Below are 115,343 nucleotides of genomic sequence, written 5' to 3'. Positions count from 1 at the left end.
GCGACCGGTCTGTCGACGGAGAAGGTGAGCACGGCGTGGGCGGCGCCGAGGACCTCCAGGCTCTCGGGCAGGTAGTCGCTGTCGAACACGAGCGACCCGCCGTCCTCCTCGCGCTGGTCGTAGGGCATGTCGGGCGGCGCGTTGTACGAGCACCACTTGCCCGCGAACTGCCCGACGGACAGCGGTGACTGCACGGTCAGCTCAGGACTCTCCTCGCCCTCCTCCGGCCACGTGATCCGGTTCCGGCCGAGCGGGTAGACCGTCTGCCGGATGCGCGGGCTCGGCCAGGTCGCCTCACCGACCCAGCGCCCGGGGCGGTCCTCGTAGAAGGTCGCGGGATGCACGCTGTCCTGCATCCAGATGGTCAGCGCCGGTCCGTCCATCACGCCGTTGTCGCGCTCGTCCTTCAACCAGTGGTCCCACCACCGCACGACCTCCTGGAGGAACCCGATGGCGGGGCCCGGCTCTCCGAGATGGGGGTACTTGTGACTCCACGGGCCGATGAGGCCGCGCGCCGGAACCTGCAGCCCTCGCAGCAGCCGGAAGACCGCGTTGGAGTAGCCGTCCGCCCAGCCACTGGCGGCGAACACCGGGCACTGGATGGCGGCGTAGTCCTCGATGACCGACCCGTGCCGCCAGTACTCGTCGCGCCGCTGGTGCCGGAGCCACTCCTCGAGCCAGAGCCCGCTGTGCTCGAGCCGGTCGACCCACATCTCGCGCCACCGGTCCCCGACGACGACCGGGTCCGGCGGGCAGGAGTTGTAGGCGAACATCGTCGATGCCCAGGAGAGGTTGTCGCTGAGCAGGCACCCGCCCATGTAGTGGACGTCGTCGGCGTAGCGGTCGTCGGTCGAGCACACCGTGACGATCGCGCCCAGGCTCGGTGGCCGACGGGCCGCCACCTGCAGGGCGTTGAACCCTCCCCAGGAGATACCCATCATCCCGGTGCGGCCGCTGCACCAGGGCTGCGCGGCCATCCAGGCGAGGACCTCCTCGGCGTCCAGCAGCTCTCGCTCGAGGTACTCGTCGGTGAGGACACCCTCCGAGTCGCCGCTGCCCCGCAGGTCCACCCGCAGGCACGCGTAGCCGTGGCCGGCGAGGTAGGGGTGGTGGATGGAGTCCCGCTGGGCGGTGAGGTCGCGCCTGCGGTAGGGGATCATCTCGAGCACCGCGGGGACGGGGCGATCACTCACCGGCCGCCACAGCCGCGCTGCCAGCCGGGTCCCGTCGGAGACGGGGATCCACACGCGGTCGTCCCGCGTGACCTCGTGGGGCAGCGTGGTGCGGGTGCGCATCAGACCGCCCCGTCGTCGACCACGAACTCGAGCCCCTCGACGTACCTGGCGTACTGCTCGCGCAGCTCGTCCTCGTCGCGGCCTCCGGTGTAGATCTGCGCCAGTACGTGGCTGTAGCTGTCCTCGAACCGCTGCTCCGACAGCCGCGCGCCCGGGCTCACGACGACCCGGGCTGTCGTGCCGGGCATCTCACGCTCCAGCGCGGCGACGTCCTCCTGGCTGGGCACCCGGCGCACGACGCCGTCGGTGAAGCGCCGCACGAACCACTTGGCCGCGATGGCGCACCGTCCCTGCCGGTGCGGCATCCGGGGGTCTCGGTCGAGGGCGAGGTCGACCATGCACAGGTGGTTCGCCGCGCCGTCGACGAGCTGGAAGAGCAGGGCGTGCGACTGGGAGTGCCGCGCGTTGATCTCGAGCAGCGCGACGCGACCGGTCTGCGGGTCCCAGAAGTACTCGATGTTGAAGGTGCTGTTCGTCAGCCCCATGTGCGAGATCACCCGGACGGAGAGGTCCGCGACGTGGTCCTGCACGTCCTGCGGCAGGCCCGAGGGGTACTGGTAACGCAGGAAGCTCTGCGTGCCCGGCACGTGCATCGAGTCCACCACCCCGTAGACCTCCACCCGTCCGTGGCGACTGAACCCCTCGACGGTGAGCTGGCGGCCGGTGACCGCCTCCTCGGCGATGAACGCCCGGCCACCGGCGGCGGCGACCTCCGCGGGCAGGTCGACCATCGCCAGGATCTCCTCGAAAGGGCCGCCGATCCGGTCGACGGTGGGCAGGGCCGCGGCGAGGGCACCGGCGAGCGCGACGTCGTCCGTGACGTAGTGGGCACCCTCCGAGGAGGCCGACTTCACCGGTTTGACCCACACCGGGTAGCCGAGGTGCGCCGGGAGAGTGGCGCCCTCGGTGGCGGGGATGAGGCCGAAGGCGGGCACCTCGTCGATGGCCTTCTGCTGCTCCAGCCTGCTCCAGTACTTGTGCTCGCAGCGCACGACCGCCTCGAGGTCCGCCGACGGCAGCCCGTACCGCGCGCACAGGATGGCGACCATCATGGGGACCGGGAAGTCCCAGTAGCCGACGATCGCGTCGACGCTTCCCGGGAAGTCGTCCAGCCGGCGCTGAGCCGCGCCCAGCAGGTCAGGCACCGAGATGGTGCCGCCCTGGAGCTCGTCCTGGGTGAGGAGCTGGTGGAACACACAGTCCTCGGCGCTCGGCAGTGAGCGCAGGCTGAGGTGGTTCAGCTCGTCGAGCCCCATCACGAAGACGTTCTTCATCGCCGCTCCGTCCCGTAGGGCGATGATCCCACCCCGGGGCGCCGGCGGCCCGTCGGACCTCGGCGAACCCCGCCGGCCGCCGAGGTTCGTCCGTGACGCGGGCGACCGTCGGTCGCTCTCAGCGGACGAGGTTGAGCGCTCCGAGGACGGTGAGCACGATGACGAGCCGCTCGAACACGTCCTGCCGGATCCGGCCGGCCAGCCACCGGCCTCCCAACGCACCGAGGAGCACCATGGGGACGAGGACGAGGTCGAGCAGCAGGGACGGACCGGTGACAAGGCCCAGCCCGACCGAGAACGGCACCTTGGTGAGGTTGACGATGGCGAAGAACCACGCGGACGTCCCGAGGAAGCGTTTGACGGGGAAGCGGGAGGCGATGAAGTACATCGACATCACCGGCCCGCCCGCGTTCGCGACCATCGTGGTGAACCCGCCGAGCGTCCCGTAGCCCCGGGTCAGCCAGCGACGCCCGCTGTCGGACTGCGCGACGTCCACCGTGGGGTCACGCCGCTGCGCGCGGGCCGCGGCCCATCGGCGCAGCAGGGTCACCCCGATGACGAGGAGGAGGATGACGCCGATGACCCGGCGCACCCAGGTGTCGTCCGCGAGCGCGAGGAAGAGCACGCCGAGGAGCAGCCCGCCCACCACGGTCGGGACCAGGCGGCGCAGGGTGGGCCAGTCCGCGTGACGCCGGTAGGCGAGCAGGGCGAACAGGTCACCGACGATGAGCAGGACGAGCAGCGCCCCGGTCGACTGCTTCGCCGGCAGGATCGCGGCGAAGATCGCGATCGACACCGTGTTCGAGCCGGGCAGTGCCGCCTTGGAGAGCCCGACGAAGCCCGCGGCCACCGCCAGCAGCGCCCACTCGACGCCGGTGAGCTCGACCACGGGGTCTACGCGAAACCGATCCGGTTCGCCTCGCGGTACTCGGCGAGGATGGTGTCGATGACGCGTGCGGTGCGGATCGCGCTCTCCCCGGTGCTCGGGCACGTCCCGCGTCCGGCGAGCTCGTCGACGACCGTCTGGATGAGCGGCTGCTGCACCGTGGCCGGGTAGGGCGCCGCGATGCTCCGTTCGCCGTCCGCCGTGACGAGCGAGACGGGCTCCTCACCGAAGGTGGAGAACCGCAGCGACCCGAGGGACCCGAGGATGCGGACCTCGTCGCGCTCCTCCCGGGTGCCGTAGCTCCACAGGCCGCTTCCGAGCGCGCCCGACTCCAGCTCGAAGGACGCGCTGACGACGTCCTCCGCCAGCGTCGCGCGGCCGAACCGGGTCGCGTACCCGGTGACGCGGGCGACCGGCCCGAGCAGGTGGTCGAGGAGGTCCAGGGTGTGGGAGGCGAGGTCGACGAAGTGCCCGCCCCCACTGACCTCGGGCCGGACCCGCCAGGGCGCGTCCGCGCCGTCGTCGATGAGGGCCGGCTTGGAGGCGTGGACGGCGACGGCGTGGACGGTGCCGATCGCGCCGTCGTCCAGGAGCTGCTTGACGGTGACGAACCGGGGCATGGCGCGTCGGTAGTAGGCGACGAAGAGCGGGAGCCCGGCCATGGTCGCGGCGGTGAGCATCTCCTCGCACTCGGCCGTGGTGCGGGCCATCGGCTTCTCGACGTACACGGGCTTGCCGGCCTCGAGGACCCGGACGGCGTAGTCGCGGTGGCTGTCCGGCGGGGTGGCCACGTAGACGGCGTCGACCTCGGCGTCGTGGATGAGCGCGTCGGCGTCGTCGTACCAGCGCGGCACCCCGTGGCGGCGCGCGTAGTCGGCGGCCCTTCCACCGTCCCGGCGCATGACGGCCACCAGCGAGGACCCCTCCGCCTGCCGGAAGCCCGGTCCGCTCTTGACCTCGGTGACGTTGCCGACCCCGATGATTCCCCACCGCACTGTTGTCACGGGGGTGAGGCTAGCGGTCAGAGGTCCGCGACAGCCTTGAAGCTCGCGTCCAGGGCGGCGCGCGTGGCAGGCATGTCCCGCATCGCGACGCCGACGAAGACACAGTCGACGACGACGAGCTGGGCGATCCGGCTGGCCATCGCACCGGAGCGGAAGGTCGTCTCCCGGGTCGTCGTGACGAGCGCGACGTCCGCCGTCTGGGCGAGCTTCGAGCCCGGGTGGTTGGTGATGGCGATCGCCGTCGCCCCCTGCTCGACGGCCAGCCGCGTCGGCGCGATGACGTCCGGGGTGCTGCCCGAGTGGGAGACCGCGATGACGACGTCGCCCGGGCCACGCAGCGACACGGCGGTGAGCGCGGCGTGGCGGTCGGCGTGGTGGACGGCGTTGAGCCCGAGGCGGGCGAGCTTCTGGCACAGGTCGACGGCGGTGACCCCGCTGGCACCGACGCCGACGAGATCGATCCGGCGGGCCGTCACGAGCGCCTCGACGGCGGCCTCGAGGGCGGCGATGTCGAGCATCGCCGTCGTGTCCTCGATGGCACGGGCGTCGGCGTAGCCGATCTTGGCGACGACCTGCTCGAGGGTGTCACCCGGGTCGAGGGTCCCGGAGATGGGGCCGCGGGCAGTGCGGCCCTCCTCGATGCCGGCGGCCTTGGCCAGGGCGAGCCGCAGCTGCGGGTAGCCGGAGAAGCCCATGCGCTTGGCAAACCGCACGACGGTCGGGGCGGAGGTCCGGCACCGCTCGGCGAGCGCGGTGATCGACTCACGGGCGACGGAGGTGGGGTCGGCGACCACGGCCTCCCCCACGCGGCGCTCGGCGGGCCGCAGCTCCGGGAGCATCGCGCTGATCCGGCTGACCAGCGCCGCACCGTCGGGGGGAGCGGGCTCGATCATGGCATCCTCCTTGATGAAAGTTACTTCTCCGTGATTCTACAACGGCGTAAGTCCTTGACTTCCGCTCCGTCACGGGGCATCGTCCTCCGCAACAGACTGTCACGGCGTCGCGCCGCGAGCAGGGTTCATCATCGGGAACACGCGAGGAGGCAGCGATGACGCGAGCAGAGAGCGCCCGGTGGGGCGTCGCCGTCGACTCGCCCACCGAGGAGCGCAACCCGCGCACCGTCGACCTCGACGTCGTCGACACCCTCGAGCTGCTCGGGCTCATCAACGCCGAGGACCAGCTCGTACCCGGCGCGGTCGCCGCCACCCTGCCCGCGCTCGCCCGCCTGGTCGACGGCGCGGCGGAGCGGGTCCGTGCCGGCGGCGCCGTCCACTACGTCGGCGCCGGGACGAGCGGGCGCATCGCCGTCGTCGACGCCGCCGAGCTGCTGCCCACCTTCCGGCTCGAGGAGGGCGTGGTCACGGCCCACCTCGCGGGCGGGCCGCCCGCGATCATCCGGGCCGCGGAGAACGTCGAGGACGACACCACCGCCGGGCGGCGCGACCTCGGGGAGGTGGGCGAGCACGACGTCGTCATCGGCCTGGCGGCATCGGGCCGCACCCCGTACGTCGCGGGGGCACTCGCTCACGCGAGCGAGCAGGGCGCCTTCACGGCGCTCATCACCTCCAACCCCCGGTCGCGGCTCCTCGGGAGCGTCGACGTCGAGATCGTCGTCGACACCGGGCCGGAGGCGCTCACCGGATCCACCCGGATGAAGTCGGCGACGGCGCAGAAGCTCGTGCTCCACAGCTTCTCCACGGCCCTCATGGTCCGGCTGGGCCGCACGTGGTCCAACCTCATGGTCTCCATGGTCGCGACCAACCAGAAGCTGCGGGCCCGCACCGTGACGATCCTCCACCAGGCGACCGGCCTCGACCGCGCCACCTGCGAGTCGCTCCTCGAGCAGGCCGACGGCGACCTCAAGGTCGCGCTCGTCATGAGCCTGGCCGACACCGATACCTCCAGCGCCCGGGCCGCCCTCGACTCCGCTGGCGGCGTCGTCCGGGCGGCCGTCCAGCCACTGACCACCAGAACCCCGTCACGAAGGGATCCATGATGCAACGCCGCATTTTCGCCGCGACAGCGGTGTCCAGCCTCCTCCTCCTCGCTGCGTGCGCGCCGTCGTCGGACGCGCCCGACCCCGCCGACGAGGACGCCGGACAGAACCAGACCCAGGACGGGGCCGACGGCGAGGAGTGTGCCGAGGACGTCACGCTGCGCGTGTGGTCCTGGCGCACCGAGGACGCCGACGTCTACAACGACGTCATCTTCCCCGCCTTCGAGGAGCAGAACCCCTGCATCACGGTCGACTTCCAGGCCTTCGTCAACACCGAGTACAACCAGATCCTGCAGACCGGGCTCACCGGTAGCGACGGCCCCGACGTCGCCCAGGTCCGCAGCTACGGGCTGCTCCAGCCGCTCGTCGAGGGCGGCAACCTCGTCGCGCTCGACGACGTCGTGCCGGAGGTGAGCGAGTTCGACGAGACGATCCTCGCGGGCGCCAAGGGCCGCGAGGACGGGCAGACCTACGGCGTGCCGTTCGCCTCCCAGACGCTGCAGATGTACTACAACACCGCGATCTTCGAGGAGCACGGGCTCGAGGAGCCGACGACGTGGGACGAGTTCATCGAGGTCAACCAGACGCTCGCCGACGCCGGTGTCACGCCGATGTCGGTCGGTGGGCTCGACGCGTGGATGATGCCGATCGTCCACGACATCCTCGGCTCCGCCCAGTACGGCGGGGCGCAGTTCGAGGAGGCGATCCTCGCGGGTGACACCGACTTCACCGACCCGGCCTACGTCGACTCGCTGCAGACGGTCGTCGACGTGCAGGAGTACATGCCCGAGAACGTCGTCGGGGTCAGCTACACCGAGTCCCAGGTCCTGTTCACCACCGAGCAGGCGGCGATGTTCCCCGGCGGCTCCTTCGAGCTGGCGTTCTTCCAGGCGGAGAACCCGGAGATGGAGCTCGGTGTCTTCCAGGTGCCGCCGCCGCCCGGGTCCGCCCTCGACCAGTCGGTCACCCCGGCGTACGCCGACGGCAACTGGGGCCTGAGCGCGAACAGCGCCCACCCGGAGGAGGCCGAGACCCTCATCCAGTGGCTCGCCACCGAGGAGTTCGGGCAGCTGGTCGCCAACGAGCTCAAGCAGTTCTCCCCCGTCCCCGGCGTCACCTTCGAGGACCCGCTCATGCAGGAGATGTGGGACCTGTACCAGGAGAGCCCGGCGCCCTACCTGCACCTGGTGAACTTCCGCTACGGCGACCCGAGCGGCACGGACCTCGTCGGCACCGGCGTCCAGCAGCTGTTCCTCGGTGAGAAGTCCCCGGCCGAGGTGGCCGCCGACGTCCAGAGCGGCCTGTCCGAATGGTTCACCCCGGGCCAGTGAGCACCACTCCCGCACACACGGCCTCCGTGGCCGGGCAGCGCCGCCGTCGCACCCTGACGGCGGCGCTGCCGACCCGCGTCGCCCTCCTGTTCATCGCCCCCGCGGCGGTGCTCTTCGCGGTGTTCGTCCTGTACCCGATGGCCACCGCAGTGACCTACTCGATGTACTCGTGGCGCGGGACGAGCCAGGAGGAGTTCGTCGGGCTGGCGAACTTCGTCCAGCTCTTCACCGCGGAGCCCTACCGCACCTCGCTGCCCCGGGCGTTCGGCCACAACCTGCTGATGTTCGGCGGCGCGATGGTCGTGCAGAACTCGGTCGGGCTGCTCTTCGCCGTCATCCTGCACCGCCGGGCGCGCTTCCGGCGCTTCTTCCAGGTGCTGTACACGATGCCGTACCTGGTCAGCCCCCTGGTCGTCGGCTACCTGTGGTCGCTGCTGCTGTCCCCGCTGTTCGGGCCGGTCAACGCCGTCCTCAAGGCGGTGGGGCTCGACTCCCTCGCGCTGCCCTGGCTGGGGACACCCGGCACGGCGCTGTGGGTGGTCGTGCTCGTCACCGCGTGGCAGTGGGTCGGCTTCCCGCTCCTCCTGTACGGGGCGGCCCTCGGTGGGCTGCCGCCGGAGCTGGACGAGGCCGCCGAGCTCGACGGCGCGTCGGGACCGCAGCGCTTCTTCGCCATCACGCTGCCGCTCATGGCACCGATCATCGGGACGGTCAGCGTGCTCACCTTCATCTTCTCGATGGAGGCCTTCCCGATCCCCTACGCGCTGGGCGGCTCGACCGGCAGCCCGGCGGGGGCGACCGACGTCATGTCGCTCGTCTTCTACCGGACGGCCTTCGAGTCCGGCTCCTCGAACGCCATCGGGACGTCGTCGGCAATCGCGATCCTGCTGTTCCTGTTCATCTTCGGGCTCTCGACGGTCTTCACCCGTTGGTTCCGCCGCACCGAGAGGAACATCCTCGGATGAGCGCCACTGCTCCCACGGCCCACCGCCCGGGCGGCGACGACGGCCACCCCGTCGTGCCGCCGGTGGTCGACGACCCGACGGCGCGACCCCGGCGCGGCAGACGTGAGCGAGGCTGGGCCGCGGCCGCGACGACGACGGCGCTGTGGCTCTACGCCGCCGTCGCCGTCGTGCCGCTGCTCATCATGCTGCTCAACTCGCTGCGGACGAACCGGGACCTGGCGACCCAGCCGCTCGGCCTGCCGTTGCAGCCGGACTTCACGAGCTACCAGCGGGCGTGGATCGAGGCGTCGTTCTCGACGTACTTCATGAACTCGATCATCGTCACGGTGTCCTCGGTGGTCATCGCGACCGCGGTCTCGCTGCTGGCCGCCTACGCCCTGGCCCGCGCGAGGGGCCGGCTCATGTCGGTCATCGAGACGATCTTCGTCTCCGGGCTCATGATGCCGGTGTTCCTCATGATCGTGCCGATCTTCTACCTGCTCGACTCGTTCGGCCTCATCAGCACCCGGATCGGGCTCGTCATGGTCTACGCGGCGGTGAGCGTGCCGTTCTCGGTGTTCGTCCTCACGACGTTCTTCCGGCAGCTGCCCGGGGAGCTGGAGGAGGCGGCGCGGCTGGACGGCGCGGGCCCGTTCCGGATGTTCTGGAGCGTCATGGCCCCGCTCGTGCGGCCGGCGATCGCGACCGTCGTCGTCTTCCGGTTCGTGCCGATCTGGAACGACTTCTTCTACCCGCTCATCCTCATCCGCAACCGGGAGAACTACACCCTGCCCGTCGGGCTGACGACGTTCTTCGGGGAGTACCAGACCGACTGGTCCACCCTCTTCGCCGGCCTCGTCATCGCGACGGTCCCGCTCATCCTCCTCTTCCTCGTCGCCACCCGGCAGATCATCGCCGGCCTCACCGCCGGGATGGGAAAGTAGCGGCGTGAGCGCAGTCCTCGCCGTCGACCTCGGCGGCTCCGGCTCCCGGGCGCGCCTCGTCGCGCCCGACGGCGTCCGGGAGGTGACCGGTGAGCGGCTGCGGGTGAGCCCCGCGGGGCTCGTCGCGGCGCCGTTGGTCACCTCCCTCGTCTCGCAGCTGGGGCTGCGAGCCGGCGACGTTGCCGCCGTGTGTGTGGGGTCCAGCGGCATCCTCACCCTGTCCGACGGCCCGCAGGTGGTGCTCGACGCCGTCCGGTCCGCGCTCGGTGAGGTGCGCACCGTCGTCGCCTCCGACGCCGTCACCTCCGCCGTCGGCGCGCTCGGCGGGCGGCCGGGAGCAGTGGTCCTCACCGGGACCGGCTCGACGGCGCTGGGCACGGACCTCACCGGGTGCTGGCGGAAGGTCGACGGGTGGGGCCACGTGCTCGGCGACGCGGGCTCGGGCTCGTGGATCGGGATGCGCGCGTTGCAGGCGGCACTCGAGCAGCACGACGGGCGGCGGGCCGACGCCCCCGCCCTGCTGGCTTCCGCCGTCGAGCGCTTCGGCGTCCCGGAGACGTGGCCGCGCCAGATCTACATGCGGGAGGACAGGGCGGGGGTGCTCGCCTCCGTCGTCACCGACGTCGTCGCCCTCGCGGCGGACGAGGACGACGTTGCGGCCGAGATCCTCGCGGCGGCAGGCCGCGAGCTCGCTCGCAGCCTCGCCGCGGCGCTGCGCCCGCCGGTGCCGCCGTTGGCCTCGTGGACCGGCGGGATCTTCGGCGCGGCCGTGGTGCTGGAGACGATGCGCGAGTCGCTGCGGGAGCTGCGCCGCGACGTCGTCCTCGAGCCTCCTCGCGGAAGCTCGCTGGACGGCGCCGCGCTGCTCGCCCGGCAGGCACTGGCCGGCGACCTCGAGCCCGCGGAGCCGCTGCTCACCGTCCACTGACCCCGGCCGACGCACCAAGGACGACGCCGAGGGCATGGCCTCGTGACGGGACGTCAGGATGATCCACGAGGCGAGTCAACCTGACGTCGCTCCACCGCTCCCGGCCGTGCCTCGGCGGAGGGACGACCTCGTGCCGGGACGTCAGCTTGATCCGCCAGGTGGATCAAGCTGACGTCTGCGAACAACGTCCCCTGCCGCCTCCTCCGGGCCCGCCTTCCGGGAGCCGACAGAGGTCAGTAGGAGGGGCGGTCGCCGTCGCCATCGGAGCTACTGAACCGGGCCGCGAGCGCCTCGGTGCCCCGGGCGAGGAGTGCGACGTCGGCGCCGACGAGGACGAAGGTCGCTCCGGCGTCGAGGTAGGACTGAGCGACGGCGTGGTCGAAGGCGTTGACGCCGACCGGCTTGCCGGCGGCCCGGACGGCCTCGAACGTGCGGTGCACCGCGGCGACGACGTCGGGATGGGTCTGCTCGCCCAGGATGCCCATGGAGGCCGCGAGGTCCGAGGGGCCGACGAGCACCCCGTCCACACCCTCGACCGCGGCGATCTCCGCTGCGGCGTCGACGCCCTCGGCGGTCTCGATCTGGACGATGAGGGACACGTGCTCATTGGCGCTCGTCAGGTAGCCGTCGACCCGGTTCCAGCGGGCGGAGCGCGCGAGGGCGGAGCCGACCCCGCGGATCCCGAGCGGCGGGTAGCTCACGGCCCGCACCACCTCCTGCGCCTGCCCCGCGGAGGAGACCATCGGCACCAGGAGGTTCTGGGCGCCGAGGTCGAGGACCTGCTTGATCGTCACGGGGTCGTGCGACGGCACGCGGACCACCGGGGTGACCGGGTAGGCGGCAACCGCCTGCAGCTGGCTGAGCGTGGAGCCCAGGTCGTTGGGCCCGTGCTCCTGGTCGATGAGCACCCAGTCGATCCCCGAGCCGGCGACGATCTCGGCGACGACGGGGCTGCCGGAGCAGATCCAGATCCCGGCGAGCGGGCGGGTGGACCGGGCGAGCGCGTCGCGCAGGGTCAGACGAAGCGGCACGAGATCGTCCCCATCTCTCGGTAGTCGGCGAGCACGGTGTCGCCCTTCTCCACCCACATGGGGCGGGTGAAGGAGCCGGCGAGCACGATCTCCCCCGCCTCGAGCCGGTCACCGTGCTGGGCCAGCTTGTTCGCCAGCCACGCCACACCGGTGGCCGGGTGGTTGAGCACCGCGGCCGCGACCCCGGACTCCTCGATGACCTCGTTGCGGTAGAGCAGCGCCGAGACCCAGCGGAGGTCCAGCTCGCCGACCTTCACCGGGTTGCCGCCGTAGACGAGACCGCCGAAGGCAGCGTTGTCGCTGATCGTGTCGACGATGGTGCGGCCCTGCAGCTCGATGCGGGAGGAGAGGATCTCCAGCGCGGGGACGACGTACTCGGTGGCGCGCAGGACGTCGAAGACAGTGACGTCGGGACCCGCGAGCGGCTCGGCGAGCCGGAACGCCAGCTCCACCTCGATGCGGACGTTGGAGAAGCGGTCGTGCTCGATCTCCGAGCCGTTCTCGAAGACGGCGTCGGCGAAGATGGCACCGTAGTCGGGCTCGGTGATGCCGGTCGCCTGCTGCATCACCCGCGACGTCAGACCGATCTTGCGCCCCACCAGCCGGCGTCCGGCCGCGACGCCCCTGCGGCGCCACTCGTTCTGCACCGCGTAGGAGTCGTCGACGGTCATGTCGGGGTGCCGCGCCGTGAGCAGCGGGACGGTCGTGCGGTCCCGCTCGGCGGCGGCCAGCTCGTCCGCGATCGCCGTGATGGTCTGGTCGTCGAGCGTCGTCATGCTCCGCGTTCCTCCTCGAATCGTGCGCGCCACCGGGCGTTCATCGGGACAGTCCGACGGCACGCTCGCGACCGATCGTATACGACTCGGACGCCGGCCGTCCCGGTTCGGCCATGGCCACGCGCTATTCAGGCGGCAGGATCACTCCGACCGGTTCACGCTTCTCCGCCTGGAAGCGGTCCTCGGTGCGTCCGTACGCCCAGTACCCGGAGATCGAGACCTGGGAACGCTCGAGCCGGCGACCGACGAAGAGGATGTCACGCAGCGCCTTCATCGACTCCCGCTCACCGTGGGCGAACACCTGCACCCGTCCAGCCCTCCACTCGAGTGCAGCGACGCTGTCCGAGAGGATCGTCGAGGCACCGGCGACGGCCGGCGCGCGGTGCAGCCACCGGACGTCGACTCCCGCCGGTGCGTGCACCGGGATCTCGTCCTCGGGGCCGGTGACCTCGATGAGGGCCACGCCGCGAGCGTCATCCGGAAGGTCGTCGAGGGCAGCGGCGATCGCCGGAAGCGCCGACTCGTCCCCGGCGAACAGATGCCAGTCCGCGTCCCGGTCCGGGCGGTAGGCGCCGCCGGGACCGGAGAGCACCACCCGCTCTCCGGGCTGCGCCCGAGCGGCCCACGGCCCGGCGACGCCCTCACTCCCGTGCACGACAACGTCGATCGAGAGCCACTCCTCCACGGCGTTCACCTCACGCACGGTGTACGTCCGCGTCACAGGGAGGTCCGCCGGGGCAAGTCGTTCCCGCAGCTCCGCGACGTCGTACGGCGGCTCGAGACCGAGCTCGGGTCGCACGAAGTAGAGCTTGACGTACTTGTCGGTGAACTCGTTGGTCGTGAACGCCCGGAAGTTCGAGCCGCCGAGGTACAGCCTCACCATGCTGGGAGTCAGCCATTCCCGGCTGACCACCTCCAGAACCGTCTGCGGCCTCTTGCGGCGGGTGGGACGCTCGGTCACTGCGCTCCTTCGGTGGACTCCTCGGAACGAGCCACTGTACGCGTCGCCCGTGTCGCCCAGGTGGGGCGCCCCGGCATGTGCCGATGGGCCGTCCGGACGCACGGACGTGGCGTCACGGCCGGGTGACCGCCTCGAGAATCTCCAGGACGTGACGGTAGGGGCGACCGGTCGCTGCCGTCATGCCCATCTCGCAGGTGCGGTTGCAGGAGGCGTAGGCGTCGAAGCGCCCGTCGACGCGCTCGGTCGCGGCCACCTCGGCCGCCTCGCGCTCGGTGGCACCGGCGGGGAGCTCGGGGTGGAGCATGCCGCGGTCACCGGCGGTTCCGCAGCACCCCCACTCGACCGGCACGGTGACCTCCCGAGCTGCCGCCGCGGCGACCACCTCGAGGTCCTCGACCGCGCCGAGGTGCACGGCCGAGCACGTCGGGTGGACGACAAGCCGGTCGAGCAGTGCCTCCTCCTGCATGTCCAACCGGTCGAGCAGGCGCTCCCGGGTGAAGGTCACCGCGTCCACGATCCTCACCCGTGCCCAGCGCTTCGCCGCCGTACCGGTCAGCCGGGCGCCGATCGACTCGAGGCCGTGCGTGCAGCTCGTCGCGTCGCACACCAGCGGCAGGCGGCCTCCGTCGGTCAGCTCCCACACCGAGGCCGCGACGCGTGCCGCCATCGCTGCCGCGCCGGCCGTGAGGCCCTTGGACTCCCACACCGTGCCGCAGCACAGGCCGTCGATGCCCGCCGGCACCGCGAGCCGCACCCCGGCCCGCTGGCACAGCGCGACGAAGGCGCCCCCGGCACCGAGCGCGCTCGGCCCGTCCTCCGGTGCGAACAGCGACCCGATGCACGCCGGGAAGAACACCGCCTCGTGATCACCGGGCCCCGCCGCCACGTGCCGAACCGCCGCTGGAAACAACGCCGCTGTCGGCGCCGAGGGTTGGTCCGCGCCTGGCAACAACTCCGCTGTCGGCGCGGGGGTGGGGGGCGCGGGGGTGGGGGTGGGGGGTGCGAGGAGCGCGCTGCGGGGGCGGCCGGGGCCGGGGAGACGCCCGTCGACGTGGGGCAGCCAGTCGCGGCCCCGGCGGCCGACGAGGGCGCGCGCCGCCGTCGTCGCGACGTCGAGCACGGGGCCGGGCACGTGGTCGGCGACGGCCAGACCGGCCCGGAGCGCCGTCGTCGTCGGCCCCCACGCCTCGGCCACCCGCCGCCCGACCGCCTGCACCAGCGGCCCGTTCGCCTCGGCGCGGAAGGTCTTCATCACCGCACCGGTGTCGATGTCCACCGGGCACGCGACCCGGCACAGCGAGTCGGCGGCGCAGGTCTGCACCGCCGCGTAGTCGTAGTCCCGCTCGAGCCCGGCGCGGCGCTCCGGCCCGGAGTCCGCGGCCTCCCGCAGCAAGGCGATGCGCTGCCGGGGAGTCGTCGTCGTGTGCCGCGAGGGGCAGGCCGGCTCGCAGAAGCCGCACTCGACGCACCGGTCGAGCTCGGGGTGGACCTGCGGGTAGCGCTTGAGGTCACGCAGGTGGATCGTCGCGTCGTCGGAGATGACGACGCCGGGCGCGAGGATCCCGTGCGGGTCGCACAGCCGCTTGATCTCGCGCATGACCCCGTACAGCTCCTCGCCGTACTGGCGCTGCACGAATGGAGCCATCATCCGCCCGGTGCCGTGCTCCGCCTTGAGCGAGCCCCCGGCGTCGAGGACGAGCGAGGCGAGCTCCTCGCTGAACGAGGCGTACGCGTCGCGCGCCCGCGGGTCCCCGAAGTCGGGGTTGATCATGAAGTGGAGGTTGGCGTCCTTGGCGTGCCCGAAGGTGACGGCGTCGGCGTAGCCGTACCGGGCAAGCAGCCCCTCGAGCGAGCGCACCGTGTCGGTCAGCGCCGGCCCGGGCACGACGACGTCCTCGAGCATCGCGGTCGTCCCGGGCGGCCGGGCGCCGGCGACCGCCGCGTACAACCCCTTGCGCACCTGCCACATCGCCGCACGCGAGCGCGGGTCGGACGTCAGCGGCGTCCCGGCGGTGGCGGCGAGACCGGCGAGGGTCGGCTCCGCCGCGGCCACCAGGTCCGCCAGCCCGTCCGCCGTCGCGTGCTGCAGCTCGACGAGCAGCGCGGTGTGCCGGTCGACCGCCAGCTCGCGCAGGACCGGGTCGGCGCGGGGGTCGCGCTGCGCCACCCGGAGGGCCGCGGCGTCCATGAGCTCGATCGCCACCGCCGACGACGCGGCGAGCGCCGGCAGCGCGTCCGTCGCCGCACCGATCGAGTCGAGCACGAGCAGGGCGGTGGCCGCGTGCGGCAGCAGCGGCACGGTCCGCAGGGTCACCTCGGCGAGGTAGGCGAGCGTCCCCTCCGACCCGACGACGAGGTGGGCGAGGATCTCGACGGCGGAGTCGTGGTCGAGCAGCGCGTCCAGCCCGTAGCCCATCGTGTTCTTCATCGAGAACTGGTGCTCGACGGCACGGCGGAGGTCGGGCCGCGAGCGGACACGGTCCCGGAGCCGGAGCAGCCCCGTGTACAGCTCCGGCTCCAGGGTGGCGAGCAGCGCGTCCGCGTGCGGTGCGGCCGTGTCGACGACCGTGCCGCTGGGCAGCACGAGCACCATCGAGTCCAGCGTCCGGTAGGCGGTGGCCACCGTCCCCGACGTCATCCCCGAGGAGTTGTTCGCCACCACCCCCCCGATGGTGCAGGCGATCTCGCTCGCCGGGTCGGGACCGAGACGGCGACCGTGCCGCGCGAGCGCCGCGTTGACCCGCCGCAGGACCGCGCCCGGCTGGCAGCGCACGCGGGCGCCGTCGTCGAGCACCTCGACGTCCTGCTGGTGACGGCGGACGTCGACGAGCACACCGTCACCCACCGCCTGCCCGGACAGACTCGTGCCCCCCGCGCGGAAGGTGAGCGGCACGGGGGTCCCGGCGCGTCCGGCCGCCGCCATGACCGCCGCCACCTGCTCCGTGGACGTGGCGGTGACCACCGCCCGCGGACGGAGGAGGTAGTGCGAGGCGTCGTGCGACAGGCGGGCGAGGTCGACCTCCCGGGTGCTGAACGCCTCACCTGCTGCCAGGTGCACTCCCGAGAGGTCGACCATCGCGTCTCCTTCTGCTGCGACCGCGCCCGCCCCGGCGGATCCGGGGCGGGCACCGACGTACCGGCGGGCTCAGCCGCGGTGGCCGGGCGGGGTGCCGCCGTGACCGGGCGGTGTCCACCCGTCGCCGGGTCCGCCACGTCCGTGGCCGTGGCCGGGACGGCGGTCGTCCTCGTAGAGACGGTAGTCCTCGGCGACCTCGTTGAAGGCCGCAAGCTCCTCCGCCCAGCCGGCGATGATCTCGTCCGGGTGGACGCCGGCCTCGAGCTGCAGGCGCACGTCCTTGTCACCGGAGAGGCGGTCGATCCAGCAGGTGTCCGCCTCGGTCTCGCACTGCTGGTTCGGGTAGATGGTGCCCTCGCGCCAGTCGACGCCCTCGGTGTCGTAGAACGCCTGGAGCACGTGGAGCCCCGTCCGGACCGGCACGTAGGCCTCCGGGTCGGTGATGTGCACCTGGACGCCGCCGGAGAGCCGCCCGGCCTGCTTGCTCGTCGTCGGGTTCGCGAACATCGGACGGAAGTGCACACCCTCGAGGCCCCGGGAGTTGAGGTCCTCCGCGAGGTTGTACGCCGCGACCTCGTCGATGTCGCCGTGCCCGATCCACAGGAACGGCATCGTGGTGCCGCGCCCCTCGGAGGCGTCGAGGGACTCGATGAGCCCGGTGCCGACGTACGCCCACGCCGTCTCCAGCGTCGGGATGTTCGGGGAGGGCGGGACCCACTCCAGCCCGTACCCCTCGACGAAGTCGTCCGGGTCGTACCCGTCCATCTCGACGACGTGGAAGTTGTCCACGGGCTCCTCGAGGAACTCGCCGTTGAACAGGGCGGCGAGCTCACCCACCGTCAGGCCGTGCTGCATCGGGATCTCGCGGAGCCCGACGAAGGAGGAGAGCGCCGGGTCGAGCACCGGCCCGTCCATCCGGTCGCCCAGCGGGTTGGGCCGGTCGAGGACGATGAAGTCCTTGCCGTACTCCGCCGCGGCGTCCATCGCGTAGTACATCGTCCAGATGTACGTGTAGAAGCGGGCACCGATGTCCTGGATGTCGAAGACGAGGACGTCGACGTCCTCGAGCATCTCCTCGGTCGGCCGCTGGGTCGCCCCGTACAGCGACCACACCGTGAGGCCGGTCCGCGGGTCGACGTAGTTCGGGACGTTGGCTCCCGCCGGCGCGCCGCCGAGGATGCCGTGCTCGGGCGCGTAGAGCGCGGTGAGCTCGTAGCCGCCCTCGTCCTCGTGCTCCACGAGCAGGTCCATCGTGTGGGTGAGCTCACTGTCCACGCCGGTCGGGTTGGTGATGAGCCCGACCCGCTTGCCATCGAGCAGGTCGAGCTGGTCCTCGAGCAGGACCTCGACACCGAGCTCCACGGTGGGACCGTCCTCCTCGTGCCACGGTGGTCCGTGCCCCGGTCCGCGGTCGGCACCGGCAAGGGTGCCGGCACCGAGGGTGAGGGCCCCGGACAGGGCCAGCGCAACGGCGACGCCGCCGCGTGAGGGCTTTCGAACAGTCATGACCATTCCCCCTTCGTTGGGTCGTGCAACTGGACGTGCGGGTCAGTGGCCGGCGTGCGGCGGTAGGGCAGCCCTCCCGGGCAGTCCGGTGGTGAACGCGGAGCGCCACTCGGTCGTCGCGCCTGTGGCCAGCTCGTAGCCGTCCCGGGCGACGGCGGTGACGGTGACGTCACGGGTGCTCCGGTGGGTGCCCGGCGCGACGACCGTGCCCGCGACGGTGTAGTCGACGCCCTGGACCTCCGGGACGGAGTAGGCGTCCTGGCCGCGCCCGGGGCGGTCGACGAAGGTCACCGGCTCCGGCGTCACCGGGTAGTGCAGCCCGTGCCCGAGCGGGAAGAGCGTGCCGGTGCCCGACGCGGTCGGGATGGCGACGGGGAGCCGGCCCACCGGGTTGACGTCCCCCATGAGGACCCGGGCCGTCGCCTCGAGGGAGACGTCGGCGTAGCCGTACGCCGCGAGCGCCGCGTCGGTCGCTGCCGTGCCGGCGACGTCGTAGGGGTTGCGCACGGCCACCTGGACGACCGGTGTGTCGGTGGCGGCGAGCGCGGAGACGAGGGACCGCTGGGCGGCGCTCGGGGCGAAGGCGGCCGAGTGGGTGAGGACGACGACGACGTCGTGCCCCGCGGAGGCCGCGACGGTCGCGGTGATCTGCGCGGCCGTGGGGTCCGCAGCGGGGTGCACGGTCACGTCCGCGCCGCGCAGGGAAAGCTCGTCGGCCGTCGTGGTGAGCCGCGCCGCACCGCCCCACCCGGTGAGGAAGACGTCGGTGCCGTCGGCGAGCGGGAGCAGGCCGTCCGCGTTGTCGAGCAGCGTGATGCTGTCGTCGGCGATCTCGGCGGCGGTGTCGTAGTGCCCGGGCGTGGCCATGACGTCGGCGACCGCGCCGAGGTCGACCATCGGGTCGGCGAGGACACCGCGCTTGGCCTTCTGCTCGAGGATCCGCCGCACCGAGGCGTCGATGCGCTCCTCGGTGATCTCGCCGTCCGCGACGGCGGCCATCACCCCGTCGTACGCCACGCGCAGGTTCGGCGGCATGAGCATCTGGTCGGCACCGGCGAGGATCGCCTCGACCGGGACCCGCTCGTCACCGAACTCGTCGCGCGCCCCCTGCATCGACAGTGAGTCGGTGACGATGACGCCGTCGAAGCCCAGCTCCTCGCGCAGCACCTCGGTGAGGATCGGGTAGGAGAAGGTCGCGGGCCGCCCGGACGGGTCGAGCGCGGGGACGACGATGTGGGCCGTCATGATCGAGTCGGTGCCGGCCTCGATGGCCGCCCGGAAGGGCGGCAGGTCCTCGGCGCGGAACTCCGCCTCGGTCTTGTCGATGAGGGGCACGCCGTAGTGGGAGTCGACGGCGGTGTCCCCGTGGCCGGGGAAGTGCTTGACGGAGGCCGAGATCCCGCCGTCGTCCTGGAAGCCGTGGACCTGTGCGGTCACGAGCGAGGACACGAGGTCGGTGTCGCCCCCGAAGGCGCGCACACCGATGACGGGGTTCTGGGCGTTGGAGTTGACGTCGGCGATCGGCGAGTAGTCCTGGTTGACGCCGACGGCGGCGAGCTTCTCCGCGGTGACCCGCGCCGCGTCACGGGCGTGCTCGGGGTCCCGCGTGGCCCCCAGGGCCATCGCCCCGGGCAGCTGGGCCGACGGCTGCGGCAGCCGGACGACCACGCCCTCCTCCTGGTCGATCGAGGTGGTCATCGGGATCCCGCCGTCGGCGGTGGCACGGGCCTGGATGTCGTTGGACAGCCGGGCGACCTGGCCGGGTGACTCGAGGTTGTTCGACCAGCCGAAGTAGATGATGCCGCCGGGGTGGAACTCCTCGATCATCTCCCCGATGCTCGGCACGCCGGCAGCGGCCAGGTTGCGGGGATCCTCCTCGTCGATCGTCGAGCCGTACATGTACGGCACGAACATCTGGCCGACCTTCTCCTCCAAGGTCATGCCCTCGACGACCGCGTCGAGGTCCGGCGGGTCCGAGGCGGTGGCGGTCGCGGCCGGGACCACGGCGGCGAGGACGAGGCCGGCTGACACGGCGAGGGCGACGCGACGTCGTCGGGCGCGCATGGCACTTCCTTTCGGCACTGCGATGTGGCCAGCGTCACGCTAGGCGCAGACCCCCGGCTGTGTCAATCGTTGACGCGCTAGACCGGCGCGCGCGAATTACTTTTCCTGCCTGGCATTGCTGCACGGTGCCGATGAGATCCGTGACATGCCATGAAAGAGCGATGTGTTTCCCACAGCCGCGTCGCGGTTCGGTCACCACGAGGTCACGGCTTCCGGGTAGCCTTGGCCCGTACGGACCTCAGGAGGACCCATGTCCCGCCAGGCGCGAGCCTGCGCCGCCGCCGTCGCGCTCGTAGCGCTGGTGGCGGGGTGCGGCGAGCCCGCGAGCGACGACTCGGGCGACGCCGCCTCGGCCGGCTTCTCCACGGTGACCTTCCGCCTGTGGGACGAGGCCGCCGCGAGCGCCTACCGCGAGTCCTTCGACGCCTTCAACGCGATCAACCGGGACGTCCACGTCGACGTCGAGGTCGTGCCGCAGGAGTCCTACGCCGAGGAGGTTGCCGCCGACCTCGCCGACGGCACCATGGCCGACATCTTCTGGACGACGAGCGACGCCGTCGCCGCCCACGCCCACGCGGGCGACCTCGTCGAGCTGGACGAGGCGCTGGGCGAGGACCACGAGCAGTGGGAGCCCGCCGTCACCGACCTCTTCACCCGCGACGACGTCCTGTGGGCGGTGCCCCAGCTGTGGGACTCCACGGTGCTGTTCTACAACACCGAGCTCGTCGACCGCGCCGGCGTCGACCCGACCACGCTGACCTGGGACCCGGCCGTCGTCCAGCCGCCACCCGTCGCCTCCTCGGCGGACGCCGACCCCGCCGGGGACGCCAGGGCAGGCGAGCCCGCCGCCCCGGAGGCCTCCGCGGCCCCGACCCCGGAACCCGCCGCGACACCCGAGCCGGTCGACGACACCCCCACCGACACCCTGCGCCAGGCGGTCCGTGACCTCACCCGCGACGATGACGGGCGCACCGCCTCGGAGGAGGGTTTCGACCCCGGTTCCGTCGCCGAGTACGGCATCAACACCGACCTCACCGCCCCCGCGGTGTGGCTGCCCTTCCTCGCCCAGCTCGGTGCGGTGCCGCACGAGGAGCTCACGCTCACGGGGCCCGAGGGCCGGGCGGCGTTCGGGTACCTCGCCGAGCTGCCCGCCGCCCCTCCCGTCGGCGACCCGACCGTCACCGCCCGCGAGCTGTTCACGGCCGGGCGGATGGCGCTGTTCCAGTCCACCTCCGCGGACATGCGTCACGTCGCCGAGCACGCGGAGGGTGACTGGGGGCTGGCGCCGGTCCCGGCAGGGCCGGACCGGTCCGTCGCGGTCGTCGACGGTGTCGCCGCGGCGGTGAACGCCGCGAGCCCCAACCCGGAGGCGACGATCGAGGTGCTGCACTGGATCGCCTCCGCGGACGGGCAGTCCGCCCTGGCCAGCCACGGCGTCGGTGTCCCCGCCGCGACGGGGGCGCAGGACCTGTTCCTGCGAGCCTGGGCCGACCGGGGGGTGGACGCCTCGGCCGCGCTCGAGGCGCCCGCCGTCGTCACGGCCGCGACGGGTCCTCGCGCTCAGGACGTCCTGCAGTCGGTGCGCCCGGTCCTGGACCAGCTGTACCGCGGTGAGCTGCCCCTCGCGGAGGCGCTCGCCACCGCGCAGGTCGCCGCCGAGACCGAGCTCGGGTCCTGAGCCGTAATTCTCGTGACACCCCCCGACGAGGCTGCCTACGCTCGTCCGTACACGGGAAAGGAGGTGGTCCAAGAGATGATTGACATGTGGACACGTGAGGTGGCTGTCCGCTAGCCGTCCGACGGACGGATCTGTCGGTCCCACCGCCAGGCGGCGGCGAGATCCCGGCAGTCACCGGCACCCGCGGGGGCCGTGGCTCGTCCACCACGGCACCCTGACCTCGGTCAGGAGCCCGCGGGTGCTCCCATGCCTGGCACGCTAGGGGCATGGACCTTCGCATCTTCGTCGAGCCCCAGCAGGGCGCCTCCTACGCCGACCAGCTCGCCCTGGCCCAGCGCGCCGAGCAGCTCGGCTTCTCGGCCTTCTTCCGCTCCGACCACTTCCTGCGGATGGGTGGCGGCGACCCGCTCCCCGGACCGACCGACGCCTGGACGACCCTCGCCGGCCTCGCCCGCGAGACGTCCACGATCCGGCTCGGCACCCTGGTCACCTCCGCCACCTTCCGCCTCCCGGGCGTCCTGGCGGTCCAGGTCGCCCAGGTCGACGACATGTCCGGTGGCCGCGTCGAGCTGGGCCTCGGCGCCGGCTGGTTCGCCGAGGAGCACGCCGCCTACGGGATCCCGTTCCCGGACAAGCGCTTCGGGCTGCTCACCGAGCAGCTGGAGATCATCACGGGCCTGTGGTCCACGCCGGTGGGGCAGACCTTCGACTACGACGGCGTCCAATACCAGCTCAGCGAGTCACCCGCGCTGCCCAAGCCGGTGCAGGAGCGGGTGCCGCTCGTCGTCGGCGGCAACGGCCCGCGCCGGACGCCCCAGCTCGCCGCACGCTTCGCCACCGAGTACAACCAGTCCTTCCCCGAGAAGGGTGCCGTCACCGCCCAGCGGGACCGGGTGCGGGCGGCGTGCGAGGCCGTGGACCGTGACCCCGACGAGCTCGTCTACTCCGCCGCGTTCGTCGCCTGCGTGGGCCGGGACGAGGAGGAGGTGCGCCGGCGCGCCGCCGCGATCGGACGCGAGGCCGGCGAGCTGCGCAGCAACGGGCTGGCCGGCACGCCCGACGAGGTCGTCGAGGGCCTCCAGGCGCTGGCCGCCCAGGGCATCACCCGCGTCTACCTCCAGTGCCTGGACATGGCCGACCTCGAGCACCTCGACCTCATCGCCGGTGAGGTCATGCCCCACGTGGGCGGGCAGCGGTGACGGACGACGGCACCGGCCACCCGCCGCTGCGGGTCGGCCTGCACCTGGGCTACTGGTCCTCCGGCCCGCCCGAGGGGGCGGCCGCGGCCGTCGAGCTCGCCGACACCGCGGGCCTCGACTCCGTGTGGACGGCCGAGGCCTACGGCTCGGACGCCCTCACGCCGCTCGCCTGGTGGGGCGCCCGGACCTCCCGCGTCCGGCTCGGGACCGGAATCGCCCAGCTCTCCGCCCGGACCCCGACGGCGACGGCGATGGCCGCGCTCAGCCTCGACCACCTCTCCGGGGGTCGCTTCGTCCTGGGGCTGGGAGCGTCGGGCCCCCAGGTCGTCGAGGGCTGGTACGGCCAGCCCTACCGCCGTCCGCTCGAACGGACCCGTGAGTACGTCGACGTCGTGCGCCAGGTGCTCCGGCGGGAAGCACCCGTGCGCATGGAGGGCCGGCACTATCGGCTCCCCCTCGACGGTGACGCGGCCACCGGAGAGGGCAAGGCGCTGCGCGCCACCGTGCACCCGCTCCGGGCCGACCTGCCGATCCACCTCGCCGCCCAGGGCCCGAAGAACGTGGCCCTCGCCGCCGAGATCGCCGACGGCTGGCTGCCGGCCTTCTTCACCCCCCGCCTCGACACCTGGGCGCGGGAGCAGCTGGAGGCCGGGTTCGCCCGACGCGCACCCGAGCTGTCCCCCCGCGAGCGCTTCGAGGTCAACGCGTCCCTGCCGGTCGCCGTCGGGAGGGACGTGGAGCAGGCCGCCGACCTGGTCCGGCCCCACGTGGCGCTGTACGTCGGGGGCATGGGCTCGGCGACGTCGAACTTCCACCGGGAGGCGCTCGAACGGCTCGGGTACGACGCCGCCTGCGCGGAGGTCGCCCGCCTCTGGGCGACGGGCGACCGCGCCGCGGCGGCCCGGGCGGTGCCGACGGAGCTCGTCCTCGACGTCGCGCTCGTGGGACGTCCCGACCAGCTCCGCGACCAGCTCGCGGCGTGGCGGGGGTCGGTCGCGACCGGCGTGCTGCTGCAGCTGCCACCGGCCGCCGCGCCCGCCGTCGTCGACGCCCTCACGTGACGGTTCCTGCCGGAAGGCCGCCGGGGGTCTAGCGCCCGGAGCACGGGGACCGCTACGGTCGCGACCACGTCGTCGAGGGGTGAGGGGATGGCCCGGACGCTCCGGACTTGCCAGGGCCGGCAGGGGCGGTACGCACGGTGGTCCCCGGCGGTCCGTGGGCGCAGCTGGCGCACGACGGCCCGCCCGGTGCGATCGCCGAGTCCTTCGGCCGACTGCTCGAGTGGGTCGCGCAGCAGGGTTCCCACGCCGGGGCCGCACAAGCTCGATGTCGGCTACCGGCTCGACGGCCGGCCCGTGACGCACGTGCTCGCCGTGCAGCTCATGTAGCGGATGTTCCTCCGGGCACCGCAGGGCGGCCCGCGTTATACTCAACCTGAGATTAACTGCTACGCTCCCGGCGTCCAGCCCTCCACCACCCAGGGACCCACTCATGGCCGCGCACACCGACGACGCGCTCCCCACCCAGTCGCTCACCCGGGCCGAACGCCTCGACCGGCTGCCCTTCACCCGCGCCCACGGCAAGCTGCTCGGCGGGTCCGGCGTCGGCTGGGCGCTGGACGCGATGGACGTCGGCCTCATCTCCTTCGTCATCGCCGCCCTCGCCCAGGCCTGGGACCTCAGCGCCGCCGAGCAGTCGTGGATCGCCTCGGTCGGCTTCGTCGGCATGGCGATCGGCGCGAGCGTCGGCGGGCTGCTCGCCGACCGCATCGGCAGGCGCCAGGTCTTCGCCCTCACCCTGCTCATCTACGGGCTGGCCACCGGCGCCTCCGCGCTGGCGACCGGGCTCGTCATGCTCATCGTGCTGCGCTTCCTCGTCGGACTCGGCCTCGGGGCCGAGCTCCCGGTGGCCTCCACCCTCGTCAGCGAGTACGCACCCAAGCGGATCCGCGGGCGGGTCGTCGTCATCCTCGAGGCCTTCTGGGCCCTCGGGTGGATCGCGGCGGCCCTCATCGGCTACTTCGTCGTGGACGCCGAGAACGGCTGGCGCTGGGCGTTCGTCATCGGCATGGTCCCCGCCGTCTACGCGATCTACGTGCGGATGCGGCTGCCGGAGTCGGTGCGCTTCCTCGAGCGCACCGGGCGCGCGGACCAGGCCGAGGCCGCGGTCCGTGTGTACGAGGAGTCCGCCGGCCAGCGGCCCGTCCCCTCCCCGGCCATCGCCGAGGAGCCCGCGGCGCCGCCGCACTGGCGTGAGCTGTGGACCGCCCGCTTCCGGCGCCGGACCGCAGCGCTGTGGGTGGTGTGGTTCGGGGTGAACTTCGCCTACTACGGAGCCTTCATCTGGCTGCCGTCCCTCCTGGTCAGCCAGGGCTTCTCGCTCGTCAAGTCCTTCGAGTACACCCTGATCATCACCCTCGCCCAGCTCCCGGGGTACGCCGTCGCGGCGTTCCTCATCGAGAAGTGGGGGCGGCGCGCCACCCTGGCGACCTTCCTCGCGGGCTCGGCGGTCGCGGCGGTGCTCTTCGGCCAGGCCACCACCGTCCCGCAGATCATCGCCGCCGGCATGGCGCTGTCGGCGTTCAACCTCGGTGCCTGGGGCGCGCTCTACGCCGTGAGCCCGGAGATCTACCCCACCGCCCTGCGTGGGACCGGCTCCGGCAGCGCCGCCGCCTTCGGCCGGCTGGCCTCCATCATCGCGCCACTGGCGGTCCCGTTCTTCATCGCGTCGGGAGGGTCGTCGCTCGCCTTCGTCGCCTTCGGGATCGCCTTCGTCGTCGCCATGGTGGGCTCGCTGTTCCTGCCCGAGTTCCGCGGTGCCGCCCTGGAGGAGACGTGACGCTCAGGCGGCGCGCAGCTGCGCCTGCGCCGCTGCGCGGTGCTCGTCCCTGCCGGTGGTGAGCGCGAACAGGCCGTAGCCGACCGGTCCCGCGGCCATCAGGGCCGCACACCGCTCACCCAGGCGCTCCCCCGGCTGGCCACCCGCCTCCGTGTAGGCCCGGGTCGTGGCCGCGAAGGCCTCCGGTGGGGCGAAGGCGTGCTGATACATGAAGTCCCGGGCGGGGTCGTCACCACGTGCGGTCGTCCAGTCGAGGACCCCGGTGACGGCGTCGTCGTCGTCGATGAGCACGTGCGCCGGGTAGAGCTCCCCGTGGGTGAACACGGTCTCCTCGGGCCACAGGCCGTCGTCGTCGAGCCAGGCGGCCAGGCGCCCCTCGAGCCCGGGGTCGACGTCGAACTCGGCGGAGACGAGGGCCACGTCGTTCGCCCAGCTCTCCCGCACCTCGTCGGGGCTGCGGACCTCGATCCCGAGCTCGCGTGCCTCGTCCAGCGGGGCGTCGTGCAGCGCGGCGAGCAGGCGGCCGAGGTCCTCGGCGTAGCGCGGCGAGGCCGGGTCGAGGTGCCACGTCGCCTGCTCCCCCTCGATGGTGAGCCCGGGCCGGCCGGGCAGCACCGGGTAGGCGACGAGGTCGTCGGCCACCACGTGCCAGTCCGGGACGGCGACGAGCAGGTGCCGGGAGGCGAAGGCGAGGATCGCCTGCTCCTGCGCCACACCGTCCACGACGTCGGGCCGGCGCGGCACGCGCAGCACCCACTGCCGCCCGTGCACGTCGACGGCAAAGGCCACCCGGAAGTCCAGTCCCGCGTCGTTGCGGCGGACGGAGTCGGGATGAAGGCGGAGGCCGTGGCTCGCAGCGCGAGCCAGGAGGTCCTCGTCGCCACTCATGCGCCCCACTGTGACACGGATCGGTCCGGGCGCACCCCGGCTTCCGACCCGGCGGTCGGCACCGCACGGAGCCACTGCGCGTGCCGATTCTGCGAGCGGGTGGTGATGTCGGCCACGAGAGCCGGCTCGGGCGTCGAGTGGCTGCCCGACCGGTCGAGGTCGCGGCTTAGCATCGACGAAATGGCCTCCCTTCCCACGTCCGCGCGCACGGTCATGCCGTGGGCCGTCGTCGTCGGCGTCGTCCTCGTCGCGCTCAACCTCCGCGGGCCCATCGTGGCGCCGGCCCCGGTCCTCGTGACGATCCGCGACGACCTCGGACTGTCGACCACCACCGCCGGCTTCCTCACCAGCCTCCCGGTGCTCTGCTTCGCGCTCGCCGGCCCGGCCGCCACGCGGGTGATCCGGCGCGCCGGCCCGGAGGGCGCGGTCGTGCTGTGCCTGCTCGGCGTGCTCCTCGGGACGATCGTGCGCTCCGCCGGGCCGACCGCCCTCGTCCTCCTCGGCACGGTGGTGATCGGCGCCGCGATCATGGTGGGGAACATCGTCATGCCGGTGATCATCCGGCGCGACGTGCCCTGGCGGCGGGCAGGTGTGGTGACCGGGCTCTACACCGCGTCCCTCAACGTGGGCTCGATGATCACGTCGCTGGGCACCGCGCCGCTGGCCGCCGTCGTCGGCTGGCGGTGGGCGCTGGCGACGTGGGGAGTCCTCGCCGCAGCCGGCGCGCTGTACTGGCGCGGGCTGCGACGCCGGCACGCAGCGGCCGCGCCGCCGGCACCGACCGAGCAGGCACCGGCTGAACCGGTGTCGTCCTCGGCGGCCCGGATCGGGTGGTTGCTGCTCATCGCCTTCGCCGGGCAGTCCTTCGCCTACTACGCCGTCTCGGCGTGGCTCCCCACCCTGCTCTCCGACACCCGCGGCCTGGATGCGGCGGCCTCCGGCGTGACGGCGTCGCTGTTCCAGATCTTCGCCGTCGCGGGCGCGTTCGGCGTGCCCGCGCTGGCGGCGCGCGCTCCGGGGTGGGTGCCGGTCGCGGTCGTCGGCGCCTGCTGGGTCGCCCTCCCCATCGGCCTGCTCGTCGCGCCGGAGGCGTACATCACGTGGTCGATCCTCGGCGGCGTGGGCCAGGGCGGCGGGTTCACCGCCATCCTCTCGATCATCGCGCGGGTCACCCGCACCGACCGGGAGGCGGCCACCGTCTCCGCGCGGGTGCAGACCGGCGGCTACGTCGCCGCGACGTTCGGGGCGCCGCTCGCCGGTGCCCTCTACTCCGCGACGGGCGGCTGGTCCGCTCCACTCGTGCTCGTCCTCGCGGCGGCGCTGGCGTTCACGGTGGCCGGAGTGGTGGCGGCGCTGCTCGCCCGCCGCCACCACCCGGTGGCCCACTGACTCAGGCGTCGCGCCGTCGGAGGCACACCGCGCCGGCGACGAGCGCCGCCACCGCGTACGCACCGACCACCGCCACGCCCTGCCAGGCGGTCAGCACCTCGTTGGTCCCCTGTAGGCCCGACGTCCCGACGAAGGCGATGGCCGCCGGCAGCGGCATGAGACTGACGAGGTCCTGCACCCAGTCCACGGTGATGAACTGGAGGATGCCGGGCAGGAGCAGGAGGAGGCCCAGCACGGTGGTGATCGTGCCGGCCGTGTGCCGCAGGACGGCACCGAGTCCGAGCGCGACGAGCGCGACGGCCACGTAGAAGTACGTCATGCCGCCGAAGGCCTGCCACGTGTGGGACTGGTCGAGCGCCGGGACGAGCCCGTGGTCCGTGAGCCAGGGGGCGGCGGCAGCCGTACCCACGAGCACGCTGAGCGCGCTGGCGGCGACCGTGACGACGGTCAGCGCGAGCGCCTTGGCCCACAGCACCGGGAGGCGCGAGGGGACGGCGGCGAAGGTCGAGCGGACCATCCCGGTGCCGAACTCCCCCGTCATGAGCAGCGCGCCGAGCACGGCGATGGTCACCATGCCGAACTGGAAACCGGAGATGACGAGCTCGGCACCGTGCGGCTCGAGGCCGGCGGCGGCGGCCTGCTCGACGACGTCGTCGGCCGTGACCGCGACGGCGAGGGAGATGAGCCCCGTGACGGCGACCGTCATGGCCAGGGTCCACCAGGTCGAGCGGAGCGAGAGGAGCTTGATCCACTCCCCGCGCAGGACCCCACCGAAGCTGAGGTCGCTGATCTCTGCCCGCCCGGGTGAGGTGCCGGCCGCCGGGCTCGCGGCGGCCGGGTGCGTCGTCGTCGTGGTCATCGTGCTGCCTCCAGCGTCTGGGCGCGGTACTCGACCGCTGATCCGGTGAGGGTGAGGTAGGCCTCCTCGAGGCTGGCGCGGTGGAGCCGCAGCTCGTGCAGGACGATGCCGTGGCGGGCGGCCAGGGCACCGACGTCCTCGGTGGAGGCGCCGCGGACGTCGAGCACGTCACCCTGCGGCCTTCCGACGTCCGCCCCGACGACGTCGAGCCGGGCAGCGAGCTCGGCGGCCTGCGGGGAACGCACCTTGACGACGGCCTGGGTGGCGGAGTCGACGACGTCCTGGACCGGTCCCTGCGCGAGGATCCGGCCCCGCCCGATGACGAGGAGCTGGTCGGCGGTCTGCGCCATCTCGCTCATGAGGTGGGAGGACAGGAGCACCGTGCGGCCCTCGGCCGCGAGCTGCCGCACGAGGGTGCGGACCCACGTGACGCCCTCGGGGTCCAGGCCGTTGACGGGCTCGTCGAGGATGAGGGTGTGGGGGTCGCCGAGGAGGGCGGCGGCGATGCCCAGCCGTTGGCCCATGCCCAGCGAGAAGCCGCGGACCCGCTTGTGCGCGACGGAGCTCAGCCCGGTCATGTCGATGACCTCGTCGACGCGCCTGACGGGGATGCGGTGGCTGGCCGCGAGCGCCCGCAGGTGGGAGCGGGCGCTGCGCCCGGGGTGCACCGCCTTGGCGTCGAGCAGCGCCCCGACCTCACGCAGCGGTGAGAGGTGGTGCGTGTAGTGCGCACCGTTGACCGTGACCGAGCCTGCGGAGGCACGGTCGAGGCCGACGATCATGCGCATGGTCGTGGACTTCCCCGCGCCGTTCGGGCCGAGGAAGCCGGTAACCGTGCCTGCCGGAACGGTGAAGGTGACGTCGTCGACGGCGGTCGTGTCGCCGTAGCGCTTGGTGAGGTTTCGTGCCTCGATCATCTGAGCCTCTGTCATCGGACGGTAGCTGTCGAGACTCAGTGAACCGGGGTGGGTCGGCGAGCGGATCCGGGGCGGACCCTGGTCGGTCCCTGATCGTGGTGAGGGCGTCTCAGGGTTCGCCCGCGGGCTCAGGGGCGCGCGACCGCCCGGAGCGGGCCGGCCACCCACCGCTCCACCTCGCTCGCCGACCGCAGCCGGACGACCGTGAGGTGCGGCCGGGTGGCCGCGAGCTGCGGGACCCGCCTCCGGTGCTTGTTCCGGGTGGCGACCGCCCACCGGACGACGTGCTCGCGGTCGGTGAGGACCGTGTGCAGGGGCGGTTCGACGTTGCCGTTCCACAGCACCTCCCGGCGCAGCCGGCGGCGCACCGTGCGCCGCACGAGGCGCGGCAGCACCACCGTGGCGAACGGCAGGTCGAGCCAGACGAGGAGGTCCGCGCGCTCGAGGAGCAGCGGCCGGGCGCTCGCGTGCTGGAGCTCGGTGGTCCATGCCTCGCCCGCTACGAACTCGCGGACGTCGTCGAGGAACGCCTCCCGAGGGGTCCAGTCCGCCCCGTGGAACAGGGCGTCGATCTCCGTGTGCGGAACCCCGAGGATCCGCGCGACCCGCCCGGCGAGGGTCGTCTTACCGGCGCCCGAGACCCCGGCCACGACCACGCGCGCGGGCCGGCCCGGGAGCGGGTCGTCGAAGCGCAGCACGGAGGAATGCTACGCAGCGGATACTGGAGGGCGTGAGCAGCGACGACGTCGTCGTCCGGGCCCGAGCGGCGTACGCCGCCCGGCGGTGGCGCACGGCGTTCGACTCGTTTCGTGCGGCGGAGGACAGGGCTCCGCTGGACCCGGCTGACGTCGGGCGCCTGGCCGTGTGCGCCTACCTGCTCTTCCGGCTCGGGGACTACCTCGCTGCCCGGGAACTCGCCTACCAGCGCCACCTCCAGCACGGTGACGCACCGGCCGCCGTGATCAGTGCCTGCTGGATCGCCGTCCAGCACCTCCACGACGGCGAGGCGGCGCGGGGGAGCGGCTGGCTCCGGCGCGCCGAACGGCTGGCTGCCGAGCACGAGGGCAACGAGCGGGTGCGCGGGTACCTCGAGCTGGCCCGGTCGTTCCCGGCCGCAGGTGCCGGTGACCTCGACGGCGCGACCAGGTCGGCGCTGGACGCCGCCCGGGCCGCACACCGGTGCACCGACGCCGACCTCGCCGCTCTCGCGCTGCACCGGGCGGGGCTCCTCGAGCTGGAGGCGGGGCACGTCGAGCGGGGGCGTGCGCTGCTCGACGAGGCGATGGTCGTCGTCACCGCGGAAGGGGTCTCACCGATGGCCACCGGCATCGTCTACTGCGGCGTCATCTCGGGGTGCTGGAGCATCTACGACATCGACCGTGCCCACGAGTGGACCGACGCCCTCGCCGGGTGGTGCGCGGCGCAGCCGGAGCTGGCCTGCTTCGCCGGTGAGTGCCAGGTCCGGCGGGCCGAGCTGCGTCAGCTGCACGGCGACTGGGCTGCCGCCGACGCGGCGCTCGCCGGCATGGAGGAGGACGTCGACCGGCTCTGGGCGGGGTTCGCGGTCTATGTCCGGGGGGACCTCGAGCGGCTCCGTGGGCGGTGGGCCGAGGCCGAACGATCGTTCGCCGCTGCGGCACGGCTCGGGGTGGAGCCGCAACCCGGCCTCGCGCTGCTCCGCCTCGCACGGGGCAGCACGCAGGCGGCCGCCGCGATGGTACGCCGGTCCCTCGCCGAGGTGAGCGGGGCGGGACGGCGGGTCCCGGTGCTCGCGGGCGCCGTCGAGGTGCTCCTCGCGGTCGAGGACCACGGCGGCGCCTCCGCAGCCGTCGGGGAGCTGGAGGAGCTCGCCGCGCGCCAGGACAGTGAGGTCGTCACGGCCGTCGCCGCACAGGCCCGGGCACGGCTCGCCGTCGGCACGGGGCACCCCGAGCACGCCGGCGAGCCGGCGCGGGCAGCGCTCACCACCTGGCTCCGGGTCGGGGTGCCCTACGAGGAGGGCCGTGCCCGGGTACTCGTGGCCACCGCGTGCCGGGCGCTCGGGGACGACGAGTCGGCCGACCGCGAGCAGCGGACCGCGCAGGAGATCTTCAGCCGGCTCGGCGCGCGGCCCGATCTCGACGCCCTCGACCACCCGGCCCGGCAGATGCTGAGTCCGCGCGAGCTGGAGGTGCTGCGACTCGTCGCGACGGGTGCCACGAACCGGGCCATCGCCGCGGAGCTGACGCTCAGTGAGCGCACGGTCGACCGGCATGTCAGCAACATCCTCGCCAAGCTCGGTGTCACCAGCCGCGCGGCGGCGACCGCGCGTGGTGCGAGCTGGCAGCTGCTCTGAGGAGGTACCCACTCGTCGGACCGGACGCAATGGGTGGTCTCACCGATGCGGCGGGCCGACGTCGCTCCGTAGCGTCGGCCAGGTCAGCTCGAGTCGAAGGAGACCCCACCATGGACCACACGATCATCATCGGAGCGGGGCAGGCGGGCCTCGCCGCCGGCTACCACCTGCGCCGCCGTGGCCTGCCGTTCACCGTCCTGGAGGCCGACCACCGCGTCGGTGGCTCGTGGCACCACCGCTGGGACTCGATGCGGCTGTTCACCCAGGTGGACAAGCTCGGCCTCCCCGGGCTGCCGTTCCCCCAGGACGAGCTCTTCCCCTCCGGTGCCCGGATGGCCGAGTACCTCGGCGCCTACGCCACGCACGTCGGCATGGACGTGCGCACCGGTGTGCGCGTGGACGGGATCTTCCGCGACGGTGACCTCCTCACCGTGACGGCAGGGCCCCAGGCGTTCACGGCCGCCAACGTCATCCTGGCGACCGGTGCCGACCGTGTCCCCCGGGTGCCCGCGTTCGCCGGGGAGCTGTCCCCCGCCGTCGTGCAGCTGCACTCGGTGGACTACCGCAACCCGGCGCAGCTGCAGCCGGGTGCGGTCGCCGTCGTCGGTGCCGGGAACTCCGGCGCCGACGTCGCCCTCGACGTGGCACCGACGCACCCGGTGGTGCTCGCCGGGCGCCACCCGGGCCACGTCCCGCTGCGGATCGAGTCACAGCTGATGCGCCGGGTGGTCTTCCCACTGGTGGCGTACACGTGGACCCACGTCCTCACCCGGGACACCCGGGCCGGCCGCAGGTCGCGGGAGAAGATGCTCTCCGGGCACGGCGACCCGCTCATCCGGGTCAAGCCCCGAGACCTCGACGCCGCCGGAGTCCGTCGAGCCGCGCGCGTCACCGACGTCCGTGACGGCCTGCCGGTGACCGCCGACGGCGAGGTGCTCGACGTCAGGAACGTCGTGTGGGCCACCGGCTTCCGGCCCGGGCACGAGTGGATCGACCTGCCCGGCCTGGACAGCAGCGGCCTCCTGGACAACGAGCGCGGGGCCGTCACCGGGCAGCCCGGCCTGTACGTCCTCGGGCAGCTCTTCCAGTACCGGTTCGCGTCGCACACCGCCTTCGGCGTCGCACACGACGCGGAGCTCGTCACCGCCGACATCGCTCGCCGCGCCGCGCGGCCCGTGGCACCCGCCGGAGGGAGGCGGGTACCACGGACCGCGTAGCGGGTCGTGGGCCTACCCGGCCGGCTGGCCCGCGGTCAGCTGCTGGAAGTACTCCCCCACGCGGCCGTCCGCCCAGCTCCACGCGTCCTCGCCGCGCAGCACGACGTCGCTCCCGCCGTCGCAGTAGATGGTCTGCCCGGCGCAGTGGGTGTTCTCCGGCGAGGTCAGCCAGATGAGCAGGTTGGCGATCGACTCCGGCGGCTGGTGATAGTTCAGCGGCATGGGGACGACGGCGTCGACGAACGCGGTCGACTCGGGCGAGGCGAGCAGCTGCTCGGTCATCGGGGTGACGACGATGCCCGGCGCGACGACATTGAGCGGGATCCCGGCTCCGGCCCACTCCGGCGTCACCGACTGGGCGCGCACCCAGCGGGAGATGGCTCGCTTGGTCGAGGCGTAGATGAGGTTGCCGGTCTGCGGGTCGGCGGCCAGCTGGTCCGCCACCTCGACGGCGGTGGCCTCGGTCGAGGTCAGCAGCGCCTCGACGAGCTGGGGCGAGTTCGGCTGCAGGGAGGACATCGAGCCGACGACGGCGGCGCGCGGTGCCGTGGACTGCGCGAGCGCGGGTCGCAGCTCCGCGAGGAACTCCGTGACCCCGTAGTAGTTGACGGACACGGTGAGCGCGGTCGGCAGCGAGACGCCGGCGGACGCGATGGCGGCGTCGACCCGTCCGCCCGCGGCCTCGAGGGCGGCCGCCGCCCCCTCGCGCCTGCCCGCCGGCGTCGACAGGTCCGCGCTGATGTCCGAGTTCTTGAGGTCCACCCCGACGACCGTGGCGCCGGCCTCGCGCAGCAGGCGCGCGGTGGCGGCGCCGATGCCCGATCCGGCCCCGGTGACGATGTACGTGCGGGCCATGAGGTTCCTCCTTGGTGGGTGAGATCACCACTCTGCCGCGCGGACGGGCGCCCTCCCACGGCCGAAGGTCCCGTCCCCCAGGGCCCAGCAGAACGCCGACGGCCGGACCGTTCTCGCGAACGATCCGGCCGTCACCGGTACGGCTCCGAGCAGTGTCAGCTGGAGGCGGTGAACTCCGCGTTGATCTTGATCTCGTCGAACTCGCAGTCGTCGGTGGTGCAGTACGCCTCACCGATCGCGTCGATGGTCTCCATGTCGCCGTCGTAGATCGCGTCGAGGAAGGCGGGGATGAGTGCCTGGGTGGCGGCCTCGTACTCCTCGGCCGTGATCTGCGTGTACGGCATCTGGGGGTAGACGAAGTTGCCCTGCGGGAGGAAGGAGGCCGTCTTGAGCCGGCCCGTGAACTCGCGCAGGACGTCCCCGATCTGCCCGCCCTCGGTCTCCGGGTCGAAGGACAGCGTGACCGAGACCGAGTTGTCCGACCAGTACCTTTGCGCGAGCGCGGCGAGCTCGGCCTTCTCGCGCAGGGAGACGTCCTTCTCCGAGCGGCGCGCCGCGGACTTGATGGGGAAGAAGATGACCGAGGTGCCCGTGGGGTCCTCGCTGGCCGGCTCGACGCGGTAGCCGGCGGCGCGGAACAGCGTGACCAGCGGGTCCTCGTTGCGGAAGCGGATCGCGCGGTTGAAGTAGGTGCCGCCCGGGGCCCAGTGCACACCGGGCGAGACCCCGGCGACGATGCTCACGGTGCCGCTGGGCTTGACCGTCGTCGTGCGGATCGACTCGCGCACGGCAAGGGTCTCGGAGATCTCGGCGTCCCACGCCCGGATGACCCGGTAGCCGTCGTCCATCCACTCGCGCATGACGTCGATGCCGACGTTGTCGGCGAAGTCGGTGATCCCCGACATCGAGGTCCCCACGCGACGGTTCCGCTGCATGACGGCGTTGGTCCGCTCCCAGTGGGTCGACAGGAGCGTGACGACCTTGCCGTAGAGGAATGCCGTGCGCAGGGTGGCGAGGAAGTCCTCCTTGGAGGAGGCGCGGGAGGGGAAGGTCTCGACGAGGGTGCAGCACTCGAAGGACTCCAGCGGCTGCTCCGCGCACGGGTTGTACCCCATGACGCGGTGGTCCTTGTGGTCCGCCGGGTCGGCCAGCCGGCCGTAGGCACGCGTGGTGTCGAGCCAGATGACCCCGGGCTCGCCGTTGCGGGAGATCGCCTCGGTGACGCCGGAGAGGTCGGTGTCGGTGTCGACGACGACGGAGTTGTTCGACATCCATGCCCAGCCGGGGCTGGCCGGGTCGTAGGAGTTGCGCTCGGGGAAGACGTCGGCGTTCTTCAGGTTGAGGAAGTCCGGGTCGTCGATCTCCCCGAGGAGGATCTCGGCGGAACGCCGCACGTTGCCCGCGACCACGCAGACACCGATGAGGTTTCCGATGTCGGCGATGTCACGGGTGCTCAGCGCCTGACCGCCGCGGCCGTCGAGCACCGTGCGGATCGCCGTGTGGAGGCGGTGCAGCGGCTCGGGGCCGGCCGCGGTGCCACCGAAGGTCCTGATCGGCGCACCCTTGGGGCGCACGAGGGAGTAGTCCATGGCCGGCAGGACGTCACCCTTGAGGTAGGCGTCGATGACCATGGCCGTGGACACCACCCAGCCCTCCCGGGTGTCCGGCACCGTGTAGACGGGCGTGCCCGCCTCGACGACGGGCGGCAGGGCCCGGCCCTCGGCGTCGAGCTCGAGGCCCGTCGCAGAGTCGTGGACCGTCGGCGCGTGGATGGTGAAGCCCTGCTTCGCCCCGCGGGTGTCGAAGCCGACACCGACGCCGAGCATGGACGCCTCCATGAGGAAGGTGAACGGACCGGAGGGGTCCTCGGGCGTCATGTCCTCGGTGGAGACGAATGCGCAGTTCTGCAGGGGCGCGGAGTTGCGCAGCTCGTTGACCAGCGGCGTGCCCATGACCCACAGCCCGCGTCCCGGCGGCGTCCACTTGAGCTCGAAGAGCCGTTCGTAGGCGTCCTGCGCCATCTCCTGGGCCTGGTCCTCGTCCCAGGGCAACCGCTGACCCCTCATGTGGTCGGTGAGGATCGAGAACATGCCCTCGACGACGCGACGGCAGACCTCGTGCCAGCGCTCCTTGGTGCCGTCCTCCCGCTGACGCGAGTACGTCCGCAGGAAGGTGATCTCACCGAGCGAGTTGCCGGCGGCGTCGGAGTAGCCCCACGGCACCTGGCGGTTGGCGTAGGAGTCGACGAAGGAGTCGGGGAGCTGGAAGGAGAACATCGTCAGCTTTCGTGGTTCGGGGTGTGGTGTGTGGACCTGCTCGGCGGCCGGAAGGGCGGCGAGCGCGGCAGAACGACACCTGTGTAGTTCGATACCTCAACACTACACCTGGGGGTGTGTGTTGTGAACGACCCCAAGGTCTAGTGGCTGTGGGGTGGGTCGCAGCGACGCCAGGACCATCGTCCCACCCCCGCACGAGGTACGCGGGTGGGCTCCCGGCGCCTTCCCACTGGGTGTCTACCGGGTCCTGGACTCAGGCGCTGCCGCTGCCCTGCTCGCAGTCTTCGCCCTCGGCATGGTCGTTGCCGGTTTGATGGTTCCGATCCCAGCCTGGGTACCTGGATCGTCGTGATCGGGGTCCATCTCCTGGACCTGTCCGCATGAGCCCGCGTCAGGAGGCGGGAGTCGGCGCCGGGTTCAGAAGTCCCAGTCCTCGTCCTCGGTGTCGACCGCCTTGCCGATGACGTAGCTGGAGCCGGACCCGGAGAAGAAGTCGTGGTTCTCGTCGGCGTTGGGGCTGAGCGAGGACAGGATCGCCGGGTTGACGTTCGTCTCCTCCTTGGGGAACAGCCCCTCGTACCCGAGGTTCATCAGCGCCTTGTTCGCGTTGTACCGCAGGAAGGCGTTGACGTCCTCGGTGAGGCCGAGCGGGCCGTAGAGGTCCTGTGTGTACTGCTCCTCGTTGTCGTAGAGGTCCAGCAGCAGCCCGAAGGTGTAGTCCTTGAGCTCCTGCTGCCGCGCCGGCGAGGCCTTCTCCAGGGCCTTCTGGTACTTGTAGCCGATGTAGTACCCGTGCACCGCCTCGTCGCGGATGATCAGCCGGATGAGGTCCGCCGTGTTGGTGAGCTTGGCCCGCGATGACCAGTACATCGGGGCGTAGAAGCCGGAGTAGAAGAGGAACGACTCGAGCATGGTCGAGGCGACCTTGCGCTTCTCGGGGTCGTCACCGCGGTAGTACTCCATGACGATCGCGGCCTTGCGCTGCAGGTGCTCGTTCTCCTCCGACCAGCGGAACGCCTCGTCGATCTCCCGGGTGGAGATGAGCGTGGAGAAGATCGAGGAGTAGCTCTTCGCGTGCACCGACTCCATGAAGGCGATGTTCGTGTACACCGCCTCCTCGTGGGGCGTGACGGCGTCCGGGATGAGGCTGACCGCGCCGACCGTGCCCTGGATGGTGTCGAGCAGGGTGAGCCCGGTGAAGACCCGGGTGGTCATCGTCTGCTCGTCCGCGCTCAGGGTGTTCCACGACTGGATGTCGTTGGACAGCGGGACCTTCTCAGGCAGCCAGAAGTTGCCGGTCAGGCGGTCCCAGACCTCGACGTCCTTGTCGTCCTGCACCCGGTTCCAGTTGATGGCCTGGACCCGGTCGACGAGCTTGAGCTTCTCCACGGTCTTCGTCTCTCTCTGTGTCTCGGGGGCGGTCAGCGCTGTGGGGTCACAGCGTGCAGCTGACGCAGCCCTCCACCTCGGTACCCTCGAGCGCCATCTGCCGCAGGCGGATGTAGTAGAGCGTCTTGATGCCCTTGCGCCACGCGTAGATCTGCGCCCTGTTGAGATCGCGGGTGGTGACGGTGTCCTTGAAGAAGAGCGTCAGCGACAGGCCCTGGTCCACGTGCTGCGTGGCCGCGGCGTAGGTGTCGATGATCTTCTCGGGCCCGATCTCGTAGGCGTCCTGGTAGTACTCGAGGTTGTCGTTCGTCATGTAGGGCGCCGGGTAGTAGACCCGCCCGAGCTTGCCCTCCTTGCGGATCTCGATCTTCGACACGATCGGGTGGATCGAGGAGGTCGAGTTGTTGATGTAGGAGATCGAGCCGGTCGGCGGGACGGCCTGGAGGTTCTGGTTGTACAGGCCGTGCTCCTGCACCGAGGCGGCGAGCGCGCGCCAGTCGTCCTGGGTGGGGATGTGCACGCCGGCCGTCTCGAACAGCTCACGCACCCGCTCGGTCCGCGGCACCCACTCCTGCTCGGTGTACTTGGTGAAGAACTCACCGCTGGCGTACGTCGAGCGTTCGAAGCCCGCGAAGGACCGTCCGCGCTCGATCGCGAGCTTGTTCGACTCGGTGATCGCGTGGAACGCCACCGTGTAGAAGTAGATGTTGGTGAAGTCCACGCCCTCCTCGGAGCCGTAGTGGACCCGCTCCCGCGCGAGGTAGCCGTGGAGGTTCATCTGGCCCAGGCCGATCGCGTGGGACTCGTTGTTGCCCTTCTCGATCGAGGGCACCGAGGCGATGTGCGTCTGGTCGGAGACCGCCGTCAGCGCGCGGACCGCGGTCCCGACCGTCCTGCCGAAGTCCGGGGAGTCCATCGCCTTGGCGATGTTCAGCGAGCCGAGGTTGCAGGAGATGTCCTTGCCGACCTCCGCGTAGGAGAGGTCGTCGTTGTAGGTCGAGGGCGTGGAGACCTGGAGGATCTCCGAGCACAGGTTCGACATGCTGATGCGGCCGTCGATCGGGTTCGCCGCGTTGACCGTGTCCTCGAACATGACGTACGGGTAGCCGGACTCGAACTGGATCTCGGCGATCGTCTGGAAGAAGTCCCGGGCCCTGATGGTGGTCTTCTTGATGCGGTCGTCCGCGACCATCTCGTCGTACTTCTCGGTCACGCTGATCTCCGAGAAGGGCACCCCGTACACGCGCTCGACGTCGTAGGGGGAGAACAGGTGCATGTCCGCGTTCGCCTTGGCGAGCCCGAAGGTGACGTCGGGGACGACGACGCCCAGCGAGAGCGTCTTGATGCGGATCTTCTCGTCCGCGTTCTCCCGCTTGGTGTCGAGGAACTTCATGATGTCGGGGTGGTGGGCGTGCAGGTACACCGCACCGGCGCCCTGGCGCGCCCCGAGCTGGTTGGCGTAGGAGAAGGAGTCCTCGAGGAGCTTCATCACGGGGATGACGCCGGAGGACTGGTTCTGGATGCGCTTGATCGGGGCACCCGACTCGCGCAGGTTGGTGAGCGACAGCGCCACACCGCCGCCGCGCTTGGACAGCTGGAGCGCGGAGTTGATGCCGCGGGCGATCGACTCCATGTTGTCCTCGGTGCGCAGGAGGAAGCAGGAGACCAGCTCACCGCGCGAGGCCTTGCCGGCGTTGAGGAAGGTCGGGGTCGCCGGCTGGAAGCGGCCGGTGATGACCTCCTCGACCGTGTTCAGCGCGACCTGCTCGTCGCCGGCCGCGAGGGCGAGGGCGACCATGACGACGCGGTCCTCGAAGCGCTCGAGGTACTTGGTGCCGTCGAAGCTCTTGAGCGTGTAGGACGTGTAGTACTTGAAGGCGCCGAGGAAGGACTCGAAGCGGAAGTCGAGGGAGTCGGCCAGCTGCCAGATGCGCTCGAGGAACTCCGGGGAGTACTGCTCGAGCACCTCCTGCTCGTAGTAGCCCTCGTCGACGAGGTAGCGCAGCCGCTCGGCGACGCCGGGGAAGGTGAGGGTCCGCGGGACGACGTGCTGCCGGAAGTAGGCGTCCACCGCCTGCCTGTCGGCGTCGAACTGGATGTTCCCGTCCGCGTCGTAGAGGTTGAGCATCGCGTTGAGGGCGTGGTAGTCGAGCTCGGGAGCCGCGCCCTGCTGCGTCATACCGTTGTCAGTGACCGTTGTTGCTGCCAAAACTGTCCCAATCCCTCACGGACGCGCGTGACGTCCTCGGCTGTTCCGAGTAGTTCGAATCTGTACAGGTACGGCACCTGGAGCTTGGCGGCGATGATGTCGCCGGCGATGCAGAAGGCCGAGCCGAAGTTCGTGTTCCCCGCCGCGATGACCGCGCGGCACAGCGACCGGTTGTGGGGGTCGTTGAGGAACCTGATGACCTGCTTGGGGACCGCGCCACGCCCGTTGCCTCCGCCGTAGGTCGGCACGACGAGGACGTACTCCTCGTCCACCGTGAGGGGCGGGTCGCTCGCGTACAGCGGGATCCGCTGGGCCTCGAGGCCCAGCCGCTCCACGAACCGGCGGGTGTTCTGGGAGACCGAGGAGAAGTACACCAGGTGCGCCATGCCACCCCCTCGTCGGATGCGTGCCGGACGTGGTCTCGGTCGGGTCGCCGGATGAGGGCGACCCGACCGAAGTCTCAGACGGCGACGGAGGCGGCCACGGCCGCCAGCGCCTTGATCTTGTCGGGGCGGAACCCCGACCAGTGGTCACCGTCGGCGAACACGACGGGAGCCTGCTGGTAGCCGAGCGCCTTGACCGTCTCGAGCGCCTCGGCGTCGGTGGAGACGTCGACGACGTCGTACTCCAGGCCGAACTTGTCCAGCGTGCGGTAGGTCGCGTCACACTGGACGCAGGACGGCTTGCTGAAGACGGTGATGCTCATCGGAGCGGCTCTCCCCTCGCTGCGCTTCCCCGCCTCCGGGGCGGCTGAACGACAGTGGTGTTATTTGGTCATCGGCTGGAGCACAGACACTACACATAGTGGTGGCGCTTCGGAACGACCCCCAGGTGTTGTGTCGGCGAGTCGCGCGACCGGCGTGTCATCCACAGTCCGTATCGCAAGCTGTGCATGGCACTCCTCCTGCTGGGGACATCCTGTGGAGCCGCGGCCCGGCGCGGCAGCGGGACTCCGTGACCAGGGTGTCACCGACCACTGACATCGCCGACGGAGCCACCTCGGACGGCGCTGTGGACGGACGGCCCCGGCGTGTCGTCCACACGCGGTGGACAGGTCGCGCGAACTGCCCCGCGCCCCGGCGAAGGTCCCCGGCGTGTCGCCGGCACGGGCGTGTCGTCGGGACGGTGCAGGTGGCGAAGTACACACCGACCCCCCGGCGACAGCACGCCGACACATCGCCCATGATGGAACCGTGAGGAAGATGAACGTCGAGAGCTTCAACCTCGACCACCGTGCGGTCAAGGCGCCGTACGTGCGGGTCGCGGACAGCAAGACGCTGCCCGGGGGCGACGTGCTCACCAAGTTCGACATCCGGTTCTGCCAGCCCAACGTCGACCACCTGCAGATGCCGGTGGTCCACTCCCTCGAGCACCTCATGGCCGAGCACATGCGCAGCCACACCGACGCCGTCATCGACATCTCACCGATGGGCTGCCAGACCGGCTTCTACGCCCTCCTCCTCGGCACCGACCAGGCCGGCTTCCTTCCCCTCCTCGAGGCGACGCTGCGCGACGTCCTCGCTGCGCAGCAGGTGCCCGCCGCCAACGAGGTCCAGTGCGGCTGGGGCGCGAGCCACGACCTCTCGGGCGCGCAGGAGGCCGCGCGGACCTTCCTCGACCGGCGCGCGGAGTGGGAGCAGGTCCTGGCATGAGCGAGATCTTCGGCGTCCCCGTCGCCCCGGGTTCCCCCCTGGCCGCGCCCCTCACCACCGTGGACGCCGTCGTCGTCGCCGCCATGGACGAGGAGATCGCCCCCTTCGAGCAGCGCGCCGACCAGCTGGCCCACCAGCGGCACGTCGGCATGGCCCGGTCGGTCATCGCGACCATCGGCGGGCGCAAGCTGCTCCTCGTCCGCTCGGGCATCGGCGCCGTCAACGCCGCCGCGGCGACCGTCCTCGCCGTGCACGCCGTCCGCACGCCGATCGTCCTGTCCGCGGGATCGGCCGGTGGTCTGGCCAATGGCGTGCGGGTGGGTGACGTCGTCGTCGGGGACGAGTACGCCTTCGGGAACGCGGACGCCTCCGCCTTCGGCTACGCACCGGGCCAGATCCCCGGCATGCCTCCGACCTACCCCGGCGCCCCCGCGCTCATCGAGCGCGCGCAGAACCGCCCGGGCGTCCTCACCGGCGCGATGATCTCCGGTGACACCTTCGTCGACTCCCGCACCGTCGACACCTACCGCGCCCGCTTCCCCCGGGCGCTCACGGCCGACATGGAGACCGCCGCCATCGCCCAGGCGTGCTACTCCTTCGGCACCCCGTTCCTCTCCGTCCGCGGTGTCTCCGACCTGTGCGGGCCCACCGCGGGAGAGGACTTCTCGTTGGCGATCGACACCGTCGCCGCACTCGCCGCGGACGTCAGCCTCGACCTCATCGACGTCCCGGCCCCCGTCACCCACGGCTGACCAGCCGTAGGATCGGCCCCGTGCTGACGTCCTGGCCCGTGCTGCTCGCCGTCGTGAGCGTCATCGCGCTCCTCGCCGCGGGCGTGGCGGTGGTCGTCGTGCTGCTCGTGCGCCGCAGCGACCGCCGGCTGGGGCACGGACCGGTCGCAGCACCGGGCCAGCCCGAGCGCAACGCCGCGGCCGGGCGGCTGGTCGCCCAGCTCGACGACGCCACCACCCGGGCGGGCACCACGGTGCAGTTCGCGCGACTGCAGCTGAACTCGACGGCGCCGGTCGAGCTGGAGGCCGCGATCGCCGAGGCGCGGGCCAGCACCGCCGCCCTCGCCACCACCCTCGCCGACACCCGCGACGGCCAGGCCCAGGGGCCGGCCGGCACCGAGGTCGCGGGACGGCTCACCGCCGCCATCGACCGGGCCGACGCCGCCCGGGAGCGGCTCCTCGCCGCCGAGGCCCGGGTTCAGGAGGAGACCCGCCGGATCGGTCCTCCGGCACCCTGACCGTCTCCTCGTGCCGCGTCCGCAAGTCGTGGGTACTGTCACGCCAGGACGCCGACGACGAAGGAGGGCTCTCGTGGCGACGTCACCAGACGTACCGCGCACCTCGGACGCGCAACCCGAACCACAAGCCACGACGGACAGGCGCTGGTACCAGTCCGTCCACGGCCCGGTCTTCTGGCCGTCGCTCATCCTCATCCTCGCGTTCGTCGCCCTCGCCGTCATCGGCGGGGACGGCGTCGGCGCTGTCATCGGGGACATCCAACAGGGGGTCGTCTCCGGCTTCGGCTGGTACTACACCGCCCTGGTCTCCGCGTTCGTCGTCTTCGCGCTGTGGATGGGACTCAGCCACTACGGCGACATCCGGCTGAGCGGAGACGACGCCAAGCCGGAGTTCGGGCTGGGGTCGTGGCTGACGATGCTCTTCGCAGCGGGAATGGGGATCGGTCTCGTCTTCTGGGGCGTCGCCGAGCCGCTCCACCACTTTGCCGGCATCCCCAACCGGGCCTCACGCATCGTGGCACCCGACGCGCAGGGCGCCCAGGAGTCCCTGGTCGTCACGTTCCTCCACTGGGGTCTGCACCCGTGGGCCATCTACGTCGTGGTCGGCCTCGCGATCGCCTACGCCGTCCACGTCAAGAACCGTCCCATCTCCATCCGGTGGGCGGTCGCCCCGGTGCTCGGCAAGCGCACGAACGGCTGGCTCGGCGACCTCATCGACATCGCCGCCGTCGTGGGTACCGTGTTCGGCATCGCGACCTCCCTCGGTCTGGGTGTCACGCAGATCGCTGGCGGGCTGGAGTTCCTGGAGATCATCTCCGAGCCGAGCAACATGATGCTCGTGCTCATCATCGGCGGGGTCACGGCCCTCGCCCTCGCCTCCGTCATCAGTGGAGTGACCAAGGGGATCAAATGGCTGTCGAACATCAACATGTCCATGGCCGTCGCCCTGATGATCTTCGTGCTGATCACCGGACCGACGCTCTTCCTGCTCCGCGAGTTCATCCAGGGCACCGGCGCCTACCTCCAGAACCTCATCTCGCTGAGCTTCCGCACCTCCGCGCTCTTCGACGCCGACGGCGTCGAGTGGCAGGGCTGGTGGACGGCGTTCTACTGGGGGTGGTGGATCTCCTGGGCACCCTTCGTCGGCGTCTTCATCGCACGCATCTCCAAGGGCCGCACCGTCCGTGAGTTCGTGCTAGGGGTGCTGCTCGTCCCCACGGCCTTCAGCCTGCTCTGGTTCACCGTGCTCGGTGGTGCCGGCCTGTACCGAGAGCTCTTCGGCGACGGCGGCCTGGTCGGCACCGGTGCGGACGGTGTGGCCACCGTCGACGAGACCAACACCCTGTTCATGCTGCTCCAGGACCTCCCGGCGGGAGGCCTCCTGGTGGGCATCGCGATCATCATCGTCGTGCTCTTCTTCGTCACCTCCTCGGACTCCGGCTCACTGGTCGTGGACATGCTGGCCTCCGGCGGCGACATCGATCCACCCAAGTGGAGCCGCGTGCTATGGGCGGTTCTCGAGGGCGCGGTGGCAGCGGCACTCGTCCTCGCGGGTGGGCTCGTCGCCCTCCGCGGTGTGGCGATCACCATCGCGCTGCCCTTCAGCGTGGTCATGATCCTCATGTGCGTCTCACTGCTGCGCCAGTTCCGTGTCGAGAGGCAGCAGACCCTGGACGCCGAGCTCCGGCTGCGCCGTGACCTGTTCACCGAGCACGTCACCCAGACCCTCCAGAACGAGTCCGTCGTCGGCGGCACCGACGACACCGGGACGAGGGTCGCGCAGGGCTGGCTCAAGCGGCGCCGCCAGGGCTGACACGTCGCGGCCGGATCGGTCTCACCGTCCCACCTGGGCGCTATGGTGAGACCGATCACGGCCGGCGGCGGGGAACCCGCAGGCCCGACCGGTCGTCAACGACGAAGATCGGAGTGACGTGAACTCACTGCTTCTCGCCGCGATCGGCATCGCCATGATGCTCGCCGGCTACTTCCTCTACTCCAAGTACCTCGGCAGCCGCGTCTACCGGCTCAACGCCCGCCTCCGCACACCCGCCCACGAGTTCCGGGACGGCATCGACTTCGTCCCGACGAACAAGTACGTGCTGTGGGGCCACCACTTCACCTCGGTCGCCGGCGCCGCGCCGATCGTCGGTCCGGCGGTCGCCGTGATCTGGGGGTGGCTGCCGGCCTTCCTCTGGGTCACCCTCGGCACGGTGTTCTTCGCGGGCATGCACGACCTGGGCGCCCTGTGGGCGTCGATCCGCAACAGGGGCCAGTCCATCGGGACCCTGTCCGGCCGCTACATCGGGGCACGTGGACGCAACCTGTTCCTCGTCGTCATCTTCCTGCTGCTGCTCATGGTCAACACGGCCTTCGCCGTCGTCATCGGCGGGCTGCTCGTCAACACCCCGACGGCCGTCATCCCGGTCTGGGGAGCGATCCTCGTCGCGCTCCTCATCGGCCAGGCGATCTACCGGTGGAAGCTCAACCTCGTCGCCGTCTCGGTCATCGGCGTCGTGGCCCTGTACTCGCTCATCATCCTGGGCGACAACGCCCCCGTCGTCCTGCCCGAGACCGTCATGGGCCTGTCGGCCGAGGCCTTCTGGGTGCTCGTGCTGTTCCTGTACGCCGGCGTCGCCTCCATGCTGCCCGTGTGGATGCTGCTCCAGCCGCGGGACTACATCAACGGCCTGCAGCTGTTCATCGGCCTCGGGATCCTGTACGTCTCGGTGCTCATCGCCTCGCCGGAGATCGTCGCCCCCGCGATGAACTCCAACGTCCCCGAGGGCACCCCGAGCCTCGTACCGCTGCTCTTCGTCACCATCGCGTGCGGGGCCATCTCCGGCTTCCACGGCATCGTCTCCTCCGGCACCAGCGCCAAGCAGCTCGACAAGGAGACCGATGCACGGTTCGTCGGCTACTTCGGTGCGGTCGGGGAGGGCCTGCTCGCGCTCGGCTCGATCATCGCCGCCACCGCGGGCTACCGGACGCTCGCGGACTGGGAGGCCGTCTACTCGGCCTTCAACCAGGGTGGGGTGGCCGCCTTCGTCGAGGGCGGCGGGGCCATCGTCAACGCGGGCCTGGGCATCCCGGCGTCGCTCAGCGCCACCATCCTGGCGACGATGGCCGTGCTGTTCGCCGCGACCACCATGGACACCGGCGTGCGCCTGCAGCGCTACGTCGTCCAGGAGGCCGTCGGTCTCGCCGGCAAGCGGATCGGCACCGTCCTCGCGACGGTCATCGTGCTCGCCTTCGGCCTGGGGCTGTCCTTCAGCATCAGCACCGACGGCGCGGGCGGCATGCGCATCTGGCCGTTGTTCGGCACCACCAACCAGATCCTGGCAGGCCTGACCCTGTCGATCGTCGCGGTCATGCTCATGCGCAAGCGGCGCAGCCCGCTGCCTGCGCTGGTCCCGCTCGTGTTCGTCTTCTCCATGTCGGTGGCCGCCGCGATCGTCCAGGTCGGGCAGTTCTACTCCGACGGGGACTGGCTGCTGCTCGGCCTCGACCTCGTCATCCTCGTCGCCGCGCTGTGGGTCATCGTCGAGGCCGTCGGCTCGATGGCCAGGGCCCGCAGGGAGCCTGCCGACGAGGAGGACCCGGTCGACGCCGAGGCGGCCGTCGAGCGATGAGCGGAGGGGGCGACGACCGCAGCCGCGCGGCACGGCTCGCCGCGGGACTGCGCGAGTTCTACGTCGCCCCCTACCGCCGCACCTTCGCCCGGGCCCAGCGCGACGAGGACGACCTCTTCATGATGATCGTGCTCTCCGACATGCTCGGCGTTCCCAACCCGGCCAGCTACTACACGGTGGAGTTGCTCCCCCTCATGTACGACCGCTTCCACGAGTGGCACCGCCGCATGGGCATGGACCACTCGCCGCTGGACCACGTCTCGTGCTGCTAGAGCTGGCCGCCCAGCGGCAGGTGCTGTTCGTCGGCGGCAAGGGTGGGGTCGGGAAGACGGCGGTGGCCTCCGCCGTCGCCCTCGCCCAGGCGCGGGCCGGACGGCGGGTGCTCGTGGTCTCCACGGACCCCGCCCACAACCTCGGCCACCTGTGGGAACGGCAGGTGGGTGACCGGGAGGTCGCCCTCGCGCCCGGCCTCGACGGCCTGGAGATCGACCCCGCCCGCACCACCGACGAGCACCTACGCGAGGTGGGGCACACCCTGCGGCGGCTCATGCCCGAGCACCTCTCCCGGGAGGTCGACAAGCACCTCGCGCTGGCGCGGGACGCCCCCGGCACGCACGAGGCCGCCGTCCTCGAGCGGCTCGCCGAGGTGCTGGAGTCCGCCGACCACGACCTCGTCGTGTTCGACACCGCACCCTCGGGCCACACGGCGCGGCTGATGTCCCTGCCGGAGACGATGTCCGCGTGGACCGAGGGCCTGCTCCGGCGGCAGGACCGCTCCGCGCGCTTCGGGGCCGCGTTGCGGGGACTGGACGACGACGGCGCAGCAGCGAGCATCGTCGGCACCGGACGGCGGCGGGACCAGCGGGCGGACCGCGACCAGGAGATCCGCCGCATCCTCCTGCGTCGTCGCACCCGGTTCACTCAGCTGCGGGACCTGCTGGCCGACGACGCCCGCACCGCCTTCGTCATCGTCCTCGCGGCGGAACGGCTCCCGGCGCTGGAGACGATCGAGCTCTACGGGCGGCTGCTGCGGTCGGGGGTGAGCGTCGGTGCGCTCGTCGTCAACAAGCGGTCCCCCGCGGACCGCGGAGAGTTCCTCGCACGGCGACGTGCTCAGGAGCAGGTGCATCTCGACACGGTGCGGGAGGCCTTGCCGCACGTGCCGCTCATCGAGCTGCCGCTGCTCGCCGAGGACATCGTCGGTGAGGCGGCGCTCGACCGCTTCGCCGCCGAGATCGGCGGTGCGGTCGCGACCGGCGGTCCGCGCCGCTGAGGTCGCCCGCTGCGGGGCGGTCCGGGATTGGGCTCAGACGGCGTCGCGGCGCCGGAAGGCGATCGCGGCGAGCGTGACGACGACGGAGGTGAGCACCAGCAGGTAGGTGGCACTGTGCCCGAAGGACAGGGCACGCTCGGTGTAGTCGCACATCATGCCGCTGGCGTCGGAGGTGCACTCCTCGAGGTAGTAGACCGTCCCGTGCTGGACCCACCCCTCGACGTTGACGCTCGGTGCCCACGGTGCGGTCCGGGGCACCAGTCCGCGGACCATCTGCTCGACGATGAAGGCGACGACGACGAGGCCGAGGACGGCGGCGGTGTGCCGCAGCAGGAAGCCGAGCGCGCCGCCGACGAGGGCTCCCAGGGCCGCCAGCCCGAGGATGCGCAGCGCCATCCATGCGGTGTCACCCCACTGGGCTGCCCCCATCCCCGCGGCGAGGTCCAGGTGGTTGGCGATGAGTGAGCTGCCGGCGACGACGACGGCGACGGCGAGGGCCGCGGCCGGGACCACCCCCAGCGCCGCCGCCGACATCTTGGAGGCGAACACGCGCAGGCGGCGCGGCTCGAAGCTGAGCCACGTGCTCATCGCGCCCGTGCTCAGCTCCGCGGCCGTGAAGGTCGCCCCGATGAGGCCCGAGGCGAACAGCACCAGGGTGGACATCGCAGCGAGGGTGAAGGGGAGCGACTCCTGCAGCGGCGGGGCGGTGGTCACGTACCACTCCCGTTCGGGCCCGGTCATGCTCTCGCACCCCCAGTCCACCTCCTCGCCGGTGCGCTCCGCCTCCGCGGCCTCGTCCTCGAGGCACTGGGCGCGGTCCGCCTCGCCGTGCTCCTCCCAGTACTCGAGCTCCTGCTGGTACATCTGCTCGGCGGACGCGAGCTCCGCCTCGGACATCGGCTGGGAGGACTCCCACACGCCCCACAGCAGGAGGAGCGAGACCGCCAGCGTCCCGACCATGGTGAGGACGACGAGCCGCCGGGAGAACAGCCGGCGCAGCTCGACACGCAGCAGACGGGTCACGGCTGCTCACCGCCCGTCGGCGGGGTGCCGGCATCTCGGCCGGTGTGACGCCCGGTGGCGGGGTGGTCGAGGCCCTGGCCGGCGGTGAGGTCGAGGAACACGCGTTCGAGGTCGCGACGCTCGGGGGTGAGCTCGTTGACGTAGATGCCCTGGAGGGCGAGCAGCTCGGTGATCCTGGCGGGCTCGGTGGCTCCCCGGACCCGCAGCGTCCCACCGTCGACCCGCACCCGCAGACCCGCGCGGGAGAGGATCCGCTCTGCGGCTGCCGGGTCGGCCACACCGACCTTCACTGCCGCGGTCCCGGTCGAGCCGCCGATGACGTCGGCGACACGCCCCTCGGCGAGCAGCCGTCCGCGCCCGATGATCGAGACGGTGTCGGCCACCTGCTCGACCTCCGCGAGGATGTGGCTGGAGACGAGGACGGTGCGGCCCTCGTTGCCCAGGCGCCGCATCGTCTCGCGGATCTCCCGGATCCCGCCGGGGTCCAGGCCGTTGGTGGGCTCGTCGAAGATGAGCAGGTCCGGTGACTTGAGCAGGGTGGCGGCGATGGCGAGCCGCTGCTTCATGCCGAGGGAGTACGTCCGGTACCGGTCGCCGCCGCGCTCGTCCAGGGCGGTCGCCTCGAGGACCTCGTCGACCTTGCCCGCGGCGGCGCCGATCGCGCCGGCGAGCAGCTCGAGGTTGCGGCGGCCGGTGAACGTGGGGAAGAACTTCGGCGACTCGACGATCGCGCCCACCCTGCCGATGACGTCCGGCAGCTGCGTGGGTACGTCGTGGCCGAAGATGCGCATGGTGCCCGAGTCGGGTCGGATGAGACCGAGGAGCATGCGGATCGTGGTCGTCTTGCCCGAGCCGTTGGGCCCGAGGAAGCCGTGCACACCGCCGACCGGGACGTGCAGGTCGAGGTTCTCCACGCCGACGCTCCCCCCGCCCCGACGGCGGTAGGTCTTGCGCAGCGCGGACGTGTCGACCGCAAGGTCACTCATCAACAGGCTCCAGGGGAAGGTGGAGAGCGGCGGGTCGGCGCACGCGGCCACCCGCGTGGAGGCTACCGGGTACGTGCCGGGACGGGTGCGGATTGGCCACGTCGAGCTGCTGCGGGGCTAGGAGGGCAGGATGCCCCGGTCGCGGGCGGTGGCGACGGCCTCGGTGCGGGACTGGGTGTTGAGCTTGGTGTTGATGTGGGCGAGGTGGGTCTTGACGGTCGATACCGAGAGGAAGAGCTCCCGGGCGATGGCGACGTTCGAGCGCCCGGCGGCGACGAGGTGGAGCACCTCGATCTCTCGGCCGCTGAGGGAGGTGCCGGGAGCACGCATGCGTCCCAGGAGACGCCGTTGGACAGCCGGCCCGAGAGTGACCTCCCCCTTGGCCGCGGCCCGGATCGCCTCGGTGAGTTCCTCGGTGGGCGCGTCCTTGAGGAGGTACCCGGTGGCACCGGCCTCGACGGCAGTGAGGATGTCCCCGTCCGAGCCGTAGGTGGTGATGATGAGGACGGGCAGGCCGTGGGTCTCGGTGATCACCCGGGTGGCGTCGGCACCGCTCAGCTTGTTGGCACCGAAGCGCAGGTCGAGCAGGACGACGTCGGCCGCTCCGTCGGCAGCGAGCCAGTCCAGGAGCTGCTCAGCGGTCGACGTCTCGTGGACGACCCGCATGTCGGGCTGGCTCTCGACCACGGCGCGCATGCCTGCGCGGACCACGGGATGGTCGTCGGCGAGGACAACGTCGATCATGCTGCGCTCTCTCCGGGTGGGATCGGGAGGGTCACGGCCAGGGCGGTCCCACGGCCGGGACTGCTCTCCAGGTCCAGTGTCCCGCCGAGCTCACTGACGCGGGAGCGCATGGCGTCGATCCCGAAGCCACCCCCGGCGTGCCTGAGCGGCAACGCGGAGGGATCGAAGCCACGGCCGTCGTCCACGACGTCGAGAATCACCACGTCGTCGTCGAACGAGAGAGTCAGCTGGGCGTGGGAGGCGTCGGCGTGCTGGGTGACGTTCGCGAGGGCGGACTGCGCGATGCGCAGCAGCGCCGTCTGTGCCGGCAACGGCAGCGGGCACGGGTCCCCGCTGGTGTGGACCGACACCGTCAAGGTGTGGCGGCCGGTGGCGTCGTTGTGCGTCGCGGCGGCACGTGCGGCGACGCGCTCGAGAGCCGCGACGAGGGTCGTGCGGTCCAGCTCCGTGGGCGTCAGGTCGCGGACGAAACGGCGAGCGTCGGCGAGGCTGAGCCTGGCCGCGTCGCGCGCCTGCTCGATGAGCACCCGGGTCTGGACGTCGTTGTTGCCCACCGCGCCGTCTGCTGTGCGCAGCAGCAGCTCGATCGCCGACAACGACTGTGCGAGCGTGTCGTGGATCTCGCGGGCAAGTCGCTCGCGTTCACTCACCACCGCCCGCTCGCGCTCGGCCCGCGCCAGATCGCGGCGTGTGCGGGTGAGCTCCTCGACGGTGCGTTGGCGGGTGTCGGACTCACGCGCCAGCGCTTCGAGGCCGAGGATGCCGCCGACGGCGACGGCCGCGCCGATCAGGGGGCCGAGCACATGACCGAGCACCTGCCCCGTCTCCGCTGCGCGCACCAGGACGCCCTCACTCACGGCCAGCGCCGTGGTGACGGTGACCGCGGCCAGCCCGCGGTGCGGGCCCAGGACGTGCATCTGCAGGAGCATGAGCGGGAACGCGATCCACAGGGCTCCGGGTGTCAGCCACAGCAGAACCGCCCAGGACAACAGGAGCGTGACCATCCATGCGGTGTCCGGCCACCGCATGCCGCGGGGAGCGTCGATCGGGCGCTCGTGGACGCGCACGGCCAGCCGACCCCAGACGTACGCGACGAGGAGCACTGCGGAGAGCCCGGCGGCCGCCCACCGTGTCGTCGGGTCGGCCTGCACGACGGCCACCACGAGGAGCGCAGTGAGGAGCAGGTCGAGCCCGAGGAACAGGTCACGCACCACGGCCTGCTGCGGGCGGTGACGGGTCATCCCTCCACGCTAGCCGCGCCGCGGACGACCACATCGGCCAAAAGGTCGACAGTGCAGGCATCCCTTCAGCCTCACCTGACCACGCCTTCACCCGATGATCCGACGAACGCACATGCGGAGACTGGGAGGCGAACCCCAGCTCTCGGAGGTATGACCGTGTACGTCGCCCTGCGCGACCTGAAGAACGCCCGTGGACGCTTCGTCCTCATGTCCGTCGTCATCGTCCTGATCACGTTCCTCGTGACCTTCCTGGCCTCCCTCACCGCCGGTCTGGCACACGAGTCGACGTCGGCCGTGACGGACCTGGACGCCGACCACCTCGCCTTCTCCATGCCCCGCCCCGACGACACCCCGGCGTTCACCGCCTCCCGTGTGACCGCCGACCAGTGGGACGCGTGGACGGACGTGGCGGGGGTCGAGTCCGCAGCACCTCTGGGCGTGGCCACCACCAGGGCCGAGTCCCGAACGACCACGGCCTCGGTCACCGTCCTCGGCGTCGAGCAGGGCTCCGGGATGGTGCCCTCGACCACCGCCGACGTCGCTCCGGGGACCGTCGTGCTGACCCCGGCGGCCGCGAAGGAACTCGGAGCGTCGGCCGGCGACGTGGTCACCCTCGGCGGGAGTGAGCTCACGGTCGGGACGACCGTCGACAGCGCCGCCTCGTTCTCCCACACGCCGGTCGTGTGGACGACGCTGGAGGACTGGCAAACGGTCGGCGCACGCGGCGGGGACCCTGCCGCGGGGACGGTGGCGACAGTCGTCGCCCTGACGGGGTCCGGCCTGGACGACGCCGCCATGACCGCCGCTGACGAGCGCATCGGCACGACGACTCTCACCGCGTCCGACGCCCGGTCCGCCGTGTCCTCCTTCCAGGGGGAGAACACCTCGCTGTCGACCATGCAGGCCTTCCTGCTGGCGATCTCCGCGCTGGTGGTGGGGGCGTTCTTCTCGGTGTGGACCATCGGCCGTACCGGCGACATCGCGGTGCTCAAGGCGCTCGGGGCCTCGACCCGCTACCTCCTGCGGGACGCGCTCGGTCAGGCGGCCGTCCTGCTCGTCGGTGGGGTGGCCGTCGGCACGCTCCTCACAGTCGGTGGCGCCCAGCTGGTGCCGGGCGATGTCCCCGTGGTCGTCACGGCCGCCACCACCCTGGTGCCGGCCGCCGCACTCATCGCCCTCGGGATCGCCGGCGCCGGGATCTCCGTCGCCCGCATCACGCGCGTCGACCCCCACGCGGCCCTCGCCGCCCGCTGAACCGCACCCGACATCCCCTGCTCCCGGAAGGAGATCCCGGTGGACCTGCACCTGGAGAACATCACCCTCGTCTACCCCGACGGCGCCGACTCCCTCACCGCCGTCGACGACGTCACCCTCACCGTCCCGGCCGGGACGACCACGGCTCTCCTCGGTCCTTCCGGCGCCGGAAAATCGAGCCTCCTGGCCGTGGCCGCCGGCCTCACCCCGCCCACCCGGGGACAGGTGCGCATCGGCGACGACGTGGTGCTGACGCCGACCACCACCGTGCCCGAGGCGACCCGCGTGCGGCTCGACCGCATCGGCATCGTCTTCCAGTCCCCCCAGCTCCTGGCGTCACTGACCGCGCTGGAGCAGCTCGAGCTGCACGCCCACCTGCGCGGCCGTCGCCCGGCGAGCCTCCGCGAGCGGGCCATGGCACTGCTGGAGGCCGTCGACATCGCCGACCACGGTCACAAGCTCCCCGCCCAGCTCTCCGGTGGCCAACGCCAACGCGTCGCGATCGCGCGCGCCCTCATCGGCGAACCGCGGGTGCTGCTCGTCGACGAACCCACCTCCGCGCTCGACCACGACCGCGGCACCCAGGTCGTCGAGCTCATCACCGGGCTGGCGCGCCAGACGGGCGCCGCCACGCTGCTGGTCTCCCACGACGCCTCCACCCTCACCTCGGTGGACGCCACCGTCCGGATGCTCGACGCCCGCATCGAGGAACCGGTACCCATCCACGCCCGCGGGGCCGCCCACCCGCCACTCACCGTGAAGGACGAGACATGAGGACGCTCTACCTGGCCGCCGCCACCTACGCCGCTCTCGGGCTGGCGTCAGGACTGGTCTACCGGGAGGTCACCAAGGCCAACGGCTTCACCGGTGACACCCAGCTGGCCGTCATGCACACCCATCTGCTCGCCCTCGGCTTTCTGGTGATGCTCATCGTGCTGGCGCTCGACGCGACGCTGGACATCTCCGGGACGCGGTCCTTCACGTGGTTCTTCATCACCTACAACGCGGGTCTGGTCCTCACCGCGGTCATCATGGCGTGGCACGGCGTGCTGCAGGTCAACGGTGAGCACGACGTCACCGCCGCCATACCGGGCCTCGCCGGCCTGGGGCACACCCTGCTCACCGTCGGGATCGTCTGCCTGCTCGTGGCACTACGCCAGCCCGTCCGCGACGCCATCGGCCGCCGGGCGGTCGCCCGGGACGTCCCGCGTGTCGAGCACCACGTCGAGGCATGACCCCCGCCGGACCGACGCACACCCTCGTCATCCGCCTCGACCCCAGATACCGCACCGCCGGCCTCCTCAAGGTCCTCTCCGTCCTGCACTCACGACGAGTCACCGTCCACCACATGCACTACGGGCGGGCTCCCGACCAGACGGCCGTGGCTCTCGTGGAGTGCTCGTTGGGGCGCGCCGGGGTGGACACGGTCAGCAGGAGCATCGCTAACGCCGTCCCGGTCCTCGCCGTCACAGCCTCCACGTCGCTCGGGAGTCCGCGAGGCGCGGACGCCGCGGCGCCGGAACCGCCCCCCGACGTACGGTGACGGTGCACAACCGACGACGGAGGGACGAGGACATGGCACAGCTACGGGTCGGCATCGCCGGGTACGGCAACCTCGGCAGGGGGGTTGCGGCCGCAGTCGGCCAGAACCCCGACATGACCCTCGTCGCCGTCTTCACCCGCCGTGACCCCGCCACCATCACGCCCCCGTCTCCCGACACCCCCGTCCTCCCGTGGGGCGAGCTGCTCGACCACCGCGACGCCGTCGACGTCCTCGTCCTGTGCGGCGGGTCCAAGGAGGACCTCCCGCAGCAGGGACCCGAGCTGGCGGCGCACTTCACCACCGTCGACAGCTTCGACACCCACGCTCGCGTCCCGGAGTACTTCGCGTCGGTCGACGCCCCGGCGCGTGCGGGAGGCAACACCGCGATCATCTCCGTGGGTTGGGACCCCGGGATGTTCTCCCTCAACCGGCTGTTCGGCGAGGCCCTCCTGCCCGAGGGCGAGACGTACTCCTTCTGGGGAAAGGGCCTGAGCCAGGGCCACTCGGACGCCGTCCGTCGCGTGCCGGGCGTGGCCGCCGGGGTGCAGTACACGATCCCGTCCGGGGAGGCCGTGGACGCGGTGCGCAGCGGCTCCCGCCCCGAGCTGACGACGCGGCAGAAGCACACCCGCGAGTGCTACGTCGTCCTGGAGGACGGCGCCGACGCCGCGGAGGTCGAGCGGGCGATCGTCACCATGCCCCACTACTTCGCGGACTACGACACCACCGTGCGGTTCATCAGTGCCGAGGAGCTCGCCCGCGACCACAGTGCGATGCCGCACGGCGGCTTCGTCATCCGTAGCGGCAGGACCGGCGGTGGCCACGACCAGGTCGTGGAGTACCGCCTCCAGCTCGGCAGCAACCCGGAGTTCACCGCGAGCGTCCTCGTCGCCTACGCCCGTGCCGCCGCACGGCTCAACGCCCAGGGGCAGGTCGGTGCACTGACGGTGCTGGACGTCCCCCCTGGCCTGCTCTCCCCCAAGCCGGCCGACCAGCTGCGCGCCGAGCTCCTCTAGCACCGACGGCCGGCCCGGAACGCCACCCGTCGCCGTTCATCGGGTCCGACCCCCGGAGACCCGATCCGCACCGGGTCCCGCCGGCCGTGTCGGTCCACGTGCGTCCTGCGTCGCACCGGCGCAGCATGGGGGCCATGGCTTCCGAGGACCCGGCGACCGCGAGCACGTCACCAGCAGCCCCACGTGACCGGAACGGTCACGGGGACAAGACGTTCCTCGGGCAGCCGCGCGGCCTGGCCAACCTCTTCAGCGTCGAGCTGTGGGAGCGGTTCTCCTTCTACGGCATGCAGGGCATCGTCCTGCTCTACATGTACTTCCAGACCACCGAGGGTGGCCTGGGGATCGACCGGGAGGTGGCGGCGGGGATCGTCGGCGCCTACGGCGGCTCGGTGTACCTCTTCTCCATCCTCGGTGGGTGGGTCGCGGACCGGCTGCTCGGCTCCGAGCGAACCATGTTCGTCAGCGCGATCCTCATCATGCTCGGCCACATCGCCCTGGCGGTGGTGCCGGCCGTCCCAGGGCTGGCGGCTGGCCTCCTCCTGGTGGCCGTGGGCTCCGGCGGCCTCAAGGCCACGATCACCAACCTTGTCGGCGCCCTCTACTCCACCGACGACCCGCGCCGCGACGCCGGCTTCTCCATCTTCTACATGGGGATCAACATCGGTGGGCTCATCGGACCGCTGCTCACCGGGCTCGCCCAGCAGCGTGTCGGCTTCCACCTCGGCTTCGGGCTCGCCGCGGTCGGGATGGCCATCGGCCTGCTGCAGTACAGCCTGGCCCGCAAGAACATGCCCCACCCCGCACGCCGGGTCCCCAACCCGCTCCCCCGCAGCCAGTACGGCCGGTACGTCGGGATCGCGGTCGCGGCCCTCGTCGTCGTCGTGCTCGCCGTCCTCACCGGGCTGCTCACCGCGGGCAACGTGTCGGACGTCGTCGTGTGGACCACCGTGGTGGCCGCCGTCGTCCTCTTCGCGATCCTGCTGACCAGCAAGCGGGTGGACGCGGACGAGCACTCCCGGGTGGTCTCCTTCATCCCCATGTTCATCGGGTCCGCGGCGTTCTGGGCGCTCTTCCAGCAGCAGTTCACCGTCATCACGATCTACTCCGAGACGCGCCTGGCCCGGGAGTTCAGCGGTCTGCCCCTGCTCGGGGACTGGACCATGCCGATCCCGTGGGTGCAGTCCTTCAACCCGTTCTTCATCATCGTGCTCGCCCCCGTCTTCGCCGCGGTGTGGACGAGACTCGGGACGAGGCAGCCCACGACGCCGGTGAAGTTCAGCCTCGGCATCATGTTCATGGGCGCGGCGTTCCTCATCTTCCTGCCGATGGCGGGGACGGCCGCGGTCCCGGTGCTGTGGATCGCGCTCATCATGCTCGTCGCGACGATGGGTGAGCTCATGCTCTCCCCCGTCGGGCTGTCCCTGTCCACCAAGCTCGCGCCGCAGGCCTACCCGGTCCTCATGGTGGCGCTGTTCTACCTGTCGCTCGCCCTGGGCACCGCCCTGTCCGGCTCGTTGGCCGGCTTCTACAGCGAGGAGAACGAGGTCGCGTACTTCGGCACGCTCGGGGCGGTGACCATCGGCATCGGCGTCGCACTCCTCGCGCTGTCGCCGCGCATCACCCGGGCGATGCGCGGCATCCGCTGAGTCCTCAGATGATGGACCTGCGCTCGCGCTTGGCCGTGCGCCAGTCCTGGATGAATCCCCTGGCGATGAAGAACAGCACGGCCGCCACGATGACCGGCCACATGAGTACGTAGAACGTCAGCATCTGCTCTGCCTTTCCTTCAGTGGGTGGGTGCCTGCGCGGTGACGTCGTCAGGGACGTCGCCGTCGGTCTCGTCGAAGTCGCCGGTGCGCCTGGCGATGAGGGAGAAGTCGAAGCTCTCCCGGTTCCGCAGCGACATCGCGACGGACACGATGGTGCTCACCGAGTAGGCGATGAGCGAGGCACTGAGCACCGTGTAGTCGTGCAGGAAGCCGATGCCGAAGGGGGCGACGACGACCGTGGCCACGGCCCCGACCATGAGCGCCACTCGCAGGCCGAAGAAGCCGAAGCACATGAGGCCCAGCACCACGCCGACGCCGATGACCGCGAGGACGTCGACGACGATCGCGACCGGGCCGGTCATCGGGATGAGCTCGAACCGCACCGGGACGAATGCGGCGAGCGCGCTGAGCACGGCGACCGTGAAGGCGGCGTTGGTGATCCGGCCCCAGTAGAAGCTGGCGATCACGGGGAAGACGAGGGCGCCCCACAGCGCCCCCACGAACACGAGGAGCTCGAGGATGTTCAGCTGCCCGCTGGCGAAGTAGAGCCCCGCTGCCGTCGCGACGATCATCGTCACGCGCCCGACGAGGAGCATGGTGCGCGGATCCGCCTCCTTCCGCCCGGCGACGTTCTGGCCGTAGACGTCGGCCATCATGATCGAGCTGAGCGCGGAGAGGTCGGAGTCCGCCGTGGACGACAGCGCGCCGATGATCATGATGAAGAAGACAGCGAGCAGCACCGGGCCGAGGTAGGTGGTGGCCAGCTGCGGGATGAGGTTGTTGACGTCACCGCCGGCAGGCTCGATCCCGAGGTACAGGGCCATGACGCCGAGCATCCCGATCCCGATGATCGTCGCGCCGTAGCCCACCGTCGCCGTGATGAAGGTCGGCTTGATGAGGTCCTCGCGCACGGCGAAGAGCCGTTGCGCGATGGTCTGGTTCCCGATGGCGTACGCCAGCACGGCGGCGATGTACGGCGCTCCCTGGTTGAGGAAGGCGTCGGAGGAGAAGAAGCTCTGCTGCTGGGGGGTCACGTTCGCGGCACCCTCCGTGAAGATCGACGGGCCGCCGGCCGCGAAGAAGATCACGGGGATGATGATGACGACGGCGCCGAGCATCGCCATGACCTGGGTAAAGTCGGTGAGCACCGAGGCCCGGAAGCCCGACCACAGCGTGTAGAGCAGGACGCCGCCCGCGATCGCCACGATGCCCTGCTGGAAGCTGAACGGCGAGAGCATCGACACGAGGGCGCCGCCCGCGATGAAGTTCGACGTCAGGCTGATGACGCTGCCCAGCACGTTGGAGCCGGCGAGCATGAGCTGGCTCGACCGGCCGTGCCGGGCGTACATGACCTCGGCAAGCGTGTGGGCCCGCGGCGCGACCTTCCGGATGCGGCGGCCGAAGGGGTAGATGAACAGGATCATCAGCGCCCCCCACAGGCCGTAGTGGATGGGGCCCGAGACGCCGTAGGTGTAGCCCGACGTCGCCGAGGCGTACATCGAGGAGGCCCAGATCCAGGTGGCCGTCATCGAGGCCGCCGAGATCCCGAAGCCGATCTTGGAGCCGGCGGTCATGTACCCGTCGGCGTTCTCCTTCTTCTTCCCGATGGTGAAGGACACCAACAGCGTGCCGCCGTAGAAGACGACGAACAACGCGATGATGAGGGGCGCGCCAAGCTGGCCTGCGATGCCCTCGGGGCTCATGTACTTCCTCTCGTCGGCGGGCGCACGGCCACGCGTTTCACGGCACGCGCGACTCGTCGTCCGGCGCGGCTCGTTCGCGCCGGACGTCGGCTGTGCAGGGAGCACACGCGCGTGCGGCTCCGCTGATGGGGAGCCCCGGCCGCGCGCCCTGGCACGCGTCCCCGCCAGCAATGAGCGGGAGTCTGCGAGCGCCGACCGGCCGGGGCGACCTTAGCAAGGTTCGGTCAAACACACCTAAACGACCGGCGTGCACTTGTCCACGGAAGTGGCCGCTTTCCCTATGACGACGCGGCAAACCCCGAGCGCTATTCGGTCTCGGTCCGGGCTTCCACTCCCGGCGGCACCCCTCGCGGTCGACGACGGAGCTGCGTGCTCCCGCGGCTGGTTCGCCGATGGCGCTCTCCGGCGAAGGAACGGTGTAGGCTTCCTACTGACGAAGGACCTCAACGATGAGGCGTTCCTACTAAAGTGTGAGCAGCGTCACCGCACGTTCGCGTTGCCTCGACCGGTGCGCCGCGCCACTCTTTGATGAAACCGCATGGACCTGCGGTCCGAACTCGACGGAACGAGTTCGACAACTCCATGGAGGGATCGACATGGCTACCACGACGTCTCGCTCAGCCCGATACGCCACATGGCTGAGCATCCCGCTCGGCCTGCTCATCAGTGCCCTGCTCATCTGGCAGGCGTCCTACGCGGCGTTCTCCGACACCACGGTGAATGCGAACAACTCGTGGGCCACCGGCAACGTCGAGATCACTCACAACAGCACAACCCCGCTGTTCACCATCGAGAACCTCGCACCGGGGGACACGGGCTTCAAGGACGTCACCGGCACCTACAGCGGAAGCCTCAACGCCGACGTCGCGCTGTACGCCGCCAATGTCGTCCCCAGCGAACACACCACCGCAGACGGCAAGACGCTGGCGGACTTCATTCAACTCACGATCCAGGGTTCGGCCGGGGGCGTGTTCGACACCACCGCATCAGGGGTGCTGTTCGCTCAGCCCCTCGCGTCGTTGGGTACCAGTTTCGATGGCGGCCTGGGGCCGTACCGGGCCACCGGCGGTGCGGGCCAGCAAGGAACCTTCAGGTTCACCTACCGTCTGGCTGACGACACGCCGAACGAGCTGCAGAACGCCTCGATCAAGGTCGACTTCGTGCTCGAGGCCAGGAGCGTCCCCGGAGCCCAGCGGGTGGGATGACGGCGCCTCCCGGCGGACCCGGCACCGTGGACACCGCACATCCTGACCGCTGGGTTCGGCACACTGCGGCGGGAGTAGCGCGCACACTGCTCGTCACGCTCGCGGGCCTGCTCCTGTGGAGCGTCCTCCCGGCCGTCCTCGGCTGGCAGCCCACGGTGGTGATGAGTGGGTCGATGGAGCCGTCGATCCGTACCGGTGACATGGTGCTCACGCGCGACGTCCCGGCCGGCGCCCTGCGGCCCGGCCATGTCGTCCTCGTCGACGACCCGTCACGGCCCGGCAGCCGGCTCATGCACCGGCTCGTCGAGACGGACGACGACGGCGGGCTCGTCCTGCGGGGGGACGCGAACGAGGACCCGGACTCCACGCCCGTCGCCGCCGCGGACGTCCGTGGCGTCGGGATCATCCGCGTCCCGTGGGTCGGCCTGCCCTACGTCTGGACGGCCGAGGGCAGGTACCCGTCCCTCGCGGTCACGGTCCTCGGTCTGGTGGCGCTGCTCGCCCTCAGTCCCGTCCGCGAGCGCACGCCGCCGCCCGACGCAGGGAACGACGACGCGACCGACGACGCGCCGTCGTCCCCGCCACGGGCCCACAGCCCTGGTGGCCGGCACGCCGCCACGGCGGGTGCCGTGACGCTGCTCGTCGGCGGCGTCGCCATCGCAACCGGCGGTGTGATCACTCCGGCTTCCGCCGTGTTCACCGACTCCACGACCATGTCGGCCACCTTCACGGCCTCCACGTTCCCCGACTCGGCCGCCACGAGCACGGCAACGATCTGGGACCACTCCGCGGGGCTCGAGGGCCAGGACGACTGGTACGCCCGCTCGGCCGTCACCGTGTTCATCGACGCCGTGGCCGCGGACGGCGCCCAGGCCGGGTCGATCACCTACCGCGTCAACGACGGGCTGCCGGTCACGACGCCCGGCTCGCGTGCCCAGGTGGAGGTCGTGGGGCAGGGCCCCAACACGGTCACCTACTTCGCCACGGACGGCAGCGGCGTGCGCGAGCGCGAGAAGTCCGTCACCGTCAACCTCGACCTCACCCCACCGACGACCGTCGTCGAGTCCCCGACGAGCACGGAGCTGACGCTCGAAGCCTGGCTCGCCACCTGCGCGGGGCAGGGTGGCTTCTGTGGCACGACCTCCGACGGGAACGGCGTCGGCGTGGCCCGCGCCGAGTACACGCTGATGCGGGAGGACGGCCTGTGCCTCGACGGCTCGGCGTGGACGACCGACTGCACCACCCAGCTCCCGGCGTCGCTGACCGGGGACCGCTGGTCCGTCGCTGCCCCTGACCCGCCCCTGCTGCAGACGCCGATGACCTACACGTTCCAGCTGCGAGTCACGGACCTCCTCGAGCAGACCACACACACGACCGTCACCGTGCGGATCACCTGACGTCACCGGACGTCACGGAGCAGCGCGACCCCGCGCCGACGTGCGGACCGGCCGGACTCCGGCACGCTGGACGGCGTGACCGTGCTGCTGCTCGCCGGAGGCTTCGTCGTCCTCGTCGTCGGCGGGGAGATCCTCGTCCGGGGTGCGGGAGGGCTGGCGCGCTTCTTCGGGATGTCCCCGCTCGTCGTCGGGCTGACGGTCGTCTCCTTCGCCACCTCCTCCCCCGAGCTCGCCGTCACCGTCGGGGCGAGCCTCTCGGGCAGCCCCGGGCTCGCTGTCGGGAACGTCGTGGGCAGCAACATCACCAACGTGCTGCTGGTCCTCGGCATCGCGGGCCTCATCCTCCCGCTGGCCGTGCAGCGGGCCGTCGTGCGGCACGACGTGCCCGTCATGTTCGGCCTCTCGGTGGTGCTCCTGCTGCTCAGCCTCGGCGGGACGGTCACCCGGCTGGACGGCGCCGTCCTTCTCGCCGCGCTCGTCGCCTACGTGCTGTGGCGGGTCGTCCAGTCCCGGCGCACGGCTACCACCGTGGATGACGACGACGCCGCCGCCCCGCCGCGCCGGAACAACCCGTGGCTCAACGCGCTGCTCGTCGCGGTCGGCGTTGCCCTGCTCATCGTCGGAGCGGGTTGGCTCGTGGACGGCGCGACGGCGGTGGCCACGGAGCTCGGTCTGAGCGAGCTCGTCATCGGCCTCACGGTCGTGGCCGTCGGGACCTCCCTGCCGGAGCTGGCCACGTCGGTCATCGCCGCGATCCGCGGTGACGTCGAGATGGCGGTCGGCAACGTGGTGGGGAGCAACATCTTCAACATCGGCGCCGTCATGGGGCTGGCCGCGGTCATCTCGCCCGGCGGCGTCCCGGTCGAGCCGGGGGCGGTCCGCTTCGACCTGCCGGTGATGATCGCCGTCGCGCTCGCGCTGATCCCGGTGGCCTTCACCGGCTTCCGGGTGGCGCGGTGGGAGGCCGGGCTCTTCGTCGCCTACTACGCCGCGTACGTCGCCTACCTGCTGCTCGACTCCGCCGGCCACGACGCACTGCCCGCGTTCAACACGGTCATGCTCGTGTTCGTCATCCCCATCACCGTGCTCACCCTCGCCGTGCTCGTGAGCTACGAGCTCGGGCTGCGCCGCGGGCACCAGCTCTCAGGCAGGGGCGCGGTCCGGCGGGAAACCTCCGGTGGCGACGGGACCCCAGCCGGTGACGGTGATACGAAGGAGTGACTTGCCCTGCCGGCGCATCGCCGCTCGGTACTCCTCCCAGTCGGGGTGATCCCCGGCGATGCAGCGGTAGTACTCCACCAGCCCGTCCTCCGCCTCCGGCGAGGGCATGTCGAGGACCTCGGCCGAACCGTCGAGCTGCACCCACGCGTCGTCCCAGTCGTCGGAGAGCACGAGGACCGACGCGGCCGGGTTCCGGCGCAGGTTCACGGCCTTGGCGCGGTCCGGGTACGTGGAGATGACGATGCGGCCCGACCCGTCGACGCCGCCCGCGACCGGGGACAGCTGGGGACGGCCGTCGGCTCGGGTGGTCAGCAGGACGTACCTGTGCCGGGAGCGGACGAACTCCAGCAGCTCCTGAAGAGGGACACGGTCAGCAGTGGCGATGCGAGGCATGTCTTCCAGCGTAGGCCCGCGTCCGTAGGGCGACGACGGGACCGGCTGCGGTGCGAGCATGTCCTCGTGACGTCGCCGACCACCGAGGTCCACATCCGCCCGGTCGCCCTCGAGGACGCCCGCGAGCTCGCCGAGCTGCTCTCCCGCAACCGGGACTACTTCCGTACCGGTGAGCCCCACCGGCCCGAGGACTACTACACGGCCGAGGGTCAACGGGCCCTCGTCGGAGTGGCCCTGCAGGCTCGTGACGCGGGGTCCGGGACCACCTTCGTCATCGAGTCGGGAGGTGTCCTCGTGGGCCGGATCGCCCTGAGCAGCATCGTCCGTGGCGCGTTCCAGTCGGGCAGCGTCGGCTACGTGGTGGACCGCGCCGCCGCCGGACGGGGGGTCGCGACGGCGGCGCTGCGCCAGGTCGTCGACGTCGCCTTCGTGGACCTCGACCTCCACCGGCTCCAGGCGGACACCCTGCCGGAGAACGTCGCGTCCCAGCGGGTGCTGCACAAGTGCGGCTTCGTCCGGATCGGGCGCGCACCGCACTACCTGCGCATCGACGGGCGCTGGCGGACCCACGACCTGTTCCAGCTGGTCAACCACAACCACGGCGTCGCGCCGTGACCGCTCACCGCGGTAGGGCAGCACGCTCAGCCAGCGACTGCCAGCAGGATGCAGCCGAGCCCGAGCGGGACGTCGAGCATGAGGCACGCCTCCGCCAGGGAACGCGGCACCACGACGTCCCGGCGGTAGTGCACGAGGTCCCACACACCGTGGCTTGCCAGCGTGAGGCCGGCGAGCACCAGCCCGACCTGCGGGTCGATGCTCAGGGCGACGACCGCGAGGCCGCCGAAGCCGAGCAGTGCCACGGCCTGCGTGAGCGTCGGCCGTCGCGCCCCGCGCCACAACCCGACGGCAACGAGGACGGCTCCCGTCAGCCCCAGCGAGGCCCATCTCGGCAGGCCCGCGCTCTCGCCGGCGACCACCACGACGGAGACGCCGAGCACACTCGCCCATGCCACCCAGGGGCGGCCCAGTGCGCCGGCGGCGAGGTAGCAGACCGCAGCCGCCGTGACCCCGATGGCCAGGGTGTCGCGGTCGGCGACGCCCGTCGCCAAGAGCAGGACCGCGACGCCCAGGCCGGCGAGGGCGGGCCAGTGGTCGAGGACGCCGCGGCCCCGCACCACGTCCGGTGGTCGGTCAGTGGTGGTCGTACGGCCGGACTCGGGGTTGTTCATCGGATCACCTCTCGTGCGTCTCTGGTGGGCGGACCCAGCGTCGACCTTCCGCTCCCATACCCCTAGGGGGTACCGTGTCGATGGCCGGATTCTTGGTATGGACGTCTCCCAGGCACGGGGTGAGCGATGGAGGAACGGACCGTCGTCGTCGTCGGGTACTCCGGCGCCGAGCTCCTCGACATCGCCTGCGTGACGTCGACCCTTGACCTCGCCACGCGGCTGGGCGCCGACCCGACCTACCGCACCGTCCTGCTCACCCCGGGCGGCCGGCCGGTCACGTGCGACTCCGGTCTCACCCTCGCCGCCCAGGGCTCGTTGCAGCGCTGGACCTCGCCGGTGGACACCGTCGTCGTCAGCGGCGGGCTCGCGCACGAGGCCGCGGGTGCCGATCCCCTGATCGTCACCCACGTCCGTCGCCTCGCTGCCCTCAGCAGACGGGTGTCCTCTGTCTGCACGGGCGCGACGGTCCTCGCCGCGACCGGTCTCCTCGACGGCCGCGCGGCCACCACGCACTGGCACTACGCCGACCGGCTGGCCCGGGACTACCCGGCGGTCCGCGTCGACCCGGCGCCGATCTTCGTCCGCGACGGGAACGTCTACACCTCGGCCGGCGTGACCAGCGCCCTCGACCTCACGCTGGCCCTCATCGAGGAGGACAACGGGCCCGAGCTCGCGCGCCACGTCTCCCGAGGCCTCGTCACCTACCTCCAACGGCCGGGGAACCAGGCTCAGATGAGCACCTTCACGGCCGCTCCCCAGGCCCGGCACGACACCGTCCGCGCCGCTCTCGACCGCGTGGCGACCGCGCTCGACGCCGACCTGTCCACGTCCGCACTGGCAGCGCACGCCGGGGTCAGTCCTCGCCAGCTCTCCCGCCTGTTCGTCGAGCACACCGGCCGCACGCCCGGCCGCTACGTACGACGCGCACGAGTGGAGGCCGCCGCGCACCTCCTCGCCTCCACCGACCTCACGATGGCCGCCGTGGCGCGCCGCTGCGGGCTGGGAACCTCCGAGTGCCTGCGCCAGGCCTTCACCGCGGAGTACGGCCTGGCGCCGTCCCGGTACCGCGCGAGATACCGCCGCGCCTCCCGGCCGACGGCCGCGAGCCGCGGACCCGCGGGCCGGACGTAGCCGTCAGGCCCACCTCGCCCCGAGTCGGTAACGGTCCGCCACCAGCTCGACCATGTCCTCGTGAGGGTGCTGCCCGGGCAGCAGCAGCGGGGCCGTGACGACGTCGGCGCCACAGTCGGCGGCCCGGTCGGCGAAGTAGCCCGGCGCGAGAAGGTAGGTCGCCACCACCACCCGCCTGCCGGACTCCCTGGCGCTGGACACGGCGTCCCGCAGGCAGGGGCGCGTTGCGGACAGGTAGCCGCACCGGACCTCCCGCCCGAGAAGGGCGGCCAGCATCCGGCCGGTGGCCTCGCAGTCGTCCACCGCGCGGGCATCGGACGAACCCGCGGCACCGAGGACCACGGCATCGTCCGGACCCAGACCGGCCTGGTGGAGCCGGCGGACCAGCTGGCGGACGAGCCGGATGTCCGGCCCGAGGGCGGGCCGCACCACCGCACCGTCGTGCGCCCGCACGGCGTCCGCCAGGTCCACGTGCACGTGGTAGCCGGCGGAGAGCAGGAGCGGCACCACGTAGGTGGGGCCCCCCGCCACGCCGGCGAGGGTGGTGGGGACGTCGGGCTCCTGCACGTCGACGAAGGACGGCAGCACCTTCACGCCGGGGAGCCGCGCGGAGACGGCGCCCACCAGGGCTGCGACGGCCGCTCGCCCGTCCGGGTCGGACGTGCCGTGCGAGCAGGCGACCAGTGCCGGCGCCTCCTCCACCGGGCGGTCACGCGCGGATGGTGTGAGCACCGCGGTGCTCACCATGACTGGCCGACCTCGACCCACCCGTCCTGAACCCGGCACGCGTGGACGGGCAGATGAAGTCCGTCCTCGGTGTAGCACGCGCCGCTGACCAGGTCGTAGACCTCCTTGTGCAGGGGGGAGGTCACCGTGGCCCGTTGCTCCCCCCTGACGGTGCGCGAGCCGGTGATGCCCCTCGCCATGACGTGGGCGCCCGTGCCCGGGTCACGATGGTCCACGGCGTACAGCTCCTGCGGGCCGAGCGGGAACAGCGCGACCTGTCGTCCGCCGACCAGCGCCGCCTCGGCCCAGCCGAGCTCGAGGTCGCTCATCGGGCACACCCGGTGCCAGCGCACCTCGACCGGTGCCACCTGCTCGAGTACCTGCGTCATCGTCCGCTCCTCCTCCGTCGCGCCACCCGGCTCGCCCGGGCGCCTCCCTGTACCGGCGTGCTCGGCACGCTAGGCGGGCGCTGTTTCACGCTCGCGAGCGCGGTGTTACGTCCAGGTGACTTTCTGCTCACCCCCCTTGACAGCAGCGGTGATCTCGCTGTTACGCCCCGGTTACCGGACCGAGACGGTCGTGAAACCGCCGCTTCCTAGAGTCGGCGGACGTCACCGAGCCGAAGGACGGACCCATGACCGAGAGCGCCACCCACCGCGTCGTCGTCATCGGCGGCGGCCCTGCCGCGCACCGCTTCGTCGAGGCCATGTGCACCCGCGGGACGACCGGGACGAGCATCACCGTCATCTCAGAGGAGCCGCACCTCCCCTACGACCGGGTGGCCCTGAGCAAGGCCCTCACCGGGGACGTCGACCTCACCCTCGGTGACCCCGCCCTGTGGGCCGACCCAGCTGTCACGCTGCTCACCGGGGAACCGGCCACCGGGATCGACACGGTCCACAAGGTGGTGCGTACGCCGGCGCGGACGGTGCCCTATGACGACCTCGTGCTCGCCACCGGGTCCGCGGCCGCCCGACTCACCGTCCCCGGTGCGGAGCGGACCCACGTGTACCGCACGCTCGAGGACGTGGCCGTCCTCGCTGCCGAGGTCGCCCGGCTCCGCGAGGAGCTCGGCCGCGCACCCCGGGCCGTCGTCGTGGGCGGGGGCCTGCTCGGACTCGAGGCCGCAGGCGGCCTGCAGGACCTCGGCGCGGAGGCCGCCGTCGTCAACGTCGCCGACCGGCTGCTCAACACCCAGGTGGACGCCGGCGGTGGGCAGGCCCTCGGCCGCCTCATCGCCGGAACGGGACTGGGCGTGCACTGCTCGGTCCGGCCCACCGCGGTCACGGTCGACCCCGACGGTGCCGTCACGGCGCTGGAGCTGGAGGACCACGAGCCGCTGCCGGCCGACCTCGTGGTCGTGGCGATCGGCGTGCGACCCAGGGACGCGCTCGCGCGCGATGCCGGCCTGGACACGGGTCCGCGCGGCGGCGTCGTCATCGACGACACCTGCCGGACCACGGCGCCGGGGGTCTGGGCCATCGGGGAGGTCGCCTGCTTCGAGGGCCGGTGCGTGGGGCTCGTCGCCCCCGCCAACACGATGGCCGAGGTGTGCGCGGACCGGCTCCACGGCGGCGGCGCCACCTTCCCCGGGTTCGACACCGCCACCAGGCTCAAGCTCGCCGGGGTCGACGTCGCCAGCTTCGGGGACGCCTTCGGGACCACCGAGGGGTGCCTGGAGGTCGTCTACGCCGATCCCGCCCGCGGCCTGTACCAGAAGATCGTGGTCAGCCACGACGCCGCGACGCTCCTGGGTGGCATCTTCGTCGGGGACGCGGGTCCCTACACCGCGCTGCGCCCCATGCTCGGCCACGAGCTCGGTGCCGAGCCGGGCGCGTACCTCTCCGCCTCGGGCGGTGCCGCGCCGGAGGCCGACCTCCCCGACGAGGCCACGCTGTGCTCGTGCAACAACGTCTCCATGGGCACCGTGCGCGCCGCCGTGCGCGGTGAGGACGGCGACCCGTGCCACGACCTCGGCGCGCTGAAGACCTGCACCCGGGCAGGCACCCAGTGCGGCTCGTGCGTGCCGCTGCTCAAGAAGACCCTCGAGGCGGAGCTCACGAGGAGCGGCCTCACCGTCTCGCGGGCGCTGTGCGAGCACATCGAGCTCTCCCGGGCCGAGCTCTTCGAGGCGGTCCGTGCGCTCGGGCTCGTCTCGTTCGAGCAGGTGATGGACCGGTTCGGACGCGGCCGCGGGTGCGACGTCTGCAAGCCGGTGATCGCCTCGGTCCTCGCCTCCCAGCACGCGGAGTACGTGCTGGACGCGGGCCGGGGGGCGCTGCAGGACACCAACGACCGCGCGCTCGCCAACCTGCAGAAGGACGGCACCTACTCGGTGGTGCCGCGGGTGCCCGCCGGGGAGATCACCCCCGCCAAGCTCGCGGTCATCGCCGCCGTCGCGGAGGACTTCGGGCTCTACACCAAGATCACCGGGGCCCAGCGCATCGACATGTTCGGTGCCCGGCTGGACCAGCTGCCGGACATCTGGAAGCGCCTCGTGGACGCGGGCTTCGAGTCCGGGCAGGCGTACGGCAAGTCGCTGCGGGCCGTGAAGTCCTGCGTCGGCTCCACCTGGTGCCGCTACGGCGTGCAGGACTCGGTGGCGATGGCGGTGGACCTGGAGCTGCGCTACCGCGGGCTCCGCTCGCCGCACAAGCTGAAGATCGGCGTCTCCGGCTGTGCGCGCGAGTGCGCCGAGGCGCGCGGCAAGGACGTCGGGGTCATCGCCACGGACCAGGGCTGGAACCTCTACGTCGGCGGCAACGGCGGCTTCCAGCCCGCCCACGCCCAGCTGCTCGCCCAGGACCTCGACGACGAGACCCTGGTCCGCTACATCGACCGGTACCTCATGTACTACATCCGCACGGCCGACCGCCTGCAGCGCACGGCGCGCTGGATGGAGGACCTGGACGGCGGGCTGGACCACGTCCGCCGGGTGGTCGTCGAGGACTCACTGGGCATCGCGGCCGAGCTGGAGGAGGCGATGTCCCGGCACGTGGGGAGCTACCGGGACGAGTGGGCCGCCACCCTCGCCGACCCGGAGCGCCTGCGGCGCTTCCGCTCGTTCGTCAACGCCCCCACCACCGCCGACCCCTCGACGGTCTACGTGCGGGAGCGGGGTCAACGACGTCCGGCGACCGCCGTCGAGCGGGCCGGCCACCTCCCTCCCGGCGTGGAGCTCGCCGAAGTCCCCAACCCCGAGCCGGTCGTCCTGTCCGGTGCGCGGATCCCGGTCCGAGACGGGAGGGCCGGGCGGTGAACCTGGACCTCGATCTCTCCGACCGGACCGTGCTGCTGCTCGGCGCCGCCCACGCCTCGCGCCGGGCACTACGCCGCTACTCCCACGCCGGGGCGGCGGTGCGAACCGCGTCGACGCCCGAGGAGGCCCGACGTGCGCTGGCACGTCCGGTGGACCTCGTCGTCTCCGTCACCGACGGCAACCCCGCGTGGGGACCGGTGCTGGCCGAGCTGCGCGAGCACCACCTCGTCGTCAGTGAACCGGCTGCTGCTCCCGGCGGGCAGATCATCCTGGTCGGCGGTGGGCCGGGGGTCGAGGAGCTCATGACGCTGGCTGCGCGGCGGGCACTCGCCGAGGCCGACGTCGTCCTGTACGACCGGCTCGCTCCCCACGAGGACCTCGACGAGCTCACCCACGGCGCGGAGCTCATCGACGTGGGCAAGCGGCCCGGACGCCACGCGGTCCCCCAGCAGGACATCGAGGCGATGCTCCTCGACCACGCGCGTGCGGGGAAGACCGTGGTGCGGCTCAAGGGCGGGGACCCGTTCGTGTTCGGCCGGGGCCGCGAGGAGGTCGGTGCCGGCGCCGCGGCCGGCATCCCGGTCACCGTCGTGCCGGGCGTCACCAGTGCGGTCTCCGTGCCCACAGCGGCCGGGATCCCCGTCACGCACCGCGAGGTCTCCCGCAGCTTCACGGTGATCTCCGGCCACGCACCGCTGACCGATGCCGAGCTCACCCACCTGGCCGGGCTGGGCGGGACGATCGTCGTGCTCATGGGGGTGGGCACGCTGCAGCAGACGGTCGCCGGGCTGCACCGGGTGGGGATGGACCCGACGACCCCGCTCGCCGTCGTCGAACGGGGGTACCGGGTCGACCAGGTCACGACCTACAGCACCATCGCGGACGCCGTCTCCACGGGAGTCCTCACGCGCTGCTCCTCCCCCGCAGTCGTCGTCGTCGGCGATGTCGTGCGCCTCGGGCGCGACGCCCCGGCTCACATCGCGGACTCCGTCGAGCCGGCCGGGGTGGGACCGGCGTGACCGGGGCGAGCACCGCAGCCGCCGAGCAGCTCACCGGCTTCCGCATCGGGGTGACCTCCGACCGCCGGGCCGAGGACCTCATCGGGGCCCTCGAGCGCCGTGGTGCCGAGGTGATCCACGCCCCCGCGCTGCAGATCGCTCCGGTGGGGGAGGACGAGGCCCTCATCGCGGACACCGTGGCGATCCTGGCCGCCCGCCCGGACGTCGTCGTCGTCACCACCGCCTACGGGATGCGGCGGTGGGCGGAGGGGGCCGACGCCGCCGGCGTCGGGGAGGAGCTGCTGGAGGTGCTCGGTCGGTCACGGATCTTCGTCCGCGGCCCGAAGGCGCGGGGCGCGGTGCGCGCCAGCGGACTCGACGACGCCGGGATCGCCACCGACGAGCGCACCTCCTCGGTGGTGGACCTGCTCCTGACCGAGGGCGTGGCGGGCAGGACCGTGGCCGTCCAGCTCCACGGGTACACCGACGGCGAGCAGCTCGACCGCCTCCGTGCGGCCGGAGCACAGGTGCTCACCGTGGAGCCCTACCGGTGGATGAAGCCCGAGGGCACCACACGGGTCCCCCGGCTCATCGACGCCGTGTGCGCCCGCCAGCTCGACGTCGTCACGTTCACCTCCGCGCCTGCCGTCGACGCACTGCTCAGCACCGCCGCCGAGCTCGGCCGGCACGACGCCCTGGTGGCCGCGCTCCGCACCGACGTCGTTGCCGCAGCGGTGGGACCGGTCACGGCCGCGCCCCTCGAGGCCGTCGGCATCACGCCCCTCGTGCCCGAGCGCTACCGCATGGGAGCGCTCATCCGCGTCGTCTGCGACCACCTGGCCCACGACCGCGTCGAGGAGGTGACGACGGCGGTCGGCACGCTCCGTCTGCGTGGGCGCACGCTCGTGCTCGGAGACGTCGCGGTACCGCTGGCTCCCGCGCCGCTCGCGCTCCTGCGTGCCCTCATCTCCTCGGGAGGCGGCGTACTCAGCCGCAGCCAGCTGCTCTCCCGGGTGCCGGAGCTGACCAGCGAGCGGGCCCTCGACATGACCCTGACACGGCTCCGGCAGGTGCTGCCCGACCGCCGTCTCGTGGTCACCGTCACCAAGCGGGGCTACCGCCTCAACGTCTGACCGAGTTCTCACACCGGCCGCCACGGACGGTGAGGGAAGAGAGATGCGGGCGTAACGGCACCTTGGCTTCCCCGAAACACCTCGTCCCTAGCGTCGGGTCCACGTCGGCAGGAGGGACACCATGACCACGCAGCAAGCCACACCCGCACCGGTCACCGCGCCGGGTGCGACACCACGCCTCCGGATGCGTCCCGGGCGCCACATCGACGGCTGGGACCCCGAGGACACCCGCCAGTGGTCCCTCATCGGCCGGGCGGTGGCCACCACGAACCTGCGGTGGTCGGTGTTCGCCGAGTTCCTCGGGTTCGTCGTGTGGCAGCTCTGGTCGGTCGTCGCCGTCCAGCTGCCGGCGGCCGGCTTCGACCTCAGCTCGGCCCAGGTCTTCTGGCTCATCTCCGTGCCGAGCCTGGTGGGCGCGACCCTGCGCATCCCCTACACGTTCATGGTGGCGCGCTACGGCGGTCGGAACTGGACGACCGTCTCGGCGCTGCTGCTGCTCCTCCCCGCCTGCGCGCTCGCCGTGTGCGTCACCAACCCGGCCACGCCGTTCCCCGTGCTGCTGGGCGCTGCCGCCCTCGCCGGCTTCGGAGGGGGGAACTTCGCCAGCTCGATGGCCAACATCACCTACTTCTTCCCCGCGCGGGAGAAGGGCTGGGCGCTGGGTCTCAACGCCGCCGGCGGGAACCTCGGTGCCGCGGTCGCCCAGCTCGCGGTCCCCGTGGTCGTCTCGGCGGGCGCGGCCGTGGCTCTGGGCCTCCCACTCGCCGGCCTGGTGTGGGTCCCGCTCATCCTGCTCGCCGCGTGGGGCGCGTGGCGCTACATGCACAACCTCACCGACGCTCGCGGTGACGTAGCCGGTGCCCTGGCGACCCTGCGCGAGCCACACCTGTGGGTGATCGCCGTGCTCTACGTCGGGACCTTCGGCTCGTTCATCGGGTTCTCCGCCGTCTTCCCCAAGCTCATCGCCGACGTCTTCCCGCAGTTCTCCGCCATCGCCGTCGGCGGCGCGGCTTTGTCGCTGGCCTTCCTCGGCCCGCTCGTCGGCTCCGTCGCCCGGCCGTACGGCGGTCACCTCGCGGACCGGTTGGGTGGGGCGCGGGTGACCGTCGCGGCTCTCGGTGGGATGGCGGCCCTCTCCCTCACCGTCGTCCTCACCCTGCCGCTCACCAACTTCTGGGTGTTCCTCGGGCTGTTCCTCGCGCTCTTCGCCGCCAGCGGCCTGGGCAACGGGGCCACCTACCGGATGATCCCCGCCGTCTTCGCCGTGCGCGGGCACACCGGTGACGGGGTGGAGCCGCGACGGAAGGCCGCCGCAGCACTCGGCCTGGTCTCCGCCGTCGGCGCCTACGGAGGGTTCGTCATCCCTCAGGTCCTCAACGTCTCCAACGAGGTCACCGGCTCCTACGACACCGCGTTCCACGGCTTCGTCGCCGTCTACGTCACCCTGATGGCGCTCGCGTGGGTCTGCTACGGGCGGCGCGGCTCCCGGTTCGCCGAGGCGGGGGTCTGAGGGCCGTGGGCACACCGACACACTGCCCCTACTGCGCCCTCCAGTGCGCCACCACGCTCAGCACCGAGTCCTCGGGAGAGACGTCGGTGGCCGGGCGGGACTTCCCGACGAACAACGGCCGGCTGTGCCGGAAGGGCTGGACGGCGCCCGAGCTGCTCACCGCCCCGGACCGGCTGACGTCCCCGCTCCTGCGGGGCACGGACGGGCAGCTGCACGCCGCCTCGTGGGACGCGGCGCTGGACCGGGTGGTCCGCGGGGTGCGCGCGACGCAGCGCGCGCACGGTCGGGACGCGGTCGGGGTCTTCGGCAGCGGAGGACTGACCAACGAGAAGGCCTACACGCTGGGCAAGCTGGCCAGGGTCGCGCTGCGCACCTCACGCATCGACTACAACGGACGCTTCTGCATGTCCTCCGCCGCTGCGGCCGCCAACAGGGCGTTCGGTCTGGACCGCGGGCTACCCTTCCCGCTCACCGACCTCGACGGCGCCGGTGCGGTGCTCCTGCTCGGCTCCAACGTCGCGGACACGATGCCACCGCTGGTCCAGCACCTGAACGGCGCCCGCGCCGAAGGTGGGCTGCTGGTGGTCGACCCGCGGCGCTCCTCGACGGCGGCATTGACCGCGGACGGCGCCGGCCGGCACCTGCAGCCCACGCCCGGCACCGACCTCGCCCTCCTCCTGGGCCTGTGCCACGTGGTGATCCACGACGGGCTGGTCGACGAGGCCTACGTCCAGGACAGGACCAGCGGCTACCCCGCGCTGGTGCGCAGCGTCAGCGGGTGGTGGCCACAACGCGTGCAACAGGTGACCGGGGTGCCCGCGGCGCTGGTGCGCAGCACCGCCCACCAGCTGGCGGAGGCCGCCCGCGGGGGCCGGTCCGGCGACCGCGGGTGCTACGTGCTCACCGGACGGGGGGTGGAGCAACACGTCGACGGCACCGACACCGCCACGGCGGCCATCAACCTTGCGCTGCTGCTCGGGCTGCCGGGCACGCCGGGCAACGGGTACGGCACCCTCACCGGGCAGGGCAACGGTCAGGGCGGGCGCGAGCACGGGCAGAAGTCGGACCAGCTCCCCGGGTACCGCTCGATCACCGACCCGGCCGCGCGATCGCACGTCGCCGCGGTGTGGGGGGTCGAGCCCGGGACGATCCCGGGGCCCGGCCTGCCGGCGGTGGAGCTGCTCACCACGCTCGGGCAGCCGGGCGGTGTGCGGTGCCTCCTCGTGCACGGGTCCAACCCGGCGGTCTCGGCGCCCGACGCGCCTGCGGTGCGGGTGGCGCTGGGTCGGCTGGACCTGCTCGTGGTCACCGACTTCTTCCTCTCCGAGACCGCCGCCCTGGCCGACGTCGTCCTCCCGGTGGCGCAGTGGGCCGAGGAGGAAGGCACGATGACCAACCTCGAGGGCCGGGTGCTGCGGCGTCGGCGGGCCCTGCCCCCGCCACCGGGTGTGCGCGACGAGCTCGCGGTCCTCGCCGACCTCGCGGCGCGGCTCGGCTCACCCGTGCCGTTCGGCGACGAGCCCGCCGAGGTGTTCGCCGAGCTGGCCCGCGCGTCCGCCGGCGGACGCGCGGACTACTCCGGGCTCTCCCACCGGGTGCTGGACGACGAGGACCGGCCCGCGTACTGGCCCTACCCGTCCGGGTCCACGGGGACGCCGCGGCTCTTCCTGGACCGCTTCGCGCACGACGACGGACGGGCGCACCTGGTCCCGGTGGCGGTAGGGCGTCCGGCCGAGGCCCTCGCCCGCGACGGCATGCTCGCGCTCACCACCGGACGGCTGCTCGAGCACTACCAGTCCGGCACCCAGACCCGCCGTGTCGGTGAGCTCACGGCCACCCGGCCCGGACCCGAGCTCGAGCTCAACCCGGTGACCGCGAGGCGGCTGGGTGTCCGGGACGGGGGCGAGGCCGAGGTCAGTAGCGCCCGCGGGACGGTCCGGGTGCCGGTCCGCACCAGCCGCGAGGTGCGCCAGGACTCCGCCTTCCTGCCGTTCCACTTCCCCGGCAGCGCCAACGAGCTGACCTCCAGCGCCACCGACCCGATCTCGGGCATGCCCGAGTTCAAGGCCGCCGCCGTCCACGTCCGCGCCGTCCCGGAGGAGACCGACTTACATGAGTGAACAGATCGTCATCGTCGGGTTCGGTCCCGTGGCCGCCCGCCTCGTCGAGGAGCTGCTCCCGACCGTCACAGCGGGACGGGTGGCACTCACCGTGCTCGGCGCGGAACGGGCACCGGCCTACAACCGGGTGCTGCTCGGGGAGGTCGCGGTCGGGCGGGTCGACCCGACCACCCTCACCTCGCTGGACGTGGACGGCCTGCGCGCAGCGGGCGCGCGGGTGGAGCTCGGCACGGAGGTCGTGGCGATCGACCGGTCCCACCGGTGCGTGCAGACCGCGGACGGCGGTCACCACCGCTATGACCGCCTCGTGCTGGCGACCGGCGCGCGGGCGTTCGTGCCTCCCCTAGCCGGTCTCGAGAACGGGTTGCCGCCCGGCGCCACCACGCTGCGGGACCTGGAGGACGCCGCCGACGTGCGCGGCGCGCTCGCGGCGGGCGACTCCGTCGTCATCCTCGGAGGTGGCGTCCTCGGCGTCGAGGCAGCCCTCGCCGCCCGCGAGGAGGGCGCGCCGGTCACCCTCGTGCACACCGGCGCCTGGCCCCTGCACGGCGTCCTCGACCACGGCGGTGGCCGCCTGCTGGCCGCCGAGATGCGCGCGGCCGGCATCGACCTGGTCGCCGGGTCCGCCACGGTGGTCCGGGTCGGTACCGACGGCCGGTTCGCGGGTCTGGAGCTGGCCGACGGCGAGGTCGTGCGGGGCGGGCTGTTGCTCGTCTCGTGCGGGGTGCGTGCCCGCACCCGGCTCGCGGAGGCGGCCGGCCTCGCCGTGGGCCGCGGGATCCGCGTTGACCACCAGCTCCGTGCCGAGGACCGGGTCTACGCCGTCGGGGACTGCGCCGAGGTTCGGTGCCCGGCACCGACCTGCCCGTCGTGCGGCGAGGGAACCGGCCCGGCCGGGCTCGTGGGGCCCGGTTGGCGGCAGGCCGAGTGGCTCGCGGCGCACCTGCTGGGCTCGGGTACCGGACCGCTGACGCCGGAGCGTCCCGCTCCCCTCCTGCTGAAGGCTCGCGGTCTCGACGTCGTCGTCGCCGGCGCCGTCGACGACGAGCCCTTCGACGCGCTCGACGGGGCTCGGCAGGTGACCCAGTGGGCCGACCCGGCGCACCGGAGCTACGCGAAGATCGTCACGGACGACGGGGTCCTCGCGGGCGTCGTGTGCATCGGCCTGCCACGGACGGCGGCCGAGCTGGTCCTGCTCCTGGAACGGGGGGCCGAGCTCCCGGCCGACCGGGCCAGCCTGCTGAACCTGGAGGTCGCCGACACCCCGCCCCGTGTCGGCGCGCGACCCGAGGACACGCTCTGCCGGTGCTCCGGGGCCACGGTCGGCGCGGTGGAGTCCGCGATCCACGACGGGTGCGCCACTGTGGCGGACGTCGGCGCGGCCACCCGGGCCGGCACCGGGTGCGGCAGCTGCACGGAGCGGATCTGCGCACTGCTCGACCTGCGGCAGGCTGCGCTCGTCGGATGAGGCCGCGGGGAGGTCCTGTGGGTCGGCACCGGGTGGCGCAGGACGGGAGCCGCGCAGCCCGTTCCGGCACTGCCCCCACAGGAAGGATCTCTCCCACTAGGGTCGTCAAGAGCCGGACGACAACGCGACGGGCCGTCAGATCAGGTGAGAGACGAGGTCGATCCAGTGGGCGATCCGCACCCCGCCGCGCACCCCGGGGACCCGGCCGGTCGGTCCGAGCACTCGATGGTTGGGCCAGTTGCTGCCCTCGCGTGCGGCGCGGTCTCGTCATTGGTCGCCTGGGTCTCGGCGGTGCTGGCCCCGTGGGCCGGGCGTCGTGCGGTGGCCCGGTTCGACTACGAGAACGTCTACACGATTCCGGTCACTGCGTGGACCGTCGCTCTCGTGCTGGGTGCCGCGGCAGTGGGCCTGGGCCTCCAGTTCGGGCGGAAACCTGGGGCGAAGGCGATCTCGGGAGCCGCAGCCGGCATGGGCGCCACGAGCATCATCGGCATCGCCGTGTACGTCATCGGCACGTGGGAGGTCATGCCACGCCTCGGCTGATGTCATGAGAAGACCCGCAGAACCTCGACGTCTCGTCGAACTCCTGCGGGTCTTCTGCTGTGCGCGAGGGGGGAGTTGAACCCCCACGCCCTCTCGGGCACACGGACCTGAACCGTGCGCGTCTGCCTATTCCGCCACTCGCGCATGCTGCGTGCACAGCGAGGTCGAGGTTAGCACGCACGCGGTCTCGTCGACGACGCCCGCGCCGACATCGAGAGCGGTGTCACAGCAGGTGGGCACGCACGTGCGACGCTGTAGGGGTGGCGCACCCCGGCCGGAGCACGAATGCGTCAGGAACGATGCAAGATCGTTACGATCAGGGGGCTATGGGAGGAGGTGCGTGATGGGAGCACTCGATCGCTTCGAGAAGAAGGTCGAGAACGCGGTGAACAACGTCTTCGCGAAGGCGTTCCGCAGTGAGGTCAAGCCCGTCGAGATCGCCAGCGCCATCCGTCGCACCATGGATGACCGTGCCGCCGCAGTCTCCCGTGACCGCACCGTCGTCCCCAACGAGTTCACCGTCCTCCTCAGCCAGAGCGACCGCGAGCGTGTCGACGCCTGGGGTGCCGACGCCCTCGCGGAGGAGATGGTCACCGCCGCGACGGAGCACGCGGACAGTCAGCACTACGCGTTCGTCGGGCCCGTGCGCGTCACGTTCGAGACCGACGAGGCGGTCGAGACCGGACGCCTCAGCGTCACGCCGGCCACCCGCCGCGGGAGCGCGGCGCCCGCGACGTCGACCGCCGCCTCGGCCCGGCACCCGATCGTCGACATCGACGGTCAGCGCTACCTCCTCACCGGCCCGGTGACCGTCCTGGGCCGCGGCACGGAGGCGGACATCGTCGTCGACGACTCCGGCGTCTCCCGCCGTCACCTCGAGCTGCGTGTCACCCCGAGCGGGACGGTGGCGACGGACCTCGGCTCCACCAACGGCTCGTTCGTCGAGGGGCACCGCATCCAGGCTGCCACGCTGCTGGACGGCAACACGATCACCATCGGCCGGACCCGGATCATGTTCTGGAACGGCGCGGCCGACGACGCGGCGGGCTGGTGACCGACCGATGACCGAGCTGGCTGTCACGCTGCTGCGCCTGAGCTTCCTCGCGCTCCTGTGGGTCTTCGTCCTCGGGGCTCTCGCGGTGCTGCGGCGCGACATCTTCGGCACGACGATCACCCGCCGCTCCCGTGGCGGCCGTACCCGGCGCGAGCCCACGCCGGCGGCGCCGAAGCGTCCCGCTCGAAACACCGCCTCCCGCCTGGTCGTCACGCAGGGTCCGCTCACCGGCACGACCCTGCCCCTGGCCTCGGCGATCGTCGTGGGCCGCTCGCCCGCGTGCACTCTCGTCCTCGACGACGACTACTCCTCCGGCCGGCACGCCCGCTTCTTCCCGCAGGACGGCGCCTGGTGGGTCGAGGACCTCGGCTCCACCAACGGCACCTTCGTCAACGACCGCCGCCTCACCCAGCCCGTGCAGCTCGCTCCGGGGACGCCCGTCCGCGTGGGCCAGACCGTCATCGAGCTGCAGCGCTGAGCATGCCCATGCCGCTGACCGTCAACTTCGCCGCCCGCTCGGACGTGGGGCTCGTGCGGTCGACCAACCAGGACTCGGGCTACGCAGGCCCGCACCTCCTCGTGCTCGCCGACGGTATGGGCGGTCCGGCGGGTGGGGACATCGCCTCCTCCGTGGCGCTGGCGCACCTCGTCCACCTCGACGAGGAGCACCCGGCCGCCGACGACCTCCTGCCGAGCCTGCGCGAGGCGGTCGCCGCCGCCCACAGCGATCTCGAGGAGCGTGCCGAGGCCGACCCGGAGCTCGCCGGGCTGGGCACGACGTGCATCGCGATCCTCCGGTCGGAGAACAAGATCGCCATGGTCCACATCGGCGACTCCCGGGCCTACCTCCTGCGTGACGGGGAGCTCACCCAGGTGACCGCCGACCACACCTTCGTTCAGCACCTCGTCGACATCGGTCGGCTCAGTCCCGAGCAGGCCGAGCGACACCCCCAGCGCTCGGTCCTGCTGCGCGTCCTCGGTGACACCGACGGCGACGTCATCCTCGACGAGTCGGTGCGCGAGGCGAAGGTCGGTGACCGGTGGCTGCTGTGCTCCGACGGTCTGTCCGGCGTGGTCAGCGCCGAGACGATCGCCGAGACCCTCATCCGCGTCCGGGACCCGGGACGCTGCGCGGAGAAGCTCATCGACCTTGCGCTGCGCGGGGGCGGACCGGACAACGTCACGTGCGTCGTCGCTGACTTCCTCGACGCCGACCGCCTGCCGGAGGGCATCGTCCCCGCCTCGTCACCGCAGGTCGTCGGGTCCGCCGCCACCGACCGGCTCCGGGGCACCCGCGGCACCGCCGGCGCCGCGGGACGGGCCGCCGCCCTCAGCCCGGCCGCCGCCGCGGAGGACGACGACGAGCCCGCCCCGCCCCGCCGCCGCCGCTGGCTCGGTGGCACCCTCATCACACTCCTCGTCCTGGCACTGCTCGCCACCGGCGCCTGGCTCGGCTACCGGTGGACCCAGACCCAGTACTTCCTCGCCCCCGCCGGTGACGTCGTCGCGATCTACCGGGGCATCCCCCAGGAGGTCGGCCCGCTGTCACTGTCATCGGTGCACACCCGCACCGACCTCCGGCTCGACGAGCTCCCCGGCTACGCCCAGGACCGCCTCGACGCGACCCTCACCGTCTCCTCCCTCGAGCAGGCCGAGGACCGCGTGGTGGAGCTGCGCTCCGAGGTCCGCGGCTCGAGCAGCGCCTCCCCGAGCCCCACGCCGACACCCACACCCGACCCGACGACGACGGACGGCGCCTGATGGCCATCGTCAGTCAGCAGGCGGCTCGCCCGGGACGCTGGGTGGAGCTGGCCATGCTCCTTCTCGCCCTCGCCATCGGCCTGTACGCCTACCTCCAGGTCGGTCTGGCGACGACGGGCAGCCCGCCCGCCGGGATGGTCACCCAGGTGGGGGTGCTCGTCCTCCTCGCCCTGGTCACCCACGTCGTCCTGCGCTGGCGCGCCCCGTACGCCGACCCGGTCATCCTGCCGACCGCCGTCGCCCTCAACGGCCTCGGCCTGGCGATGATCCACCGGCTGGACATCGCCGAGGGCACCGCCTTCGCCAGCCGACAGGTGCTCTGGACGATGCTCGGCATGGGGGCCGCCGTCGCCGTCGTCGTCGCCCTGCGCGACCACCGCCTGCTGCGCAGGTACACCTACAGCGCGATGATCGTCGGCCTGGCCATGCTGCTCCTGCCGCTCCTCCCCGGCCTGGGGCGCGAGATCAACGGTGCGCGGATCTGGATCTCGCTCGGAGGCATGTCCTTCCAGCCCGCCGAGCTGGCCAAGATCCTCCTCGCGATCTTCTTCGCCGGGTACCTCGTGACCAACCGCGACACCCTCGCGCTGGCGGGCCGCAAGGTGCTCGGGCTGCAGCTCCCCCGGGTGCGGGACCTCGGCCCGATCCTCCTCGCGTGGGGCGTCGCACTCGTCGTCCTCGTCTTCCAGCGCGACCTCGGCACGGCCCTGCTGTTCTTCGCGCTGTTCGTCGCCATGCTCTACGTCGCCACCGAGCGGCTGAGCTGGGTGCTCATCGGCCTGCTGCTCTTCGGTGGCGGCGCGGCCCTCGCGGCCACGACGCTCGGGCACGTCGGCGCCCGCTTCGAGGTGTGGCTCGACGCGCTCGACCCCGAGGTGTACTCACGGCAGTTCGGTGGGTCCTACCAGGTGGTCCAGGGCCTTTTCGGGATGGCCTCCGGCGGGCTCATGGGCACCGGCTGGGGACAGGGACGCCCGGACATCGTCCCCTACGCCAACTCCGACTTCATCATCGCCTCGCTCGCCGAGGAGCTCGGCCTCACCGGCCTGCTCGCGATCCTCCTCATGTACCTCGTGCTCGTCCAGCGCGGAATGCGCGCGGCGATCGGGGTGCGGGACGGCTTCGGCACCCTGCTCGCCTCGGGCCTGTCCTTCGTCGTCGCCTTCCAGTGCTTCGTCGTCGTCGGTGGGGTCACCCGGCTCATCCCGCTCACCGGCCTGACGATGCCCTTCCTCGCGCAGGGTGGATCCTCCCTGCTCATCAACTGGATGATCGTCGCGATCCTGCTGCGGGTCTCCGACGCAGCCCGGCGCCCCGCCGCGATGACCGGGGACCTGCCCATCGGCCCCCTGCCCACCGCCGGGGACGTCGCCGAGGTAACCTTCCGGCCGACCGGGGACGACGCGAACCCCACCGAGGTGGTGAGGCTGTCGTGAACACCCCCGTCCGCCGGCTCGCGACCATCGCCGCCCTCATGTTCCTCGCCCTCATGGTCGCCGCCACCTCCGTGCAGTTCGTCCAGGCACCCTCGCTCAACGCCGACGGCCGCAACGTGCGCACCATCTACCGCGAGTTCGGCCAGGACCGCGGCCCGATCATCGTCGCCGGGGAGTCGATCGCCTCCTCGACACCCGTGGACACGTCCTACCGCTACCAGCGCAGCTACGCCGTCCCCCACCTCTACGCGCACTCGACCGGCTACTTCGCCGCCGCGCTCAGCTCGATGACGGGGATGGAGAGGGCGGCCAACGAGGTCCTCGGCGGGACCGCCGACTCCCTCGTCGTCCAGCGCCTCCAGGACCTCATCACCGGCCGGCAGCCCCAGGGCGGGTCGGTCGAGCTCACGCTGGACCCGGCCGCGCAGCAGGCGGCCTGGGACGCCCTCGGGGACGCGCGGGGCGCCGTCGTCGCGCTCGACACGCGCACCGGCGCCATCCTCGCGATGGTGTCCAAGCCGAGCTTCGACCCCAACGCGCTGGCCGTGCACTCGGCCGAGGAGGCGCAGGAGGCGCAGGAGGCATACGACGCCCTCCTCGCGGACCCGACCGACCCGCTCGTCAACCGGGCGATTGCCGGGGACCTGTACGCCCCCGGCTCCTCCTTCAAGGTCGTCGTGGCGGCAGCCGCGATCGAGCAGCAGGGCCTGGAGGCCGACAGCCCCGTCCCCTCCCCGGCGCAGCTCCAGCTGCCGCTGTCGACACAGGTCGTCAACAACCCCGGTGGCATCGCGTGCACGGCCGAGGACACCGCACCGCTGCGGTACACGATGGAGCAGTCGTGCAACACGACGTTCGCGCAGCTGGGCATGGACCTCGGGGCGGAGGCGATCGCCGAGCAGGCCGAGGCCTTCGGGTTCGGCCAGCCGCTGCAGATCCCGCTCGACGTCACCGCCTCCCGGTACCCGGAGGAGGCGGACGCCGCCCGGACCGCGATGTCCGCGCTGGGCCAGGTCGACGTGCGGGTCACGCCGCTGCAGATGGCGATGGTCTCCCAGGCGATCGCCAACGGCGGTGAGCAGATGCGGCCCTACCTCGTCGCGACAGAACGCAACGCCGACCTCGAGGTCGTCTCCACCACCGAGCCCACCGTGCTCCGTGAGTCCGTGTCCCCGGAGACCGCGGACGTCCTCACCGAGCTGATGACGAGCGTCGTCGAGAACGGCACCGGCCGGGCCGCCCAGCTGCCCGGGATCGCCGTCGCCGGTAAGACCGGCACCGCGCAGAGCGGGTCGGACGCTCCACCGCACGCCTGGTTCACCTCCTTCGCACCCGCCGACGACCCTCGCGTCGCCGTCGCCGTCGTCGTCGAGAACGGCGGCATCGAGGGCGACATCGCCTCGGGTGGCACCACGGCCGCACCGATCGCCCGCCAGGTCCTCGCCGCGCTGCTCGCGGACTGACCATGGCGATCCGGGCGCGCCACGTCCTGCGGGGGCGGTACGAGCTCACTGAGCGCATCGCCGTCGGTGGCATGGGTGAGGTGTGGCGGGCCACCGACCTCCTGCTGGGCCGCACCGTCGCGGCCAAGGTGCTGCGTGAGGACCTCGTCGGCGACGACGTATCCCTGGCGAGGCTGCGCGCCGAGGCCCGCAACGCCAGCGGGGTCGTCCACCCGAACGTCGCCGTCGTCCTCGACTACGGCGAGCAGGACGGCGGTGGATTCCTCGTCATGGAGTACGTCCCCGGGGAGCCGCTCTCCGCGCTGCTCGACCGGGACGGGGCGCTGCCCCCTGAGCGGCTGGTGCCCCTGCTCGTCCAGTGCGCCCGCGGGCTGCACGCCGTCCACCGCGCCGGGGTCGTCCACCGGGACGTCAAGCCCTCCAACGTCCTCATCACGCCCCGCGGCACCGTCAAGCTCACCGACTTCGGCATCTCCCTCGGCACCGGGCAGCCGGCGCTCACCGCCGCTGGGATGGTCATGGGCACCGCCCAGTACCTGCCGCCGGAGCTGGCCATGGGCAAGCCGGCCCGGCCAGCTGGCGACATCTACGCGCTGGGAATCATCGCCTACGAGGCCCTCGCCGGGCGCCGGCCGTTCACCGGCGCCACCCAGGTCGACATCGCGATGGCACACGTGACGACGCCGCTGCCGCCCCTTCCGGGGCACGTGCCCGGGCCTGTTCGGGACCTCGTCACCGCGATGCTCGCGAAGGACCCGGCCGACCGGCCGGACTCGGCCGAGGTGGTCGCGCAGCGGCTGGAGCAGCTGATGACCGACGACACCGCCGAGGTCCCCACGCCCGCTGCGCCGCTCCCCCCGACCGAGGGCTCCTTACCCGTACCGGACGAGAGCCGACGACGACGGCGGCCCGCTCCCGCCTGGCGGTGGCCGACGTGGGCCGAGCTCGCGGCCGACCGCCTCTGGCTCACCGCCGTCGGCGTGGGGCTGGGCCTCATCCTCGTGCTCGCGCTGACCCTCGGTACCCTTGCCATGGGTGGGGGCGCGCCCGCGAGCAACGCCCCCGAGACGCGACCAGCCGACCGACTGACAGTGAGGAACCCCTAGTGGTGGACGAAGTACCCAAGGTGCTCGCAGGACGCTACGAGGTCCGCGAGCTCATCGGTCGAGGCGGCATGGCCGAGGTCTACATCGGCTACGACAGCCGGCTCTCGCGCACGGTCGCGATCAAGGTGCTGCGCTCCGACCTCGCTCGCGACCCCACCTTCCAGGCACGGTTCCGACGCGAGGCCCAGTCCGCCGCCTCCCTCAACCACCCCGCCATCGTCTCGGTCTACGACACCGGTGAGGACGACGTCGTCACCTCCGGCGGCGAGCGCGCCCCCGTGCCCTACATCGTCATGGAGTACGTCGAGGGCCACACCGTGCGCTCCCTGCTCGTCGACGGCTCGGCCGTCCCGATCGACGAGGCCACCGAGATCGTCATCGGGGTGCTCTCGGCACTGGCCTACTCCCACCGCGAGGGCATCGTCCACCGCGACATCAAGCCGGGCAACGTCATGCTCACGCCCACCGGCCAGGTCAAGGTCATGGACTTCGGCATCGCCCGCGCCATGGCCGACTCCGCCGCGACGATGACCCAGACCCACGCCGTCGTCGGCACCGCCCAGTACCTCTCCCCGGAGCAGGCGCGCGGCGAGGTCGTCGACGCCCGGTCCGACATCTACTCCACCGGGTGCCTGCTGTACGAGCTGCTCACCGGGGAGCCGCCCTTCAGCGGGGACTCCGCCGTGGCGGTCGCCTACCAGCACGTCCGGGAGCTGCCCAAGGCACCCAGCGAGGTCGCCTCCGACATCCCGGAGACGCTCGACCGCATCGTCCTCAAGGCCCTGGCCAAGGACCGCGAGGACCGCTACCCGGACGCTGCCGCGATGCGCTCGGACCTGGAGTCGGCCATGCGCGGCGGCGCGGTCGGTGCGCCCGCGGCCAGCTCGTGGGCCGCTGCGGCAGCCGCGGCCGGCCAGCCCACCTCCGTCATCGGCGCGACCACGGCCACGCAGGCGATGCCGGCGGCCACCCGCTCGAGCACCGCGGTGCAGGCACAGGAGGACGAGGAGCCGGAGAAGCGGTCGCCCTGGTGGGTCTGGCTGCTCGTGCTCGTCGGCCTGCTGGCCGCCGGTGGCGTCGCCTACCTGCTGCTCACCGACGAGGACAACGAGCCCACCGAGCCCACCGTGGTCGAGGTGCCGAACCTCGAGGGGATGGACCAGACCGAGGCACGGCAGGCGATCGAGGACGAAGGACTGGTCTTCGCCATCGGGGAGCCCGAGTTCTCCGACGACATCGAGCCGGGGCTGTTCGTCAGCGCGGCGCCCGCGGTGGGTGAGTCCGTCGAGGAGGGTGAGACGGTCACCGTGCGCTTCTCCGCCGGGCCGGACTCGGTGGCGATGCCGGACGTCGTGGGCCTGAGCCAACGACAGGCGCAGGACCAGCTCTCCCAGGACGAGCTCGGTTTCAGCGTGCGCATCACCTACCAGCCGATCGACGACCCCCAGTACGAGAAGGACCGTGTCGCTCAGACCGAGCCGGCCGCCGGGGACCCGCTCGAGCCGGACTCCGAGGTGGTCCTCCACATCGCCACCGGAAACGTCGAGGTCCCGGACCTTCGCGGCCAGCCCATCGAGGCCGCCACCGAGGCCCTGCGCGCGCTCAACCTCACGGTCACCCCGGTGGACCAGCCGTCCGGGGACGTCGACCCGGGCACGGTGCTCGACCAGAACCGGACCGGACCCGTCCCGCGCTTCAGCACGATCGAGCTCGTCGTGGCCGTCGCCCCGCCGACCCCGGAGCCGACCACCGAGGAGCCCACCACCGAGGAGCCGACGACGGAGGACCCGCCGCCGGACGACGAGGAGCCCACCGACGGAGCGGCCGAAGCTCCGGGCAACAGCGACTTCGGCCGCAGCCAGGGCGGTGGCAACCGCCCGTAGCCACGGGTCCCCAAGCCCTGCTGAATCCTGCCGGGCGAGGGACCGGCTGCCGATCAGGGCCCGGGTCAGGCTCGGACGAGTGGTGCCATACCCTCGCTGCGGGCCGGGGCGTCGACGTCCCCGGCGATGGCGAGCCAGTTCGCCAGCAGCCGGTGCCCGTGCTCGGTCAGCACCGACTCCGGGTGGAACTGGACGCCGTGCAACGGCAGCTCCCGGTGAGTGAGCGCCATGACGACCCCGCCGGCCGTGGAGGCGGTGATCTGCAGCTCCTCGGGCACGGTCGGTCGCTCGACCGCGAGGGAGTGGTACCGCGTCGCGGTGAAGGGCGTGGGAAGGCCGGCAAAGACGCCGCTGCCGTCGTGATCCACCGGTGAGGTCTTGCCGTGCATGAGCTCGGCCGCGTGGCTGACGGTGGCGCCGAAGAGCTCGCCCAGGGCCTGGTGACCCAGGCACACACCGAGCATGGGGACCGCGTGCTCCGCGCAGCGCTCGATGACGTCGAGGCTCGCGCCGGCCTCCTTCGGCGTGCCCGGCCCGGGGGAGACGAGCACCCCGGCGAAGTCACGCGGGTCCGCGGTCACCTCGTCGTTGCGCTGGACGACGGCACTCGCGCCCAGCTGCTCGAGGTAGCCGACGATCGTCCAGACGAAGCTGTCGTAGTTGTCGACGACGAGTACTCGGGTCATGGTCCGTCCTCGATGGTCGTCTCGTTGAAGGGCATGTAGGGGGCGATCTCGGGGAACAGCCAGGTGAAGCAGGCGTAGACGACCGCGGCCGCCAGCAGGAGCACGAGGATGACCCGGAACCAGACCGGTCCGGGAAGTACCCGCCACAGCGCGCCGTACATCAGCGTCCCTCCTGGAGCAGCTCGGCCGGCATGCCCTCGTTCTTGTCGATCCAGTACTGGAACTCGCCGTAGGTGATCCACCGCTGCGCGGCGGAGAACAGCGGGTGGCAGGTCGTCAGGGTGATCATCCGCTCGGTCGGTGCGACGCCGGGCTCCCCCGGTACGGGGGCGATGACCTCGACCTGGGACGGGTGGACGACCTCGTGGTCGACGACCTCGTAGACGAGGTACGCGTCGGTCGTCTCCACGATGAGGGAGTCCCCCTCGACGATCTGCTCGATCTCCCGGTAGGGCGCGCCGTAGGACTGCCGGTGCGCCGCCGTCGCGAAGTTGCCGACCTCGCCCGGGAGCTGGGTCTCGGGGTAGTGACCGATGTAGCCCTTGTTGAGCACATCGGCCATCCCGGTCCCGTGCGCGATCGTCTCCTCGTAGTCACCGAGCCGCGGGATGTGGAGGGTCGCCATGACCTCCCCCTCGGCACCGACGGCCGGGAGCGGCGGCGGGTCGGTGCGCTGCTCCGCCTCCTGAGGAGGTGCAGCGATGACCTCACCCTTCTCGCGCCACTCCTCCAGGACTTCGGCCTGGTAGTTGTTCGCCTCGACGTCCGTCCACCACAGCTGCCACACGACGAAGAGTCCGAGGAGGACGCCGGCCGTGATCATGAGCTCGCCGACGACGCCGACGAAGGTGGCGACGAAGCCACGCCGACGACGGCGGGGACGCGTACGCCGCGACGGCGCGTCGTCGTCCCGCTGCCAGGGCAGCTCCTCGAGCCGGTCGACGTCCGTGGTCGCCATCGTGAGTCCTCTTGTCGGTCACAGGGTCTACGACGAGGGTAGTTCACCCGGCGGCGCGGACGTGGTCCAGCCGGAGGGAACCCGTGTAGGCAGGCATGTCGATCGCCTGCGCCTCCTCCATGGACCAGCCCAGCCCCACCGCCTGGACGTACTGCTGGTAGACCTGGACGCCGGGCGACGCCTCCACGGCCGCACTCAGCGCGTCCGGGTCCCCGATCGCCGAGACGCGGTACGGCGGGGAGTAGTGCCGGCCGTGGAGCAGCAGCACGTTGCCGACGCAGCGCACCGAGGAGGTGGAGGTGATGCGCTGGTCCTGGATCATCATCGCCTCCGCTCCGCCGACCCACAGCGCGTTCATCACGGCCTCCAGGTCCTGCTGGTGGACGACGAGGTCGTCGGGGTGCAGCCCGCTGGAGGAGAGGTCCGGAGGCGCGGGTGCGTCCCAGAGCTCGACGACGACACCCGGGCCCGTCACGGGTGTGCGCCCGGCGGCGAGGGCCATCAGCTCCGCCCTCTCGGGATCCGGCTCGGTCTGCGGCTGCTGCGCCGCGACGAGTGCGTCGCGCTCCTTCCGCAGGGCGGCGACCTCGGCCTCGTTGTCCTCCAGCCGGGCGGTCTCCACGCGTGCGAGGTCGACGAGATTGGTCGGCGACCGGTCGGCGTCGTCGTCGAAGAGGGTCGCGCTGGTCGCGAACAGCAGGCCAGCGCCGGCCGCGACCAGGCCCACGGCGACCGACCCCTTCCTGCGGCCCGTCCTCGACCCGTCCACTGCCCACCTCCCTCTCGTTCGTCCCTGCCCGCGTGATGCCCGCCCGCGACGTTCCGACCACTACGCTAGGGGAGGTGCCGTGCGCCTCGTAAGGTGAACGGCGCCGTGACGTGTCCGAGGTACCGCCAGCCGGGCGGAACACCCGAAGGAGAGCTGACAGTGCCGGAGTCAAAGCCCCGCAAGAAGAAGGCGACGTACACGCCCCCGCCCGCCCCTGCGCAGCCGAAGGAGAGCCCGCGCTGGTGGGTGCCGACCGCCGTCGTCCTCATGGTCGTCGGGATGCTGTGGGTGGTCATCACCTACATCGTCCAGGCCGCCGGCCCCATCCCGGGCATCGGGAACCTCAACCTGGCCATCGGCTTCGTCGTGCTGCTCGTCGGGTTCCTCATGACCCTGCGCTGGCGCTGACGCCGCCGTCCACCGATGCGCCGGTCCTCCTCGGGGGGCCGGCGCTTCGTCGTCCCGGTCCGCGCATGGTTACGCACACCTGGGGAGTTCCCTGTGGAGAACTACACCGGTGTCATCCACACCTGTGCAGAAGCCTGTGGAGAACTACATCGGTGTGATTCGTCAGGGTGAGACGGCATACTTCGCCACGGCGAGAGCCACGAGGGCCGCGCTCACGAGCACCGTGGCGGCCACGCTGACGAGCGCGGTCTGCTTGCGCGGCGCGTAGACGTAGGCAGCGGCGAGCACCAGCCCGGTGACGAGCCCGCCGAGGTGCGCCTGCCACGCGATGTTGGGGATCGTGAAACCGATGACCGTGTTGATGACGATGAGCACCACGATCTGCGTCGTGTCCCGTCCGAGGCGACGCAGCGCCAGGCCGATCGCCCCGAACAGACCGAAGACCGCTCCCGACGCGCCGACCACCGGCGTCAGCCAGGCGAGACCGTCCGGGGCGGCGAAGAGCAGCACCCCGACCGAGCCACCGACCGCACTGACGAGGTAGAGCGCCAGGAAGCGCCATCGGCCAAGGGCGGGCTCGAGGACCGATCCGACGATCCACAGGGCGTACATGTTGACCGCCAGGTGGAGGAAGCCGCCGTGCATGAAGGCGGCCGAGAGGAAGCGGTACGGCTCCGCCTCACCGAGGAACGGCACGAAGACGAGGTGGATGCGTGCGTCACCGCCGGCCCTGAGGGCGACGTAGGCGATGACGCAGAGCGCGACGAGGGAGATCGTGACGACCGGCCGTCCCTCACGGACCCGGCCCCCGAACACCGTGCGCCGGGCAGGTACAGCGGCCTGGGCACGGGCGACGCAGTCCACGCACTGCACCCCGACGGCGGCGGGGCGCTGGCACTCCGGGCAGACCGGCCGGTTGCAGCGCTGGCAGCGGACGTAGGAGACCCGGTCGGGGTGCCGCGGGCAGACCGGCGGCTGGTCGCCGCCGGCCTGCCCGTGCGGACTGGCCGTCATGCGTCAGTCGGCGACGGTGATCGAGGAGATGACGACGTCCTCGACGGGGCGGTCGTTGCGGCCGGTCGGGACGGCACCGATGCGGTCGACGACGGCGCGGCTCTCGGAGTCGGCGACGCGACCGAAGATCGTGTGCTTGCCCTGCAGCCAGGTGGTCGGCGCCGTCGTGATGAAGAACTGCGAGCCGTTGGTCCCGCGGCCACCGATCTTGCCGGCGTTGGCCATCGCGAGGATGTACGGCTGGGTGAAGTCCAGCTCGGGGTGGATCTCGTCGTCGAAGGTGTAGCCCGGGCCACCGGTGCCGGTCCCCAGGGGGTCGCCGCCCTGGATCATGAAGTTGGGGATGACCCGGTGGAAGATGACGCCGTCGTAGAGCGGGTCGGTCGTCTCCTCACCCGTCTCCGGATGGGTCCACGTGCGCTCCCCCTTGGCGAGGGAGACGAAGTTGTCGACGGTCTTGGGGGCGTGGTGGGGCAGCAGCTCGATGACGATGTCGCCGAGGTTCGTGTGCACAGTTGCTTCCATGTCGGCGATCCTTTCACGCCACCGCGCCCACTCGCAGGTCACGACCGTGCCCTGCGGTCGGCCGCGTGGCAGGCTGGGGCGGGATCCGGCGGGCCGTCCGGCCGCTGCCGTGAGAAATCGACCATCGGAATGGTGCGTTCGCCTGTCCCAGGTGGGACGATGGGCGTCACGTACCCGGAAAGCCATGAGGGAGAGCACATGTCGCGCAAGCACAAGATCAGCGAGGTCGACGCCGAGAAGGTGCGCCAGCAGGCCGTCGAGCTCGGTCATGTCCTCAGCGAGCAGGCCGGGAAGGCCAGCGAGGCCGCCGTCGCGCTGGCAGAGCAGGGCAAGGTCTGGGCCTCCGACGTCGCCGCCCCCAAGATCGACAAGGCGTGGCGCGACGGCGTGAAGGCCGCCGCCCCCAAGATCGAGGCGGCCGCCGAGAAGGCCCGGCCCGCCGTCGACACCGCTCGCGACAGGCTCGTCGACGACTACCTCCCCCGGGTCCAGAAGGCCATGCACGACGCCGCGGAGGCGGCCTCCGGCTCGGGCAACGTCAAGGACCGTGCCGGCAAGGCGGGCAAGGCTGCACAGAAGGCGCTGACCACCAAGCCCAAGAAGCACCGCACCGGCAAGACGCTCGGCTGGGTCCTCGTCGGCACGGCCGCCGCGGGCACCGGATACCTGCTGTGGCGGCGCACCCAGCCCGTCGACGACCCGTGGGCCGAGGAGTACTGGGAGGACACCACCGTGACCACCCCCGCAGAGGTGACCACCGCGCCGGCAGGCGTCGAGGACGGCGAGCCCGCAGCGGACGCCGAGACGGTCGCGGTGGAGACCGAGACGGCCGTCGGGTCCGCCGACGCACCGACCACTCCGATCGACTCCGGTCGCGGCGAGACGGACGTGGACTCGACCCGCAACGCCTGAGACCACGACTCATCGCGCGACAGGGCGCCCGGGACCACGCGGTCCCGGGCGTCTCGCGTCGACCCGGGAGGAGCTCTTTTGAGTGACGACGTCCACGCCGTCGCGGCGCACGTGTTCGACCTCGCCCGCAACGGGGAGACGGACGCGCTCGCCGCCTACCTCGACGCCGGTGCGCCGGTCGACCTCACCAACGACAAGGGCGACACGCTGCTCATCCTGGCGAGCTACCGCGAGCACGAGGAGACAGTGGCCATGCTCCTCGAGCGAGGCGCCGACGTGTCCCGCCTAAACGACCGCGGTCAGAACGCTCTCGTCTGCGCGGTGTTCAAGCAGGAACCGGGGATCGTGCGCAGGCTCCTCGCCGCGGGCGCCGACCCGGACGCCGGCTCACCGAGCGCCCGGGCCACCGCCCGGTACTTCGGGGCGACGGACATCGCAGCCCTGCTCGGCAGCTAGCCAGGGCGCCGGTCAGCCTCGCCCGGCTACCACTTGATCATCGTGCCGTTGGCGATGTTGTAGTACATGCCGATGTGCGTGTAGAAGTTCATCGCCCCGAAGAGGGCGAAGGCGATGCCGCCGAGAACCCACGTCCACACGACCCAGCGGAGCAGCCGCAGCCGGTCCGTGAGCAGCGCGACCGCGAAGAGCAGGGCGCCCACCGCGACGATGCCCCACAGGCCGCCGAGGAAGATCGCCTCGAGCAGCGGCAGGTGGCCGAACCGCCCCGTGATGGGCTCCTCCGGCGGGGCGGCACCGAGCTGGTAGCGGACGAAGGACACCGCGAGGACGGCCATGCCGAGACCGAGCACACCGACGAAGATGCTCACCGGCTTGAAGGCCTCCAGCGTCTTCGCGTGTGCCGCGTCGACAGCACCGTCGTAGAGCGCGCGCTGACGCCACAGGTAGACGGCGGCGAGAAGCAGCAGCGCACCGAAGCCGGCCGCCGGCTGGCCGAAGGCGATGTTGGCGTACTCGAAGCCGTCCCCGCCGTAGGGCCAGGTCACCGTGGTGTGCAGGCCCAACGCGAAGAGCAGCAGGCCCGTGACGCCGAAGAACGCCGCCCACCCCTCACTCTCGACGCGTTCCTTGCGCAGGATCAGCGTGAGGAACTTCGCGAACCCGACAAGGCCCGCACCCGCCGTGATGGCGATGAGCTCGTTGTACACGACCATAGCTTCGTGGTGTCCAATCTGGTGCTGGCGGAGACCGCCTCCGGTTGATCTTTCAACCGTAACCCGCGCGACCGGCTCCCACGAATCGCCCCGTACGTCGACGGCCCGCTGGTGGGCTGCCGTTCCGTAGGCACGCGCCAGGCTGAGCCCTGAAGCGGACCGACGACCGGGAGTTAGGCGACGGCACCGTGCCTGTCCGCTACCGGGTCATGACGTGATGGTGGAGCCAGCGGGACTCGAACCCGCAACCCCCTGCTTGCAAAGCAGGTGCGCTACCAATTGCGCCATGGCCCCCGGGCCGGCTGAGGGGCCGGCAAGGGAAGATCGTACCTGCGTCAGCCGACCGGGGCGTCCGTGGTCGGAGTGGTCTCGGGGAACGTGTTGCCACCGAAGCTGTCGGTGACCTCCGCCCACAGGGCCCGCTCCTCGCGGTCCGCCTTGACCTTGCTCCAAACGGCGTAGCCCGCGGTCGCCAGCGCGGCGAGTCCGAGGAACTTCCTCATCGTCTCCTCCTCGGGTCGGGATCGGGGTGGGCCTAACTGGACTCGAACCAGTGACCTCTTCCTTATCAGGGAAGCGCTCTAACCGTCTGAGCTATAGGCCCGACGCACCACCGGGATCACCGGGGGTGCCGCAGCAGACTACCCCAGCGCGCTGGCCGCGCCCAAACCCGGGACGCCCCGGTGAGGAGTCATGTTCGCCACAGTCAGTCGTCGGTCAGCGTCAGGTGTACCCCACCGACGAGGGCCGCGACGATGTTGTAGAGGAAGGCCCCGAGCGTGGACAGCGCCGTGAGGAGCAGGACGTCGACGACGGCGATGATCGCCGCCATCGAGATGACCCTGTCGAACGCGACGTAGTCCATGAGCTGGAGGAAGTTCTCCGAGTCGAGGGTGAGGAGCAGCTCCTCGACGTCGGCGAAGACATGCATGGAGTCGAGGACGAACCACATGGCGGCGGCCGCGACCACGATGCCGATGCCGACGGCGATCGACAGGAGGAAGGACAGCTTCATGACCGACCACGGGTCGACGCGCGCGACCGAGAGCCGCACCCGCCGCGGTCCGGCGGGTGCCGGTCGGTTCGGTGGCGGCCCTGCGACCGTCTCGTCCGACTGCGTCGTCTGCCGTGCGGGGCGGGACGGCTGCGCCGGAGCCGTCCGGGTGGCGCCGTAGCGGGGTGCCGCTGCCGAGCCGCCGGCGACACCGGACGATCCGGGAGGCATGGGGCTCGAGGAGCCGCCGGCGGACGCCGTGTCACCCGGACGGGGCACCACCGGGTGCTCCTCGACGCCACGCGCCGCGGCGAACCGCTCGGCGAGGCTGGTACGCATCGCCGCACGGTCCTGCGTGCTGGTCTCGCTCGACGCCCCAGCATCGGCCTGCTGCCGCGTCGCGTCCTCTGCGGCGCCCTGCCCTGGAGTGGTGCTGCTCATGCGTCTCCTCCGTCGTCACCCTCGGCGGGCTCCTCCGCTTCCTCAGGGGTCGACGCTACGCTATCGGCGTCCCGCTCCGCGTTACGCGCGACGGCGATGATCCGGTCGCGTGAGTCCGGCTTGGCGAAGATGACGCCCTGCGTGTTGCGACCCGTGAGGTTGACCTCCGCGACGGCGGACCGCACGATCTTGCCGCCGCTCATGATGACCATGACCTCGTCGTCGGGGCTGGTGAGGAGCGCGCCGACGAGGTCGCCCCGCGCCTCGACGAGGTTCGCAACCTTGATCCCGAGCCCGCCACGGCCCTGGACCCGGTACTCCTCGACGGCGGTCCGCTTCGCGTAGCCACCCTCGGTGACGACGAAGAGCGCGGCGTTCTCGTACCAGGGGCGCACGACGTCCATGGCGAGGAGCTCGTCGTCGCCGCGGACCTTCATGCCCGTGACCCCCGACGTCGAGCGACCCATCGGGCGCAGCGCCTCGTCGGTCGCGGTGAAGCGGATCGACTGACCCTTGCGGGACACGAGCAGGAGGTCGTCGTCGCTGTTGACGAGCTGGGCGGAGACGAGGCGGTCCTTCTCACCGTCGTCACCGTCGCGCAGGTTGATCGCGATGATCCCGCCGGTGCGGTTGGTGTCGTACTCCTGCAGGCGGGTCTTCTTCACCAGGCCCGACCGGGTGGCGAGCACGAGGTAGTCGGCGTCGTCGTAGTTGCGCAGGGCGAGGACCTGGGCGATGCGCTCCTCCGGCTGGAAGGCGAGGAGGTTCGCCACGTGCTGGCCCTTGGAGTCGCGGCCGCCCTCCGGCAGCTCGTAGCCCTTGGCGCGGTAGACGCGGCCCATGTTGGTGAAGAACAGCAGCCACTGGTGGGTGGTGGTGACGAAGAAGTGCTCGACGATGTCGTCCTCACGCAGCTGTGTGCCGCGCACGCCCTTGCCGCCCCTGCGCTGCGAGCGGTAATTGTCGGTACGCGTCCGCTTGGCGTAGCCGCCGCGGGTGATGGTGACGACGACGTCTTCCTCGGGGATGAGGTCCTCCATCGACATGTCACCCTCGTAGGGCACCACGGTGGTGCGCCGCTCGTCGCCGTACTTGGCGACGATCGATCCCAGCTCCTCCGCCACGATCGTGCGCTGCCGCTGCGGGGAGGCGAGGATGTCCTTGTAGTCCTGGATCTCCGCCTCGATCTTGTCGTGCTCGTCGATGATCTTCTGGCGCTCGAGAGCGGCGAGACGGCGCAGCTGCATCGCCAGGATGGCGTCGGCCTGGACCTCGTCGATGTCGAGGAGGTCCATGAGGCCGACCCTGGCCACGTCACCGCTCTCCGAGCCGCGGATGAGGGCGATGACCTCGTCGAGCATGTCCAGCGCCTTGAGCTGGCCACGCAGGATGTGGATCCGCTCCTCGGCCCGCTTGAGGAGGAACCGGGTGCGGCGCACGACGACGTCGATCTGGTGCGTCACCCAGTGGCGGACGAACGCGTCGAGGCTCAGCGTGCGGGGGACGCCGTCGACGAGCGCGAGCATGTTCGCCGGGAAGTTGTCCTGCAACTGCGTGTGCTTGTAGAGGTTGTTGAGCACCACCTTGGCGACGGCGTCGCGCTTGAGGATGATGACGAGGCGCTGCCCGGCGCGGCCGGAGGACTCGTCGCGCATGTCGGCGATCCCCTGGAGCCGTCCGTCGTGGACGAGCGAGGCGATCTTGGTGACGAGGTTGTCCGGGTTGACCTGGTAGGGCAGCTCGGTGACCACGAGGCACTGCCGGCCCTGGATCTCCTCGACGTTGACGACGGCGCGCTGGGTGATCGACCCGCGGCCCGTCCGGTAGGCGTCCTCGATGCCGCGGCGGCCCAGGATCGTGGCGCCGGTGGGGAAGTCGGGGCCCTTGATGCGCTCCATGAGCGCCTCGAGCAGCTCCTCCTTGCTGGCCTCGGGGTTCTCCAGGAACCACTGCACGCCGCTGGCCACCTCGCGCAGGTTGTGCGGCGGGATGCGCGTCGCCATGCCGACGGCGATGCCCTCGGAGCCGTTGACGAGCAGGTTGGGGAACCGCGACGGAAGGACGTCGGGCTCCTGGTTCTTGCCGTCGTAGTTGTCGTGGAAGTCGACCGTGGCCTGGTCGATGTCGCGGACCATCTCCATGGCCAGCGGCGCCATCTTGCACTCGGTGTACCGCGGTGCCGCGGCGCCGAGGTTCCCGGCGGAGCCGAAGTTCCCCTGCCCGGCGACGAGCGGGTAGCGCATCGACCACGGCTGGACGAGGCGGACGAGTGCGTCGTAGATCGAGGTGTCACCGTGCGGGTGGTACTGCCCCATGACCTCGCCGACGACGCGGGAGCACTTGTTGAACGACGCGTCTGGCCGGTAGCCGCCGTCGTACATCGCGTACAGCACCCGCCGGTGCACCGGCTTGAGGCCGTCACGGACGTCCGGCAGGGCACGGCCGACGATGACGCTCATCGCGTAGTCGAGGTACGAGCGCTGCATCTCGAGCTTGAGATCAACCTGCTCGACGTGGTCGATGGGGGGCTGGGTCACTGTCGTCCTTCTATCCTTCGGGCAGGAACGGGCTGGTGGGCCGGGTCAGATGTCCAGGAAGCGCACGTCGTGCGCGTTGCGCTGGATGAACTCACGCCGGGACTCGACGTCCTCGCCCATGAGGACGGAGAACACCTCGTCCGCGGCTGCGGCCTCGCCGACCGTCACCTGCCGCAGGGTGCGCGTGTCGGGGTTCATGGTCGTGTCCCACAGCTCCTGCTCGTTCATCTCGCCCAGACCCTTGTAGCGCTGGATGCCGCTGTCCTTGGGCAGGCGCTTGCCGGCCGCGGCACCCTCGGCGAGGAGGGCGTCCTTCTCGCGGTCGGTGTACACGTACTCGTGCGGGGCGTTGGACCACTTGAGCCGGTAGAGCGGCGGCTGGGCGAGGTAGACGTGCCCGCCCTCGATGAGGGGGCGCATGTACCGGAACAGCATGGTGAGGAGGAGGGTGGTGATGTGCTGGCCGTCGACGTCGGCGTCGGCCATGAGCACGATCTTGTAGTACCGCAGCTTGGCGATGTCGAACTCCTCGCCGATGCCGGTCCCGAAAGCGGTGATGAGCGCCTGGATCTCCTGGTTGCCCAGGGCGCGGTCCAGCCGCGCCTTCTCGACGTTGAGGATCTTCCCGCGCAGCGGGAGGATCGCCTGGTGCTCGGGGTCGCGGCCCTGGACGGCCGACCCCCCCGCGGAGTCGCCCTCGACGATGAAGATCTCGGACTTGGTGGCGTCGCGGCTCGAGCAGTCCTTGAGCTTGCCGGGCATGGACGCCGACTCCAGGGCACCCTTGCGGCGGGTGGCCTCGCGGGCCTTGCGGGCCGCCAGCCGCGCTGCGGCCGCCTGCTGCGCCTTGCGCAGGATGTCTTTCGCCTCGTTGGGGTGGGCGTCCAGCCAGTCGCCGAGGTGGTTGTAGACGACGTGCTGCACGTAGGTGCGCGCCTCGGTGTTCCCCAGCTTGGTCTTCGTCTGGCCCTCGAACTGCGGCTCGCCCAGCTTGATGGAGATGACAGCGGTGAGTCCCTCGCGGATGTCGTCGCCCGTGAGGTTGTCGTCCTTGTCCTTGAGGATGCCCTTGTCCTTGGCGTACCGGTTCATCAGCGAGGTCATCGCGGAGCGGAAGCCCTCCTCGTGGGTCCCGCCCTCGGAGGTGTTGATGGTGTTCGCGTAGGTGTGGACGGACTCGGAGTACGCGCTCGTCCACTGCATCGCGATCTCCAGGGAGATCCGCTTCTCGGGGTCCTCGGCCTCGATGTCGATGATGTCGGCGTTGACGAGCTCGACCTTCTTGGCGGAGTTGAGGTGCTTGACGTAGTCGCGCAGGCCGTTGTCGTACCGGTAGCTGACCTCACGCCGGCCCTGGTGGGCGTCGTCCGCGGTCCCCTCGTCGTCGCCCGTGACCTCGTCACCGGCGTCGGTGACGCCCGCGCGCTCGTCGGTCAGCGTGATGCGCAGGCCCTTGTTGAGGAACGCCATCTGCTGGAAGCGTCCGCGCAGCGTCTCGAAGTCGAAGTCGGTGGTCTCGAAGATCTCGTCGTTGGGCCAGAACGTGACGATCGTGCCGGTCACGTCCGTGGTGCCGGCCTCGGCGAGAGGCGCCGTGGGCACGCCGTGCTGGTAGCTCTGGCGCCAGATGACGCCCTCGCGGTGGACCTCGACGTGCAGCCGGGAGGAGAGCGCGTTGACGACGGAGACGCCGACGCCGTGCAGACCGCCGGAGACGGCGTAGCCGCCCCCGCCGAACTTGCCACCGGCGTGCAGCACGGTGAGGACGACCTCGACCGCGGGCTTGCCCTCGGACTCGACGATGTCGACGGGGATGCCGCGGCCGTCGTCGACGACGCGCACGCCGCCGTCGGGCAGGATCGTCACGTCGATCGTCGTCGCGTGGCCGGCGAGCGCCTCGTCCACGGAGTTGTCGACGACCTCGTAGACGAGGTGGTGCAGGCCGCGCTCCCCGGTCGAGCCGATGTACATGCCGGGCCGCTTGCGAACCGCCTCCAGGCCCTCGAGAACCGTGATGTTCGTTGCGTCGTAGCCGGCGTCCTGCGGCATGTCGTCAGCCACTGTCTGGGGCTCTCCTCGTCGTTCGTCGCGGCGCAGCACCGCACCGTCTCTGGAATCGGGACGGTGCACCTCGCACCACAGCTGCCCGGGGCATGGGTCCAGCCGACGCCCGCGGGCGGGGTCACCCGATTCTACTGCGTCCACGCCCGAATCACCGCATATCCACAGCTTCATCCACAGTGTGATGAGTCCCAGCGGAGCCGCTGAGGTGGGGGCCGCCGACGCAGGTCAGCCGTAGGTGTCGCGTGGTCCTCTGCCCCGGACGCGACGGGGACCGCGCGTCCAGCTCGGCCCCCCGGGACCCCTGATGACGATCTCCTCCACCGTCCCCTCGCCGACCTCCTCCGCGAGCCGGCGCTCGAGCTGCGGCTGGAGCAGACGCAGCTGGGTCGCCCAGGCCGTGGAGTCGGCCCGCAGGACGAGCACGGCGTCGTCGAACGTCTCGACGACGCAGTGGTCGGCGAGCTGGTCGCCGACGATCTCGCGCCAGCGCCCGACGACGCCGCCCATGCTCACCGGCGCGCTCCAGCCCCGTTCGGCGAGCAGCTTGTCCACGGCCGGCCCGAGGAGCTGGGGGTCGCGCCGCGACGGTCCGGAGCCGCTGCCGACGTCGCCGAGCCCTGGCCCTGGGCGGAAGCGTCTCTTGCCCGGCGGTGGCCGCCCTGCGGCCGACCGGCGCAGACCCTGTACGGCAGCCGCGTTGCGGGCTCGCGCCAGCGCCTGCTTCGCGGCGTCCGACACCGCGTCCTCACCGGCATCTGTCCCGCCGGTGGCCTGCGGCCCTGTCACCGCGGAGGACTCCGTCTCCGCGGTGGGCTGCTTCTCCGCGCGTCCGCCCCTGCGTCCCAGGGCCGTCGTGTCCCGTCCCGACGCGTCCACGGACCCTGCATCCTCACTCACGGGTGACCTCCCCGCCCGCCACGGTGAACCGCGCGCCGTCGAGATGAGCCGGCACGTCCTCGGGGACGGCGGCGGTGAGGAGCACCTGCTCGGCCCCGGCGACCATGGTCGCGAGCCGATCACGACGACGGACGTCGAGCTCTGCGAAGACGTCATCGAGGATGAGGACCGGGCCGGCGCCGTCGTCGTCGTCCGAGAGCACGGCGTAGGAGGCGAGCCGGAGCGCCAGCGCGAAGGACCACGACTCGCCGTGGCTGGCGTACCCCTTGGCCGGCAGACCACCGAGCGTGAGGACGAGGTCGTCCCGGTGGGGACCGACCAGACTGACGCCACGGTCGACCTCGGCGCTGCGGAGCTCGCCCATGGCCGTGACCAGCCGTTCCGCCAGGGCGGACACGTCGGTCATGGCGCCCTCCTCCTCGAGGCTCGCCTCGCCGTCGCCGTCCTGCGCGAGCAGGGCCGAGCGGTAGCTCAGCCGGGCCTCGCCCTGACCGGCGCTCACCTCCTCGTAGGACCTGGCGACGTGCGGGCGCAGCCGCTGGACCAGGTCGATGCGTGCGGCGACGAGCTGGGCTCCGGCTGCCGCCAGGTGGCCGTCCCACACATCGAGGGTCGACAGGTCGGGCGTCGCTCCCCGCCGCCGGGCGACCCCAGCGGACTTCAGCAGCGCTCCTCGCTGCCTGAGGATCTTGTCGTACTCGCTGCGGACCCCCGCGAGGCGGGGGGCGAGCAGGACAAGCAGCTCGTCGAGGAAGCGGCGCCGGGCCTGAGGGTCGCCCTTGACGAGCTCCAGGTCCTCGGGGGCGAAGACGACGCTGCGCACGATCCCGAGGACGTCGCGGGTGCGACTGACGGGCGCCCTGTTGAGGCGGGCCCGGTTGGCGCGCCCGGCGACGATCTCGAGCTCGACGAGGGTCTCCCGCGTGTCGCGCACCGCCTTGGCGCGGATGACGGCGCCTCCGGTGCCGTGCCGCACCAGCGCGGTGTCGGAGGCGACCCGGTGGCTGGAGAAGGTGCCGAGGTAGGCGACCGCCTCGACGATGTTCGTCTTGCCCTGGCCGTTGTTCCCGACGAAGGCGGTAACGCCGGGGTCCAGCGTGAGGACCAGCTCGGGGTAGGAGCGGAAGTCGTGCAGGGAGAGGTTGGCGACGTACATCCTCAGCGCTCGTCGGCGCGTCGGGTCGCGTGGCCCCCGAACTCCTCGCGCAGTGCAGCGATCGCCTTCATCGCCGGAGACTGCTCCTGCCGGGAGGCGAAGCGGGCGAAGAGAGCGGCCGCGATCGTGGGGGCGGGCACGGCGTTGTCGATCGCCTCCTCCAGCGTCCAGCGGCCCTCGCCCGAGTCGGCGGCGTAGTCGTCGATCCCCGCGAAACCCGGGTCGTCCTCGAGCGCGTCGACGAGCAGCTCGAGGAGCCAGGAGCGCACGACCGTGCCGCGCTGCCAGGCACGGAGCACCGCGGCGACGTCGGGGACGAGGTCGGAGCGTGAGGCGATGATCTCGTAGCCCTCGGCGTAGGCCTGCATGAGGCCGTACTCGATGCCGTTGTGGACCATCTTGGTGAAGTGCCCCGCCCCGACGGGACCCGCGTGGACGAACCCCTCCTCGCGCGGGCCCTCGGGACGAAGGGCGTCGAAGATCGGCATGACCCGCTCGACGTCCTCGGGACTGCCGCCGACCATCGTGCCGTAGCCGTACTCCCGGCCCCACACACCGCCGGAGATACCGGCGTCGAGGTACCCGATTCCGCGCTCGGCGAGCATCGCGGCGTTGTCCTGGTCGTCGCGGTAGTAGGAGTTGCCGCCCTCGATGACGAGGTCGCCCTCGCCGAGCCGCTCGGCGAGCTCCTCGATGACCGAACGTGTCGGCTGACCGGCCGGGACCATGATCCACACGACGCGCCCGGCCTCGGGCAGCGCGGCGACAAGCTCGGCGATCGAGGGCACGTCGCTGATCTCGGGGTTCGTGTCGTACCCGATGACCGTGTGACCCGCGGACTCGATGCGGGCGCGCATGTTCCCGCCCATCCGACCGAGACCAACCATGCCGATGTGCATGTCTGCTCCTCTCGTGGACGGCTCCTGCGAACGTACCCGGCGCTCCGCTACCCGGCGAATCGGATGGGCATGAGGAGGTAGCGGAACTCCTCCTCGCTCTCGCCCTCGGCGCTTCCCTGCCCGGTGAGGATCGCCGGCTTGCTCGGGTGGGTGAAGGACAGCCGGGCGAAGTCGGTGGTGAGCGCACCAAGGCCGTCGAGCAGGTAGTGGGGGTTGAACGCGGTGACGATGTCCTCGCCGACGAGAGTGGCCTCGAGCGCCTCGGACGCCTGGGCGTCCTCGCCCTGGCCGGCCTCGAGGATGACCTGCCCCTCGGAGAAGCTCAACCGGATCGGGGTGTTGCGTTCCGCCACGAGGGAGACACGCCGAGCTGCCTCGACGAGCGGTGCGGTCGCGACGACGGCATGAGTGGTGGTCTCGTCCGGGAAGAGGCGACGCACCGGCGGGTAGTCACCCTCGACGAGCAGCGACGTGGTCTGCCGGCCGCCGGCGGCGAAGCCGATGAGGGAGGCGGACGACTCGTTGCCGAGCGCGACGTCGACGCTTCCCGCACTGGTGAGCGACTTCGCGACGTCGGACAGCGTGCGGGCACGGACGAGGGCGACCGCGGAGAACGCCGGGGACGCGGGGTGCCAGCTGATCTCCCGCAGTGCCAGGCGGTAGCGGTCGGTGGCCATGAGGGTGAGCTTCTCGCCCTCGATCTCCACCCGGACGCCGGTGAGCAGCGGCAGCGTCTCGTCACGGCTCGCTGCGATGCTCACCTGTGCCACGGCCTCGGTGAGGACATCGGCGTCGATAGTCCCGGACAGGTCCGGCATCTCCGGCAGCGCCGGGTAGTCCTCGACCGGCATCGTCAGCAGCGTGAAGCGGCTCGCTCCGCAGCGAAGGACGACCTTGGTCCCGTCGAGCGTGAGGTCCACCGGCTTGGCGGGCAGGGACTTGGCGATGTCCGCGAGAAGTCGCCCGGAGACGAGGACGACACCTTGCTCCTCGACCGCTGCCGGGACGGTGGACCGGGCCGAGACGTCGTAGTCGAAGGTCGACAGGGTCAGGGAGCCCTCACTGCTCGCCTCGAGTCGAACCCCGGCCAGGACCGGGACCGGTGGGCGCGCCGGAAGGGAACGAGCTGTCCAGGCGACGGCCTCGGCGAGGACGTCCCGTTCGACCCTGAGCTTCACGATTGTTTGACCTCTCTCGGAGCATGGCGGCGCAGCGCCTGCTGCTGCGCACGAGAAACCTTACGCGAGTGGAGCGGTCCCTCGGTGGCGACTGGATGCCCTGCTCGATGTGGTTGTTGTTGTTCACAGGCCATCTGGATGAAAGGTCTCGTCATCGTCATAGGGGCTGTGGACACTGTGGAGAGCCGTCGATCGTGCAGGTCAGCGACGCCGGCGGGCTGTGGGGAGTCGTGCGGACGGACCTGGGGGAAAGGTGGTGCCGCCGTGGATTCTTGAGATCCCCTCCGCCGCCGTCCACTGCTCGTGGATGGTCTGTCCACCGACACGATGACGATGTCCACGCCAATCCACAGGTTTGTCCACAGCTGTGCATTCGGCAGTACTGCAAAGGGCGTTGCTCGCGCAAGACCTGTGGCTGACCCGCCGGCGGGCCTAACCTCCGGTCCGCGCCTTCTGCTTGATGCGGTTCGTGAGTTCGGTGACCTGGTTGAAGGTCGAGCGCTTCTCGGCCATCTGCTCGCGGATCTTGCGGTTGGCGTGCATGACCGTCGTGTGGTCGCGGCCGCCGAAGAGCTGGCCGATCTTGGGCAGTGACAGCTCGGTGAGCTCGCGGCACAGGTACATCGCGATCTGCCGGGCGTTGACGAGGACCCGGGAGCGGTCAGGGCTGCACAGGGCATCGATCGAGACCGAGAAGTAGTCGGCGGTCTGGCCCATGATCAGGGTCGGGGTGATGTCCTCGCCGTCCGTGTCGGTGATGAAGTCCTTGAGGACCATGACCGCGAGCGACTCGTCGACCGGCTGCCTGTTCAGGTTTGCGAATGCCGTCACCCGGATGAGGGCACCCTCGAGCTCACGGATGTTCGTCGAGATCCGTGAGGCGATGTAGGACAGGACCGCGTCGTCGATCTCGAGGTTCTCGTTGTTCGCCTTCTTGCGCAGGATGGCGATCCGCGTCTCGAGGTCCGGCGGCTGGACGTCGGTGAGCAGCCCCCACTCGAATCGCGAACGCATCCGGTCCTCGAAGCCGTTGAGCTGCTTCGGCGCGAGGTCGGAGGTGATGACGACCTGCTTGTTGGCGTTGTGCAACGTGTTGAAGGTGTGGAAGAACTCCTCCATCGTCTGTTCCTTGCCCTGGAGGAACTGGATGTCGTCGACCAGCAGCACGTCGACCTCCCGGTAGCGACGCTGGAAGGCTTCTGCCTTGTCGTCCCGGATGGAGTTGATGAAGTCGTTGGTGAACTCCTCGGAGTTGACGTACCGCACTCGTACGCTCGGGTCGAGGCTGCGGGCGTAGTACCCGATGGCGTGGAGCAGGTGGGTCTTGCCCAGGCCGGAGCCGCCGTAGATGAACAGCGGGTTGTACGCGCGGGCGGGCGACTCGGCGACCGCGGTGGCCGCGGCGTGGGCGAAGCGGTTGCTCGAGCCGATGACGAACGTCTCGAAGGTGTACTTCGGGTTGAGCCGTGCGGCGTCCGCCTCGGCCGCGGCGTGACGCTGGGCGGTCGCCCGGGTCTGCTGCGGGGACGGCGGGGGCGGGGGTGCGTCGTCGGGAGTGTCCGCGCTCGGCACCCGGGGCGAGTTCTCCTCGAGTGTCGGGTCGACGGTGACGGCGAAGCGGACCGGGGAGCCCGAGGCCTCGGTCAGTGCCTCGGTCAGACCGACCCGGGCGCGGCTCTCGAGGAAGTCCTTGGCGAAGTCGCTCGGCACGGCGAGCAGCAGGGTGCCGTCGACCGCCCCCAGTGGGCGCGTGAGCCGGATGAAGGCGCGCTGCGCGCCGCCGATGTCACCGTTCTCCGTCAGGATCTCGACCGCACGCGCCCAGATGTCGGTGATGTCGTCGTTCTCGGGCACAGCGGTCCTCTCGAGCAGGGATCAGGGCACTCCCGAGTGTCGCACCTCGCCCCGCGATCCACATAGATATCCACAGATGTGCAGAATGGCGTGAGCGACGGCATAGTCGCACATCCACGGCCCCGGATTGACCGGCGATCCCGGCCTCGCGTATCGTGACGAAGCCGTCGTGACGGCTCTTCCGTGGTGCCTGAACGCCAGCTTCATGCGGAGGAGCGGCTGGGCCGCGCATCTGCTGCCCAGGGCAGCACGGATGAACACCACCAACGTTTTGGAGTACTGCCGTGAGCAAGCGGACTTTCCAGCCGAACAACCGGAAGCGTGCCAAGGTGCACGGCTTCCGGCTGCGCATGCGCACCCGCGCCGGGCGCTCGATCCTCAGCGCCCGTCGCCGTAAGGGTCGCAGCAAGCTCTCGGCCTGACCGGTGCTGCCCCCGCAGCACCGTATGCGTCGGTCAGATGACTTCACCGACGCGGTGCGCGGTGGCGCCCGCAGCGGCACTCGCCGCCTCGTCGTCCACCTCAGTGGGGCGGACGGCACAGGTCCGGCACACACGCCGCTCGCAGGCCTGGTCGTGTCCAAGGCGGTGGGTAACGCCGTCGAACGCAACCGTGTGAAGCGGCGCCTCCGGGGGCTGCTCTCCAGTCGGATCGGCGAGCTGCACGACGGGGAGAAGCTCGTCGTCCGGGCACTGCCCGCCGCGTCCGGAGCGTCGAGCGCCGAGCTCGCCGGTGACCTCGGCGTCGCACTCGACCGCGCACGGCGGCGGGCGAGGCGATGAGCACGGCACCCGGACGGCTCGCCGGCAAGGCGCTGGGGCTGCTCGTCCGCGGGTACCAGCTGATCGTGTCGCCCTGGTTCGGCCCCAGCTGTCGCTACTACCCCTCGTGCTCCGCCTACGCACTGACCGCCCTACAGCGGCACGGCGCACTGCGGGGCAGCGCGCTCGCCGCGTGGCGGTTGCTGCGCTGCAACCCGTGGACCGAGGGCGGGGTCGACCACGTTCCGGGTGAGAACGACGCCCTTCCGTGGTCCAGGAGGGACGTGCAAGGACGTACCCTCGGTACAGCCGCCAGTGGGGCGCGGAGGAACAACGCGCCGGAAGACCTCTAGGAGACAGCCCGCATGGGTGCTTTTGACACGATTCTCTTCCCCATCAAGTGGGTCGTCGCCTGGATCCTGCACCTCTTCCACGAGATGTGGACCTTCATCGGGCTGGACCCGACGAGTGGCTGGTCCTGGGCGTTGTCCATCGTGGGTCTCACCGTCGTCATGCGCATCCTGCTCATCCCCCTCTTCTTCAAGCAGATCAAGGCATCACGGGGCATGCAGGTGCTGCAGCCCGAGATGCAGAAGCTCCAGAAGAAGTACAAGGGCAAGAACGACCCTGCATCGCGTCAGCAGATGCAGGAAGAGATGATGGCGCTGTACAAGAAGCACGGGACCAACCCGTTCTCCTCGTGCCTGCCCATCCTGGCGCAGTCGCCGATCTTTTTCGCGCTCTTCCGCGTCCTGTACTCCATGCCGCAGATCGCCGACGGGACCTACCGTGACGGTCAGCCGCTGGGCCCCATCGACCAGGCAGCGGCGTCCCAGTTCCTGGACGCCACGCTCCTCGGTGCGCGCCTCTCGCAGTCATTCCTGGGTGAGGGCGCGACCGCCAGCGTCCGAGTTCTCACCGCGGTGCTCATCGTCCTCATGTCGGTGACGACGTTCACCACCCAGCGGCAGCTGACGATGAAGAACATGCCGCAGAGCGCGCTGGACAACCCGATGGCGCGCCAGCAGCGCATGCTCATGTACGTCCTGCCGTTGGTCTTCGCCTTCTCCGGCGTCTACTTCCCGATCGGTGTGCTTCTCTACTGGCTGACCACCAACCTGTGGACGATGGGGCAGCAGTTCTACACGATCCGCCGTATGCCGGCACCGGGATCAGAGGCCGAGAAGCGGTTCAAGGAGCGGGAGCACGCGAAGCTCGAGCGCAAGGCAGCCCGCAAGGGTGTCCCCGTGGAGGAGCTGCTGCCCGAGCCCCCGGAGCCGGAGCGTCCCGTGCAGCGTGGTCAGCGCGTCCAGCCCAAGCGCAAGGACCGCCAGCGCAAGCCCGTGACCGGCGCGCAGGCTGCTCCGGAAGCCCTCAGCGGTGCGAGTGCCACGTCGGCGGTGAGTGCCGACTCGGCGGCGGGGGAACAGGCCGAGGACACCTCCGCCAAGGCCGACGCGGGGACGAGCCCGACGACGCCGGGCAGCCCGAAGGACGGCAAGACCCCCCAGCAGCGTGCCGCCGAGCGACACGCACGCCGGGCGGCTCAGCGGCGAGCCGAGCTCGAGCGTCGTAGCGGCAAGGGCCCGGGTAACTCCGGCAAGTAGTCCAGACCTGTAAGCGCCCGGCGTTCGGCGGGCGGAGAGAGAAGGAACATCCCGTGAGCGAGCAAGACGTGGTGCCGGCATCCGACCAGGCCGACGAGGCCGTCACTCCCGCTGCAGAGTCGTCTGCGACCAGGGCAACCCCTTCCGCGACCGTCAAGCGGCTCGAGGAGGAGGGTGAGATCGCAGCCGACTACCTTGAGGAGCTCCTCGACATCGCGGATCTCGACGGCGACATCGACCTGTCCATCGACCATGGGCGCGCTTCGGTAGAGATCGTCACTGAGGGTGGCAGCGGTCGGGGGCTCAAGCGCCTCGTCGGCGAGGACGGCGAGGTGCTCGATGCATTGCAGGAGCTCACTCGCTTGGCCGTGCAGGCCCGTACGGGCGAGCGGAGCCGGTTGATGCTGGACATCGCCGGTCACCGCCGGCGGCGGAAGGTCGAGCTCACGGCTGTTGCGGAGAACGCGATCGCCAAGGTCCAGGGTGGTGCTAAGACCGTCGCACTCGAGCCGATGAACCCGTTCGAGCGCAAGGTGGTTCACGACGTCGTCGCTGCTGCCGGGTTGATGAGCGACTCCGAGGGAGTCGAGCCCAACCGGCACGTCGTCATCAGCGCGGGCTAATCGTCAGGTGTAGATGATGGTCGACGAGGTGTCCGCCGGGCAGGCGGTGGAGCTGGCGCCGGCGGCGGCACACGAGGTGTTCGGTGACGCATGGCCTCGGGTCGACAGCTTCGCCGACATGTTGGTGGCGGAGGGTGAGCTCCGTGGTCTGATCGGTCCCCGCGAGCTTCCGCGACTGTGGACACGGCACCTGCTCAACTCCAGCGCCGTTGCCGGTTTCGTCCCCCGTGATGTGCGGCTCGCCGACGTGGGCTCAGGTGCTGGCTTCCCGGGTGTTGTGGTTGCGCTGATGCGGCCAGACCTCGACGTTCACCTCATCGAACCGATGGAGCGCCGTACTGCCTGGCTGAACGATGTGGTGGAGCAGCTGTCCATCTCGAACGTGACGGTGCACCGAGCGCGGGCCGAGGAACTGCATGGTGTCGACTCCTTCGCCGTCGTGAGCGCGCGGGCGGTCGCGGCGCTGCGCAAGCTCGTTCCCTGGGTCGGACCGTTGATCGCACCCTCTGGACGTCTTCTTGCGCTCAAGGGAGAGCGCGCGGCGCAAGAGGTGGAGGACGCTCGCAAGGTCCTTCGGAAGCATGGTCTCCAGCAGACGACCGTCCACGAAGTCGTGGTTGGCGGTACGGAGGAGCCCACACGAGTCGTCGAGGCAGTGCGCGCGAGAGACTGACGTCGGAGCGATTCACGTGAAACGTGTTCCCAGTCTGGCCGCGGTGGGCGTTGCGAAGGCGGTAGCGCCAACCCTGCCGGTGAGTGTTCACGGTGGTCCGAGTCGCCCCTGTCTCGCATGTAGGAGTTAGACCCGCATGTGCCGCGCGCAGGGCGTCTCGGCAAGGACCCGCGTGCGCCAGCGTCCCTCGGCCGATCATGCCTGCGGCTGATGGCCGGGCCAACCATGCGTAGCCCTGCGCGGCGATGACGTCGAAGGTCGGGCGCGCGAACGAATCGATGTTCCACGTGAAACCATGCCGGTCGACTCTGGCAGATGGCCGGTCTGAGGCGGTCGACCGGCGTCAGATGTCAGAGTTTCGGATCCGAAGCCACGCGCGCGTCCCCTTCGCCACACAACTTCACTGGCCGTCATTGGCGCACCAGGGCACGGAGATGAGCGCGGTTTCACGTGAAACCACGCCAGAGTCGCGGATATGCACCGTCTCGAGAGCCTGGATCCGTCGCTGCACTTCGCGTCCTTCGCGCCAGCAACTGCCCCTGTGTTCTGAGTGCCGCGCCATCCGCACGAGCGCTCCGGTCGAGCTCGTATGCCTCATATGCTCAGGGCAATGCTCGGACACGCGGGTCGGGTTTCACGTGAAACTAGCGCCATACGGTAAGCCGAGTCTTCCGCCCGAGATTGGTTGCGGCCGGTGCATGCGTGCTTGTGAACCGATCGAACGGAGGTGTACTGGCCACCCTCGCCGGCAGTTATCTATAACGCTCGCCGGCTACCGTCTAGTCGCAGCCGGATAGTCGAGGAGTGTGTGGAGGCCGGCTGCACGTGCTCGCTAGAGCGGCCAACTCTCGTAGCGAGGTCGCTAGACGGTTACCCGTTCGTGGGTTTCACGTGAAACAAGGAGGGCGGGTCTTGGCTCGCCTTAACGATGCACGTCGAGAGCGATCAGTAGTACAGGCCAGATGAGTCGGGCAGACCGGCGTCTGCGAAGCACGACGCAGCCCGGGTCGTCTCCGTCCACCCCGATCGCCACGCCAGCGTTGGTTCCACGTGAAACGCTTCGGTTGATCCGCGTCGCAGTGACCCGCGCGACTGAGAGACTCAGCTATAGCAAAAGTAGTCGCTAGATCGCCATCGACGAGAACCGTCATAAGGCCGCAGCAATTGCCGCAAGAGATCCACGCTCCGTCGGCTGGCTCCTCGCCTGTCAGGCAATCGAAGCGGTGCTGTTTCACGTGAAACTTTCCGGCCCACTCGGCTGTAGCGGCCCTGACCCGAAGAGAGTTCGACCGACACCGCTGGCTCGTGCGGCGCAGTCGCGTCCTGGACACGGCTCCAGGCGCTCCCCGTGTCGTTGGGATTCCGCACTGCTCAGCGTGCTGTTCACGATCGACGACTGCCAGCAGCATTGTCATGGCACGCGGGGAGTTTCACGTGGAACGTCGGCGCGCCACGATGGTTCCACAGGGCAGAGTTGCACGCCGCGAGGTTTCACGTGGAACGTCGGCGCCTAGACGCGGCTTCGCATGGGGCTTCCCCGGAGTTCGGCGTCTGGCACCTTGTGGTGTGTGCCTAATGTCGCGGCGCGGAGCCGACCAGCAACAACAGCTGGGGCGCTTAGGAACGCAACTTCCGCGGCGATCGGGGCCATGTTTCACGTGAAACGGGAGAGGTCTCGGACCAACGCCCTCCGCCTCGCAATCCAGTTGGCTCCCCTCAGAGGCCACGCCAGCTCTGCTGACGTGCGGCGGCCGTGCGTACGCCGTTTCACGTGAAACAGTCCGCCCTGAAAACACAGTCCGTATCCGCGGAGACCGCTTCCACACCACGCGGAGCGCCTGTCGGGTTAAACGCACCGAGGCGGTTAGGCTTGGGTGAGCTCGCGGAGATCGGCGATACAAGGGGTGGGTGTGACACAGGCGGACGACAACGCTATGGCCTCTGCAGAGGACCATGACGGCGTACACGCTCACCGTGGCGACCCACGGAACGTCCTCGGCGGGCTGCAGACCTTCGACGAGTCCACTCCGTTGGCGGCACAGCTGGCAGAGGACGCGCGTCGACGCATCGAGCTCGAAGGCAAGCAGTTCCCCCGCCCTGCCGAGACCCGGGTCCTCACCGTGGCCAACCAGAAGGGCGGCGTCGGAAAGACGACGACCACAGTCAACCTCGCGGCGGCGCTTGCCACGGGTGGCCTGCGGGTCCTCGTCATCGACAACGACCCGCAGGGCAACGCCTCCACTGCCCTCGGCATTGCCCACCAGGCCGGCACACCATCGACCTACGACGTCCTTATCGACGACGTCCCGCTGGCTGAGGTGATTCAGCCGTGCGGCGATGTGGAGCACCTCTTCGGAGCGCCGGCAACCATCGACCTCTCCGGTGCAGAGATCGAACTGGTCTCGATGGTCGCGCGGGAGAACCGACTGAGGAATGCGATTGGAGCACTCCTCGACAGCCAGAGCGCAGACGAGCGATATGACTACATCTTCATCGACTGTCCACCAAGTTTAGGTCTGCTGACGGTCAATGCCTTTGTCGCTGCCCGTGAGGTGCTCATCCCGATCCAGTCGGAGTACTACGCTCTCGAGGGCCTGAGCCAGCTACTTCGCAACATCGAGCTCATCCGCGGACACCTCAATCCAATTCTACATGTGTCGACGATAATGCTCACGATGTTCGACAAGCGGACGAACCTCTCCCGGCAGGTGGCGGAGGAGGTCCGCACGCACTTCCCGACGCAGACGCTGCTCACAGCGATCCCGCGCTCGGTGAGGATCTCGGAAGCCCCGTCGTACGGGCAGACCGTGCTGACCTACGACCCCGGCTCGACCGGTGCGCTGGCCTACCGGGCCGCGGCACAGGAGATCGCCTCACGTGGCGCCGACGGCGCCTCGCCGAGCCCGTCACCCAGTTCCCAGCCACAGCCGCAGACGGCCGCAGTGCACAGTTCGGAGGAAGTCCATGAGTGAGAAGCGACGAGGGCTCGGCAAGGGACTCGGTGCGCTCATCCCCACGGCCCCGGTCGAAGGCCGACCGGTGGACGTCTTCTTCCCAGACCAGCGCGCCACCACCCATGCCGAACGCAGCGCGGCCGCAGCCGCCTCCTCCTCAGAGGCAGGAACGAAGCCGGCGTCGGGCAACGGCGCTGCAGCAACGGCCACGCGGAGCACCAGCGCGACCCCGGCGGCACCCAAGAGCCGCAAGCGGGCATCCATCCCGAAGGACACGATCAGCCCGCGGAAGAAGCAGGACGCTCCTGCTACCGAGCCCGAGACCTCAACTGCGGAGCCCGCTGCCGACGAGCCGGATGCCAGTTCGGACCTCGCCCCGGTGCCGGGCGCCTACTTCGCAGAGGTCCCCGTCGACGCGGTCGTGGCCAACCGTCGGCAGCCGCGGCAGGTGTTCGACGAGGAGGAGCTGGAGGAGCTCGCCTCCTCGATCCGTGAGGTGGGGGTGCTGCAGCCCATCGTCGTGCGTCCGCTCCCCGACGGTGAGGACGCTTCGTACGAGCTCATCATGGGTGAGCGACGCTGGCGGGCGTCCCAGCTCGCCGGTGCGACGACCGTTCCGGCGATCGTCCGGCAGGTCGAGGACGACGACCTGCTCCGTGATGCGCTGCTCGAGAACCTCCACCGCGCGCAGCTCAACCCGCTGGAGGAGGCGGCCGCCTACCAGCAGCTGCTCGAGGACTTCTCCTGCACCCACGAGGAGCTGGCGTCGCGCATCGCACGCTCCCGCCCCCAGATCTCCAACACCCTCCGGCTCCTCAAGCTGCCCCCGCTCGTTCAGCGACGGGTGGCTGCCGGCATCCTGTCCGCCGGCCACGCACGGGCGCTGCTCGGCCTCTCCGACCCGGCCGCGATGGAACGACTCGCGCAGCGCATCGTTGCCGAAGGCCTGAGCGTGCGGACCACCGAGGAGATCATCGCACTCGGCGACGAGCCCACGGCTCCTGAGATGCGGCGCAGGCCTCGGACGACGCCGCACACGGCAGAGCTCAACGAGCTCGCCACGCGGCTCTCCGACCGGTTCGACACGCGCGTCAAGATCGGCATGGGGCAGCGCAAAGGGAAGATCAACATCGAGTTCGCCAGCCTTGACGATCTCAACCGCATCCTCGAGGTCCTCGCCCCGACCGTCGAACGGCCCTCACTCCAGTAGCAGTCGCACGGCCGCGGCCAGCGCCGGGCTCCCGCTGAGGTTCGGTGGGCTCAGGCGCGGGCAGCGGCGGCTCGGACGAGGGACACGACAAGCTCGGTGAAGGTCGGTCCACCCTGCGCTGCGTACGCCTGCGCTGCCTGCGGGAACAGCGACGTCTCGGTCATCCCGGGCGCGACGTTCATGTCGAGGAACCAGGGCGTGTCCTCGCCGTCGATGATGAGGTCGGACCGCGACAGGTCACGCAGCCCGAGCGCCCGGTGTGCCGCCAGCGCCGTGTCGCACGCCGCGCGGCTTGTCGCCTCGTCGAGCCGCGCAGGCACGAAGTACTCGGTCCGTCCAGCGTTGTAGCGGGCGTCGTAGTCGTAGGGGCCGTCGGTGACGACCTCCACCGGCGGGAGCGCCACGGGTCCGTCCGGGGTCTCGATGACGGAGACGGCCACCTCGGTGCCGACGACCGCCCGCTCGAGCAGCGCGGCGTCCCCGTAGGAGAAGCACGCCACCATCGCGTCGGGCAGCTCCGCCGTCGACTCGACGACGGTGACCCCGAGTGCCGAGCCGCCGTCCTCGGGCTTGACCACCAGCGGCAGGCCGAGGCCCTCGACGGCGGACGACAGGACGGCCGACGAGCCGATCTCGTGGAACAGTCCGCGGGGCAGGGTGACGAACGCCGGCGTGGCGACCCCGGCGGCCGCGACGACGGCCTTGGCCACCGGCTTGCGGGACGCCAGGCGGCACGGACCGGACGTGCTGCCGACGTAGGGGATGTCGAGGAGCTCGAGGAGGCCCCGGATCGAGCCGTCCTCGCCGGTGGACCCGTGGACGAGCGGGAAGACGACGTCCGGTGGTGACTCCGCCAGGTAGGGCAGCAGCTCACTGTCCAGGTCCCGGATCTCGACGGAGAGGCCGGCGTCGCGGAGCAGCTGCGCCACCCGCCGCCCGGACCGCAGGGACACGTCACGCTCGTGCGAGAGCCCTCCGGACAGGACGAGGACTCGAGGGTCGTCGGGTGCGGTGCCGTCGGTGGTCATGGTGTCTCAGCTCTCGTCTCAGGCCTGGTCCGGGCTCGGGGCATCGATGAGGTGGCCGTCCCTGGTGCGCGGGCCGGCGGTGCCGAACATCTCGGCGAGCTCGTGCTCGGCACGGACCACGCCGGCGAGACGACGCACGCCCTCGCGGATGCGCTCGGGGGTCGGGTAGCAGAAGGACAGCCTCATGTGGTCGGCGCCTTGGCCGTCCGCGTAGAAGGCGGTGCCGGACACGTAGGCGACGAGGTTCGTCACCGCGCGAGGGAGCATCGCCTTGGCGTCCAGTCCCGGGGGCAGGGTCACCCACGTGTAGAAGCCCCCGGCGGGTACGGTCCACCGCGCCTCGGGCAGGAACTCGGTGAGCGCGGCCATCATGGCGTCGCGGCGCGTGCGGTACTCCTCGCGGAACTGCTTGACCTGCCCGTACCAGTCGTACGCCTGGAGGTAGGACGTGATCGACAGCTGGCTGAAGCGCGACGGCGACAGGATGGCCGCCTCGCTCGCCAGCACGAGCTTCTCCCGGACCGCGTGGGGGGCCGCTGCCCACCCCACGCGGTAGCCCGGCGCGAAGGTCTTCGAGAAGGACCCGAGGTAGACGACGCCGTCGGGGTCGTAGCTCTTGAGCGAGGGCATCGGGTCGCCGTCGAAACCGAGCAGGCCGTAGGGGTTGTCCTCGAGGATGAGCACCCCGTGGCGCCGGCAGATCTCCACGACGCGGGGCCGGCGCTCCTCGGCGAGGGTCACGCCGGCGGGGTTGTGGAAGTTGGGGACGGTGTAGAGCATCTTGACCCGGCGACCTTCCGACTTGAGCCGCTGGAGGGTGCGCTCGAGCTCCTCGGGGACGAGCCCGTCGTCGTCCATGGGGACGTGGACGATATCCGCCTGGTACGCACGGAAGACGCCGAGGGCACCCACGTAGCTCGGTGCCTCGGCGACGATGACGTCACCCGGGTCGATGAAGATCTGGGTGACGAGGTCCAGCGCCTGCTGGGAGCCGGTCGTGACGACGACGTCGTCGGGGTGGGCGTGGACGTGGTCGTAGCGCATGACTTCCACGACCTGCTCACGCATCCCGACCTCACCCTGGCCGCTGCCGTACTGGAGGGCTTCCGGCCCGCGTTCACGGAGCAGCTTCGCGGTCATGTCCGCGAGGAAGTCGATCGGCAGTCCGGTGATGTTGGGCATGCCACCGGCCAGCGAGACGACCTCGGGCCGACTGGCGACGGCGAACAACGCGCGGATCTCCGAGGACCGCATGCCGTGGGCGCGCTCGGCGTAGGAGTTGAACCACGGGTCGAGCCGCGTGCCGGAGGCAGCGCCCTCACCGCTGTGGGGCTGGTGGGGTGTCGTCATGGGTGGCCTCCTCCTGTGCGCTCGGCAACGCGTGGTTCAGGCTACGCCGCCGCGCCGGGTGCTCGGTGCGGCGTGTCAGGGAACGAGCGCGGCGAGCTCCGCGGCGAGCGCAGGCTTGGGGCGCGCCCCGACCAGGGTGGTGACGAGCTGCCCGTCACGGAACAGGCCCATGGTCGGGAGGGAGACCACCCCGTAGGCCTGCGTCGTGTCCGGGTTCTCGTCGACGTCGAGCGCGACGACCCGTAGCCGGTCACCGAGGTCGGTGGCCAGCTCGGCGAGCACGGGGGCGAGCTTGAGGCACGGCTGGCACCAGGGCGCCCAGAAGTCCACGAGCACCGGACCGGGTGCGTCGAGGACCTCGGCCGCGAAGGTGTCGTCGGTGACCTGGGTGATGGCGGGGCCGGTCACAGTGCGACGGCGCCCTGGGGTGTCTGGGAGGCGTCGGTGGCGGGTTCGGCGGCTTCGCCGAGGGCGGCGAGGTAGCGCTCGG

The 115,343-nt window shown here is 71.3% G+C and carries 104 protein-coding genes and 3 tRNA genes (1 of these 107 running past the window's edge); 54 read left to right on the top strand and 53 right to left on the bottom strand.

Annotation, left to right across the window (positions count from 1 at the left end; all coding sequences use genetic code 11):
• The 5 genes from VR894_RS05110 to VR894_RS05090 all read right to left on the bottom strand — a co-directional run.
• Positions 1-1,295, bottom strand: the 5' portion of a protein-coding gene (locus tag VR894_RS05110) for a CocE/NonD family hydrolase (protein WP_324650270.1). Its footprint begins 721 nt before the window's first position; the window shows 1,295 of its 2,016 coding nt (coding positions 1-1,295); it begins with the start codon at positions 1,293-1,295; its stop codon lies off the left edge, out of view.
• A complete protein-coding gene (locus VR894_RS05105; protein WP_324650269.1) occupies positions 1,295-2,569 on the bottom strand; it encodes an ATP-grasp domain-containing protein in 1,275 nt (424 codons plus the stop codon). The genes VR894_RS05110 and VR894_RS05105 overlap by 1 nt, the downstream gene beginning before the upstream one ends.
• 118 nt (positions 2,570-2,687) lie before the next feature.
• Complete coding sequence (locus tag VR894_RS05100) at positions 2,688-3,458, bottom strand: sulfite exporter TauE/SafE family protein (protein ID WP_324650268.1); 771 nt, start codon at positions 3,456-3,458, stop codon at positions 2,688-2,690.
• 5 nt (positions 3,459-3,463) lie between these two features.
• A complete protein-coding gene (locus tag VR894_RS05095) occupies positions 3,464-4,459 on the bottom strand; it encodes a Gfo/Idh/MocA family oxidoreductase (RefSeq protein WP_324650267.1) in 996 nt (331 codons plus the stop codon).
• A gap of 17 nt (positions 4,460-4,476) precedes the next feature.
• Positions 4,477-5,352 (bottom strand): MurR/RpiR family transcriptional regulator, encoded by an 876-nt coding sequence (locus tag VR894_RS05090; protein WP_324650266.1) that lies wholly within the window; start codon positions 5,350-5,352, stop codon positions 4,477-4,479.
• A gap of 155 nt (positions 5,353-5,507) precedes the next feature.
• Here VR894_RS05090 and VR894_RS05085 point away from each other — a divergent pair, with 155 nt between their 5' ends.
• From VR894_RS05085 to VR894_RS05065, 5 genes are read left to right on the top strand one after another with little or no spacing between them, the layout of a single operon-like run.
• Positions 5,508-6,455, top strand: a complete 948-nt coding sequence (locus VR894_RS05085; RefSeq protein ID WP_324650265.1) for an N-acetylmuramic acid 6-phosphate etherase — start codon at positions 5,508-5,510, stop codon at positions 6,453-6,455.
• On the top strand, positions 6,455-7,786 hold the full coding sequence (locus VR894_RS05080) for an ABC transporter substrate-binding protein (RefSeq protein WP_324650264.1): 1,332 nt from the start codon (positions 6,455-6,457) through the stop codon (positions 7,784-7,786). Before VR894_RS05085 ends, VR894_RS05080 begins: the two co-directional genes overlap by 1 nt.
• The gene (locus tag VR894_RS05075; RefSeq protein ID WP_324650263.1) at positions 7,783-8,751 is read left to right on the top strand and encodes a sugar ABC transporter permease; all 969 of its coding nucleotides are present in this window, start codon (positions 7,783-7,785) and stop codon (positions 8,749-8,751) included. The genes VR894_RS05080 and VR894_RS05075 overlap by 4 nt, the downstream gene beginning before the upstream one ends.
• Positions 8,748-9,674 (top strand): carbohydrate ABC transporter permease, encoded by a 927-nt coding sequence (locus VR894_RS05070; RefSeq protein WP_324650261.1) that lies wholly within the window; start codon positions 8,748-8,750, stop codon positions 9,672-9,674. The genes VR894_RS05075 and VR894_RS05070 overlap by 4 nt, the downstream gene beginning before the upstream one ends.
• Before the next feature lie 4 nt (positions 9,675-9,678).
• Positions 9,679-10,602: an N-acetylglucosamine kinase gene (locus VR894_RS05065; protein WP_324650260.1), complete on the top strand. Its 924-nt coding sequence runs from the start codon at positions 9,679-9,681 to the stop codon at positions 10,600-10,602.
• A gap of 233 nt (positions 10,603-10,835) precedes the next feature.
• Here VR894_RS05065 and VR894_RS05060 read toward each other — a convergent pair whose 3' ends face one another.
• The 6 genes from VR894_RS05060 to VR894_RS05035 form a co-directional block, all read right to left on the bottom strand.
• The gene (locus VR894_RS05060; RefSeq protein ID WP_324650259.1) at positions 10,836-11,633 is read right to left on the bottom strand and encodes an HpcH/HpaI aldolase/citrate lyase family protein; all 798 of its coding nucleotides are present in this window, start codon (positions 11,631-11,633) and stop codon (positions 10,836-10,838) included.
• Positions 11,618-12,409: a 2-oxo-hept-4-ene-1,7-dioate hydratase gene (hpaH, locus tag VR894_RS05055; protein WP_324650258.1), complete on the bottom strand. Its 792-nt coding sequence runs from the start codon at positions 12,407-12,409 to the stop codon at positions 11,618-11,620. Before hpaH ends, VR894_RS05060 begins: the two co-directional genes overlap by 16 nt.
• Positions 12,410-12,533: 124 nt before the next feature.
• Positions 12,534-13,322, bottom strand: a complete 789-nt coding sequence (locus VR894_RS05050; RefSeq protein WP_324650520.1) for a siderophore-interacting protein — start codon at positions 13,320-13,322, stop codon at positions 12,534-12,536.
• 160 nt (positions 13,323-13,482) lie between these two features.
• Positions 13,483-16,446: an FAD-binding and (Fe-S)-binding domain-containing protein gene (locus VR894_RS05045; RefSeq protein ID WP_324650257.1), complete on the bottom strand. Its 2,964-nt coding sequence runs from the start codon at positions 16,444-16,446 to the stop codon at positions 13,483-13,485.
• 69 nt (positions 16,447-16,515) lie between these two features.
• Positions 16,516-17,952, bottom strand: coding sequence for a DUF1343 domain-containing protein (locus tag VR894_RS05040; RefSeq protein WP_324650256.1), 1,437 nt, complete (start codon positions 17,950-17,952; stop codon positions 16,516-16,518).
• Between the two features lie 42 nt (positions 17,953-17,994).
• Entirely contained in the window at positions 17,995-20,016 is a 2,022-nt protein-coding gene (locus VR894_RS05035; protein ID WP_324650255.1) for a glycoside hydrolase family 3 protein, read from the bottom strand.
• 250 nt (positions 20,017-20,266) lie between these two features.
• On the opposite strand from VR894_RS05035, the gene VR894_RS05030 reads away from it, so the two are divergent.
• From VR894_RS05030 to VR894_RS05015, 4 genes are all read left to right on the top strand, one after another.
• Positions 20,267-21,694, top strand: coding sequence for an ABC transporter substrate-binding protein (locus VR894_RS05030; protein WP_324650254.1), 1,428 nt, complete (start codon positions 20,267-20,269; stop codon positions 21,692-21,694).
• 266 nt (positions 21,695-21,960) lie between these two features.
• Positions 21,961-22,893, top strand: a complete 933-nt coding sequence (locus VR894_RS05025) for an LLM class F420-dependent oxidoreductase (RefSeq protein ID WP_324650253.1) — start codon at positions 21,961-21,963, stop codon at positions 22,891-22,893.
• A 26-nt stretch (positions 22,894-22,919) separates the two neighbouring features.
• Positions 22,920-23,954, top strand: a complete 1,035-nt coding sequence (locus VR894_RS05020; RefSeq protein WP_324650519.1) for an LLM class F420-dependent oxidoreductase — start codon at positions 22,920-22,922, stop codon at positions 23,952-23,954.
• 430 nt (positions 23,955-24,384) lie between these two features.
• Positions 24,385-25,731 (top strand): MFS transporter, encoded by a 1,347-nt coding sequence (locus VR894_RS05015; RefSeq protein ID WP_324650252.1) that lies wholly within the window; start codon positions 24,385-24,387, stop codon positions 25,729-25,731.
• A gap of 3 nt (positions 25,732-25,734) precedes the next feature.
• Here VR894_RS05015 and VR894_RS05010 read toward each other — a convergent pair whose 3' ends face one another.
• Entirely contained in the window at positions 25,735-26,619 is an 885-nt protein-coding gene (locus tag VR894_RS05010; protein ID WP_324650251.1) for a macrolide 2'-phosphotransferase, read from the bottom strand.
• Between the two features lie 180 nt (positions 26,620-26,799).
• Here VR894_RS05010 and VR894_RS05005 point away from each other — a divergent pair, with 180 nt between their 5' ends.
• Positions 26,800-28,008 carry an MFS transporter gene (locus VR894_RS05005; protein WP_324650250.1) on the top strand — a complete coding sequence of 403 codons (1,209 nt, stop codon included), beginning with the start codon at positions 26,800-26,802 and terminating at the stop codon, positions 28,006-28,008.
• A gap of 1 nt (position 28,009) precedes the next feature.
• Here VR894_RS05005 and VR894_RS05000 read toward each other — a convergent pair whose 3' ends face one another.
• The 3 genes from VR894_RS05000 to VR894_RS04990 all read right to left on the bottom strand — a co-directional run bounded on the left by VR894_RS05000 (position 28,010) and on the right by VR894_RS04990 (position 30,482).
• A complete protein-coding gene (locus VR894_RS05000) occupies positions 28,010-28,867 on the bottom strand; it encodes an ABC transporter permease (RefSeq protein ID WP_324650249.1) in 858 nt (285 codons plus the stop codon).
• On the bottom strand, positions 28,864-29,784 hold the full coding sequence (locus tag VR894_RS04995) for an ABC transporter ATP-binding protein (protein ID WP_324650248.1): 921 nt from the start codon (positions 29,782-29,784) through the stop codon (positions 28,864-28,866). The genes VR894_RS05000 and VR894_RS04995 overlap by 4 nt, the downstream gene beginning before the upstream one ends.
• Positions 29,785-29,912: 128 nt before the next feature.
• On the bottom strand, positions 29,913-30,482 hold the full coding sequence (locus tag VR894_RS04990; protein WP_324650247.1) for an AAA family ATPase: 570 nt from the start codon (positions 30,480-30,482) through the stop codon (positions 29,913-29,915).
• Positions 30,483-30,514: 32 nt separating this feature from the next.
• On the opposite strand from VR894_RS04990, the gene VR894_RS04985 reads away from it, so the two are divergent.
• Positions 30,515-32,119, top strand: a complete 1,605-nt coding sequence (locus tag VR894_RS04985; RefSeq protein WP_324650246.1) for a LuxR C-terminal-related transcriptional regulator — start codon at positions 30,515-30,517, stop codon at positions 32,117-32,119.
• A gap of 110 nt (positions 32,120-32,229) precedes the next feature.
• Positions 32,230-33,336: a flavin-containing monooxygenase gene (locus VR894_RS04980; RefSeq protein WP_324650245.1), complete on the top strand. Its 1,107-nt coding sequence runs from the start codon at positions 32,230-32,232 to the stop codon at positions 33,334-33,336.
• 12 nt (positions 33,337-33,348) lie between these two features.
• Here VR894_RS04980 and VR894_RS04975 read toward each other — a convergent pair whose 3' ends face one another.
• The 6 genes from VR894_RS04975 to nrdH all read right to left on the bottom strand — a co-directional run bounded on the left by VR894_RS04975 (position 33,349) and on the right by nrdH (position 40,771).
• Complete coding sequence (locus tag VR894_RS04975; protein ID WP_324650244.1) at positions 33,349-34,191, bottom strand: SDR family oxidoreductase; 843 nt, start codon at positions 34,189-34,191, stop codon at positions 33,349-33,351.
• Positions 34,192-34,346: 155 nt separating this feature from the next.
• Complete coding sequence (nrdJ, locus tag VR894_RS04970) at positions 34,347-36,467, bottom strand: ribonucleoside-triphosphate reductase, adenosylcobalamin-dependent (RefSeq protein ID WP_324650243.1); 2,121 nt, start codon at positions 36,465-36,467, stop codon at positions 34,347-34,349.
• Between the two features lie 417 nt (positions 36,468-36,884).
• Positions 36,885-37,856 (bottom strand): class 1b ribonucleoside-diphosphate reductase subunit beta, encoded by a 972-nt coding sequence (gene nrdF, locus VR894_RS04965; RefSeq protein ID WP_324650242.1) that lies wholly within the window; start codon positions 37,854-37,856, stop codon positions 36,885-36,887.
• A 46-nt stretch (positions 37,857-37,902) separates the two neighbouring features.
• Entirely contained in the window at positions 37,903-40,035 is a 2,133-nt protein-coding gene (gene nrdE / locus VR894_RS04960; protein WP_324650241.1) for a class 1b ribonucleoside-diphosphate reductase subunit alpha, read from the bottom strand.
• On the bottom strand, positions 40,032-40,451 hold the full coding sequence (gene nrdI, locus VR894_RS04955) for a class Ib ribonucleoside-diphosphate reductase assembly flavoprotein NrdI (protein ID WP_324650239.1): 420 nt from the start codon (positions 40,449-40,451) through the stop codon (positions 40,032-40,034). Before nrdI ends, nrdE begins: the two co-directional genes overlap by 4 nt.
• Before the next feature lie 74 nt (positions 40,452-40,525).
• Positions 40,526-40,771, bottom strand: coding sequence for a glutaredoxin-like protein NrdH (gene nrdH / locus VR894_RS04950; protein ID WP_324650238.1), 246 nt, complete (start codon positions 40,769-40,771; stop codon positions 40,526-40,528).
• A 487-nt stretch (positions 40,772-41,258) separates the two neighbouring features.
• Here nrdH and VR894_RS04945 point away from each other — a divergent pair, with 487 nt between their 5' ends.
• The 7 genes from VR894_RS04945 (at position 41,259) to VR894_RS04915 (ending at position 47,868) form a co-directional block, all read left to right on the top strand.
• A complete protein-coding gene (locus tag VR894_RS04945; protein ID WP_324650237.1) occupies positions 41,259-41,717 on the top strand; it encodes an S-ribosylhomocysteine lyase in 459 nt (152 codons plus the stop codon).
• Positions 41,714-42,469 (top strand): 5'-methylthioadenosine/S-adenosylhomocysteine nucleosidase, encoded by a 756-nt coding sequence (gene mtnN / locus VR894_RS04940; RefSeq protein WP_324650236.1) that lies wholly within the window; start codon positions 41,714-41,716, stop codon positions 42,467-42,469. Before VR894_RS04945 ends, mtnN begins: the two co-directional genes overlap by 4 nt.
• A 20-nt stretch (positions 42,470-42,489) precedes the next feature.
• Complete coding sequence (locus VR894_RS04935) at positions 42,490-42,966, top strand: hypothetical protein (protein ID WP_324650235.1); 477 nt, start codon at positions 42,490-42,492, stop codon at positions 42,964-42,966.
• A gap of 73 nt (positions 42,967-43,039) precedes the next feature.
• Positions 43,040-44,779 (top strand): BCCT family transporter, encoded by a 1,740-nt coding sequence (locus VR894_RS04930; protein WP_324650234.1) that lies wholly within the window; start codon positions 43,040-43,042, stop codon positions 44,777-44,779.
• Positions 44,780-44,897: 118 nt separating this feature from the next.
• Complete coding sequence (locus tag VR894_RS04925) at positions 44,898-46,595, top strand: carbon starvation protein A (protein ID WP_324650233.1); 1,698 nt, start codon at positions 44,898-44,900, stop codon at positions 46,593-46,595.
• Complete coding sequence (locus tag VR894_RS04920) at positions 46,592-46,867, top strand: cory-CC-star protein (protein ID WP_324650231.1); 276 nt, start codon at positions 46,592-46,594, stop codon at positions 46,865-46,867. Before VR894_RS04925 ends, VR894_RS04920 begins: the two co-directional genes overlap by 4 nt.
• The gene (locus tag VR894_RS04915; protein WP_324650229.1) at positions 46,858-47,868 is read left to right on the top strand and encodes an ArsA family ATPase; all 1,011 of its coding nucleotides are present in this window, start codon (positions 46,858-46,860) and stop codon (positions 47,866-47,868) included. The genes VR894_RS04920 and VR894_RS04915 overlap by 10 nt, the downstream gene beginning before the upstream one ends.
• A gap of 33 nt (positions 47,869-47,901) precedes the next feature.
• Here the strand turns inward: VR894_RS04915 and VR894_RS04910 are convergent, their stop codons facing one another.
• The 4 genes from VR894_RS04910 to VR894_RS04895 all read right to left on the bottom strand — a co-directional run bounded on the left by VR894_RS04910 (position 47,902) and on the right by VR894_RS04895 (position 51,862).
• On the bottom strand, positions 47,902-48,891 hold the full coding sequence (locus tag VR894_RS04910) for an ABC transporter permease subunit (protein WP_324650228.1): 990 nt from the start codon (positions 48,889-48,891) through the stop codon (positions 47,902-47,904).
• Positions 48,888-49,877, bottom strand: coding sequence for an ABC transporter ATP-binding protein (locus tag VR894_RS04905; protein WP_324650227.1), 990 nt, complete (start codon positions 49,875-49,877; stop codon positions 48,888-48,890). Before VR894_RS04905 ends, VR894_RS04910 begins: the two co-directional genes overlap by 4 nt.
• Positions 49,878-49,994: 117 nt before the next feature.
• Complete coding sequence (locus VR894_RS04900; RefSeq protein ID WP_324650226.1) at positions 49,995-50,621, bottom strand: response regulator transcription factor; 627 nt, start codon at positions 50,619-50,621, stop codon at positions 49,995-49,997.
• A complete protein-coding gene (locus tag VR894_RS04895) occupies positions 50,618-51,862 on the bottom strand; it encodes a sensor histidine kinase (RefSeq protein WP_324650224.1) in 1,245 nt (414 codons plus the stop codon). Before VR894_RS04895 ends, VR894_RS04900 begins: the two co-directional genes overlap by 4 nt.
• A 150-nt stretch (positions 51,863-52,012) precedes the next feature.
• Between VR894_RS04895 and VR894_RS04890 the strand changes: the two genes are divergently transcribed.
• The 5 genes from VR894_RS04890 to VR894_RS04870 all read left to right on the top strand — a co-directional run bounded on the left by VR894_RS04890 (position 52,013) and on the right by VR894_RS04870 (position 57,321).
• Entirely contained in the window at positions 52,013-53,116 is a 1,104-nt protein-coding gene (locus VR894_RS04890; protein ID WP_324650223.1) for an ABC transporter permease, read from the top strand.
• A 39-nt stretch (positions 53,117-53,155) separates the two neighbouring features.
• On the top strand, positions 53,156-53,890 hold the full coding sequence (locus tag VR894_RS04885) for an ABC transporter ATP-binding protein (protein WP_324650222.1): 735 nt from the start codon (positions 53,156-53,158) through the stop codon (positions 53,888-53,890).
• The gene (locus tag VR894_RS04880) at positions 53,887-54,351 is read left to right on the top strand and encodes a DUF2871 domain-containing protein (RefSeq protein WP_324650221.1); all 465 of its coding nucleotides are present in this window, start codon (positions 53,887-53,889) and stop codon (positions 54,349-54,351) included. Before VR894_RS04885 ends, VR894_RS04880 begins: the two co-directional genes overlap by 4 nt.
• A 340-nt stretch (positions 54,352-54,691) precedes the next feature.
• Complete coding sequence (locus VR894_RS04875) at positions 54,692-55,675, top strand: diaminopimelate dehydrogenase (RefSeq protein ID WP_324650220.1); 984 nt, start codon at positions 54,692-54,694, stop codon at positions 55,673-55,675.
• Between the two features lie 134 nt (positions 55,676-55,809).
• Positions 55,810-57,321 (top strand): peptide MFS transporter, encoded by a 1,512-nt coding sequence (locus VR894_RS04870; RefSeq protein WP_324650219.1) that lies wholly within the window; start codon positions 55,810-55,812, stop codon positions 57,319-57,321.
• Positions 57,322-57,325: 4 nt separating this feature from the next.
• On the opposite strand, the gene VR894_RS04865 is transcribed toward VR894_RS04870, so the two are convergent.
• Together VR894_RS04865 and VR894_RS04860 are read right to left on the bottom strand one after the other, a co-directional pair.
• Positions 57,326-57,445 carry a putative transporter small subunit gene (locus tag VR894_RS04865; RefSeq protein WP_324650218.1) on the bottom strand — a complete coding sequence of 40 codons (120 nt, stop codon included), beginning with the start codon at positions 57,443-57,445 and terminating at the stop codon, positions 57,326-57,328.
• Positions 57,446-57,461: 16 nt separating this feature from the next.
• Positions 57,462-59,147: a sodium:solute symporter family protein gene (locus VR894_RS04860; protein WP_324650217.1), complete on the bottom strand. Its 1,686-nt coding sequence runs from the start codon at positions 59,145-59,147 to the stop codon at positions 57,462-57,464.
• Positions 59,148-59,743: 596 nt separating this feature from the next.
• Here VR894_RS04860 and VR894_RS04855 point away from each other — a divergent pair.
• The 3 genes from VR894_RS04855 to VR894_RS04845 all read left to right on the top strand — a co-directional run bounded on the left by VR894_RS04855 (position 59,744) and on the right by VR894_RS04845 (position 62,970).
• A complete protein-coding gene (locus tag VR894_RS04855) occupies positions 59,744-60,352 on the top strand; it encodes a TasA family protein (RefSeq protein ID WP_324650216.1) in 609 nt (202 codons plus the stop codon).
• A gap of 26 nt (positions 60,353-60,378) precedes the next feature.
• Entirely contained in the window at positions 60,379-61,749 is a 1,371-nt protein-coding gene (locus VR894_RS04850) for a signal peptidase I (RefSeq protein ID WP_324650215.1), read from the top strand.
• Positions 61,750-61,824: 75 nt separating this feature from the next.
• Entirely contained in the window at positions 61,825-62,970 is a 1,146-nt protein-coding gene (locus VR894_RS04845) for a calcium/sodium antiporter (protein WP_324650214.1), read from the top strand.
• Here the strand turns inward: VR894_RS04845 and VR894_RS04840 are convergent.
• Positions 62,893-63,363: a PPOX class F420-dependent oxidoreductase gene (locus VR894_RS04840; RefSeq protein ID WP_324650213.1), complete on the bottom strand. Its 471-nt coding sequence runs from the start codon at positions 63,361-63,363 to the stop codon at positions 62,893-62,895. The genes VR894_RS04845 and VR894_RS04840 overlap by 78 nt on opposite strands.
• Positions 63,364-63,429: 66 nt before the next feature.
• Here VR894_RS04840 and VR894_RS04835 point away from each other — a divergent pair, with 66 nt between their 5' ends.
• Positions 63,430-63,978, top strand: a complete 549-nt coding sequence (locus VR894_RS04835) for a GNAT family protein (RefSeq protein WP_324650212.1) — start codon at positions 63,430-63,432, stop codon at positions 63,976-63,978.
• Between the two features lie 26 nt (positions 63,979-64,004).
• Here VR894_RS04835 and VR894_RS04830 read toward each other — a convergent pair whose 3' ends face one another.
• Positions 64,005-64,592, bottom strand: coding sequence for a hypothetical protein (locus VR894_RS04830; protein ID WP_324650211.1), 588 nt, complete (start codon positions 64,590-64,592; stop codon positions 64,005-64,007).
• 126 nt (positions 64,593-64,718) lie between these two features.
• On the opposite strand from VR894_RS04830, the gene VR894_RS04825 reads away from it, so the two are divergent.
• Complete coding sequence (locus VR894_RS04825; RefSeq protein ID WP_324650210.1) at positions 64,719-65,723, top strand: GlxA family transcriptional regulator; 1,005 nt, start codon at positions 64,719-64,721, stop codon at positions 65,721-65,723.
• Positions 65,724-65,726: 3 nt separating this feature from the next.
• Here VR894_RS04825 and VR894_RS04820 read toward each other — a convergent pair whose 3' ends face one another.
• Together VR894_RS04820 and VR894_RS04815 are read right to left on the bottom strand one after the other, a co-directional pair.
• The gene (locus tag VR894_RS04820; RefSeq protein WP_324650209.1) at positions 65,727-66,470 is read right to left on the bottom strand and encodes a sirohydrochlorin chelatase; all 744 of its coding nucleotides are present in this window, start codon (positions 66,468-66,470) and stop codon (positions 65,727-65,729) included.
• On the bottom strand, positions 66,464-66,838 hold the full coding sequence (locus VR894_RS04815; protein WP_324650208.1) for a nitrite reductase (NAD(P)H) small subunit: 375 nt from the start codon (positions 66,836-66,838) through the stop codon (positions 66,464-66,466). Before VR894_RS04815 ends, VR894_RS04820 begins: the two co-directional genes overlap by 7 nt.
• A 245-nt stretch (positions 66,839-67,083) precedes the next feature.
• Between VR894_RS04815 and nirB the strand changes: the two genes are divergently transcribed.
• The 7 genes from nirB (at position 67,084) to VR894_RS04780 (ending at position 77,480) form a co-directional block, all read left to right on the top strand.
• Positions 67,084-69,708, top strand: a complete 2,625-nt coding sequence (gene nirB, locus VR894_RS04810) for a nitrite reductase large subunit NirB (protein ID WP_324650207.1) — start codon at positions 67,084-67,086, stop codon at positions 69,706-69,708.
• A complete protein-coding gene (cobA, locus tag VR894_RS04805; RefSeq protein WP_324650206.1) occupies positions 69,705-70,727 on the top strand; it encodes a uroporphyrinogen-III C-methyltransferase in 1,023 nt (340 codons plus the stop codon). The genes nirB and cobA overlap by 4 nt, the downstream gene beginning before the upstream one ends.
• Positions 70,724-71,839, top strand: a complete 1,116-nt coding sequence (locus VR894_RS04800; RefSeq protein WP_324650205.1) for a uroporphyrinogen-III synthase — start codon at positions 70,724-70,726, stop codon at positions 71,837-71,839. The genes cobA and VR894_RS04800 overlap by 4 nt, the downstream gene beginning before the upstream one ends.
• 121 nt (positions 71,840-71,960) lie before the next feature.
• Entirely contained in the window at positions 71,961-73,349 is a 1,389-nt protein-coding gene (locus VR894_RS04795; protein WP_324650204.1) for an MFS transporter, read from the top strand.
• 5 nt (positions 73,350-73,354) lie between these two features.
• Positions 73,355-75,469 carry a molybdopterin oxidoreductase family protein gene (locus VR894_RS04790; RefSeq protein WP_324650203.1) on the top strand — a complete coding sequence of 705 codons (2,115 nt, stop codon included), beginning with the start codon at positions 73,355-73,357 and terminating at the stop codon, positions 75,467-75,469.
• Positions 75,462-76,937, top strand: a complete 1,476-nt coding sequence (locus VR894_RS04785) for an FAD-dependent oxidoreductase (RefSeq protein ID WP_324650202.1) — start codon at positions 75,462-75,464, stop codon at positions 76,935-76,937. The genes VR894_RS04790 and VR894_RS04785 overlap by 8 nt, the downstream gene beginning before the upstream one ends.
• Before the next feature lie 291 nt (positions 76,938-77,228).
• Positions 77,229-77,480, top strand: coding sequence for a hypothetical protein (locus VR894_RS04780; RefSeq protein ID WP_324650201.1), 252 nt, complete (start codon positions 77,229-77,231; stop codon positions 77,478-77,480).
• Between the two features lie 60 nt (positions 77,481-77,540).
• Here the strand turns inward: VR894_RS04780 and VR894_RS04775 are convergent.
• A tRNA-Leu gene (locus VR894_RS04775) sits at positions 77,541-77,624 on the bottom strand.
• Between the two features lie 199 nt (positions 77,625-77,823).
• On the opposite strand from VR894_RS04775, the gene VR894_RS04770 reads away from it, so the two are divergent.
• The 7 genes from VR894_RS04770 to pknB are packed head-to-tail and all read left to right on the top strand — an operon-like array spanning position 77,824 to position 86,183.
• Positions 77,824-78,534 (top strand): DUF3662 and FHA domain-containing protein, encoded by a 711-nt coding sequence (locus VR894_RS04770; protein WP_324650200.1) that lies wholly within the window; start codon positions 77,824-77,826, stop codon positions 78,532-78,534.
• Between the two features lie 7 nt (positions 78,535-78,541).
• The gene (locus tag VR894_RS04765; protein WP_324650199.1) at positions 78,542-79,012 is read left to right on the top strand and encodes an FHA domain-containing protein FhaB/FipA; all 471 of its coding nucleotides are present in this window, start codon (positions 78,542-78,544) and stop codon (positions 79,010-79,012) included.
• 8 nt (positions 79,013-79,020) lie between these two features.
• Positions 79,021-80,295, top strand: a complete 1,275-nt coding sequence (locus VR894_RS04760) for a PP2C family serine/threonine-protein phosphatase (protein ID WP_324650198.1) — start codon at positions 79,021-79,023, stop codon at positions 80,293-80,295.
• Positions 80,295-81,731, top strand: coding sequence for an FtsW/RodA/SpoVE family cell cycle protein (locus tag VR894_RS04755; RefSeq protein ID WP_324650197.1), 1,437 nt, complete (start codon positions 80,295-80,297; stop codon positions 81,729-81,731). Before VR894_RS04760 ends, VR894_RS04755 begins: the two co-directional genes overlap by 1 nt.
• A complete protein-coding gene (locus VR894_RS04750; protein ID WP_324650196.1) occupies positions 81,728-83,194 on the top strand; it encodes a peptidoglycan D,D-transpeptidase FtsI family protein in 1,467 nt (488 codons plus the stop codon). The genes VR894_RS04755 and VR894_RS04750 overlap by 4 nt, the downstream gene beginning before the upstream one ends.
• A 2-nt stretch (positions 83,195-83,196) precedes the next feature.
• A complete protein-coding gene (locus VR894_RS04745; RefSeq protein WP_324650195.1) occupies positions 83,197-84,300 on the top strand; it encodes a serine/threonine-protein kinase in 1,104 nt (367 codons plus the stop codon).
• Positions 84,300-86,183: a Stk1 family PASTA domain-containing Ser/Thr kinase gene (gene pknB, locus VR894_RS04740; protein ID WP_416380812.1), complete on the top strand. Its 1,884-nt coding sequence runs from the start codon at positions 84,300-84,302 to the stop codon at positions 86,181-86,183. Before VR894_RS04745 ends, pknB begins: the two co-directional genes overlap by 1 nt.
• A 65-nt stretch (positions 86,184-86,248) precedes the next feature.
• On the opposite strand, the gene VR894_RS04735 is transcribed toward pknB, so the two are convergent.
• The 4 genes from VR894_RS04735 to VR894_RS04720 are packed head-to-tail and all read right to left on the bottom strand — an operon-like array spanning position 86,249 to position 88,596.
• On the bottom strand, positions 86,249-86,869 hold the full coding sequence (locus VR894_RS04735) for an aminodeoxychorismate/anthranilate synthase component II (RefSeq protein ID WP_324650193.1): 621 nt from the start codon (positions 86,867-86,869) through the stop codon (positions 86,249-86,251).
• Positions 86,866-87,030, bottom strand: coding sequence for a hypothetical protein (locus tag VR894_RS04730; RefSeq protein WP_324650192.1), 165 nt, complete (start codon positions 87,028-87,030; stop codon positions 86,866-86,868). The genes VR894_RS04735 and VR894_RS04730 overlap by 4 nt, the downstream gene beginning before the upstream one ends.
• Positions 87,030-87,827 carry a class E sortase gene (locus VR894_RS04725; protein ID WP_324650191.1) on the bottom strand — a complete coding sequence of 266 codons (798 nt, stop codon included), beginning with the start codon at positions 87,825-87,827 and terminating at the stop codon, positions 87,030-87,032. Before VR894_RS04725 ends, VR894_RS04730 begins: the two co-directional genes overlap by 1 nt.
• Before the next feature lie 43 nt (positions 87,828-87,870).
• Positions 87,871-88,596 carry a DUF881 domain-containing protein gene (locus tag VR894_RS04720; RefSeq protein ID WP_324650190.1) on the bottom strand — a complete coding sequence of 242 codons (726 nt, stop codon included), beginning with the start codon at positions 88,594-88,596 and terminating at the stop codon, positions 87,871-87,873.
• 159 nt (positions 88,597-88,755) lie between these two features.
• Here VR894_RS04720 and VR894_RS04715 point away from each other — a divergent pair, with 159 nt between their 5' ends.
• Entirely contained in the window at positions 88,756-89,004 is a 249-nt protein-coding gene (locus VR894_RS04715) for a cell division protein CrgA (RefSeq protein ID WP_324650189.1), read from the top strand.
• Between the two features lie 162 nt (positions 89,005-89,166).
• Here the strand turns inward: VR894_RS04715 and VR894_RS04710 are convergent, their stop codons facing one another.
• Positions 89,167-90,018 carry a rhomboid family intramembrane serine protease gene (locus VR894_RS04710; RefSeq protein ID WP_324650188.1) on the bottom strand — a complete coding sequence of 284 codons (852 nt, stop codon included), beginning with the start codon at positions 90,016-90,018 and terminating at the stop codon, positions 89,167-89,169.
• Between the two features lie 3 nt (positions 90,019-90,021).
• Entirely contained in the window at positions 90,022-90,543 is a 522-nt protein-coding gene (locus VR894_RS04705; RefSeq protein ID WP_324650187.1) for a peptidylprolyl isomerase, read from the bottom strand.
• Positions 90,544-90,741: 198 nt separating this feature from the next.
• On the opposite strand from VR894_RS04705, the gene VR894_RS04700 reads away from it, so the two are divergent.
• Entirely contained in the window at positions 90,742-91,455 is a 714-nt protein-coding gene (locus VR894_RS04700; protein ID WP_324650186.1) for a hypothetical protein, read from the top strand.
• 78 nt (positions 91,456-91,533) lie between these two features.
• The gene (locus tag VR894_RS04695; protein ID WP_324650185.1) at positions 91,534-91,911 is read left to right on the top strand and encodes an ankyrin repeat domain-containing protein; all 378 of its coding nucleotides are present in this window, start codon (positions 91,534-91,536) and stop codon (positions 91,909-91,911) included.
• 26 nt (positions 91,912-91,937) lie between these two features.
• Here VR894_RS04695 and VR894_RS04690 read toward each other — a convergent pair whose 3' ends face one another.
• From VR894_RS04690 to dnaA, 12 genes are all read right to left on the bottom strand, one after another.
• Positions 91,938-92,627, bottom strand: coding sequence for a DUF981 family protein (locus tag VR894_RS04690; RefSeq protein ID WP_324650184.1), 690 nt, complete (start codon positions 92,625-92,627; stop codon positions 91,938-91,940).
• Between the two features lie 218 nt (positions 92,628-92,845).
• Positions 92,846-92,921: transfer RNA gene (locus VR894_RS04685), tRNA-Ala, on the bottom strand.
• Positions 92,922-92,962: 41 nt separating this feature from the next.
• A complete protein-coding gene (locus tag VR894_RS04680; RefSeq protein WP_324650183.1) occupies positions 92,963-93,130 on the bottom strand; it encodes a DLW-39 family protein in 168 nt (55 codons plus the stop codon).
• Positions 93,131-93,157: 27 nt separating this feature from the next.
• Positions 93,158-93,231, bottom strand: a tRNA-Ile gene (locus VR894_RS04675).
• A gap of 102 nt (positions 93,232-93,333) precedes the next feature.
• Entirely contained in the window at positions 93,334-94,062 is a 729-nt protein-coding gene (locus tag VR894_RS04670) for a DUF3566 domain-containing protein (protein WP_324650182.1), read from the bottom strand.
• Positions 94,059-96,548 carry a DNA gyrase subunit A gene (gyrA, locus tag VR894_RS04665; RefSeq protein WP_324650518.1) on the bottom strand — a complete coding sequence of 830 codons (2,490 nt, stop codon included), beginning with the start codon at positions 96,546-96,548 and terminating at the stop codon, positions 94,059-94,061. The genes VR894_RS04670 and gyrA overlap by 4 nt, the downstream gene beginning before the upstream one ends.
• Positions 96,549-96,644: 96 nt before the next feature.
• Positions 96,645-98,648: a DNA topoisomerase (ATP-hydrolyzing) subunit B gene (gene gyrB / locus VR894_RS04660; RefSeq protein ID WP_324650516.1), complete on the bottom strand. Its 2,004-nt coding sequence runs from the start codon at positions 98,646-98,648 to the stop codon at positions 96,645-96,647.
• Between the two features lie 240 nt (positions 98,649-98,888).
• The gene (locus VR894_RS04655; RefSeq protein WP_324650181.1) at positions 98,889-99,560 is read right to left on the bottom strand and encodes a DUF721 domain-containing protein; all 672 of its coding nucleotides are present in this window, start codon (positions 99,558-99,560) and stop codon (positions 98,889-98,891) included.
• Complete coding sequence (gene recF, locus VR894_RS04650) at positions 99,553-100,716, bottom strand: DNA replication/repair protein RecF (RefSeq protein WP_324650180.1); 1,164 nt, start codon at positions 100,714-100,716, stop codon at positions 99,553-99,555. The genes VR894_RS04655 and recF overlap by 8 nt, the downstream gene beginning before the upstream one ends.
• A gap of 2 nt (positions 100,717-100,718) precedes the next feature.
• Positions 100,719-101,675 (bottom strand): phosphogluconate dehydrogenase (NAD(+)-dependent, decarboxylating), encoded by a 957-nt coding sequence (gene gnd, locus VR894_RS04645; RefSeq protein ID WP_324650515.1) that lies wholly within the window; start codon positions 101,673-101,675, stop codon positions 100,719-100,721.
• Positions 101,663-102,793, bottom strand: a complete 1,131-nt coding sequence (gene dnaN, locus VR894_RS04640) for a DNA polymerase III subunit beta (protein ID WP_324650179.1) — start codon at positions 102,791-102,793, stop codon at positions 101,663-101,665. Before dnaN ends, gnd begins: the two co-directional genes overlap by 13 nt.
• Positions 102,794-103,225: 432 nt before the next feature.
• Positions 103,226-104,647, bottom strand: a complete 1,422-nt coding sequence (dnaA, locus tag VR894_RS04635) for a chromosomal replication initiator protein DnaA (RefSeq protein ID WP_324650178.1) — start codon at positions 104,645-104,647, stop codon at positions 103,226-103,228.
• 284 nt (positions 104,648-104,931) lie between these two features.
• On the opposite strand from dnaA, the gene rpmH reads away from it, so the two are divergent.
• The 8 genes from rpmH to VR894_RS04595 all read left to right on the top strand — a co-directional run bounded on the left by rpmH (position 104,932) and on the right by VR894_RS04595 (position 112,475).
• Positions 104,932-105,069, top strand: coding sequence for a 50S ribosomal protein L34 (gene rpmH / locus VR894_RS04630; RefSeq protein WP_324650177.1), 138 nt, complete (start codon positions 104,932-104,934; stop codon positions 105,067-105,069).
• 24 nt (positions 105,070-105,093) lie between these two features.
• Complete coding sequence (gene rnpA, locus VR894_RS04625) at positions 105,094-105,429, top strand: ribonuclease P protein component (protein WP_324650176.1); 336 nt, start codon at positions 105,094-105,096, stop codon at positions 105,427-105,429.
• Positions 105,426-105,761: a membrane protein insertion efficiency factor YidD gene (yidD, locus tag VR894_RS04620; protein ID WP_324650175.1), complete on the top strand. Its 336-nt coding sequence runs from the start codon at positions 105,426-105,428 to the stop codon at positions 105,759-105,761. Before rnpA ends, yidD begins: the two co-directional genes overlap by 4 nt.
• A 12-nt stretch (positions 105,762-105,773) precedes the next feature.
• Positions 105,774-107,015, top strand: coding sequence for a membrane protein insertase YidC (gene yidC, locus VR894_RS04615; RefSeq protein WP_324650174.1), 1,242 nt, complete (start codon positions 105,774-105,776; stop codon positions 107,013-107,015).
• Between the two features lie 179 nt (positions 107,016-107,194).
• A complete protein-coding gene (locus VR894_RS04610; protein ID WP_324650514.1) occupies positions 107,195-107,638 on the top strand; it encodes a protein jag in 444 nt (147 codons plus the stop codon).
• Between the two features lie 16 nt (positions 107,639-107,654).
• Positions 107,655-108,311, top strand: coding sequence for a 16S rRNA (guanine(527)-N(7))-methyltransferase RsmG (gene rsmG / locus VR894_RS04605; RefSeq protein ID WP_324650173.1), 657 nt, complete (start codon positions 107,655-107,657; stop codon positions 108,309-108,311).
• A 1,910-nt stretch (positions 108,312-110,221) separates the two neighbouring features.
• Positions 110,222-111,283 carry a ParA family protein gene (locus VR894_RS04600; protein ID WP_324650172.1) on the top strand — a complete coding sequence of 354 codons (1,062 nt, stop codon included), beginning with the start codon at positions 110,222-110,224 and terminating at the stop codon, positions 111,281-111,283.
• Complete coding sequence (locus tag VR894_RS04595) at positions 111,276-112,475, top strand: ParB/RepB/Spo0J family partition protein (RefSeq protein WP_324650171.1); 1,200 nt, start codon at positions 111,276-111,278, stop codon at positions 112,473-112,475. The genes VR894_RS04600 and VR894_RS04595 overlap by 8 nt, the downstream gene beginning before the upstream one ends.
• Positions 112,476-112,525: 50 nt before the next feature.
• Here VR894_RS04595 and VR894_RS04590 read toward each other — a convergent pair whose 3' ends face one another.
• The 3 genes from VR894_RS04590 to trxA all read right to left on the bottom strand — a co-directional run bounded on the left by VR894_RS04590 (position 112,526) and on the right by trxA (position 115,261).
• The gene (locus VR894_RS04590; RefSeq protein WP_324650170.1) at positions 112,526-113,503 is read right to left on the bottom strand and encodes a D-alanine--D-alanine ligase; all 978 of its coding nucleotides are present in this window, start codon (positions 113,501-113,503) and stop codon (positions 112,526-112,528) included.
• Between the two features lie 18 nt (positions 113,504-113,521).
• Entirely contained in the window at positions 113,522-114,853 is a 1,332-nt protein-coding gene (locus VR894_RS04585; RefSeq protein WP_324650169.1) for a PLP-dependent aminotransferase family protein, read from the bottom strand.
• A gap of 75 nt (positions 114,854-114,928) precedes the next feature.
• The gene (trxA, locus tag VR894_RS04580) at positions 114,929-115,261 is read right to left on the bottom strand and encodes a thioredoxin (RefSeq protein WP_324650168.1); all 333 of its coding nucleotides are present in this window, start codon (positions 115,259-115,261) and stop codon (positions 114,929-114,931) included.
• Between the last annotated feature and the right edge of the window lie 82 nt (positions 115,262-115,343).

The sequence above is a fragment of the Georgenia sp. H159 genome (assembly GCF_035607575.1).
In the GTDB taxonomy this organism is placed as follows: domain Bacteria; phylum Actinomycetota; class Actinomycetes; order Actinomycetales; family Actinomycetaceae; genus Oceanitalea.
This window is presented reverse-complemented; position numbering and strand designations above follow the sequence as displayed.

Coding starts and splice junctions, on each gene's coding strand:
- VR894_RS05105 (WP_324650269.1), bottom strand. CDS start 2,569: ATGAAGAACGTCTTCGTGATGGGGCTCGACGAGCTGAACCACCTCAGC.
- VR894_RS05090 (WP_324650266.1), bottom strand. CDS start 5,352: ATGATCGAGCCCGCTCCCCCCGACGGTGCGGCGCTGGTCAGCCGGATC.
- VR894_RS05085 (WP_324650265.1), top strand. CDS start 5,508: ATGACGCGAGCAGAGAGCGCCCGGTGGGGCGTCGCCGTCGACTCGCCC.
- VR894_RS05080 (WP_324650264.1), top strand. CDS start 6,455: ATGCAACGCCGCATTTTCGCCGCGACAGCGGTGTCCAGCCTCCTCCTC.
- VR894_RS05070 (WP_324650261.1), top strand. CDS start 8,748: ATGAGCGCCACTGCTCCCACGGCCCACCGCCCGGGCGGCGACGACGGC.
- hpaH (WP_324650258.1), bottom strand. CDS start 12,409: ATGACGACGCTCGACGACCAGACCATCACGGCGATCGCGGACGAGCTG.
- VR894_RS05045 (WP_324650257.1), bottom strand. CDS start 16,446: ATGGTCGACCTCTCGGGAGTGCACCTGGCAGCAGGTGAGGCGTTCAGC.
- VR894_RS05040 (WP_324650256.1), bottom strand. CDS start 17,952: ATGACTGTTCGAAAGCCCTCACGCGGCGGCGTCGCCGTTGCGCTGGCC.
- VR894_RS05035 (WP_324650255.1), bottom strand. CDS start 20,016: ATGCGCGCCCGACGACGTCGCGTCGCCCTCGCCGTGTCAGCCGGCCTC.
- VR894_RS05030 (WP_324650254.1), top strand. CDS start 20,267: ATGTCCCGCCAGGCGCGAGCCTGCGCCGCCGCCGTCGCGCTCGTAGCG.
- VR894_RS05025 (WP_324650253.1), top strand. CDS start 21,961: ATGGACCTTCGCATCTTCGTCGAGCCCCAGCAGGGCGCCTCCTACGCC.
- VR894_RS05015 (WP_324650252.1), top strand. CDS start 24,385: ATGGCCGCGCACACCGACGACGCGCTCCCCACCCAGTCGCTCACCCGG.
- VR894_RS05010 (WP_324650251.1), bottom strand. CDS start 26,619: ATGAGTGGCGACGAGGACCTCCTGGCTCGCGCTGCGAGCCACGGCCTC.
- VR894_RS05005 (WP_324650250.1), top strand. CDS start 26,800: ATGGCCTCCCTTCCCACGTCCGCGCGCACGGTCATGCCGTGGGCCGTC.
- VR894_RS05000 (WP_324650249.1), bottom strand. CDS start 28,867: ATGACCACGACGACGACGCACCCGGCCGCCGCGAGCCCGGCGGCCGGC.
- VR894_RS04995 (WP_324650248.1), bottom strand. CDS start 29,784: ATGATCGAGGCACGAAACCTCACCAAGCGCTACGGCGACACGACCGCC.
- VR894_RS04980 (WP_324650245.1), top strand. CDS start 32,230: ATGGACCACACGATCATCATCGGAGCGGGGCAGGCGGGCCTCGCCGCC.
- VR894_RS04975 (WP_324650244.1), bottom strand. CDS start 34,191: ATGGCCCGCACGTACATCGTCACCGGGGCCGGATCGGGCATCGGCGCC.
- nrdJ (WP_324650243.1), bottom strand. CDS start 36,467: ATGTTCTCCTTCCAGCTCCCCGACTCCTTCGTCGACTCCTACGCCAAC.
- nrdE (WP_324650241.1), bottom strand. CDS start 40,035: ATGACGCAGCAGGGCGCGGCTCCCGAGCTCGACTACCACGCCCTCAAC.
- nrdI (WP_324650239.1), bottom strand. CDS start 40,451: ATGGCGCACCTGGTGTACTTCTCCTCGGTCTCCCAGAACACCCGCCGG.
- nrdH (WP_324650238.1), bottom strand. CDS start 40,771: ATGAGCATCACCGTCTTCAGCAAGCCGTCCTGCGTCCAGTGTGACGCG.
- mtnN (WP_324650236.1), top strand. CDS start 41,714: ATGAGCGAGATCTTCGGCGTCCCCGTCGCCCCGGGTTCCCCCCTGGCC.
- VR894_RS04920 (WP_324650231.1), top strand. CDS start 46,592: ATGAGCGGAGGGGGCGACGACCGCAGCCGCGCGGCACGGCTCGCCGCG.
- VR894_RS04905 (WP_324650227.1), bottom strand. CDS start 49,877: ATGAGTGACCTTGCGGTCGACACGTCCGCGCTGCGCAAGACCTACCGC.
- VR894_RS04900 (WP_324650226.1), bottom strand. CDS start 50,621: ATGATCGACGTTGTCCTCGCCGACGACCATCCCGTGGTCCGCGCAGGC.
- VR894_RS04895 (WP_324650224.1), bottom strand. CDS start 51,862: ATGACCCGTCACCGCCCGCAGCAGGCCGTGGTGCGTGACCTGTTCCTC.
- VR894_RS04890 (WP_324650223.1), top strand. CDS start 52,013: ATGACCGTGTACGTCGCCCTGCGCGACCTGAAGAACGCCCGTGGACGC.
- VR894_RS04880 (WP_324650221.1), top strand. CDS start 53,887: ATGAGGACGCTCTACCTGGCCGCCGCCACCTACGCCGCTCTCGGGCTG.
- VR894_RS04875 (WP_324650220.1), top strand. CDS start 54,692: ATGGCACAGCTACGGGTCGGCATCGCCGGGTACGGCAACCTCGGCAGG.
- VR894_RS04870 (WP_324650219.1), top strand. CDS start 55,810: ATGGCTTCCGAGGACCCGGCGACCGCGAGCACGTCACCAGCAGCCCCA.
- VR894_RS04865 (WP_324650218.1), bottom strand. CDS start 57,445: ATGCTGACGTTCTACGTACTCATGTGGCCGGTCATCGTGGCGGCCGTG.
- VR894_RS04860 (WP_324650217.1), bottom strand. CDS start 59,147: ATGAGCCCCGAGGGCATCGCAGGCCAGCTTGGCGCGCCCCTCATCATC.
- VR894_RS04855 (WP_324650216.1), top strand. CDS start 59,744: ATGGCTACCACGACGTCTCGCTCAGCCCGATACGCCACATGGCTGAGC.
- VR894_RS04840 (WP_324650213.1), bottom strand. CDS start 63,363: ATGCCTCGCATCGCCACTGCTGACCGTGTCCCTCTTCAGGAGCTGCTG.
- VR894_RS04830 (WP_324650211.1), bottom strand. CDS start 64,592: ATGAACAACCCCGAGTCCGGCCGTACGACCACCACTGACCGACCACCG.
- VR894_RS04825 (WP_324650210.1), top strand. CDS start 64,719: ATGGAGGAACGGACCGTCGTCGTCGTCGGGTACTCCGGCGCCGAGCTC.
- VR894_RS04820 (WP_324650209.1), bottom strand. CDS start 66,470: ATGGTGAGCACCGCGGTGCTCACACCATCCGCGCGTGACCGCCCGGTG.
- VR894_RS04815 (WP_324650208.1), bottom strand. CDS start 66,838: ATGACGCAGGTACTCGAGCAGGTGGCACCGGTCGAGGTGCGCTGGCAC.
- nirB (WP_324650207.1), top strand. CDS start 67,084: ATGACCGAGAGCGCCACCCACCGCGTCGTCGTCATCGGCGGCGGCCCT.
- VR894_RS04795 (WP_324650204.1), top strand. CDS start 71,961: ATGACCACGCAGCAAGCCACACCCGCACCGGTCACCGCGCCGGGTGCG.
- VR894_RS04785 (WP_324650202.1), top strand. CDS start 75,462: ATGAGTGAACAGATCGTCATCGTCGGGTTCGGTCCCGTGGCCGCCCGC.
- VR894_RS04770 (WP_324650200.1), top strand. CDS start 77,824: ATGGGAGCACTCGATCGCTTCGAGAAGAAGGTCGAGAACGCGGTGAAC.
- VR894_RS04765 (WP_324650199.1), top strand. CDS start 78,542: ATGACCGAGCTGGCTGTCACGCTGCTGCGCCTGAGCTTCCTCGCGCTC.
- VR894_RS04760 (WP_324650198.1), top strand. CDS start 79,021: ATGCCGCTGACCGTCAACTTCGCCGCCCGCTCGGACGTGGGGCTCGTG.
- VR894_RS04755 (WP_324650197.1), top strand. CDS start 80,295: ATGGCCATCGTCAGTCAGCAGGCGGCTCGCCCGGGACGCTGGGTGGAG.
- VR894_RS04745 (WP_324650195.1), top strand. CDS start 83,197: ATGGCGATCCGGGCGCGCCACGTCCTGCGGGGGCGGTACGAGCTCACT.
- VR894_RS04735 (WP_324650193.1), bottom strand. CDS start 86,869: ATGACCCGAGTACTCGTCGTCGACAACTACGACAGCTTCGTCTGGACG.
- VR894_RS04730 (WP_324650192.1), bottom strand. CDS start 87,030: ATGTACGGCGCGCTGTGGCGGGTACTTCCCGGACCGGTCTGGTTCCGG.
- VR894_RS04725 (WP_324650191.1), bottom strand. CDS start 87,827: ATGGCGACCACGGACGTCGACCGGCTCGAGGAGCTGCCCTGGCAGCGG.
- VR894_RS04710 (WP_324650188.1), bottom strand. CDS start 90,018: ATGACGGCCAGTCCGCACGGGCAGGCCGGCGGCGACCAGCCGCCGGTC.
- VR894_RS04705 (WP_324650187.1), bottom strand. CDS start 90,543: ATGGAAGCAACTGTGCACACGAACCTCGGCGACATCGTCATCGAGCTG.
- VR894_RS04700 (WP_324650186.1), top strand. CDS start 90,742: ATGTCGCGCAAGCACAAGATCAGCGAGGTCGACGCCGAGAAGGTGCGC.
- VR894_RS04690 (WP_324650184.1), bottom strand. CDS start 92,627: ATGGTCGTGTACAACGAGCTCATCGCCATCACGGCGGGTGCGGGCCTT.
- VR894_RS04680 (WP_324650183.1), bottom strand. CDS start 93,130: ATGAGGAAGTTCCTCGGACTCGCCGCGCTGGCGACCGCGGGCTACGCC.
- VR894_RS04670 (WP_324650182.1), bottom strand. CDS start 94,062: ATGAGCAGCACCACTCCAGGGCAGGGCGCCGCAGAGGACGCGACGCGG.
- gyrA (WP_324650518.1), bottom strand. CDS start 96,548: ATGCAGCGCTCGTACCTCGACTACGCGATGAGCGTCATCGTCGGCCGT.
- gyrB (WP_324650516.1), bottom strand. CDS start 98,648: ATGCCGCAGGACGCCGGCTACGACGCAACGAACATCACGGTTCTCGAG.
- recF (WP_324650180.1), bottom strand. CDS start 100,716: ATGTACGTCGCCAACCTCTCCCTGCACGACTTCCGCTCCTACCCCGAG.
- rnpA (WP_324650176.1), top strand. CDS start 105,094: ATGCGTCGGTCAGATGACTTCACCGACGCGGTGCGCGGTGGCGCCCGC.
- yidD (WP_324650175.1), top strand. CDS start 105,426: ATGAGCACGGCACCCGGACGGCTCGCCGGCAAGGCGCTGGGGCTGCTC.
- yidC (WP_324650174.1), top strand. CDS start 105,774: ATGGGTGCTTTTGACACGATTCTCTTCCCCATCAAGTGGGTCGTCGCC.
- rsmG (WP_324650173.1), top strand. CDS start 107,655: ATGGTCGACGAGGTGTCCGCCGGGCAGGCGGTGGAGCTGGCGCCGGCG.
- VR894_RS04595 (WP_324650171.1), top strand. CDS start 111,276: ATGAGTGAGAAGCGACGAGGGCTCGGCAAGGGACTCGGTGCGCTCATC.
- VR894_RS04590 (WP_324650170.1), bottom strand. CDS start 113,503: ATGACCACCGACGGCACCGCACCCGACGACCCTCGAGTCCTCGTCCTG.
- VR894_RS04585 (WP_324650169.1), bottom strand. CDS start 114,853: ATGACGACACCCCACCAGCCCCACAGCGGTGAGGGCGCTGCCTCCGGC.